Here is a 111,130-nt window from a genome sequence, read left to right as displayed (position 1 = left end):
CTCGCCGCGCCACGGTCGGACGGGCAGCATGTAGTGCCACTCGGCTCCGGCATTCGCGAGGGCCTTGAGACGCGTGAGCGTGTGCTTGCGGTAGCCGGGAACACGGATGGACGCGATGTGGTCGAGCAGGATGCGCACGCTCACACCGCGGTCGACGGCGCGGTCGAGGGCGTCGAAGATCGGCCGCGTCGTGTGGTCGCACGCGAGGATGTAGAACTCGATGTGCACCCACTTCTCGGCAGTGTCGATCTCAGCTGCCATGGCGAGGATCGTCTCCTCGTAGCTCCCTTGCAGGACAACTTCGTTGTCGCTGATGAGCGGCATGGCCGTGTAGGTGCGGTTGAGGGCGACAACCGAGTCGAACCAGGGCGGGTCGTTGTGATGGGTCGGTTCGACCTCCACGCTCGAGACGGCCATGTTGATGTAGGTCGTGACCTCCTGCTGGCGCTCCATGCGCTTTGCTGGCAGGCGGAAGCTGCCGAGGAGCAGGAAGGCGATGACCCCCACGTAGGGGATGAGGAAGATGGCCATGAGCCAGGCGATGCCGACGCTCGGCTTCCGATTCCTTGGCACAACGATGATCGCGATGACGCGAATGATCAGGTCGATGATCGCGAAGATGAACCCAGCGCTGATCGTGATGTGCGGAATCTCGGCCATCTGGTCTCCTCGGGGGTCCTTGGGGGTCCTAGGGGGTCCTAGGGGACAGCGTAGGCCAAGGGATGCACGCCGACTCCGCTTCGCATCCACTCACGGAGTTGTTGCACTTCGGTCCATTAGTGCAATACTGCACTTGTGACAGATAGTGCAACGAGTCTTCGAGCTCGCAAGATGGCGCAGACGAGCCGCGAGCTCGCGGCGGCCGCCCGCCGACGAGCCCTCGACGACGGCCTCTCCGGCTTCACTGTTGAGGAGCTCTGCGAGCAGGTCGGGATCTCCCGGCGCACGTTCTTCAACTACTTCGCGTCGAAGGAGGACGCCGTGCTCGGCATCTCCGCCCGGCGAGAGACTGCGCACCTCGACGAACGCTTCGTCGCCGGCGGCGACCCGCAGAGCGAACGGTTGAGCCCAGACCTGCTCGAGGCGTTGACGCAGCTCGCCCTTGAACGCTGGCGGGAGGCCGACCCGGAACCGAACCCAGACCAGGTTCGCGAGGTGATGGCCGTCATCGACCAGGAGCCCAGGCTCTTCAAGCGCGTCCTCGAGCACATGTCGAGTGACGAGAAGCGAGACGTCGCGCTCGTCGAGCGGCGAGAGGGGCTGCCTGCTGGCGACCTACGAGCCGCCGCGGCCGTGCAGCTCCTTATGTCCGCGATGCGGGCAAGCGCGTTCGAGTTCTTCACCACCGGCAACACCGATGACATGGAGACGGTCGTCGCCAAACGCGTGGCCGCCATGCGTGCCGTACTCAGCGGCTGACCGCACTCCTCAACTCTGCCACCCGCCGCACCACACCCGCCTCTCACGTTCTCCCGTCTCGGCACTCTGCCCTGACACTTCCCGACCTCACTTCTTTGAACGGACCCCGCATGACCAACACAGCTCCGGCGCCTGTCGCGCCGCAGTTCCTGCTCACGAAACGCAGGATCTGGACGATCTTCGGCGCGCTCATCGCCGGGATGCTCCTCTCGAGCCTCGACCAGACGATCGTCTCGACCGCCATGCCCACCATCGTGGGCGAGCTGGGCGGCGTCGACCACCAGGTCTGGATCACCACTGCCTACCTCCTCGCGACGACCATCGTCATGCCCATCTACGGCAAGTTCGGCGACGTCCTGGGCAGAAGGAACCTGTTCCTCATCGCCATCGCGATCTTCACGCTCGCCTCGGTTGGCTGCGCCTTCGCGGACAGCTTCTGGGCGTTTGTCGTGTTCCGCGCCATCCAGGGCCTCGGCGGCGGCGGTCTCATGATCCTGTCGCAGGCGATCATCGCCGACATCGTGCCTGCCAGCGAACGCGGCAAGTACCTCGGTCCGCTCGGCGCGGTCTTCGGCCTCTCCGCTGTGGGTGGCCCGCTCCTCGGCGGCTACTTCGTCGACCACCTCACGTGGCAGTGGGCGTTCTACATCAACATCCCGGTGGGCATCGCGGCGTTCATCATCGCCGTCGTCGCGCTGAAGTTGCCGAGCAAGAAAGCCACGAAGCGCATCGACTACCTCGGCGTGCTGTTCCTGTCCGCCGCCACGACGTGCCTCATCTTCTTCACCGACTTCGGTGCGGATGCTGAGCACGGCTGGGGCTCGATGGTCACGTGGGCATGGGGTCTCGGCCTGCTCGTCGCGGCTGCCCTGTTCATCTTCGTCGAGTCGCGTGCCGAGGACCCGATCATCCCGCTCGGCCTGTTCAAGAACCCGATCTTCGTGAACGCCACCGCCATCGGCCTGACGCTCGGCATCGGAATGTTCGCGGCAATCGGCTTCGTGCCGACCTTCCTGCAGATGTCGTCTGGCACCTCGGCTGCCGCGTCCGGGCTGCTGATGTTGCCGATGATGGCGGGCCTCATGGGCACGTCTATCGCGTCCGGAATCCTCATCTCGAAGACGGGCCGCTACCGCAGCTACCCCATCGTGGGCACCGTGCTCACGGGCCTCGCGATGGTCGCCATGACGACACTCACGGCGGAGACGCCGATATGGCTCATCTGCGTCTTCCTGTTCTTCTTCGGCGCAGGGCTCGGCCTCATCATGCAGGTCGTCGTGCTGGTGGTGCAGAACGCCGTGCCCGCTGCCGAGATCGGCACGGCCACGAGTACCAACAACTACTTCCGCGAGGTCGGTGCCGCCCTCGGCACCGCGGTCTTCGGCGCGATCTTCACGACGCGTCTCACCGAGAACCTCACGTCGGTGTTCACGGCGAGCGGCGCGAGTGCGGCCGACGCCGCGACGGCGACCTCGACGATCGACCCGCAGACGCTCTCGCAGCTGCCGGACGAGGTTCGCGACGGCATCGTCACGGCCTACGCGGACGCGCTTGCTCCAGTGTTCTGGTACCTCGTGCCGTTCATCGCGCTCGCCTTCCTGCTGTCGCTCTTCCTGAAGCAGATCCCACTCTCGGATGTCGCTGGTCTTGTAGCCCGCGGCGAGGTGGTCGGAGGCGACGAGGCGGAGGAGCTGGATGCGGCGAGCCGGGCTGCGCAGTCCTCGCACGCTGTGCACGCCGGTGCCGCTGCCCCGACTCAGACCAGCTCAGCCTCCGGCATGGGCACAAGCACAGGCGCTGGGACTGGGACTGGGACTGGGACCATCACAGACACAGACACAGACACAGACACAGACACGTCACCGCAAACACCGGCGCCCCGGGACTAGTAAGGCGTTCCTCGGCGACGCAGCCGGCTGAGATTTCCTCAGTCGGCTGCGTCGCTCGCGCTCGACCTCAAGAAATCCGCGTGACAGCGAGACGCGAACGACCTCACGGCCCGAGCGTCGCCGGCGGCCACTCTGGCGGCGTTTCTCGAAACTCCACGGCACTCGACGACCCGCCAAACCCGCTGGGCCCGCCAAACCCGTCGGACGTGCTGGACGTGCTGAACCCGCCAGACCCGTCGGACCCGCCAGACGCGCTCGTCACCCGGAGGGGATCACGACTTGTTCTTGGTCCGGTTGATGGCTCCACCTTCCACACTCGGTCGGCTGAGGGCACGATGATGAGCCTCTCGAGGTGGACTTCGTGGTGGTGGAACGTACACAGCGCTATGCCATTGCAGGTGTCGGTGAGACCGCCCATCCACCAGGGGGTGACGTGGTGAATCTCGACCATGTCGAGAGTGAGCTCGCATCCGGGTGCTCTGCACCCACCGTCTCTCGCGAAAATCGCCCTCCGTTGTGCCGAACTGAAGAGCCTGCGTTTTCGGCCCAGCTTCAGGACTTCGCCGTCGGCGTCGACAAGCGCGGCCCGGATGATGCCATCGCAGAGGATGCGCCTTGCTACCTCGATCGACGCCGGCTCACCCGAGTGCTCGTAGCGAGGCACATCCGCGAGGGTTTCAACGGCTTCGATCAGCCCGGCGCGAGTGACCGCAACCACCATGGTCGGCGCCTCGCCGCCCGTGCGTGGCGCGGTGGGTGACTCGGCATGCCGAGCGAAGACCGACACAAGGGCGTCGATGCGCCGCTGCGAGACACTGCGCTCGTCCCGGATCGGCGGCGCCTCCTGAGGCTCTCCGGAAATGCCATCGAGCGCCGCGTCTTCCTCATCGCAGGCCTGCTCGCGGCGAGGAGAGAGGTAGGCATCCAGGACGCGCTGCAGGACTTCGCCCTGTTCGGGCGTCGCGAGGAGCCGCCCCTGCACCATGCCGTCGGATCGTCGGGTGAACGAGAGCCCGCGCTTCTCCGCCTGGCGCTCAGCGTTCGGCTCGGCACCGTCCGGGTCGAGGAAGGCGACCCACACCGCCGCCTGCTTGGCGAGGCTCTCCGGCGAAGCGGGCTCGTCGTCCTCCGGCGTGAGTCCACACGCTGCCCGCACAAGCTCGAACTCGGCGCTCTCAAGGTCTGCGACGTCGGCTCGGCGGTCGGCCTCGCGCAGCCCATTGGCGATCGCCGATGCCTGCGAGAGCGTGACTCGCCCCTCGGCAACTGCGACCGCAACGTGGCCCCTCGCAGGCGGCATCGGCTCGCCGGTCATGCTTATGGTCTGGCGGGTCGCCTCCGCGAGCGCGCGCATGGCCCCCGCCTCGGCTCGCCTGAGCCCGAGCGTCTGCTGCACCGCCTCGTGCACAGACCGGAACCCGCCGCGACGTACGAGTGAGCCGGAGAACGCCACGGGCGTCACCTCATCCCGCCCGAGGAGCTCGGCCGTCATCTCGAGCAGCGTCGCGTCGAGCATCCGCTTGCGCGCGGCCAGCTCCTCGAACGCGGCGAAGAACTCCACGTCGAGCAGAGAGGCAACGGGTCGGCGCCCATCGATGAGCGCCTCGACCTCAGGTGTGGCGGCTACCGCACTCTCGCGCGCAGACGCGGCGACGTCCGCCGGAAGTCCGGGAGGAGGCGCCCAGGCCGATGCGGGACCCTGCGGGTCGGGGCGCTGCGGGTCTGGACCCTGCAAGTCAGCGCCCGGCAAGTCAGGGCTCTGCAGCTCAGGGCTCTGCAGCTCAGCGCTCTGCAGATCAGAGCTCTTCGGCTCTGGATCGCGGAAAAACGCGGTTCGCGCGGCTTCGTTGCCTCGCGACTTCTGCGTCTCGTTGTCCATCCTGACCTCCCCCAAGATCACGTTGAGTCTAACACAAATTAGTAGCTATGTTCTATTTCTCTCTTGATTCCAAGACTAGATCGAGCCACCGACATTCGGACCATGCCCCCCTTTGAAAAGACATCGAACTCTGCCGAAACACCCGCGCCGATCACGTCACAGGCGCTCGTTCCGACGCGAACTCAGACCTGGTCGACGCCTGCAATCAGCTCGTCGGCGATGGGTTCCGGCGAGCGGCTTTCAGCGCCGAGCAACCGCATGCGCTCCTACGCGCGCTCGCACGGCGAACCGCTCACCGAGGTCGCTCAGCGCATCATCGACTTCGAGCTCGACCTGTATCGACCCTCCGCCCGGTTCAGGGTCGTCATTGGAGTTTCACCCCATCCGCAGGGGATACCCTTCGTTCACCTCAAGAATTCTGCGACTGGATGCATCTTCCGTGGTTCCCACACTCTTCCCCTGGCTCGACCCTGAAACGATCATTCACGGTGCGGGCCCCTGGGCGCTGCTCGTCGTGTGCCTCATCGTGTTCTCGGAGACGGGCCTCCTCGTCGGCTTCCTACTGCCGGGAGACACGCTGCTGCTCATCACTGGGCTCCTCGCCTTCTACCCGGGCATCGGCTTCGACATCTGGTGGGTGTGCCTCGCGATCGGCTTCGCCGCGTTCCTCGGCGGTGAGGTCGGCTACCTGATGGGCAGGAAAGCCGGCCCGAGGATCTTCGAGCGCAAAGAGAGCGGCCTCTTCAGCATGAAGAACGTCGAGCGCACCAACGCGTTCTTCGAGCGCTTCGGCGGCCTCGCCGTCATCGTCGCGCGCTTCGTGCCGATCGTGCGCACCTTCGCCCCGGTCGCCGCCGGCGTCGGCAAGATGGACTACCGCAAGTACACGATCTACAACCTCATCGGCGCACTCATCTGGGGATCGGGACTCACCTACGGCGGCTACCTGCTCGGCTACGTCCCGGTGCTCGGCGACTTCATCCGCGAGTACATCGACGTGATCCTGATCCTCGCCGTGCTGGCGACCGTCGTGCCCACGAGCATCCACTACATACTGAACATGCGGAAGTCGCGCCGCGAGGCAGAACGCGTGAGCCGCGAGGAGGCCGAGGCCCTGGCCCTCGCGCCGAAGGACTTCGACCAGAAGCTCGGCGACTAGACCGAGACCCGCCCCTAGCCCCGGCGCCAGCCCCAGACCGGAACGTTCGCCGTCCGAGAGCGACCAGCGAGGGCGCCACACCTCCGAGCGGGCTCCGCGAACCCGCCATCACAAGACCAGTGGCCCCGGGTTGCGGCACGTTTCACACCACAAGCCGACGGCCTTCGTGCGACGTAGGCTGGCATGCGCGGCATCGTCTGCCGCGACTTACGACGGCGTTGCAGTGAGGAGTTCTGTTCTCGGATGAGTGGCATCTGGCGGTACCAGTCGACCTCGATCCCCCTCCGACTGGCGAACGCCGGAGCCGTCGTCGCCCTCCCCCTCCTCGCCGTCGAACAGCTCGGTGACGTCGCCGTCGGCGGGTTCCTCGTCGCCGTCGCACTCTTCCCGAGCGTCATCGCCGCCCCGCTTGTGGGCGCGCTCCTCGATCGGATGCGCCGCCCACGGCTGCTCCTCGTCGCCGGGGGCGCGATCACCGCCGCCGCGTACCTGTTCGCATCACAGCTCGGCACGCTCCCAATCGGGGTCATCGCGCTTGTTCTTGCGGTAGCTGGCTTCGTGACGCCCGCCTACATGGGCGGGCTGTCGAGCTTCGCGCCAGACAACATCGCACCAGTCCGGAACGCCTACGCACAGGACGCCCTCTCCTACACGATCGCCTCGGTCGGCGGCCCGGCGCTCGCGGCCCTCGCTATCCCCCTCGCCGGATCCGCGCGCCTCGCCATGGTGCTCCTCGCTGGCCTCGCCTTCGTCGGGGCGATGGCCGGTTTCGGCATCAGGATGCACCCCAAGGAAGGCACCGTCGAGGGGCTCGGCCGCACGATCGCGCGCGGGATGACCTACCTCGTGAAGCACAAGCCGATCGCCATCGTCACGACTGCCGGCACCGTCAGCCAGATCGCCGGCGGAGCGCTCGGCATCGCAGCCATCGCCATCTCCCTGGAACGCACCGGCTCCGAAGCATCCGCCGCCTGGATCGTCACGGCGTACGCCATCGGCGGGCTCGCCGGAGCTCTCTTCATGGCCATCAGGACTTGGACAACGCGCGGCCCCGTCTGGGTGATGGGCATGGGCTTCGTCGCGACGGGTGCGTTCCTCCTCGTCGCCGTTCCCGCGCTTCCCGTCGGGTTCACGTTCGCGGGCGTCTTCATCTCCGGCCTCTTCGCCGCGCCCGCGAACGCCGCCATGATGCTGCTGCGCGACAAGGAGAGCGAGCCGAACGTGCGCTCGCAGGTATTCACGATCGGCGCAGGGCTCCGCGTCACAGCGGCCGCGATCGGCGCTGCTGTCGCCGGCCTCATGGCAGGCTTCGACGCCGGGTGGCTCGTCGCAGGCATGGCCATCATCTGGATTCTCTCCGGCGCCATCCTCTGGTTCTTCCCGAACCCTCCAGCCCGAACCGGCATCATCCCCGTGCAGAAGGGCCCGCAGGCGCCGTAGTGCTGCGGCGGCATGAGGCCGCACGGCACGGCGCGGCACGTTGCGAGTCTCTCGGTGACCGGATGCACGCCGCGAGTCGCATCCACGGGCCGCAATCCCAGCATGGGAATCGCGAAACTCACGAGCGACGTCGAAGAAGTCTCCGCCTTCTACGCCGCGAAGAACGACATCGACCGCACCGACGACTGGCTCATCCTGAAGCTCAACGAGGAGGTCGGCAAGCTGACGCAGGCGTACCTCGCGAAACAGGGGCAGAGCCGCGACAAGGGCCGCACCGCGGAGGAGCTGGACGCCGACTTTCGTGCCGAGCTCGCCGACGTGCTCTCACAGGTGCTCTTGATCGCGAACCGCCACGGCGTCGACCTCGAGGATGAGATCGCGGAGAAGTGGCTCGTTTGGAAGCCGGGCGACACTCACACGGTGGAGGCTCGACGAGACTCAGGTTCGAGGTCCGGGCAGCCGCTCGGATGAAAGCAACGTCACAGACATCTACAGCGTGAAGATGAACCGGTCCGTCCTGGTAACGCGCTGGCGGATTTCCGGAACATCGAACGCGAGGTCTCTCTCCGAGATCTCGTGGAGGAGCCAGAGCATCGCTGGCTGCAGCGAGCCAATGATTGTGGGGGGTGTCCCTATGGTCTTGTCAAGCGGCAAGGGCTAGGGGTGGTTGGTAGATGGTGCCGTCTCGGAGCATGGCGTAGAGAACGTCGCAGCGTCGCCGAGCAAGCGCGATGAGGGCTTGGTTGTGGCGCTTGCCCTGCGCTCGTTTCCTGTCGTAGTAGGACCTCGAAACCGGGTCCCGAAGTGCTGCGAAGGCTGACAGGAACAGGGCCCGTTTCAGGATCTTGTTCCCGCGCCGGGAGGCGTGCTCACCCCGTATCGAGGATCCCGAGCGTCTCGTGACGGGCGCGAGCCCGGCGTAAGACGCGAGGTGGCCGGCTGAGGCGAACGACTTCCCGGCGACTTCGGTGAGGAGTCTCGCTGCGGTCCTGACGCCGACTCCTGGCATGCTCGTCAGGACCGGGTGAAGAGGGTGCGCATCGACGAGCCGCTCGACCTCGACCGCGATCTCGGTCCGTTGGGTGCGGAGGTCTTCGAGTTGTTTCGCGAGGCGCGGCAGGACGAGGCTGGCAGCGTTCGTGCCGACGACCACGACTGTCTGCTCGGAGAGCGCCTGCATGATCTCGTCCGCGAGGCGTTTGCCCATGCGGGGAGCGAGCTTTACGAGTCGGTTGGCTAGCCGTGTCGGGCCGAGCTTCGCGAGATCCGCGGGCGCGGGGTGACGCTGGAGGAGATCAACGACGGCCTTGTGATCGAGGTGCGGGCCAAGGACTCGTTCGAGCGCGGGGTGAATCTGCGTGAGCAGGCCGCGGATGCGGTTGCTCGTCGCGGTGACTTGTCCCGCGAGGTCGTCATCGAAGCCGCAGAGCATCGAGAGTTCCGCGACCTGCTCGTCCGCGAGCTGGATCGATCGGAGGGCGTGCGGGAGGGTCCGGGCGGCTTCCGCGATGATGGCCGCGTCTCTCGCGTCGGTTTTCGCTTCGCCCGCGTGGAGGTCCGCGATGCGGCGCATCGCGAGCCCCGGCAGGTAGCCGACGAGGACTCCCGCGGCTTGCGCGACCGCAATCGGCAGCGCGCCGATCGTGGCAGGCTGATCGACGACGAACAGTAGCGTCCCGTGGTCCTTCAACCCATCGATGAGCGCGCGGAGTTTGCTCTCGTCGTTGGGCAGCGCTTTGTCGAAGAGTTTCTTCCCCGTGCGGTCGATCGCGACCGCGTGATGCTCGCCTTTGCCGACATCGACACCGATGAACACGTCGACGCTGTCGTGTCCGGTGATGCTTGTTTCCATCAGCCCTTCCCCTCTCAAATTTCGGTTCCAGCGTTGGCCGAACCAAGAAGCGGCGAGTCTCGACATCCACGTTACGAACGACACTCGGAACACGTCCGGGCCCTGTCCCTATCAGCGATCACAAGCCGCCAAACCGGGACTCGGTGACAACACCCCCCAGATCATGAACAGCGACAGGGGGCAGAGAGTCATGCCGAGCCCGGGATGGCCAACACCCTCCAAGGATCACTCCCCGAACTGGGTATGAAGAAGGTAACGGGGTACCAACCGACCGCCAGACCGCGGCGAGTTCCGTGCGCTCGGGGGGGGTTCCCCCAGTTCGACCTCACCGAGAGCCAAACCAGGCTCAGTGGGCTGAGCGACGGGCCAGCAAGCGGACCACTTGGCGGCAGCGTTCGAGGCCCGGTCTCCGTCAGCACTCTCGTCCGCGTCCCCGGCCAGCGCGGGAGCCTCCCCCGGAAGTCGCGGGCGGCGGCCGAGTGGCCGATCGCTGCCAGCCGATGTGCCCTTCAACGACGCTCGTGAAGGGCACATCGGCTGGCAGCGATGGTGGTGGATGCGAGGCGCATCCCAGAAGGTTCGCTACGCGACTCCCGCAACCAACCAGACGACGTAGCAGAGCAGGAAGCCGACGAGGCCAAGCACGGTGGTCAGGACGGTCCAGGTGCGGAGGCCGTCCGCGACGCCGAGCCCCAGGTAGCGGGTGACGACCCAGAACCCGGAGTCGTTGACGTGCGAGAGGCCGAGCGCGCCGAACGCGATCGCGAGGGCCAGCAGCGCGACCTGGATCGTCGAGTATCCGCCGCCGAGGATGGAGGCGCTGAGCAGGCCCGCAGTAGTGAGGATCGCGACGGTCGCCGACCCCTGGGCAGCGCGAGCGAGATCAGGTAGGCCATGAGCATGAGGGGCATACCCGTCGCGAGCAGCGTCTCGCTGAGCGCCGCCCCGATGCCGCTCTCGGTGAGGACGCGGGCAAACGCGCCACCACCGCCGGTGACGAGGATGACAACCGCGACAGGCGGGAGCGCCGCCTCGACGACGTCGCCGAGCTGAGACGCGCTCCAGCCGCGGCGGATGCCAAGGAAGAAGCTCGCGAGGAGCACCGTCACGAGCAGCGCGAAGAGCGGAGCGCCGATGAACGCGAGCACGTTGCGGATGGGGTCGCCCGCTGTCAGCAGCGTGGCGCCGATCGTGCCAAGCGCGATCATGATGAGCGGCGAGACGATGAGGGTCATGACCATGCCGGCGCTCGGCGGGGCGACCGTTCGCGTCTTTGTGGCGGTGCCGAAGGCTCCGGACGCGCCACTCGTGCCGTCGCCCTCGGCGTCGGCGTCGGCGTCGGCGTCGGCGTCGGCGACGGCGACGGCGACAACCGCATCCGCCTTCTCGGTGCCGAACTCGGCGAACGACTTCGCCGTTGTCGGCAGCATCGTGAAGTCCTTGCGGTTGAGCCACTTGGAGAAGAAGTGCGAGACGACCGCGAGCACGAGGCAGACGGGGAGGCCGATCATGGTGACCCAGCCGAGGTCGGCGCCGAGGATTCCGGCACCGCCCACGATGCCGGGATGCGGGGGCATCGCGACGTGCACGGCGAGCATGATGCCGCCCACGGGGAGGCCGAACTTCACCGGGTTGACGCCAGCCGCCTTGCAGAAGCCGTAGATGATCGGCACGAGGATGATGAACCCGACGTCGAAGAAGACGGGGATCGCGAGCACAAGCGCAGCTGCGGTGAGGGCACCGGCGACACGCTTCGGTCCGAGCAGCTTCGTGAAGCGGCCGGCGAGGCTGGATGCGCCGCCGGAGATCTCGATGATCTTCCCGAGCATGGCGCCGAGCGCGACGAGGATCGCGACCGACCCGAGCACGCCACCCATGCCGGCGATGATCGACTCGATGATGCCGATCTTCGCCGGTTCGAGGTCGGTTTCGGGGACGGTCACCAGCGGCAGCCCCGTCGCGAGACCCACGAGGACGCTCACGATGAGCAGCGCCAGGAACGCGTGCACCTCGAGTTTGATGATCAGCAGCAGGAGGAGGCCGATGCCTCCGGCTGCGATCGCGAGCAGTAGGAATGTAGACAAGTCCGTCTCCTTTGACGAGATTATGGCGAGAGCGGGGGCTCTGGCCTGCTAGTCGGTGGTCTTCGGGGCGAGGGCGAGGATGACGGCGGAGTCGTCGGAGGCGCCGAGGCCTTGCGCCTGGCCGAGGAGGTACAGCTGCTCGGCGGCGGCGGCGACCGGCGTCGGCAGGCCGACGGCGCGGCTCGCCTTGCCGACGATGCCCATGTCCTTCACGAAGATATCGAGGCGGCTGAGCACATCGGCGCCTTCCTCGTCGTAGGCCTCGAGGATGCGCGGGCCGCGGTTCGCGAGCATGAACGAGCCGGCCGCTCCCGCGCCGAGCGTCTCGAGGGTCTTGGCGGGGTCGAGGCCGAGTCGCTCGGCGAGCGCAAGCGCTTCGGCCGCGGCGGCAATGTGCACGCCGCACAGCAGCTGGTTGACGGTCTTGAGCGCCTGCCCGTCGCCGGGGCGGTCGCCCACGACGGTGAGGGTGGATGCGAGGAGGCCGAGCACGGGCTGCGCCTTCTCGCGCGCTGCGGGCGTCGCGCCGACGACGATGAGCAGGTCTCCCTCGCCCGCGCGGACGGGACCACCGGACAGGGGTGCATCAATGAGCTCGACCGAGTGCTGCTCGAGACGAGCGACAACCTCGGCGATGCCGTCGGTGCCGACCGTGCTCGTGAGGATCACGACGGCACCCTCGTCGAGCTTGTCGGCGATGCCGTTCGCGCCGAAGAGCACCTCGTGCAGCTGCTCGCCATTGCGGACGGCGAGGAGGACCGCGTCGACGCCCTTCACAGCGCTGGCGGCAGAGTCGTGCGGCACGATGCCCGCGGCCGCCGCGAGGTCGAGGCGCGGCTGCGCGATGTCGAAGCCGTTGACGGTGAGCTCGCTGCTGAGGCGAGTCGCCATCGGCAGGCCCATAGCGCCAAGCCCGAGGACGGCGACGGAGTAGGAAGAAGAGGAGGTCATGGTTGCTCGTTTCTCAGTTCTTGTACGAATCAATGCGTGTGCGAACGAATGCGCGTGCGGATCTCAGCGCTGTTGCTGATCAGTTGGATGCGGGAACGGATGCGGGTGCTGGCGTCGCGGCCTGGATCGCCGCCACGGCGCCCGCGTGGAACTTCTCGACGACCCGCGCGAGCGAATCCTCGTCGCCGACGTTGCCGGCGAAGACGACGTAGGGGATGCCGTCGGCTGGCCCGCCGACCGCCTGCCAGAGGGAGACGATGCCGGGCAGCATTGGCCCGCGCACGACTGCGTGTCGGATCTCGAGGCCGCTCGTGGCGACGTCGCTCGAGGTGATGCCGCCCTTCGCGATGACGAAGCTCGGCGGGGTCTCGCGAAGCGCGTGGCTGACGACCTCGCAGACGGCGGCCGAGACGTCCCTCGAGATCGCGAGCGACGCATCCGCATCATCGGTCTTCACGAGCTCGCGGCTCGTGTGCAGGATGACGTCACCGCTCGCGAGGGCCTCGACGACGCGCGCCTTGGCCTCGTCGATATGGGCGTCGCGGCGGTCTGCGTCGATGATCGCCGAGACGGACAGCTCAACCGTTGGCAGCTCAGGGTGCTCCTCGCGCAGGGCGGCGAGCTGGCGGGTCGTGAGGTCGACGTGCGACCCGACGACGATGAGCCCACCTGCGGCGGCGGCCCCTTCGCGGGCGAGCTGCGCCGGCTCGAGCGGAGAGGCGATCTCCTGCCCGATGCGGGCGCGGACAAACGGCGGCCCGACCCGGTAGAGGAACTGCTTGCCGTCGGTCTCCGCGAGCTCGAGCCCGAGGGCGACGATGCGGATGTCGTCTTCGATGACCACGTCGACGACGATCGGCTGGCCACCGCGCACATCCTGCAGCACGGCCGCAACCGCCTCCGGCCCGCGGCGGATGATGTCGAGCGAGAGCACCGTGACGTCAGCGGCCGCCCAGCGGCCCTTCGTCTTCTCCTCGACCCACTCGGGGAGGGCGGAGCTGCGGAACCCGAAGGTTGCATCCTTCGCGAACTCGGTCTCGGCGACGGGCACGAGCTCACCGTTCTGGCGGTAGTAGTGGATGCCCCCGATCGTGACCCTGCCCGCGTCGGGGAAGGCGGGGACGATGAGGACGCCGTCTGGCACCGGGCCGCCGAGCTCCTCGAGGGTCGCCGCGATGACGTCGGTCTCGAGCGGGTAGTGGCCGCGCAGGGTGCTGTCTCCGCGGCTCACGAAGGCGATGCGGCGCTCGAGGCGCTCGGCGGCCGCGAGGGCGGCCGTGACGATCTCGCGGTTGCGCGCGGCGGCCGACTCTGCGTCGAGGCTGCGCGTGTTCGTGAGCACGTAGACCGCGTCGCGGCCCTGCTCGAGCGCCCAGACGAGGTCGTCCTGCTCCCAGCGGGTAAGGACGGGGAGGTCGGCGACGGACTGTGTTCCCGTCGGGTCGTCGTCGAGCACGATGAGGGTCACTCCGGACTCGCGGACCCGGTCGGCGACCTCCGCAGCGTCGACGCGCACTGGGGCGGGGTACTGCTCGAGCAGTCGGGTTTCATCCATCAGAGAACTCCCCTGTAATCGGATATCAGATATCCTGCGTCTGATGCAGGGCGTTGTCAAGGAGATATCTGATATCTCGAGAAGTCGCACTTACCGGCGGCCGCGGATGCGGGCCAACCCGTGTCAGGAACGAGGCTTCAGCACGTACTGCTGAAGGTCATCCGCCGTCTGCTGCATGTGCGACTCCATGGCCGCGCGCGCCGCCGCCGGCTCGCCGGAGCGGAGCGCCTCGAGGATCCCGGCATGCTCGCGGATCGAATTCACCTGCACCTGCGGCACCGCCGAGGTCTCGTAGCGCCGCTCGTACATGAAGCGCCCCAGTGGCTCGAGCAGCACACGGAGGAACGGGTTGCCGCTCGCGCGCAGCACGACGTCGTGGAACGCGATATCTGCGGTCACAAACGTGTGCACGTCGTCGGCGGCGGATGCTGCGCGCATCTCCTCGAGGTACGCCTCGAGCTGCTCGAGGTCACCCTCCGTGCGGAGCGGGGCGGCAAGCTCACACGCGCCTGTCTCGATCATGCGGCGAAGCTGCACGAGCTGCACTGAGGCCTGAGCCTTGCCCCCGGTCGAGGTCGCGGCACGCAACAGAGGTTCGATGCCGGTCCAGTCCTCCATGGGCAACACGCGCCCACGCGTGCCCGGCACCGGCTGCACAACCCCCTGGGCCTGCAGCGTCTTAAGTGCCTCCCGCAGCGTCAGGCGGTTCACGCCGAGCCGCTCGGCGAGGTCGATCTCGCGCGGCAGCGGCGCGCCCTGCGGCAGCTCCCCCGAGATGATGTCATCGAGGAGCCGATCGCTGACCGACTGAACAAGCGACGCTCTCGCCATGGTGACCTCCGAACTCGCAATGGTAGTCCGCGGGGCGGCGCCCGCGCGCGACCGCAGTTACCGCCCGTGTTGCCAACCGCTGAGTGCGTTCCAGCGGCTGGAAACACGGGCAGCGATCAACGACCGGCGGCCTCTGGCGGTCGCGTCACGGGAGCGTGACGGCGACCTCGACGACGAAGTCGCTCGCATCCTCGCCGACGACACGCTGGCGCACCTCCGGCGACCTGAGCGCCACCCCGCGCTCCGCGAGCGCGTCGAAGAGGGCAACAACGGCCGGATGCACGACGCCCTCGGGAAGCTCGGCACCGTGTGATGCCCATGCGGCCACCAGTTCAGTCCGCGGCGACAACCTATCGGCGAGAGTGCGCTCGTCGCGCCGGAACGCATCGTCGACGTCCGGGATGCGAGCGACCGGCCAGCAGAGCAGCATTTGCAGCTCGGGGGCTTTCGCCGTACTTCCGGGGCCCTCCCGGAACGACGTCCAGAACCCGGGCCCTGGCTCAAGCCCAGCCTCGACACTGCGCCGATACAGTTCGGCGAATTCCCGGTTCGCGTCCTCATCAGTCGGCACCGCGCCGTCGCTGCCACCCGCGTCGAGGTCGGCGGGCAGCGGGATGACGCGCGCGACGAAAGGCGTGACCCCAAGTTGCCGCTCCTCGACGACAACGGGGCGCGCGAATGCGGTGAGCACTGCATCCGCCGCCGCCATGGCCGCATCCTCGGCCTCACGCTTCTGCAGCACTTCCGCCTGGTGGCGAAGCAACGCGTCGACTGCGTCGCCATCTCGAAGAGCCCTCGCGGCGATGGGCAACGGCACGCCGGCTGCCCGCAGCACCTGCAAGAGGGCGCCGTCCCGCACCTGCGACTCCGCGTACCTGCGATACCCGGTCGCCGCATCCACCTCAAACGGGACGAGCGCCTTCGTCTCGTCGTAATGACGCAGCGCTTTCACACTGATGCCGGTCGTGTTCGCGAATTCCCCGATGGTGAGCATGCCTCAAGCCTGCCGCCTCCTGTAACAGGAAGGTCAAGCGCGGGAATACTCCTGCACCCAGCCTGGTTGAGAGTGATACCCCCCAGGGGTAATAACGACGGATGCACCAGTCGCCGAGTTCGAGGAGCACCAGATGAACACCCAGCAGGACGCACAGACCCACGGGCCCAACCACCACGGCGAGGAGCAGCACACCGCCCAGGCCGGCCACAGCGAGCACGCCGAGCACGCGGGCCAAGACGAGCACGCAGGACACGGCGAGCACGGCGGCCACGCGGGCCACGGCGACCACGTCGCTCAGTTCCGACGCCTCTTCTGGATCAACCTCGTCATCGCCGTCCCCGTCGTCGGCTTCTCGAGCATGTTCGCGATGCTCCTCGGCTACGAGATCCCAGGCTTCCCCGGCGCCGCCCTCATCGCACCCATCCTCGGCACCGTCATGTACATCTGGGGCGGTCGCCCGTTCCTGATGGGCGCGGTCAGCGAGCTCAGGGCGCGCAAGCCCGGCATGATGCTGCTCATCGCCCTCGCGATCACCGTCGCGTTCGCCGCCTCGTGGGGTGCGAGCCTCGGCCTCCTGCACCACGACCTCGAGTTCTGGTGGGAGCTCGCCCTTCTCATCGTCATCATGCTCCTCGGGCACTGGATAGAGATGCGCTCGCTCGCGCAGACCACGTCGGCACTCGACTCCCTGGCAGCACTGCTGCCGGACAGCGCCGAACGCGTCGAGGGAGATCGCATCGTGCAGGTCTCCCCTACTGAGCTGGCCGTCGGGGACATCGTCATCGTTCGCCCTGGCGGGAGCGTGCCGGCTGACGGCAGGATCACGGAGGGCAGGGCCGAGATCGACGAGGCGATGGTCACGGGCGAATCGCGCCCAGTGCCCCGCGGCGTCGGCGACACGGTCACGGCCGGCACGGTCGCGACCGACTCGGGCCTGCGCATCCAGGTGACCGCGACGGGCGACAACACAACCCTCGCGGGCATTCAGCGACTCGTCACCGAAGCGCAGAACTCCACGTCGCGAGCGCAGAGGATCGCGGATCGAGCGGCCGCTTGGCTGTTCTGGTTCGCCCTCGGCGCCGCCGCCATCACGGCCATCGTCTGGACGCTCGTCGGCAATCCTGACGCCGCCGTCATGCGCACCATCACCGTGCTCGTCATCGCCTGCCCCCACGCGCTCGGCCTCGCGATCCCGCTCGTCGTATCGATCGCTACCGAGAAGGCGGCACGCAGCGGCGTCCTCATCAAGGACCGCCTCGCACTCGAGAGCACCCGCACCATCGACGCCGTCCTCTTCGACAAGACGGGCACCCTCACCAAGGGCGAGCCGATGCTCACCGAGATCGCCGTCGCAGGTGCCCTCACGGCCGATGAGGTACTCGCCGCCGCGGCCGCGGCGGAAACCGACAGCGAGCATCCGCTTGCCAGGGCCATCGTCCGCGCGGCGGCCGAGCGCGGTCTCTCCGTACCCGCGTCGTCCGAGTTCACCTCCTCACCGGCGGTCGGCGTCACGGCGACGATCGACGGGCGGGAGGTCCGCGTCGGCGGCCCGCGCCTCCTCGAGGCGCTTGGTGCATCCGAAATCCATGAAGCGGATGCGTGGCGCAACGACGGCGCGATCATCCTGCACGTCGTGCAAGACGGTGCGGTCGTGGGCGGCCTCAAGCTCGCCGACGAGATCCGACCCGAGTCGCGCGAGGCAGTGGATGCGCTCCACAGCCTTGGCATCGAGGTCGTCCTGATCACGGGCGACGCCGAAGCCGTGGCCAGGTCGGTCGGCGAGGAGCTCGGCGTCGACCGCATCTACGCCGGCGTGCGACCGGAGGACAAGTCAGCGAAGGTCGCCGAGCTGCAGGCAGAGGGCAAGAAGGTCGCGATGGTGGGCGACGGCGTGAACGATGCTCCGGCCCTTGCCCGGGCCGACGTCGGGATCGCCATCGGCGCTGGCACCGACGTGGCAATCGCATCCGCCGGGGTCATCCTCGCAAGCGACGACCCCCGCTCCGTGCTCTCCGTCATCAAGCTCTCCCGCGCGAGCTACCGGAAGATGAAGCAGAACCTCTGGTGGGCGGCCGGCTACAACCTGCTGTCCGTGCCGCTCGCGGCTGGCATCCTCGCCCCCATCGGGTTCGTGCTGCCCATGTCGATCGGTGCCGTGCTCATGTCGCTGTCGACCATCGTCGTCGCACTCAACGCGCAGCTGCTGCGCCGCGTCGACCTCACGCCGGGCGCCAGCGTTCGCGTGAAGTAGCCAAGGAGACACGAACGCCCTGCCGCGCTTCACCGCGGCAGGGCGTTCGTGACACTGCATCGGAGATGGCACGCGAGTAGCCCGTTCAGGCCGCCGCCATCTCGAGCGCCTCCTCCGCCCGCTCGGCACTGCCCTCAGCAAGGCCCCGCTTGAGTGCGGGAGCCAACGCGACGCAGAGGACCACTCCGACGGCCAGCACTGCGACCTCGGTGACGGTGAGAGCCCAGATGATGCCAGCCAGGCCGAGCCAGATGCTCCCGGCGATTACGACGGGAATGAACAGCACCCCCTGAGCGGCCGACATGATCGTCGCGGGGAGGGCACGGCCGGTCGCCTGGAACAGCGAGGTGATGAGGCCCGTGAAGCCGTTCGCGATCATCGCGAGCGAGCTGCGCCGCGAGCACCACGACGCCGACCGCGAGCACGGATTCGTCGGCCACGAAGAGCGTGAACACCTGGTCGCGGAAGCACAGGACGAGAGTGGCCGCGAGCGCGGCAACCGCCCCGACGGTGATCGCGGATGCGCGCAGGGCGGATCCGAAGCGCGCGCCGTCCCCCTTGCCGTACGAGTAGGCCAGGAGCGGCAGCACGCCGATCGTGACCCCCATGATGAGGAACTCGGGCACCTGCGCGATCCGGACGGCGACGCCCATGGCGGCCAGCGGCCCCTCACCGTAGGCGGCAGCGAGGTTGTTGAGCACAAGCGCCGTGACGATGAGGAAGGCCGACTGGAGCAGCGTGCCCACGCCGACACCGAGCATCGGCTTCTGCACGGAGCCCGCGAGCGTGAACCAGCGCGGGGAGAGACTGACGTGCTCGCTGTTGCGGGTCAGCCAGACCACGAAGTACGTGACGACGACGAGGTTCGCGAGACCGGTGGCGACAGCGGCGCCCGCAACTCCCCAGTTCAGCACCAGGATGAACAGGGCGTCGAGGCCCAGGTTCGCGACGGCGGAGAGGATGAGCGCGACCATGACCTGCCGAGCCGCCCCCTCGGCCCGGACGAGCTGTTCGAGGCACACCGCCGCCGCGAGGACGGGCACGAAGCCGAGCAGCACTCCGACGAAGGCGCTCGTGGGCGCGGCGACCGACGCATCCGCGCCCAGCAGCGATACGAGTGGCGACAGGAACACGAGACCTATGCCGCCGACAACGGCCCCGACGACCACCGAGCCCCAGAGCGAGTAGGAAGCGACCCGCTTGATGGTGGCGGCCTTCGATGGGTCACGTTCGGCGCCGCCGAGGAGGCGCGAGACGAGCGCCCCTCCCCCAACCCCGAAGACGTTCCCGACCCCCATGACGAGGCCGAGGATCGGCGACCCGAGGGTGACGGCTGCAAGCAGGGCCGTGTTGTCGAGCGACCCGATGAACCCTGCATTGATGAGGTTGTAGATCGCCCCGACGATCATCGCGGCGGCCATCGGCACACACAGGTGCAGGAGCGCGCTGACGATGGGCGCCGACGAGAGGTACCAGCGGTTCGTGCGCGGCGCATCCGCTGGGGCTTCAGGAGCCGAGACCCGATCGGCCTCTGTTTCGATTCTTGGTGGTGTACTCATGGTGGCTTCTTTCTGGGCAGGACGGAGCGCGCGCCGACTCGGGTCGGCACGTGAAGGGAGGTGGATGCGCGACCTCGCCGCGCGTCTGGACTAGATGAGTGAGTCCGTTTGGTTTCAGTGGTCGTAGGCGGTGAGTGAGCGTTTGTTGGGTTGGTCAGTGAGCCAGTTGTGCCAGATCGCGGACGCGAGGGCGAGGAGTCGGGCTGCGACGCGGGAGTAGACACCGGCGATGGTGCGGCCTCCGTGGTCCTCGAGGGTGAGTTGGCCTTTCATGGTGTCGAAGACTGACTCGACCCATTGCCGGATGCCGCCGAGTTTCCCGAAGCGGGGTTGCTCGTTTTTGCGGTCCGGGCGGACGAGGGCGGCTCCGAGCTCGTCGTGGATGAAGCGCTCGAAGTCGGCGCCGGCGAAGCCTTTGTCTGCCACGATGGTTTGTCCTGGGCGGACGAGGTGTCGGTCGTGGTCAAGGAGCGCTTGTGTGACTTCGCGTTCCCCGATTTTGGGGTTCGCGAGGCCCCAAACGATGGGCATTCCGTCGGGTGCGCAGAGGAGGTAGAGGCGGAAGCCCCAGAAGTATCTGGAGTGTGAGGCGCAGTAGCCGTAGCCGGCGTGCCCGACGAGGTCGGAGCGTTTCGCGGTTTCGCGGGAGGTTCCGCAGGGCAGTGGTGTGGAGTCCAGCAGGCGCGTGTTTTCGGTCCAGGAGGGTGTGTCGCGGGCGAGTTCGGTGATGACCGCGGCCAGGAGCCCTGAGGCGTGTCGGACTCGTTTGCCCCATCCGGACTGCTGCGGGAGGTGCGGGAACATGTCGAGCAGGTGAGCGCGGGCGTAGCGGATCCATCTGCGGTCGGACGCGATCCCGAGGAGCTGTTGCGCGACGAGCAAGCACAGCAGTTCGGCGTCGTTCAGGGCGGGTTTGCGACCGGGGTGGTGCTCGCGGGTGAATCCCACCGCGGGCAGGATCCGGTCATCGAGATGAACGTACAGTGTGGTCAGGAGGGTGTTGAGGTCAGTATTCACACACGGGGTTTAACACCCTCCGCGAACGATCTCGGGAATTAACGCGCCGTCGGTTTCGCCCGAGGTAGAGTCCCGATTCCCAGGGGCGGTCATTCGGACTCACTCATCTAGTCGCGGGACTAGTCGCGGGGGCTAGTCGCGCACTGGCTGCGGGAGCTGCGCCGTGACCTTGGCGAGCAGCTTTTGCAGGGTGGCTCGCTCTTCGGCGTCGACCGGCGCGAGGATCGTCTCGTCTGCGGCGATCATGGCGTCCTCGAAGCCGGCGATGAGCTCGGCCCCCGCGGGCGTGGCGTACACGCGCTTGGTGCGTTCGTCTCCCCCTTCGGTCCGGCGCTCGATGAGGCCTCGCCCCTCGAGGCCGCGTAACAGGCTCGAGACGCTCGCGGGCGTCGTGCGACTCATGCGCGCGAGTTCCGACTGGCTCGCCCCCGGGCTCTATACGAGGTAGCCGAGGACGAAGCTCTGCGGCCTGGTGAGCTCGCGCTCGCGAGTCCAGTCTTCCCCGGCCTTCATCTGGGCCCAGCTGATCCATCGAACGAACTCGAGGGGCGTGCGAGGGGCTGGTGCTGTTTCCGACATAGTTAGAACTAAGACAGTTAGAACTCTAACTGTCAACGCAAGGCAGTGTCTGTCCTGCACCTCGCGCGTAGACTGTACGGATTCCCGGGAGGAGCAACGATGCCCGAACCGAAGCATCCAGAGAAGCGCACGAAGCCGGTCGACGGCGTGACGCGCATCGTAGAGAACATCGACGAGACCGCCGCGATGTTCTCCGAACCGAAGATCACGGCCGTCGGCATTCCCGCTGTCCTCAACTCGCTCAAGGTGACGACCGCGCAGATGGGCCCGACCCGCACGGCCCGCACACTGCTGCGCATCAACCAGAAAGACGGCTTCGACTGCCCCGGATGCGCGTGGCCGGAGGGCAAGCACCGCAGCCCCGCCGAGTTCTGCGAGAACGGCGCGAAGGCCGTCGCCGAGGAGGGCACCAAGCGCCGCGTCCCGCCCAGCTTCTTCGCCGAGCACTCCATCGAGGAGCTGCGCACGTGGGACGACTACTCGCTCGGCCAGCAGGGCCGTCTCACGCACCCCATGCTCCTCGACGAGGGCGGCACCAACTACCGCGCCGTCAGCTGGGACGAGGCCTTCGACATCATCGCCGACGAGTTCGCGCAGATGTCCAGCCCCGACGAGGCGATCTTCTACACCTCGGGCCGCACTTCGAACGAGGCCGCGTTTGTCTACCAGCTCTTCGTGCGCGGCCTCGGCACCAACAACCTCCCCGACTGCTCGAACATGTGCCACGAGTCGAGCGGCTCAGCCCTCGGCGAGACGCTCGGCACCGGCAAGGGGTCCGTGAGCCTCGAGGACATCCACGAGGCCGAGCTCATCATCATCGCCGGGCAGAACCCCGGCACCAACCACCCGCGCATGCTCACGGCCCTCGAGAAGGCGAAGATCAACGGCGGCAAGATCATCGCCGTGAACCCCTTGCCTGAGGCAGCGCTCATGCGCTACGAGAACCCGCAGACCGTGCGGGGCATGGTGCTCGGCGGCACGGCGCTGAACGACCTGTTCCTGCAGATCAAGCTCGGCGGCGACCAGGCCCTCTTCCAGGCGCTCGGGCGCATTCTGCTCGATGCCGAGGAGGCGAACCCTGGTACGGTGTTCGATGCCGAGTTCATAGCCGGCAAGACGACGGGCGTGGATGCGTACCTCGAGTCGCTCCGGCAGCTCGACTGGGCGGAGATCGAGACGGCGACGGGCCTGACCGAGGCGGAGATCCGCGAGGCCGGCGACATGCTCCTCGCCTCGAAGTCGACGATCGTCTGCTGGGCCATGGGCCTCACGCAGCACAAGCACTCCGTGCCGACCCTGCGCGACTGCGTCAACCTGCTGCTCCTGCAGGGCAACGTCGGCAAGCCCGGCGCGGGCGTCTGCCCGGTGCGCGGCCACTCGAACGTGCAGGGCGACCGCACAATGGGCATCTTCGAGCGGATGCCGGAGGCGTTCCACGACAAGCTCGACGCGGAGTTCTCGTTCGAGTCGCCCCGCAAGCATGGCTACGACACGGTCGAGGCGATCCGCGCGATGCGCGACGGCAAGGCGCGCGTGTTCATGGCGATGGGCGGCAACTTCTCCCGCGCAACACCCGACACGGCCGTGACCGAGGCCGCCATGGCGTCGCTCGCGCTGACCGTGCAGGTCTCGACGAAGCTCAACCGCTCGCACGTCGCGACCGGGCGCCGCGCCCTCATTCTACCCACGCTCGGCCGCACGGAACGCGACCGGCAGGCGGGCGGCACGCAGCGCGTGACCGTCGAGGACTCGATGAGCGCAGTCCACGCCTCGCGCGGGCGCCTCGAGCCGGCCAGCGATGAGCTGCTCAGCGAGGTCGCCATCGTGACGATGCTCGCCGAGCGGGTCCTCACCCGCTCGCGCCCGAACGTGCCGCAGGTCAACTGGGCCGAGCTGCGCGCCGACTACGCCAACGTGCGCGCATCCATCTCACGTGTCATCCCGGGGTTCGAGGACTTCGAGGCGAAGATCGACGACCCAGGCGGGTTCATCTTGCCGAACGGCCCGCGCGACGCCCGAGACTTCTCGAACATCGGCGGCACGGCCAAGTTCACGACCAACGAGCTCGAGTACCCGAAGGTGCCTGAGGGGCGCCTGCTGCTGCAGACGCTGCGCTCGCACGACCAGTTCAACACGACCATCTACGGCAAGGACGACCGGTACCGGGGCGTGAAGAGCGCCAGGCGGGTTGTGTTCGTGAATGAGGCGGATGCGCGCGACCGCGGCCTCGCGGACGGCGACCACGTCGACATCGTGTCGGAGTGGCCCGGCCGCGACGGCAGCCTCGAGGAGCGCCGCAGCGAACGACACCGCATCGTGTACTACTCGACGCCGCGCGGCTGCGTCGCCGCGTACTACCCGGAGACGAACGTGCTTGTGCCCCTCGATTCGACGGCTGACGTCAGCAACACCCCGACGTCGAAGTCGATCGTCGTTCGCCTGGAGAAGCTGGACGCGTAGACGAGCAGGTCGCAGCCTCACCGGCGCTGCCGCGTCGTCACCATGGCGCTGACAGCACTCCTCAGGGCGTCGTCACCCGCGCAAGCGGATGCGGATCGGCCCCTTCGCCGTCAAACCGTCGACGACCTCGCCGCCCTGTGTGATGTCGACGGAACCACCATCGACGAGGCGCAGCACCGCCGACCTCACCGCATCCATCTCATTTCGCCATTCGTCGCCGCCGACGGCACGCGCCGCCTCGGACGGGCAGATCGTCGCCCCGACCGCGCGCTTGCCGAGGAGCTCGAGAATCACGCGTTCGAGCTCCAGACAGCCGCGCTCCGATTCCGGATCGCGCGTCTCGCTCACAGCAGCCGCGCCGCGAGCACCTTCGCGGTCGCCTCTGGGTGCACGCGGTGGCCAACCGATTCGGCGACCTCCACGAGTTCCGAACCAGGGAGGGTCTCGGAGAGCCGCTTCGCGGCGCTCGCCAGGAACGGGAACGTGTCGCCACCGACGACGATCGTCACGGGTGCTTGGACGCCGACCATCGCCGCCGTCGGCGTCGAGACCTGTCGCACGAGCTGCCCGTCGTAGACGGTCGACTGGGCGAGCGGCACGAGGCCGGGGAAGATTGGGCTCTGCTTGATCTGCTCGACGAGGGCAGGGTCAAGCCCGACGCCCTCGAGCTGGAAGGTCGAAACTGCCGTCGCTTCGTCACCCTCGTCGACCAGCTGCTGCAAGCGCTCGGCGAGATCTCCCGCGGGCTCGTGCTCGCCGAAGCGGAACGGCGGCTCCGTCAGGAACAGATGCCGCACCGGCACGCCGAGCGACGCCGCGAAGAGCGCGAGCACGGCGCCCGACGAGTGCCCGATGACACTCACGTCACCACCGACCGCGCCGATGACGGCCGCAAGATCTTCGGCCTCCCGCTCTGGCGCCGACGGCTTCGTGTCTCCGCTGTCTCCGCGAGCGCGCCGGTCGTAGGCGACAGCCGCGAAGCCGGCCCTGACCAGTGCCATCGCAAACTCCGTGACATCGCGCGCCGTCGAGAACGCGCCATTCACGATGACCACCATGGGACCCTCACCGCGGATCTCGTAGGCGATGCGCGTTCCATCGGCGGAAATCGCGACCTCGCGGTCGACCCGTACGCCACCGAAGTCACTCTGATCTGCTGCTGCAACCATGTCCTGCTCCCCTTTGCCACCGAAAGCGAGCCTCAGCGCCCGCTTCCGAATACGAGGACAGTCTGCACCCGGCCGCCGACACTGCGCCCATAGCCGGAACGTCGCGCCACGCATACGTCGAGCCTCGCGCTGCAGTCCATCCCTGCAGCGCGAGGCTCGGCGCCGTTCACGCTCTGTCGCGCTCTATTGTCTCCCGCCCCGACCTGCGCGGGACGAGCGACGGGCTACTTCACGTAGCCGTTCGGGTTGAGGACGTACTTCTTCGGCGCTCCGGCATCGAAGTCGGCGTAGCCCTTCGGCGCCTCGTCCAGAGTGATGGGCGTCGCCTGCACGGCGTCGGCGATCTTCACCTTGTCGAAGAGGATCGCCTGCATGAGCTGACGGTTGTACTTCATGACGGGGCACTGGCCGGTCGTGAACGAGAGCGACTTCGCCCAGCCGAGGCCGAGGCGGATCGAGAGCGAACCGACCTTGGCGGCGTCATCGACTCCGCCCGGGTCACCGGTCACGTACAGGCCAGGATACCAAGTGCTCCGCCGGCTTCCGTCACCGTCATGAGCGAGTTGAGCACGGTGGCTGGAGCCTCGTGCCCCGCATCCGAACCGTGCCCACGGGCCTCGAAGCCCACAGCATCCACACCGCACTCGACTTCTGGCACGCCGAGGATCTGCTCGATCTGCTCGCCAGGGTCACCCTTCGAGACGTCGACCGTCTCGCAGCCGAATGACCTGGCCTGCGCGAGGCGCTCCTCGTTGAGGTCGCCGACGATGACGCACGCGGCGCCAAGCAGTTGAGCGCTCACGGCCGCAGCGAGACCAACGGGCCCCGCGCCGGCGATGTAGACCGTCGAACCAGGGCCGACGCCCGCGGTGTACGCACCGTGGAAGCCGGTCGGGAAGATGTCGGACAGCATCGTCAGGTCGAGGATCTTCTCGAGCGCCTGGTCGCGGTCCGGGAATTTGAGGAGGTTCCAGTCGGCGTACGGCACCAGCACGTACTCGGCCTGCCCGCCGACCCAGCCGCCCATGTCGACGTATCCGTAGGCGCTGCCGGGGCGGTCGGGGTTCACGTTGAGGCAGATACCGGTCTTGCCCGACTTGCAGTTGCGGCAGCGGCCACACGCGATATTGAACGGCACCGACACGATGTCGCCGACCTTGATGAACTCGACGTCGGGTCCGACCTCGATGACCTCACCCGTAATCTCGTGCCCGAGCACGAGGTCAACCGGGGCAGTGGTGCGGCCGCGCACCATGTGCTGGTCGGAACCGCAGATGTTCGTCGTCACGGTGCGCAGAATCGCGCCGTGCCTCACCTGCCGCCCCACGTTTGCCGGGTTCACGCCCGGCCCATCCTTCAGCTCGAACTCGGGGTACGGGATGTCGATGACCTCGACTTCGTTCGGCCCCTTGTACGCGACGGCTCTGTTACTCGCCATGATCTCTCCTTTGAGTTGAGCGGGTAGTGCATGTGGTGCGCTCGCGCGCCCACCCCTGCGAACGTCTCTGTCACGCAGTATTTCGAGGCTATTGGGCGCCCACCTGACGCACCAGGATTCGGAGCAGATGACCAGCGGATGCACAGACTGAGGCCCGGGTGATCCGCAATCCAGTTCGTTGGCGCGCGTCCGGAATAGCTCCCGCACGACCCCGGTTGTTGTGACTGCAAGCATCCACTCTCGGAAGGACAGCACAGCATGGCAATCGTCATCACCGGAGCAACCGGACAGCTCGGAACCCTCGTCATTGACAGCCTCATCGAGCGCGGGGCCGCTCCCACCGAGATCGTGGCCGGCGGCCGAAACGCCGAACGCCTCGAGCAGCTCGCAGCAAAGGGCGTGCGCACCGCCACCATCGACTACTCACGGCCGGAGACCGCGGCAGCGGCGATCAGCGCAGGCGACACGGTTGTCCTCATCTCCGGCAGCGAGGTCGGAACGCGCGTCGCCCAGCACGAGACAGTCATCAACGCGGCCAAGGCCGCCGGTGCAGCCCGCATCGTCTACACGAGTGTGCTCGGCGGCGACCCGGATGCGCTCATCCTCGCCCCGGAGCACGTCGCGACCGAGTCCCTCATCCGCGAGTCCGGCCTCCCGGCCACGATCGCCCGCAACGGCTGGTACACCGAGAACTACGTCGCCGACATCGCCCAGGGAGAAACCACCGGCGTCATCGCGAACAGCGCGGGCAAGGGACGAGTCGCGAGCGCAACCCGCGCCGACTACGCGGCGGGAATCGCCGCGATCGCCCTCGAGGACGGCCACGAAGGCAAGGTGTACGAGTTCTCCGGCGACGAGGCGTGGGACTTCGACGAGTTCGCCGCAACCCTCGCTGAAGCGATCGGCCGCGACGTCGAGTACCGTGCCCTGACCACGGAAGAGCACGCGGCCGCCCTCACCTCGAACGGCCTCGACGAGGGAACGATCGGCTTCATCACGGACCTTGACACGAACATCCGCGACGGCGCCCTTGCGCTCTCGACCGGCGATCTGTCCCGCGTCTCCGGCCGCCCGACGACCCCACTCGCCGAGACGCTCCGCACCCTCACGGCGTAGGCGCCGCCGCGCGGGGCGCGGGTCGCGCAGTCGCGCAGTCGCGGCTAGCGCAAGGGTTCGCCCGCGATCGACCGCGGGCGGCTGAGTGAGAACAGCTCGGGAGCTGCCCCCGGGCCGTTCTCGGCGAGGTCGGCCCCGAGGCGACCGATCGAGGGCACGAACTTGAAGCCCTCCCCCGCGAAGCCGGCGAGCACGACGATGCGGCCAACCCTGTCGATCACGAACCTGGCGTCGTCGGTGGTTGTGTAGGTGCAACTGATGGGTTCCGCGCTCTCGGCGTCGACTCCCGGCAGCCAGTCCCTGGCGTACTGGATGATCGCATCGAGCTGGGCGCGCACGGGCAGGAAGTCGCGCGCATCCGGATCGACGACGGGACCAACCCCGTGCCAGCCGGCCTTGATGCCCTCACCCGGCGTGAGCATCCCGTAGACCGGGGAGAGCCAGCCCTCGTAGCCAGCGCGCCCGAGCGCGGGCAGGTGGTTGAAGCTCGGCCAATCGATGTAGCCGTTGAACTCGCGGAAGTGCACGGGTGCTTCCTGAGTGACGCGCATCCGCGGCAGTTCGACGGATCCGCCGAGCAGCGTGCGCGTCCACGCGTTGACGGCCGACACGACGACCTTTGCCGTGATCGTCTCGCGCGCGTGCCCACGGTGCTCCGGCGCCTCGCCCCACGAGTGCGCTTCGACGACAACGCGGTCGGCCTCCTCGATGACGCTCACCGCTCGCTTCCCCCAGCTGAGTTCGGCCCCGCTCGCCGCCGCCAGCTCGGCCATGCTCGTGAGGGCATCCGCCGCCCGCACACGTCCCGCCCGCGGGAGGTGCAGCACCTCGGTGTCGAAGCGGATGCCGGGCCACCGTTCCCCCGCATCCTTCGTCGAGAGCAGCTCGGCAGCCTCCCCGCCGGCTGAGATCGCCGCGTGGGCGTCAGGGCTCGCGGCGCCGGGCCCGTGGTTGACGAGCCCGACGAGGTCGAGAATCTGCCTGCCGGAGTCGAGCTCAAGCTCGTTCCAGAGCGATCGCGACTCGTGGAGCATCGCAACAAGATCGGGTTGCGTGTACGACGTGTTGAAGTTGCGGGTGGCCCCGTGGGAGGCGCCCATGTGGTGGCCGGGCTGGAACTGCTCGAGGAGTCGCACGCGTCTGCCGCGCCTCGCGAGCTGCCACGCGGTTGACAGCCCCATCGCGCCGCCGCCGATGATGAGCACGTCAACGTCAGTCATGGACCCACGCTACCCGCACTCGAGATGCACCCCGATTTTTTGAATACTGTCGTGATCGCATGGCCCAGTTCCTCGGTACCATTGCGGAATGCTCACCGTCTCCGGTCAGCGGGAGAAAATTCTCACCGCCTACATGAACCTGCTCGTCGACTCCGGCGTGCGCGGGACGACCCTCGAAGCGGTGGGCACGACCTGCAAGCTCTCAAAGGCCGGCGTCCTGCACCACTTCGCGTCGAAGCAGGCGCTCGGCGAGGCGCTCCTCACCGAACTCCAGGCACAGGCGCGTGTCGACGCGGACAACATGCTCGCCGACCTCGACAACGCCGTCTCCTACTACGTCGTCTCCTCGCAGGACCGCGACAGCCTCCTTGAGCGCCTCGTCGAAGCCGTCTACCGCCTCGCGCAGACCGGCGACAAAGACGCTCTCGACGTGCTCCGCCAGTGTCGCGAAGGCTGGTACGACGCGCTCGTGCGGGCTATCGGCGACCCCGCCGTCGCCCGCCTTGTGCTGTTCGTCGGTGACGGCATGAACCACAACGCCCTGCTGAGCGTGTCGGCCGGCAGCGAGAAGTTCATCAACGCTGAGACGACCGCCGAGATCATGGGCGCGATCGAGCAGCTCCGCGCGTAGCGGGCTGTCGTCTCGTCGCGGGGCCGCTTCGACGCCTCCGCTCGGATCCGGAAACACAACCGTTACGGCGGGATACGGATATTTCCTCGGCGCGTCACCGACCAAATGGTAAGTTCGTGCTCACTCCGCGAACGCGGCAGGCCCTTTGATGCGGGAGACAACGATGACCAACGCACAACCCGGCCCCATTACCGAGGCCCTCGCCACCCAGACACCGATCGGCAAGGGGCTCGCCCCCGCGCGACTCGGGATCTGGGGATCGACCGTCATCGGCCTCGCCTCGACCGCCCCGCTCTTCTCGCTCGCCGCGACCCTCGGGTTCGTGGTCATCGCCGTCGGCGAGCAGGCGCCGATCGCGTTCATCCTCGCGTTCATCCCGATGATGTTCACCGCCTTCGCGTACCGCGAGCTCAACAACGAGCTCAACGACTGCGGCACCGTCTTCACCTGGGCGGCCAAGGCCTTCGGCCCTCGAACTGGATGGATGTCCGGATGGGCCCTCGCGGTCGCCGGAATCCTGGTCATGGCGAACCTCGCCGAGATCGCCTCCGTCTACATCCTGCTGCTCATCGGCGACGGCTCCCTGGCCGAGAACCGAGTGGTCGTCACCCTCTTCGGCGCCGTCATCATCGCCGTCATGACGTGGATCTCGATGCGCGGCATCGAGCTCGGCGAGAAGATGCAGGTGGTGCTGCTCATCATCCAGTACGCCGCCATCGCCGCGTTTGTCGTCGGCTGCCTCGTCGGCTACGCCAACGGCACGGCCCCTGACCCGACTCCCGTCAGCATCGACTGGTTCAACCCGCTGCTCGCCGACGGGCACGGCATGGTGCAGGCCATCATCCTGGCCCTCTTCATCTACTGGGGCTGGGACACCTGCCTCGCACTGACCGAGGAGACGAAGGACCCGAAGAAGACGCCGGGACGCGCGGCCGTGCTCTCGACGGTGCTCCTCCTCATCACGTACGTCGGCATCACGATCGTCGTCATGATGTACGCGGGCCTCGGTGAGACCGGAACGGGCCTCGCCAACGAAGAGAACGCCGACGACGTCTTCTCGGTGCTCACCGACCTGGCGATGGGCCCGTGGGGCTGGTTCCTCGTGCTCGCCGTCGCCGTCTCGTCGCTCTCCTCGTCGCAGACGACGATCCTCCCGACCGCCCGCGGCACCTTCGCGATGGGCGTCTACAAGGCCCTCCCCAAGCGCTTCGCTGTTGTCAGCGAGAAGTCGAAGACTCCGACGTTCTCGACGCTGCTCATGGGAATCGTCGCCATCGTCTACTACGTGGGCATGAGCTTAGTCTCGAACAGCGTGCTGCAGGACTCAATCCTCTCGATCGGCCTCGCCATCGCCTTCTTCTACGGCATCGCGAGCTTCGCCTGCATCTGGTACTTCCGCACGAGCCTCTTCACGTCGGTACGGAACTTCTTCTCCAGGTTCCTGTTCCCGCTGCTCGGTGGCGTGTTCATGGTGTGGGCGTTCTTCCAGTCGGCAATCGACATGGCGAACCCCGAGTACGGCTACACAACGTTCTTCGGCCTCGGCAGCGCGTTTGTCATCGGCATCGGCTCGTTTGTCATCGGCTTCATCCTCATGTTCATCTGGGCCGCGATGCCCGGCTCGAAGGACTACTTCGAGAAGCGCACCATCAACCGCCACTCGGCGATCCTCGCCCCAGAAGACTGATCCGCGGGCTGCTCGCACCCGCCGTCACGCGGGCGATCAGCTCTCCTCCATCCGACCTACCAACCGTACGGTTTACCCCCGTGAACCGCGCACAACATCCACCCGCACGTGATCAACGAAAGGCCATTCGTGCAAATCCTCATCATCGGTGCCGGAGGCGTCGGAGCAGCTGCAGCCCGCATCGCGAAGCGACGCAGCTTCTTCGACTCCTGCCTCATCGCTGACTACGACCCTTCCCGCCCCGAAGACCTCGTCGCCGAGCTCGGCGACCCCCGATTCCGTGCGGCGCAGGTGGATGCGTCCGACCCGGCAGCCGTCGAAGCGATCGTCCGTGACAACGGCATCACCCACGTGCTCAACGCCGTCGACCCTCGCTTCGTGATGCCCATCTTCACGGGCGTCACCGCGGCAGGTGCGACCTACCTCGACATGGCGATGAGCCTCTCGAAGCCTCACCCCGAGCATCCACACGAGCAGACTGGCGTGAAGCTCGGCGACGAGCAGTTCGAGCACGACGCCGACCTCAAGGAGCGCGGCGTGCTCGCGCTCTGCGGCATCGGCGTCGAGCCCGGCCTCTCGGACGTGTTCGCCCGCTACGCCGAGGACGAGTTGTTCTCGGAGATCGACGAGCTGGGCGTGCGCGACGGCGCCAACCTGACCGTCGAGGGCTACGACTTCGCCCCGTCGTTCTCCATCTGGACCACGATCGAGGAATGCCTCAACCCGCCCGTCATCTACGAGCGCGAGCGCGGCTGGCACACGACGCCGCCGTTCAGCGAGGCGGAGGTCTTCGACTTCCCCGAGGGTATCGGCCCCGTGGAGTGCGTCAACGTCGAGCACGAGGAGGTGCTCCTCATGCCGCGCTGGACCAACGCGAAGCGCGTCACGTTCAAGTACGGCCTCGGCCAGGAGTTCATCGACGTCCTCAAGACGCTGCACATGCTCGGCCTCGACAGCACTGACCCCGTCAGCGTGAAGGGCCAGCAGGTCTCGCCGCGCGACGTCGTCGCCGCTGTCCTCCCTGACCCGGCGAAGCTCGGCGACCGGATGCGCGGCAAGACCTGCGCCGGTCTCCTCGTCACGGGCAAGGGCAAGGACGGCGAACCCAAGCAGGTGTACCTGTACCACGTCGCCGACAACGAGGAGACGATGGCGAAGGACAACTCCCAGGCCGTGGTCTGGCAGACCGCCATCAACCCCGTCATCGCGCTCGAACTGCTCGCAACGGGCGTCTGGTCTGGCGCCGGCGTGCTCGCACCGGAGGCGTTCGACGCGAAGCCCTTCCTCGAGCTGCTCGGAGGCGCCGAGCCCGCCGGCTACGGCTCGCCGTGGCACGTGCAAGACCGCAGCGCGGAGCTCGCGAAGTAGTCAGCCAGGTGCCCTGACCAACTTCAGTGCAATATCGGGTCAAAAGCTCCGTTTCGGCGCCGCTGGCTCCGGTATTGCACTGAAGTTGGTCAGCGGCTTCGCAGCAGGCCACCGCGCTGCCTTCGCCACTGGTGGCCAACTTCCGGGACGGACGGCGCCTGGGCGCCGCAATCAACGCCGCCACGGCCGGTTCATCACGCAAGTTGGCCGCGTCAGCGCGCGAGGAGCTCCTCGATCTCGGCGGCGGTCGGGATGCTCGGCGAGGCGCCGCGCTTCGAGACGGCAAGCGCCCCGGCGGCGGCACCGTAGCGGATCGCGTCCTCGAGCGAGCGCCCGCCGGCAAGCGCCGCCCCGAGCGCTCCCGCGAAGGCGTCTCCTGCCGCTGTTGTATCGACGGGCTCGACCTGGAACACGGGGAACGTCTCCGTGCGCTCGGCGGTCACGAGCGTTGTCCCCGCCCCGCCGCGAGTAATGAGCACGGCCCCGACGCCACGGTCGAGGAACCACCGGCCGGCCTCGGCGGCGCTCGCCTCTGAGTCGACGACAACCCCCGTGAGCATTGGGGCCTCGGTCTCGTTCGGAGTGACGAGGTCGACCAACGCCCACACCTGGTCGTCGAGTGGCACGGCGGGTGCCGGGTCGAGGAGCGTCGTGAGCCCAGCATCCCGTGCAGTGCTCAGGATGCTCGCGGTCAGCCGGGCGGGCGTCTCGAGCTGGGTGAGCAGCACCGAGCTCGAGGCCGCGGCGTCGCGGATGGCCTGCAAGACCGTGGCCTCGTCGAGCGCGTCGTTGGCCCCTGGGACGATGACGATGGAGTTCTCGCCGGTTGCATCCACGCGGATGTGCGCGATGCCGGTTTCGCCGGCGACCGTCTGCACCCTGCCGACCGCGACGCCGGCCGCCGCCAGCTCGCGCACGACCATCGCGCCGAACGTGTCGTCGCCGACGCACGCGATGAGCGCGGTGGGTGCGCCAGCCCGGGCAACAGCAACTGCTTGGTTCGCGCCTTTGCCGCCGAGCGCGAGGCTGAAACTCTCGCCGCGGAGCGTCTCACCGGGTTCGGGAGCGCGCGACGAGAAGGCGGTGAGGTCTGCGGAGACGCTGCCGACGACAAGCACCCCTGCGCGTTCGGAGGCCATCATGCGCGCTTCGAGCGCATGGCCTTGAGCTGCTTCAGCGACTCGTCGCCAGCTTTCTCCTCGTATTCGTCGGTGCCGAGCGGGACGAGCGCTATACGCGAGTCCTCGTCGTGGTGGAGCCCCCAACCCCAGCGCTTGCCGAGCGGCGACGCCCGCAGGCACGCCTGGTCTTTCGCGAAGAACGCTGCCCGAGCTGCTTCCCGGTCCGCATCCGCGATGTCGTTCCGCACGGCGTAGGTCTCGAAGAGCACGTCGTCTGACGTGTACTCGTAGGGATGCTCGCTGATGAGCTTGTACTGCAGGCTCGCGATCGTCGGCCCCTTCGCCGACTCTGGCGGTGCCTCAGCCTCGTCGACGGGACAGTCGTCGGCGATCTGGATGAACGTGTTCGCGTAGTTCGTCGTCCCCATGGGCAGAGCCTACGCGGCGACGGTGGAAACGCGCCGATCCCTGCCGCACAGCGACGCTCGCCTTGGGCTCACAGCTTCCGCAGCCACTCATCCGTCTCGCCCTGCGACCGCAGCCGGACGACGCGGAGGGTCGGCCAGGCCTGCCCCGCCGCATCCGTTCGCCGCCGAACCCTCGCGCGGCCCTTCCACCCCCAGCGGACGATGTGCTCTGGGTCGGTGAGGATCGTGTGCAGGGGAGGCTCGACGTTGCCGTTCCGCAGTTCGATGCGCCACAGCCTGCGGCGGAGGGTCCGCCGCACGAGGCGGGACATGTGCGTCGCGACGGAGTAGTCGAGGAGCACGAGCGTGTCAGCCCTGCTCGTGAGCAGGTCACCGAGCTGCGTCGCGTACTGCCACTCGGTCACCCAGCGCTCCTCAGCCGAGAATGCCTCCACAGATTCCACGAACCCGGGCAGCATCGTCCAGTTCGGACCGTGGAACAGCGCGTCGATCTCCGTGTGCGGGAGCCCCAGTCTCTGCTCGATGCGAGGTGCGACCGACGTCTTCCCCACGCCGGAAGCCCCGGCAACGAGCACTCGTCGAGGAGGGGGATCCAGCCGATCTGGCAACCTGGGCACCCCTCGACCCTAAGGTCGACGGAAGCCGCCCGCCGCTTCCTTACGCTCGACGGCGATCGGCCGTGAGCCTGCCACCCATTGCCCGAGCCCACGATGCTCTTCGCTCCGGAAGGCGTACACAAGCGCCGCGACACCGAGGAGGAACTGCAGGAACCCGCCGTACTGCCACAGGCCCAGCAGCGTGAACCCGCCGATGCCGAGCAGCAGGCGAGACGTCCTGCGAGCGAAGCGTGCCGTGCGAGCCGCATCCGCCTCTCGCACCCGGATGAGCACGGCCCGCTCGCCCAGCGTCACCCCGCCCGCGTAGAGCGAGATCGCCTGCAGCACAAACGCGACGACCGTCGACGGGTACCACGCCCAGCCTTCCGTCACGTCCACGCCGAACACTCCCTGCAGCACCAGCGCGACGAGGCCTGCCACGACCAGCAGCAGCCCGAGCGTCATCTCGACGGGCACCTCGACCACGTCACCAGGCAGACGATCGGCCGCGCCTCGATGCGCACGACGCATGACCAGCAGACCCACGATCGCGCCGAGCAGCGCGCCCGTCGTATTCGTGATGAGGTCGCCGGTATCGAAGAAACGGTACGCGCACGGGAACGCACCGAAGGCGCCCGTGAGCTGGGTCACCTCGATGAGCAGCGAGAGCACGAACCCGACCGCCGTCGAGGTAAGCACGCCGAGGCCGAGGAGCGCGCGCTTCAGGAACCCGAGCGGCAGGAACAGGACAACATTAAGTGCGAGCTGCAGGAACGTCCGGTTCGTCAAGAACGACGAGCCCTCCCCCTGCAGGCGGATGACATCGGCGATCGAATCCATTGGGTTCCAGATCGGCGAGTGGCACGTGTACGCGCCATCCGGCAGCGGGAACAACGTGTACGCCCAGATCGCGACGAAGAAGAATGCTGCCGCAACTCAGCCGAGGAACCGAGCGCGTGAGAAGCCACCACTACGTCGGTAGCTGAACACGATGAGGGGCACCAGGACGAGGAAATTCAGCAGCAGGCCCGCACCGAGGGCGAGCGCCGTGGAGAAGGCGATGTTCATAGCTCGGCAAGTCTGCGCGGGATCCGCGAACACTGCGTCACTCCGCAGACGCACTCTGCGTCATCCGCTGGATGCACATCCCGAGAACGCAAAGATGGCCGGACACGTGCTGTCCGGCCATCTCATGCGCATTCGGGGAAACGCGCGACACGATCCGGGGAAATCGTGCCTCAGCCGCCGAAGCGACCAGGGTTTGCCCTACCTCGAGGAAACTTACTGGGCGAGCGTTGCCTGCACGTCGAGGTTGATCGTGACGGTGTCGCCGAGCGTGAGGCCGCCGGCCTCGGTCGGTGCGTTCCAGTTGACGCCGAAGTCCTTGCGGTTGATCTTCGTGACAGCCTCGAAGCCGAGCTTCTTCTGGCCGTAGCCGTCGGTCGTGATGCCACCGAACTCGACGTCGAATGTGACGGGCTTGGTGACGCCGCGGAGCGTGAGCTCACCGTCGACCTTGACCGAGTCACCCTCGACGCGCGTGGCGGAGGACGCGAACGTGAAGGTCGGGAATTCCTCAGCGAGGAAGAAGTCGGAGGTTGCGAGGTGCTGGTCGCGCGCCGGCTGCTTGGTGTTGACGGATGCGACCTCGACCTCGGCGTTGACCGTGGACTCCTCGATCGTCTCACCGGTCGTGATGACGCCGGAGAAGGTCTCGAACCCGCCACGGACCTTGCTGATCGCGAGGTGGCGGACGACGAAGCCGACCTCCGTGTGCGTCGGGTCGATGTTCCAGGTGCCGGCGGTCCAGCCGTTGATGTCTGCTGCGCTGATGCTCATGTCTTCTCCTGAAGGCTCGTGGGGTGTTGTCTCGGGCAAGTCCTGGACAACGTAACACATTGTTGCGGATACAAGTTATTCAAACGCATAGAAATGTGACGGTATTCCGACGCGGAGGGAAATCTTCGGAAAACTGGTCGACAGCTCCATCGACCGCCGGTAGAAGCTAGCCCTGCTGCTGCTTCGCGGCCTCGCTGACCGACTTCATGAAGCGCAGCACGTTCTCGTCGACGAAGATGTCGTTCGGCTGCAGCGGGCGGGACAGGTGCAGCCCTTCTAGGGCGCGGATGCGCGAGAGCGCCACGTAGGTCTGGCCCGGAGAGAAGGCCCTCGCGCCGAGGTCGACAACCGCCCGGTCGTAGGTCTTCCCCTGCGACTTGTGGATCGTGACGGCCCACGCGAGCCGCAACGGGAACTGCGTGAACTCCCCGACCACATCGCGCGATAGCTCGCGCGTGTCCGGCGAGTACGAGTACTTGAGCTTCTCCCACACGAGCGGTTCGACCTCATGCTCGTCGCCGTCGATCTCGACGTAGACGGTCTTGTCGATGCGCGTGACCTCGCCGATGGAGCCGTTGACCCAGCGCCCGTCGGAGTCGTTGCGCAGGAACATGACCTGCGCGCCGACCTTCAGGTCGAGCCGCTCGTCAGCCGGGAAATTGCGTCCGGCGAATTCGCCGGAGATATCGGCGTTGGCAGTCATCGACGCGCCGGGCAGGCGCTCGAGGTTCTGCGCGTTGATGCGCGACACCTGCGCGTTGCGCGACGCGAGCGTGATGGTGCCGTCGAGCGGGGCCGGGCGGGCGCCGACCGTGTTGAGGCGGTTCGCCATGTCCGCGGTGACCTGCCCGTACCGCACCGCCGTGAGGATGCTTTTGAACTCGTCCTCGTGCTGCCGGTGGATCTCGCGGAGGGCATGGATGCGCAGCTCCGCCTCCTGCCACACCTTCGCGTCGAAGAACCACAGGGAGCGGTAGTGGTCGCGGAAGTAGGCACGCTCGTCAGGGTCGGAAGGCGGCACCGGGGCAAGCTGGAACGGATCGCCGAACATGACGAGCTGCACGCCGCCGAATGCCTCGTTCTTGCGCTGCCTCGCCTGCCGCAGCGACCGGTCGATGGCGTCCATGAGGTCGGCGCTCACCATCGACACCTCGTCGATGACAAGGGTGTCGATCTTGTTGAGCAGCTTGCGGACGTCGCCGTTCTGCTCGATCGGCGCATCCCCGATGACACCGATCGGCAGCTTGAAGAGCGAGTGGATGGTCTGCCCGCCCACGTTGAGGGCGGCGACGCCCGTCGGCGCCGCGATGACCAGCTGCTTCGACGTGTGCCAAGCGAGGTGGTTGAGCAGCGTCGACTTGCCGGTTCCGGCGCGACCCGTCACGAAGAGGTGGTCGCGCGTGTGCTCGATGGCGTCGAAGACGCCCTGCTGCTCCGGAGTGAGGACGATCGTCACTGCTTCGCCCCCTGCTCCTGATCGCGCTCGAGCTGAGCCTGCTGCTCGCGGCGCTCCTGCTTGCGCTTCTCGAGCGCCTCCGTGCGCTCTGCCATGGCTTTGAGCTGAGCGTTGTAGGCCTCCAGCTCCGCGTCGCCGTCGCGGTCGGCCTTGCGGTCGCGCCGCTTCGCCTCCCGGTCGTCGGAGCGAGACCACGAGAACGCGACGAGCATCGCGAGGATGACCGTCGGCACCTCGCCCACACCCCACGCTATGGCGCCGCCGATCTGTTGGTCGGTGATCGCATCCGCACCCCACGGCCTGCCCATAGCCCCGTACCAGTCGGCGAGCAGGAGGCCAGTACCGCTCATGATGCTGAGCCCGAAGAACGCGTGGAACGTCATGACGAGCACAAGCGCGATGAGCCGCATCGGGTACGGCGCGCGGGTGCCGATCGGGTCGATGCCGATGAGCGCGTTCGCGAACAGGTAGCCGACGATGAGGAAGTCGGCGACCATCCACATGTGCCCGACGTGGTCGGTGACGGCCCAGCGGAACAGCGGCGTGTAGTAGAAGACGAGCAGCGAGCCCGCGAACACGACGGCGGACACGATGGGGTGCGAGAAGAACTTCGCCCACCTCGAGTGCACGAACTTCAACGCCCACTCGCGCGTGCCGAGGCTGCCGTCGTGGCGCGCGTGCACGGCGCGGAGCAGCAGCGTCATGGGCGCGGACAACACGAACATGATCGGCACCAGCATGGTGAGGAACATGTGCTGCGTCATGTGGAAGCTGAAGACGAACTTGCCGTAGACGATGAGCGAGCCGTTGACGAGGTACAGCAGGATCAGGACGCCGAGGACAAACGAGATCGTGCGCCCGAGCGGCCACTCGTCGCCGCGGCGGCGGAGGCGCAGCACCCCTGCGATGTAGAAGAACAGGCCGAAGAGGCACAGGGTCGTCCACATGGGGTCGAGGCGCCACTCGGTGAGCAGGCGGAACGGCTCGAACTCGGGTGGCAACAGCTCCCCCGTGAGAAGCTGCGCGGGTGTCGGCGACGCGAGCTGGTCTGCCGTCAGCTCGGTGACCGGCGAGGGCGTGCGGCCGAGCGCCGCGGCGGCGCCCGACGCGATCCCCATGAAGGCCAGCTCGAGCGAGATGAGCCACACGAGGGGCTTCCGAGTGGATGTTCCCTGCTCGACCGCGGTCCGCATCCGGCTGATGAGACCCCGCCGCTGGGCCCAGCCGATGAAGCCGAGCAGGATGAGCACGACGGCCTTGACGATGACGATGACGCCGTACGGCGTCGCGAGCTCGGCAAAGGAGCCGATGTTGGCGACGCTCGCGACAACCCCGGATGCCGCGACGACGATGAAGGCGATGAGCGCCAGCGTCGAGTAACGCTCGAGCACGGCGAGGCGGCGGACGTCCGGCATACGTGGAGCGAGGATCGCGACGACGAGCAGGCCGCCGAGCCACAGCGCCGCACCCATGTAGTGCAACGTGATGCCGCCGACGACCGTCTCGTGGTTCGCAGCGCCCGCCGCGTGCCCCTGCGCGCCGAGCGGCCACAAGCAGAACAGCGAGAACGCCGCGGAAAGCCCGATCATCCACGGGCTGCGGCTCGCGAACACGACAACCGACAGCAGCAGGACCATGCCGATCGCCAGCACCCAGGCCTGGCCGAGCTCGAGCGACGTGAAGAAGAAGAGCAGTCCCTGCCCGAACGCGGCGTCGAACGAGAACGCCGCGTTGGAGATCTGCAGGTAGGTGAGGAACGCGGCGGCCGCGGTCGAGATGACCCAGGCGGCAGCGCCCGAAGACGCGATCGTCATGGCGCGCTCGAACTCGGGCTGCTTGCGGCTCGCCGCCCACGCTGCGAGCACCAGCGCGCCGATCGTGACCGACGCAGAGAGGTTCAGCGCCAGGCGCGCGATGGGCACGCCCCACATGACGACGGGGCCAGGGTCGGAGACGATGAGCGGCGTCGCTCCCCCGCCGTACGCGAGGCCCCAGATGACCGCCACGAGGGCAGCCAGGAGGAAGAACGCCGGGCCGAGCACGATCATCCGCTTCGTGTGCAGCGACCAGGAGTCGGCACTCGCGCGGTTCCGCTCGGCCTTGCTGGCGGGCTTGCCCGCCCTGGCTGCCGCCGCCTCGTCTGTGGAACCGGAGACGAGGGGCGTAGGCATGATCATCAAGTGTAGATCGTCGGCGGCGGGCGGGCTCCTCATCCACAGGCGGACGCGGTCAGCCGTGCGCACCGCACCGCCGCAACCTGCCGCACCGGTCAGACTCGGGATGGGTTTCGCGCATGCGGATGGCTTGCAACCCATCCGCATGCGTGAAACCCATCCCGAAACGGCCGTCTCGGGCGCACACACGAACGCGGGGCCGCTTCCGAGTGGAAGCGACCCCGCGTGCATTCAGGCGCGAAGACTACTTAGCTGCGGCCTTGAGCTTCGAGCCAGCCGAGATCTTGACGCCCTTCGAGGCGGCGATCTGGATGGCTTCACCCGTCTGAGGGTTGCGGCCGGTGCGCGCGGCACGAGCGGTCTGCTCAACGGAGAGCCAGCCCGGGATCGTGACCTTGGTGCCCTTGGCAACGTTCGAGGCGAGTTCGCTGAAGAGTGCGTCGAGGACGCTTCCAACAACAGCCTGGCTCTGGCCGGTCTCGGTCGCGATCGCGGCAACGAGTTCGGTCTTGTTCACAGTCTTGTCTGCCATATGTCCTCCTTAGGACGCAGCCCCGCCCTTGCGAGTGCAGCATGTTGGGTTCAGAAGTCCTGCAGTTCCGCGGGATTCCGCGGCAGGACCTTCGTCAACCTACCAAAAGCGGGGCCTCCGGCATGCAGATTCGCCTGACACGCCGTGTCTTGCCACCTAATTCACCGGTTTCTGGCCCTTCTGGACCGGATCGATGCCCTTAACCGCGCTTGATCAGTGCCGTTTAATCTCCGGGAAGTCGTCGTCGCGCCACTCGCCATCGAGGCGTGCGCCTTCGGCCTCCACTTCCCGGTTACGGAGCTCGACGCGGCGGATCTTGCCCGACGCCGTCTTCGGCAGGTCGAAGAACTCGAGGCGGCGCACTCGCATATACGGGGGCATGGATGCGCGCGCGTGCCTGAGCACTTCGAGCGCCGTCTGGCGGTTCGCCTCCCACCCCGCCGCGAGGGTGACGTAGGCCTTCGTGATGTTGAGCTTCGTCGCATCCGGTGCCCCGACGACTCCTGCCTCCGCGACGGCGTCGTGCTCGAGGAGGATGCTCTCGACCTCGAACGGCGACACCTTGAAGTCGGAGGACTTGAACACGTCGTCGGTGCGGCCGACAAACGTGATGCAGCCGTTCTCGTCGCGCACGGCGACGTCGCCCGTGTGGAAGAAGCCGTCGCGCACGGCGTTGTCGGTCGCCGCGGGCGATCCGAGGTACTCGGTCATGAGGTTCACGGGGCGCTCGCCGCGCATGTCGAGGCAGATCTCGCCCTCGTCGCCCTCTGCTCCCGTCACGGGGTCGAGGAGCACGACGTTCATGCCGGGCAGCGGGTGGCCCATGGCGCCGGGCTTGATGACAGAGCCGGGCGAGTTCGCGATGAGCGCCGTCGTCTCGGTCTGGCCGTAGCCGTCGCGGATTTCGAGCCCCCACCAGTCGTGGATGCGCGCGATGACCTCAGGGTTGAGCGGCTCTCCAGCCGAGAGCAGCTCACGCATGGCCCGCGGCTTCTCGGTCTTGCCGTGCTGCACCAGGATGCGCCACACGGTTGGCGGGGCGCAGAACGACGTCGCTCCCGCCTTGCCGAGCTGCTCGAGCAGGAGGGCCGCGTCGAATCGCTGGTAGTTCACGACGAAGACGGTCGCCTCTGCGTTCCAGGGGGCGAAGAAGCTGCTCCAGGCGTGTTTCCCCCACCCGGCCGCGCTGATGGCGAGGTGCACGCCTCCTGGTTCGACTCCGATCCAGTACATCGTCGAGAGGTGGCCGACGGGGTAGGAGCGGTGCGAGTGCACCACGATCTTCGGGTGGCTCGTTGTGCCGGACGTGAAGTAGATGAGGGCCGCATCGTCGCTCGCAGTGCGCTTCTCGACGGGCGCATCCGACGCATCGTAGATGTCGTTGAAGTCGAGCCACGCCTCACGCGCGGCGCCGTCGAGCCCGGCGCCCACCTGGGCGACGCGGTAGCTGCCGAGGACGTTGTCGAACTTCGCCGCGTCGGCTTCCTCGGCGATGACAAGCCGAACCCTGGCGCGTTCGACGCGGTCGTCGAGGTCGTGCGGGCCGAGCACAACCGAGGTGGGGAGGATGACGGCGCCCAGCTTCAGCGCGCCGAGCATCGCTTCCCACAGCTCGCGTCGGTTGCCGAGCATGAGCATGACGACGTCGCCGCGGCGGATGCCCTGCGCCTCCAGCCAGTTCGCGACCCGGTTTGATCGCCGCCGCAGGTCGTCGAAGCTGTACTTGGCCTCGCTGCCGTAGTCTTCGACGATCCAGAGCGCGGTGCGTTCGTTTCCGTATGCGATCTCGTCGAACCAGTCGAGCGCCCAGTTGAAGCTGTCGCCGACGTCTGGCCACTCGAACTCACGGCTCGCGCGCTCCGCATCCGTGCGGAGGGCGAGCAGCTGATCACGTGCGGCGCGGAAGGCGTCTGCGCCTCGAACATCTGACATGCGTGCCATTCTCACCCACGCCGCCGACATTGCGCGGTTCAGGATCACGCTCCCAAAGCGGCGGCCGCCGCAGGTGGATTCTGTCGGTCGTCCCTGCGACACTTCTCACGTGTCAGATCTACGCAGTTCCGTGAGCGCTCAATCGCGGCCCTCCGAGCAGGCCACCTCGCTCGAGCGCCTCTCGCGCCCTACGAACTCCGCCGAAGCCCTCAAGCAGGCGCAGGTATTCCCTCGCCTCCGATACATGGGTTCGAAGTACCGTCTCCTCGCTCACCTTGAGCGGACTTTCTCGGAGCTGGGCGGGACAACGGCCGTCGACGCATTCTCCGGCTCAGGTGTTGTCTCCTACCTCCTCAAGACTCAGGGCTTTCAGGTCACGAGCAACGATTTCTTGACTTTCCCGACGGTGATCGCTCGCGCAACCGTCGAGAACTCGAGCGAACTACTCGACGCGCAGACTGTCGAGCTCATCTGCGGGCCAGCAGCCGACGACAGGGACTTCATCCAAACGAAGTTCAAAGACCTCTACTTCACCCACGAGGACCTCACATTCCTCGACTCGGCGTGGTCACACATCGACACCCTCGACGGCTATCGTCGCGATATCGCCATCGCCGCGCTCGTGCTCTCGGCCGCGAAGAAACAACCCCGCGGCGTCTTCACCTTCACCGATTCCGGTCGGTACGCAGATGGCAGGCGCGACCTTCGACTCAGTCTGCGCGAGCATTTTCGCGAGCGAGTGGCCGACTACAACGCCACGGTCTTCAGCAATGGAATGGAGAACGTGGCACTCACCGGTGACGTCTTCGACCTTCCGGATCTCAGCTCAGACATCGTCTACCTTGATCCTCCGTATGCCCCTCCCAAAGACGATGCCGATTACATCAAGCGCTATCACTTCCTCGAAGGACTGAGCGTCTACTGGCGCGGAACCAGAATCATGGAAGAGACACGGACCAAAAAATTGGAGAAGCGCTACACCCCGTTCGCCTACAAGCGCTCCATCGAAACAGCCCTCTCGCAGACGTTCGACAAGTTCAGCGAAGCAGGCGCCATCGTGTTGTCCTACTCGTCCAACGCGCTGCCGCATGCCGATCGAATCGTCGAGCTTCTTGCGAAGGTGAAGCCCAAGGTTCGGGTTACAGCCATCGACCACAAGTACAGCTTCGGCACGCACTCGAGCGCGACGCGACGCGACGCGAGCGAGTACATATTCGTCGGGACTAACTCATGAGTCGTGCGGTCAGCTTCGAGGAATACATCGGCAGCTTGGGACGACTCACCGGGCACATCGACCCGACGGCGTCGACGCCGGAGGCAGAGGCAATCAAGGCGGCGTCAGAGTCCCTCGAACGACTTCCCGCGATCGATCCAGGTTCGCTTTCATCGTGGAGCCAGGACCACCCGCAGGACATCCCAGTCCTCGGTCTCATCGTTGGGCTCAGCCAGGAGCGTCTGAAGAACGCTTTGAAAGATCAGTTCGACACCTCTGGCTGGCAGACGCTTGCACGCGACCGGCCCGAGGAGCTCATCGACTTCCTCGATCGCGACTACGACCTCGTACGGCTGCTTGAAACGCAACAAGTGCGCCGATACACGCTCGGCGATGTTCTCGTGGCTCGGGCAGGCACACGAGTCACGGCGACTCAGGCTGGTATCTCGGGCCGGAAGGTGGAGGATGAGATCGAAGCCATTGCAGCTGACCTCGGCCTCAACTACCAGACACGGACCCGCTTCATAGGGCGAAATGGCCGAACGGCTCCCTGCGATCTCGTCGTACCCAAAGGCGACAGCGCAGAAATCGTCGTAGCTGCCAAAGGCTTCGACTCGACCGGGAGCAAGTTGAGTGACGCCGTTCGAGAGATCGTCGACATGGCTGACGTCCGACAGCCCCGGCAATTCGTGATCGCAGTCATAGATGGCATTGGATGGAAGTCGCGGAAGCGCGACCTTCAACGAATCCACGAGCTCTGGGAAACCCAGCAGATCGATGGCATGTACACGTTGGCGACACTCGACCAATTCCGTGATGACCTGCAGGAAGCGGCGTCGCTTCGAGGACTCATTCCGTAGACGACAGACCGACACACCTGCCGACGATCAGCGCGGCGGCAGGTAGTCGAGCAGCTCGCCCGGCTTGCACTCGAGCACGGCGCAGAGCCTCGCCAGCGTCTCGAAGCGCACGGCCTTCGCGCGGTTGTTCTTCAGCACGGACAGGTTGACGACGCTGATCCCGACCCGCTCCGACAGGTCGACGAGCGTGATGCCGCGACGTGCCATGATCTCGCCGAGGTGGCACACGATGTAGTGCGGCTCCTCGAGCGGGTCCGGCACCATCAGACGAGCCCTTCCTGGTCGAGCTGCAGGCGCGCGCCACGGCGCATGATGAGGTTCACGACGAGCAGGATCACGAGGATGAGCAGGAACGCCCAGGTCTGGTCGAGGATCGTCGGCTCGGGTGCATCCGACCCGCTCCACCCGAGCTTGGCGATGGTCCAGTTCGTGCCGAGCAGCTCGAAGAACCCGGGGGCGGCGAGGGCCGCGACCACCAGGCCGGACGACCAGTCGAGCAGGCCAATGCTCTTCCGGCCGAAGAAGTCACCCTTCGCGAGGTTCCTGGCGAACAGCAGGAGCATCCACACGGCGGCGACACTCAGCACGGCGCCGATGATCTGACCGATCAGGAGGAGCACAAGCGCGCCCGTGGGGATGAGGTCGGCGGCGACCAGGATCGTCGAGGCGCCGTCGAGGGGGACGTCGGCCCCCACGGGGGCCGGCAGGAAGACGGACGCGCCCTCGAACGACGCATTGACGCGGACGCTCCCGTCGACGAAGTAGCCGACGACGTTCTCGAGGGGCTTCAGGACAACAAGCCCGGCGGCGACGATGCCAAGTGGCCAGAGGTAGCCGAGCTCTTTCGCTTCGCGGTCCGTGCCTTCCACGTTCTGACGTGCGTTCATGATCTTCCTCCATATCGTTTCTCGATATGCATAACGATAAACGATATGGCTGGATGCGCAACCCCGCGCATCCACCTACCCGGGCATCCACACCGGTACACCCCGTTTCGGGATGGGTTCCACGTTTCGGGATGCACTGCAACCCATCCCGAAGCGTGCAACCCATCCGGAAAGCGGCGCCAGGGCGGAGAGCGCGAGCGCGAGCGCACCGTCCACCCACCGACACGCCCCCACGCAACCCCGAATGCACAAAACCCCCGAGCGAAGACGCTCGGGGGTTTCGGGAAAGCACTACGCCATTGCTGGCGGGCTGGTGGTTACCAGCTCGACTTCGTGATTCCTGGAAGCTCACCGCGGTGAGCCATGTCGCGGAAGCGGACACGCGAGATGCCGAACTTCGAGACGTGGCCGCGGGGGCGTCCGTCGATGCTGTCGCGGTTGCGGACGCGAACCGGCGAAGCGTTGCGGGGAAGCTTCTGCAGGCCGACGCGAGCTGCCTCGCGCGACTCGTCGGTGCCGTTCGGGTCGACAAGAGCCTTCTTCAGCTCTGCGCGGCGTTCCGCGTAGCGCTCGACGATGACCTTGCGCTGCTCGTTCTTGGCGATCTTGCTCTTCTTGGCCATGTTTAGCGCTCCTCTCGGAATTCGACGTGCTTGCGGATGACCGGGTCGTACTTCTTCAGCACGAGGCGGTCAGGCGTGTTGCGACGGTTCTTCTTCGTCACGTAGGTGTAGCCCGTTCCAGCGGTGGAGCGGAGCTTGATGATCGGACGTACGTCCTGGCTCTTCTTCGCCATTAGAACTTGACTCCCTTCGCACGAAGCTCAGCGACGACGGACTCGATGCCGCGTGCGTCGATGACCTTGATGCCCTTAGCCGAAAGCGTCAGCGTGATCGTGCGCTTCATGGAAGGCACGAAGTACTTCTTCTTCTGGATGTTCGGGTCGAACCGACGGTTGGTCCGTCGGTGCGAGTGCGAGATGTTGTGACCGAATCCGGGAACCGCCCCGGTCACCTGGCACACTGCTGCCATTGTTTCCTCCGTAGATACCGCGGGAACCAGAAGGCCCCGCCCAAGATCTCTTGTCTGCGTCGATGGCGGATGCACACCGACACGGTCGCGCCAGAGGGGAACCCCGGCGCACCAAGGGTCGAGCTTAGGCGACACGCCCGGGAGAGCGCAAGCCTGCGACGAGAATCGGCGGCGAGCGGGATGAAAGACTCGAGCATGGCTTCCTCCCCTACCTTCTCTCCTCCGTGCGGCCCTGTCTCCGGATGGACTGAGGACCGGCCGGGCGGAGGGCGGATCGTGCGCGCCACGGGCATCCGGTATGCGGAGGCCGCTAGGTTCGAGGCTCCGCGGCCCGTCGCGGATCGCGCGGAGGCCGAGGTGTTCGAGGCGAAGAGCTGGTCGCCAGCCTGCCCGCAGGCGCCCATGACGGTACTCGAGGAAGTGCTTGGCAGCGGCATCGCGGAGCTCGGGGTCGATGAGGACTGCCAGCGGCTCTCCATCACGCTGCCCGCCGACCTCACGCGGGGCGAGCAGCTACCGGTGATGGTGTGGATTCACGGCGGCTCCTACGTCTCCGCCGCCGGCGACGCCGCGGTCATGGACCCCGCTCCCCTGGTCGCGGAGCAGCGCGTGGTCGCCGTGAACGCGACGTTCCGGCTCGGCCTGTTCGGGTTCCTCGGCGGCACGGATGCGCGCCCCGCGAACCTGGGGCTACTCGACATCGTCGAGGCGTTCCGGTGGGTGCAGCGCAACATCGCGGCGTTTGGCGGCGACCCTCGGCAGGTGACGGCGTACGGGCAGTCGGCCGGCGCTCACGCCATCGCTCAGCTCATGGCGTTGCCAGAGGCGCCGGACCTGTTCGCGCGGGCGATCGTCCAGAGCGCGCCGCTGAACGTCGAGGGCGGGCGCGAGGAGATGCAGAGCAAGATGCTCGCGGCGACTTCCGGCCTGAATCCGGAGACGCCCGTCGCGGACGTCGTGCGCGCGCAGGCCGCCGCGCTCCGCGCATCCGCCGAGTACGGCTTGCAGGGCGCAATGTCGTTCAGCCCGCAGCACGGGCTCGCCCCGCTGCCCGACACCGCCGGTGTACTTGCCGGGCGCGACGCGAACGCCCGCAAGATCGACCTGCTCATCGGGCACACGTCGGAGGAAGCCCTCCTCTTCGTCCCGCGCATCCCGCAGACGAAGCGCCTGAGCGAGCTGCCGGTCGTCGGGAAGTCGCTCACTGCGTGGGTCGTCGCCGCACTCACCTGGCTCGTCTACCGGCGAGACGCGAACAGGTTCGCGGGGCGGCACGTGCGAGCAGGCGGGCGCGCATCGACGTATGTCGTGAGTTGGAAAGCGCCGCACAACGTGTGGGGCGCTTGCCACATGATCGACCTGCCTCTGCTCTTCGGCAACCGGGCGACGTGGGGCAAGGCTCCCCTCGTCCGCGGCGCGAGCTGGTCAGAGATCGACCGCGAGGGCAAGCGGATGCGCGCGGTCTGGGGCGACTTCGCGCGAGGAACCCTGCCGACCGAGGCCGACAGCATCCCGGGCGTCGCGAAGTTTCGGCGGCGCTGAGCGCACCCGCCGCTAACCCAGGAACGCGAGCGCGACTGGCGCGATGACCAGCGCGGGGAGCAGGTCGCCGACCGGGATCGCCCCGAGCGGGACCAATCGCACCCCGAGGGCGATCAGGATGAGCCCGCCAACGGCCGAGAGTCCGTCGATTTGGGCGTCGCTGAAGACGTCGCCTGCGAGGAAGCCGACGAGGGTGAAGGCACCTTGGATGATCCCGACGGGAACGGCCGCGAACAGCACGCCCTTGCCGAAGGTCGAGGCGAAGGCCATCGCGGCGAAGCCGTCGAGCACCGCCTTGACGTAGAGCTGGTCGGCGCCGAGGCCCAGACCGTCGGAGATGGGGCCGAGGATGGCGAGGGGCCCGACGCAGAAGAGGAGCGTGGCGGTCACCATGCCGTCGACGAAGCGGCCGTCACCGTCGGATTCGGACTTGAGTCGACCGCGCACCCAGACTGCAAGCCCCTCGAGCCGATCCTCGATGCGCAACCCGGAGCCGAGTAGCGCCCCGAACACGAGCGACAGGAGGATGACGATCATCGCGAAGGGACCGGCGGCCTCCGCGAGCGCGGCGGAGCCCATGTCGACGACACTCATGCCGCCGAGCACGATGACAAACAGGCCGAGGACCGCGGTGACGGTCGTCTTGGTCCGCTCCTTGAGCCGGTCCCCGAGGAGGATGCCGAGGAGGCCTCCGACGAGGATGAGCGCGACGTTCACTAGCGTCCCTGACCCGATGATCACCGTCCGATTATGGTGCCCACCTCGCCTGGGCCGCGACGCGCGCCGTCTCGGGCGACGCGGGCTACGTCGCTATCCCTCGACTTCTTCAACGGAGAACACGTAATACGTGTGGCCAGGAGCGGTGACCTCGACGACTCTCCCGCCTGGGATCTCCCGCGGCTCGCCCGTCGTGACCGTCGGATGCTCAGCGCGCCACGCATCCACGTTGTCGACGAAGTACATGGGTCCGGCCGGCCCCCACCCGGGCTCGTCGTCGAGCATGAGCTCGATTTCGAGCTCCGGCATCTGCAGGGAGACGGTGTGCTCGCCTTCGCGCCACGCTTCCTCCCAGCCGAGATCGAGGTAATGCTGCACGGCGGCATGGAGGTCGTCGACGGGCTGGAACTGGAACGTCAGGATCACGGTGGTCTCCCTCTCGGCGTGCGGGCGCGGTAATTCGAATGTAGCCACGACTACACCGGCGACGCCAGGCGCTGATTCCGAATCGTGATGCGCGAGATCGGCGTCGGTATCGTTTCGTGACCGGATGCAGCCTGCCGCGTTCATAGGGTCAGGTGCATGATCCTCCGTCGCCTCGTCCCAGCGTCGATCCTCTGCGGTGCCCTGTTGCTCCTCGCGGGATGCGCCCAGGCAGATTCTCCGGCAGCCCCGCAGCCCCGCAGCCCACCGCGAGCGCATCCGACTCCGCTCCTGCATCCGCGAACTCGGTTGCTCCCGCGGCCGAGGGGACCCCATCTCAGGACTCGCTCGAGGGCATCCCCATGGAGGAGATGACCAACCAGCCAGTCCCAGTGCAGATGACGCAGTGCCTGACGCAGCACGCCAAGTGGATCGACCTGCCGGCGGGGAAGACGTCCGGCGACCTGTACACCCGGATCGCGGCGCACGAGCAGGAGCTGCTGTTCCTTCTCCCCGACGAGGTCGGCGGCTTCGACAACGTAAACATCGCGGCCGGCCCAGGTCCCCGCGGCACGGTCGGGGTTTCCGTGGTCGGCTTCGCCGCAGGCGGAAACGACGCCGAAACCGCTTGGCAGGCCCTGCGCGCAAAATCGCCGGAAGTGGAAGCCGCGGCCGCCGCGATCGAAGCGGAAGGCGCGTCCTTCGCACCGAGGCTCGTCGATTTCTCGTACGCGACCCTCTGCAAGGCCGACCTCGCGGTGACTTCGCTCTGGACGAGCAACGACGACGGGCTGACCTCGGTGCGGATGGACGTGGAACTCAATCGGATCATCCTGGGCATCGATGCTGCGCTCTTTTCGGACTCCTACCGGCAGGACCTCCTCGCAACGGCGCCAGCCGGTGTCTTCGAGTTCGAGGAAGTCCAGTAGTCGGTCACGAGTCGAGGTCGTGCTCCTGGCGGTCTCCGGCGAGGTAGGCGCGGCAGTCGGCGGCGGATGCGGGGCCGAAGACCGGCACCCAGTCGGCGGGGAAGTCGGCGAAGTCCGGCCAGAGCGAGTGCTGCCGGTGCACGTTCCTGAGCACGAAGAGCTGCACGCCCGTCTCTTCCCACGGCGTCATAGCGCGCCGCTCCGGCTGCGGTCATCGGCGACCGTGAATGGAATTGGCAATCGGACCTCGCATCGCGTTCGCTAGGACTCCGGGCTGGAGTCTTGCTATGCCGCGGCGGGGGTCTGGGCAGGCGATGGTGATCGTACGACCGGCTTCAATGAATGGCATGTGAACTCCGAGGCGGACGCTCTCACGCGACAGCCCGGCAACCCGCATACTGTGGCGCGCATGACTGCGACCACGCACGCGGGTGTCACCTTCCAGAACCGCTTCGCGCGAGACCTCCCCGAGCTCGCCTCGCCGTGGGAGGCCGAGACGGCGCCAGCCCCACGGCTGGTCCTCCTCAACGACGCGCTCGCGGCCGAGCTCGGTCTCGACCCCGCGTTCCTGCGCTCGGATGATGGAGTCGCGCTGCTCCTCGGCACGACGGTGCCTGAGGGTGCCACCCCGGTCGCCCAGGCCTACGCGGGGCACCAGTTCGGGCAGTACTCGCCGCGACTCGGCGATGGACGCGCCCTCCTCCTCGGGGAAGTGACGGATACGGCCGGACAGCTCCGAGACATCCACCTCAAGGGCTCTGGTCGCACCGCCTTCTCCCGTGGGGGCGATGGGCGCGCTGTGCTCGGCCCGATGCTCCGGGAGTTCATCGTGAGCGAGGCCATGCACGCTCTCGGCATCCCGACGACCCGCTCCCTGGCGGTTGTCGCCACCGGGCGCATGGTCCAGCGCGACGATGTCCGTCCTGGCGCCGTGCTCACCCGGGTCGCGAGCAGCCACTTGCGTGTCGGCTCGTTCCAGTACGCGCGGGCCACCGGCGACCTCGATCTGCTGCGCCGCCTCGCCGACCATGCAATCGCGAGGCACTACCCCTCCGTCGCCGCCGAGAGCAACCCGTACCTCGCGTTCTTCGAACGGGTCGTGGCCGCGCAGGCGTCGCTTGTGGCGCGGTGGATGCTCGTGGGGTTTGTGCACGGGGTCATGAACACCGACAACATGACGATCTCCGGCGAGACGATCGACTACGGACCGTGCGCGTTCCTCGACGCCTTCGACCCTGACGCGGTCTTCAGCTCAATCGATCACCAGGGCCGCTACGCGTTCCGCAACCAGCCGCACGCCACCGGGTGGAACCTCACGAGGTTCGCGGAGGCGCTGCTGCCCCTGCTTCATGAAGACGAGGACGAGGCGGTCAGGCTCGTCGAACGATCGCTGTCATCGTTCGGCCCGGCCTACCAGGATGCCTGGGGCGACGGGATGCGGCGCAAGCTCGGGTTACCAGACGACGTCGACCCTGACGAAGCCGAGCGCCTCCTTGGCGAGCTGCTGGCGCTCCTGCAGCAGAGCCGCGCCGACTACACCTCCACGTTCAGGGCGCTGGGTGCCTATGCGCGCGGCCAGCGGCAACCGGCGCTCGACGCCTTCGGAGAGTCGGCTCCCGCGTTTCGCACGTGGGCTCGATCTTGGCTCGAACATCAGCCGGATGCCGCGGCGATGGATGCGGTGAACCCCGTCTACATCCCACGCAACCATCTCGTCGAGGAGGCGCTCGATGCGGCTGGCGCCGACGATCTGCAGCCCCTGGAAGATCTGCTCGGCGCGGTGACCGCTCCCTACGACGAGCGCGCGGATCTTGACCGGTATGCGACCGGGGCGCCGCCGGACTTCGGCGCGTACCGCACGTTCTGCGGCACCTGACGCCCTCTTCGGACACGAACCCGACCTCCGGTACAACCAGCCAGCAGTGGATCTCCCTCTCCAACATGGAGTTCTGCTTCTAGAGCCGACTTCAACCGAACGGCCGATCCGATTGTCGGTGGGTCTTCCTAGACTCGTGCCATGACCATCCCCCGGCCGCTGGCCCCTCCCCTCGTGGACGAGCTGGCCCTCGACGGCGGGCTGGCTGGTGGGCGCCTGACCGAGAGCGACCTGAGGTCAGCGGAGGCTCCCGCGGAACACCGCCGGTGGCGCCCGTGGATGCGGGTGGTCGCGGTCTCGCTCGGCTCACTGCTCGCGGGAGCGATCGTCTTCACGCTGACGCTCGCCGTCACGCTCGACGACCCGGCGACCGACTCTGAGTCCGGCGCGTTCTATGGGTTCCTCATCATCAATCTGGTCGTGGGACTCGCGGCCTGCATTGCCATCGGCCCGGTACGGGGCTCCCGCGCCGGGAACCTGTGGATCGTCGCGATCGGCATGACCAGCACGCTGGCGTTCGCGGCGTGGCTCATCGCCGTGATGCGGCTCGGCGCCCGTCGCTCGCTGCCCATGGATGTGTCGGTTGTGGCGCTTGTTGTCGGCGGCGGGATCCTCTGGGACTGGTTCGAGTCCAGCATCACCGGCCGCGCGCCCATGGATGCGCCGATCTTCTACATCATCGTCGTGGCGCTCTCCACGGTCATCGCATTGCTGTTCGGGCGCTCCCGGGGCACGCGAGCCGCGCTCATCACGTCGTTGCGCGCGCAGGCCGCCTCAGCCGAACGCGAGCGGGCCGCGCTTGCACAGAGCAGGGCGTCCGACCTGGAGCGCGCACGCGCCGAGGAGCGAGCCGCGATCGCCAGAGACATGCACGATTCCATCTCCCATGACCTCGCCGTCGTCGCCACGCAAGCCGGTGCGCTCGCCTACCGCAGCGACCTGTCCCCCGAGCTCGTGAGAGAGACTGCGGCCACGGTGCGCGAGTCGGCAGCACGCGCGAACACCCGCCTGCGCGAAGTGCTCCAGGGCATGCGCGAACCGAGCGATTCAGGGCGAGGCGACACTCCGCTTCCTGGCCTGGATGCGCTCGAATCGCTGCTTGCCAACGGCACCCCCACGCAGAGCCCGCCCCTCGTCTCCTGGCTCTCCATCGGGCCTGGCGACCTCTCCAGGCTGTCCGACGAGCGCATTCGCGCACTCTGCCGCACGCTCTCAGAGCTGCTTGTCAACGCCGGCAAACACGCCCCGGGAGCCGACGTGCGCATCGAACTCGACGGCGGCGAGCGCAGCATGACCGTCACGGTCGCGAACGCCCTCCAGCGCGGCGACGCCCTCGCCCTCGGCACTGGCTACGGGCTGATCGGCGCCCGCGAGCGCGTCCACCTGGTTGGCGGCTCTCTGGAAGCTGGCGCCAGGGCGCGCGGCGATTTTGTTGTCGAGGTGAAGCTTCCGTGGTGACCGAAGACAGCATCAGCGTGCTCATCGTCGACGACGAGGCGGGTATCCGCATGGGCCTGCGCCTGCTCATCGACGGCGCCGAGCGCATCCGTGTTGTCGGCGAAGGAACCAACGGCCACGAAGCGCTGGCCCTGGCCGAGGAGCATGACCCTGACGTCATCCTCATGGATGTCCGCATGCCCGGCCTCACGGGAATCGACGCCGTCGAGCAGCTCACCGCCAACGGAGCCAGAGCGAAGGTCGTCATGCTCACCGCCTTCGACACGGAGGAGTTCCTGTTGGATGCCCTGCGGGCCGGCGCCGTCTCGTTCCTGCTGAAGGACGCCCCACCGGAAGACATCGTCGGTGCCGTGCTCGACGCGGCGCAGGGCAAGGCCGTCTTCTCCCCGAGCGCCCTCGACCGGCTCGTGCGCGCCGCGGCCGCGGGCGGTTCGGTCGACGCTCCGGCATCCGTTGATACTGGGGCATCCGACCGAGCAAGCGAACAGCAGCGGAGGCCGACTGCCGGGCAGAGCGATTCGTTGCTCGCGAAAGTGACCGGCCGAGAGCGGGAGATCGCCAGGTACGTGGCGCAGGGCATGACCAACGCGGAGATCGCCACGGCCCTGTACGTCAGCCAGGCAACCGTGAAAACGCACCTTGCGAGTCTGTTCTCGAAGCTGCACGTCACCAACCGAGTGCAGCTGGCACTGCTCGCACTCGAGTGGGATGCGCTCGAACGCGGCTGACCGGAGGCTGACCGGGCGCGGTCCTCGTCGACGCCCTGCGTGTACTCTGGGCGGCACAACTGACATCGAGGGGAGCGCTGCCATGACGAACACTCCCTCGGCCGACCGTCAGAGTCGGGCAGCACAGCCTGGCGCCACACCCACGGTCGAGCAGACGCCGGCGTCGCAACTGAGCGACGCGCTCACCGCCTTCGCCGAGGCCCGCCAGGCGTCACAGAACGAGGCCAGGCGGTCGCTTGGCATCGGCGAGATGGACGCTCGCGCCCTTGCCTACCTCGAGCAGAACCCCGGCGCCCGGCCAAGCGCCCTCCGCGCGCATCTGGGTCTCACGTCCGCCGGCGTCTCCACGCTGTGCGACAGACTCCTCGAGCGTGGCGCCATCCACCGCGATACCGACCCAACGGACCGGCGCGCGAGCCTCCTCACGGTCACCGTCGACCTCTCGGCCGAACCGTGGAACCGCCTCAGCGAGTTCGACAGATCACTCGAAGCGACAGTCGCCGGCGAGGCCGACGCCGAGACGCTTCAGCGCCTCGCGCAACTGCTCACGCATGCGCTCGGCGTGGCCACGGAACGACCCGGCGAGGCTGGCGAATCCCGCGCGGGCTAGGCGTTCGCGTCGGCTGACACGGCCTGCGCCGCGGGCTGCGACTCGGGCTGAGACGACGCCTGCACCTCCGTGTGCGCCTGCGAGTGGAGCTCTGCGAGCAGCACGATCGACTTCGCCTGCAGGAACGTGCAGAGCGCGGAGACGACCGCCAGCTCCTGGGATAGGGCGTGCACATTTGCCGCAGAGAGGTGCAGGATGTCTTCGCGCGGCTCGAGCGTGACCGACCACTTCGGGCTGTCGCGGGTGCCCGGCTGCAGGTAGAGCTCGGTGGGAACGTTCGAGAGCTGCACGCGCACGAGCCCCGTGTCCTGCCCCTCGTCGCCGTCCTGGATGATGACGTTGACGACCCCGGGTTCGGCGTAGCCGAGGCTCTCGAATTCGCGAGCCCATGACTCGAGCACTTCTTTGCTGCGATACGGCATTCTGAACCTCCGACCGGGGGTGACGGCTTTCCTGCACCCAGCATCCCCTATCCGGAGCTCTCTGCTGAACACTCTTGCGTGGCGAGCACGGTTTGTCGTATCGGCGTACGCATCGCCTAGGTTTGTCGGGTGTCAGACGCAGAAACCGCCCAGCCGGCGCAGCATCCCTCGCATCGTCCAATCTTCTCGTTCTCCCGGAGGAGCGGCCGACTCACCGACGGTCAGCAGACTTCGTGGGAGACGCTTGGCCCCAAGTACCTGGTCGACGTCGAACGCGCCGAACTGGATTTCTCCGTGAACCCGGCATTCCGGGTTGACCCGGCTGAACTGTTCGGTCGGGATGCGCCGCTGGTCGTCGAGATCGGCTCAGGCACGGGTGAGGCCGTGGTCGCTGCCGCCGCCGAGCGTCCGGAACGGAACTTCCTCGCCGTCGAGGTCTTCGTCGCAGGCCTCGCGCGCACGCTGCGGCGGATCGAGGATGCGGGCCTGTCGAATGTGCGTCTCGTCGAGGCGAACGCCGTCGAGGTGCTCGAGCACATGCTTCCTCCTGGCAGCGTCGAGGAACTGTGGATCTTCTTCCCCGACCCGTGGCACAAGGCAAAGCACACCAAGCGGCGGCTCGTGCGCGACGGCTTCAGTGCCGTCGCGGCGAACGCACTGCGCCCGGGCGGCCGCATGCGGCTCGCGACCGATTGGGAGGACTACGCCTTCCAGATGCGCGAGGTGCTGGATGCGGCGCCCGAGTTCACGAGCGAGCACCCCGGCGACTGGGCCCCACGCTTCGATGGACGCACCCTCACCGTCTTCGAGCGGAAGGCGGCGAAGGCCGGGCGGCGCATCCACGACCTCAGCTACGTGACCGCGGAGTAGCGGGCCGGGTCGACCGGCCGGTCGGTGTGCCGAGTACTACTGCTCGAGGTTGTGCTGGGGGCTCTGCTCGAGGATCCGCTCCATCGCGGCCACGACGGCGTCGAGGGCGAACTCGAACGCGAGCATGCCGCGAGCCCGGGGTGGTACGGAGCCGAGCGCCGCGGTCAGCGCGACGTGTCGTTCCGGATCGCCCGCCCACGGGACATCAGGCGCCGCTTCGTCGACCGCGGTCCCGATCGCGAAGTTCTCGATGAAGGTCATCACGACGATCGCCTGCTCACTCGTGAATCCCGCCGCGGTGAAAACTTGCGCAGCGCTCTCGTAGATGTCGAGGGCGGTCGCGTTGTTCACCGGCTGCCGCACCATGAGCGGCACGGCGAGGGGATGCGCTGACATCGCGACGACGTAGGCCCGCGCCCAGTGCCGGAGCATGACCCGCCAGTCCGACTGGTCCAGGTCGTAGGGCAAGGTATCCGCCTGCGCGGGCTCGGCCTCGGGCTCGGCCTCGACAGTCTGACCGGGCTCGGCGAGCAGCGCCCCCGCACTGCCGGCGCTGAGGTGCTGACGGACGGCTTCGATGATGCCGGCGCGCCCGTCGACGTGATGGTAGAGGGAGGATGCACCGACCTCGAGGCGATCCGCAAGAAGGGGGATCGAGAAGTCGCCCGTCGCATCAATCTGCTCGAGCGCGGCGAGCGCGATCTTCTCCACGGAGAGCATCGGGACACGGGGACGAACCATGAATGCACCCCCTTCACTGAACGGAAAGCCCTACTGGACGAAGAGCTTTTCTGGACGGAAAGCGAAAACGTCAGTGTACGCAGTGCATCGCGAGGGGGACCTACCCGGAGGACTTGGACGAGGCGGGTTCTTGGCCTTCGGACTCGTCTGCGCGCTTCCCGGACCCGAGCCTGAGCGTCGCCGCGAGCCCAAGCGCTAGGAAGGCGGCGGCCGTGAAGGCCGAGGCGCGGGTGCCGTCGGAAAGCGCGGCCTTCGCGTCGCCGGCGAAGTCCGCGGTGGCGGGGTTCTCGCCGAGGCCGGCGATCGCGCCACCGGCGGAGTCTACGACGGCCGAGACGACCTGGTCTCGCTGCTCAACGGGTAGCTGCGCATCGTCAAGCGAAGCGCCGAGGGATGCGCCGGTCGTCGTGAACAGGATCGTGCCGAGGATCGCGACGCCGAGCGCCGAACCGACCTGCCTCGACGTGGACTGCGTGCCGGAACCCTGACCGGAGAGCTCGACCGGCACATCCTGCAGCACAACACCGGTGAGCTGAGCCGTCGCGAGGCCAACTCCGAAGCCGTAGACGAACAGGGCCGGGATGAGCCACCCCCACTGCGCATCCGGGGCGATGATGAAGCCGGCCCAGGCGATGCCGACGATCTCCGCGAGAATGCCGACACGCACGATCATGACGGCGCTGACCTTGCCGCTGCTGGCGCCCGCGAAGCCGCTCGCCACGAACGAGCCTGCAGCCAACGCCAGGAGCACGAACCCCGTCTGCAGGGCGTCGAAACCGAGCACGAATTGCAGCCAGAGCGGGAGCGACAGGATGATGCCGAACTCGCCGAGGGCAACGACCAGCGCCGCGATGTTGCCGTTGCGGAACGAGGAGATGCGGAAGAGGGAGAACTCGAGGAGCGACGACTGGCCGCGGCGGGTCCTGGTCACGCCGCGCACGATGAACGCGACGAGCGCGAGGGCCGCGATCGCGAAAGCAAGCGGAACAGGTGAGACAGGTAGCGGCCACTCGAACGACCCAACCGTGAAGGTCTCGTTGACCGCCCACCAGCCGTAGGTGCGCCCCTCGATGAGGCCGAAGACGAGCGCGCCGAACGTGACCACCGAGAGGGCGGCTCCGACGAGATCGAGGCGCTGCCGCGCGGGCTCGCGCGACTCGTTGACGAAGGCGAGCACGCCGATGACGATGATCATGCCAAGTGGCACGTTGATGCCAAACGCCCAGCGCCACGAGAACTCAGTGGTGAGCCAGCCGCCGAGCAGCGGCCCGACGGCCGCCATGCCGCCGATCGTCGACCCCCAGACGGCGAAGGCGATACCGCGCTCGCGCCCTCGGAAGGTCGCGTTGATGAGCGAGAGGGTGGTGGGGAGGATCATGGCGCCGCCGACGCCCTGCACGAGGCGGGCGAGGATGAGCAGCCCCCGGTCGGGGCGAGCGCCGCCGCCACGGACGCGAGCGCGAAGATCACGACGCCGATGAGCATCAGGCGGCGCCGGCCGACGCGGTCGGCGAGGCTGCCAAAGAGGAGCAGCAGCGACGCGAAGACGAGCGTGTACGCCTCCTGCACCCACTGGACCTCGGTCGATGTGATGCCGAGCTCCGTCACGATCGACGGCACAGCGACGTTCACGATCGTCGAGTCGACGATGATGAGCGCCACCGCGACGCTGATGAAGACCAGCCCGATCCACCGGCGACGCGTTGACTCGGCCATGATGCTCCAACTTCTTGCGCAAGGGGATCGAAGAGAACGAGGCGACAGTACGCCTGGTTTGCTGCAATTTTGCTCGATTGTTTAATTACTTTTCGCCGAGATGGACTACGCCGTGCCGCCGTTTCATTCCCCGCCTGACCGCTCGTGACATCCCAGAGCGAACAATTAGTTGCGTGTCATGAACCGTCACACCCGTGACACTCCCCCGGCTCAGGCGTAGCCTCGCTCAGTTCGCGGAAAATCCCGCGAAATGAGAAATCGCATCGGGAGATCTTCCATGTCGGCCAACACCCCCACTCACGCCGAAACCACCGAAGCCGAGGTGACGCCGCGCCCCAAAAGCCGCGCGCGCAAGCTCCTCACGTCGTTCGGATTCCAGATCCTTGCCGCTCTTGTCCTGGGCGTTGTGCTCGGACTCGTCGCGCGCAACCTCGGCGACGACGCGGAAGGCAACCCCAACGGGCTCGCTGCGACGCTCGCCACCATCGGCAGCTCGTACGTCACGATCCTCACCGCAGCGGTCGTCCCCCTCATCCTGACCGCCGTCATCTCGAGCATCGCGCAGCTGCGACTCGTCACCAACGCGGCGCGCCTCGCCGGGCAGACGCTCCTGTGGTTCGGCATCACCGCGCTCATCGCGGTGACGATCGGCATCGCGCTCGGCGTCACCATCCAGCCGGGCAGCCGCGTCGACCAGTCGCAGCTCGAGACCGGCGAGCCCTCTTCGGTTGGCACCTGGTGGAACTTCCTCACGGGCCTCGTGCCACAGAACTTCCTCGGCATGGGCGTGCGCTCGCGCGTCGACGCTGAGACCGGCGACGTGAACTCGACGATCGCGTTCAACGTGCTGCAGGTCATCGTCATCGCCGTGGTCATCGGCATCGCGGCGCTCCGCCTCGGCAAGCGCGCCGAGCCGTTCCTCGAATTCACCGCGTCCGCCCTCGCGGTCATCCAGAAGGTGCTGTGGTGGATCATCCGCATCGCCCCGCTCGGCACGCTCGGCCTCATCGCGAGCGCCGTCGTCAACTACGGCTGGGAGAAGCTCACGAGCCTCGCCTGGTTCGCGATCGCCATCTACATCGGCCTCGCCCTGGTGCTGTTTGTCGTCTACCCGATCCTCGTGAAGGCGCACGGGCTGTCCATCGGCCGCTTCTTCTCCGGCGTGTGGCCGGCCGTGCAGCTCGCGTTCGTGAGCCGCTCCTCCATCGGCACGCTCCCCCTCACGCAGCGCGTGACCGAGCGCAACCTCGGCGTGCCCCGCGAGTACGCATCCTTCGCCGTGCCGTTCGGCGCGACCACGAAGATGGATGGATGCGCCGCGATCTACCCGGCCATCGCCGCGATCTTCGTCGCCCAGTTCTTCAACATCGAGCTCTCGATCATGCAGTACATCCTCATCGTGATCGTCTCCGTGGTCGGTTCGGCCGCGACCGCCGGCACGACCGGCGCGACGGTCATGCTCACGCTCACCCTCTCGACGCTTGGTCTCCCACTCGAAGGTGTCGGCCTGCTGCTCGCCATCGACCCGATCCTCGACATGGGCCGCACCGCGACCAACGTCGCGGGCCAGGCACTTGTGCCGATGATCGTCGCGAAGCGCGAGGGCATCCTCAACGAGAAGCTCTACAACGCCCCGCGCGGCGACGTCGCCTTCTCCGACGAGACCGACGAGGAAGTGGAGGAGAGCATCCGGCGCTCCACCGGAACCGCGTCCGACCGTGAGCAGGACGAGTTCGAAGGCGCGACGCTGCAGGAAGCGGAACGCCGCAGCTAGAGCTGTCGCCGAGCGCAACGCAGAAAGGCCCACCCCGAGGGGTGGGCCTTCCTGCAGGCCTGCGCTCAGCAGCGGTAGCCGAACATGCCCTGCGTGGCCCAGGGCTTGATGCTGACCGTGAACCCGACACAGTTGCCTCGAGCCACCCAGCCCTTGGCGATCGCGACGTGCCCGTAGGCCAGAACCCGGTACGGGACTGTCAGCGCGCCGAGGTTGATGTTTGGCACCTTGCCGTTCGAGAGAGCCACAGTCTCTGACTTGGTGAGGTACACGGTGCAGGTTCCACTCCCGCACCTGCTCGTTGCCGCTTCGGAGGGAGCCGCGAACATGAGCGCCCCTCCGAACAAGGCGACGATCATGGCGAGCGTGGCGATGAACTTGCTGATGAACGTCCCGAGGGTGCGCTGGCGACCGACGTCGCCGAATCCACGTTCCGCGTACGTTCCGGGAGGGTGGTGGATAGTGGTGCTGCTCATGAGAACTCCTTGGCCTGTGTTGAGAGCCACTGGTGTGGCTGAGAGAAATTGTTGCGCGGAGGCGCTTCCCGGCGCTCCGCACAGGGGCGCACACGAATGCGCGCCTGTGCGCGGCTGATTCTTGCCGGACGTCGGCTCGCCTGGGAAGCTTTAGTCGTGGATAAGGACACTTCCGTAACGCGAGCGGAGGACTTCATCGGCCTGCTCATGGCGGTGCACGAAGAGAAGCTCCGGAGCGCGTATGCAGCGGGTCGTCGGCCCATGCGCGGAATGGCGATTCAGAACGGGCTCGGCGTTCCGAGCGCCCGACTCATGGGCCTCGTTTGGCTGAGCGCAGAACTCGAGATCCCGTTTGAGCAGGGTCTGGCGTTGAGCACGAACGGCGCGGACCCCGGCTTCAGGAATAAGTTGAACCAGCGCGCGAAGACTCTCCAGCTCGTTTTTGGGGACGGTGCCTCATTCGCTTCCTCCTGGCTCCAGCACTTCGCCCGCGCGGAAGGCATGAACGAATTTGAAGCTCGGTACGTTCTGTCATTCCATGGCGAAGAGGGGTCCGGGAGTGAAGCGGACCTCCGTCCTGAGCTCATCGAAAAGAGTTTCCGCAAGCATTGTGAGAGTCGACGGGGTAGCTCAAGCAACTCGCGCGATATCGACGCCAAGCGTTTTCTGGCAGGGCTGAGGGTCACGAAACCCCCGACCTACTATCGACCGCATCTCGAGATGAGGATGCTGGCCCAGACCCTCACAGCAAGCGAGCTGAAAGAAGGATGGCAGAAGGACCTCGGGGTAACTTCGGGACTGTATAGCGACCTGGCCGGCGGAAGTGGCGAGCCGGTCCTTGACCAGCTTCAAGACCTGGAGCGCGGAGTGCTCCTCGGCGACCCGGGGTACGGCAAGAGCACCGCCCTAGGGGCGTTCGTCGTGCAGCGAACCGATGATGGGCACCCCTGCCTGACGGTCCGTCTCGACGAGCTTGGAGAGCTGGCCCAGGAGCGCGAGTTCGCGCGGACACGGACGCCGGAGGACGCAGCCGCACTCGTACTTGAAGTGGCGGAGCGGCGTCTGGCTGGAACGTGTTCTCCTCAGACCAAGAAAGCCATCCTTGGAATGCTGCTTCATGACCCGGAGTTCCTGCTTGCCTTCGATGGCCTTGACGAAATCTCGTCGCCCTCGCGACGCAACCAGGTCATACAGCTTCTCGGGGCGCTTGATGGTATTCGTGGACGGATTCTGGTCGCGTCGCGAATCACCGGTTACTCCCTGCCCTTGCCCTCGGCAACCGAACTGGTCGTCAATCCCTTGGATCCGGAAGCAGTTGATAAGTTCTTCGTGACTTGGTTCTGCCCTGACCTCAACGAAGTGACCGACGAAGATGCACTCGGCTTGGCCCGCGCTCGGGCCGCGCTGTCGTCCGGGTCGGGGCTGACGGATATCGCCAGCATTCCGTTGCTTGCCGGCTTCATCTGCTACGTAGCCTCGCACGAGGACGTCGCACTCACGAAAACCGGGCTCTACCAACAGTACCTTTCGCGCTTCCTGCGGCGAGAGTGGAAGGGAGCTGAGCAGCAACGTGATTCGCCCGGCGAGATCCTCTCGGTCATCGAGATTGCAACGCAGACAGCTGGAGTCATGTCCACCCAGCCGGGAGAAGACGGCACGCGAGAACCTCGCTGGGCGGATCACATGTCGCTATCCGAACTTGCGTTCGACCCTCGCTTGGGCCCTCGCATCGAGCCTGTCGCGCTCCTAGCGAGCGAAGAGGGCTTGCTGGTGCCGAATGACCTCCCCCGGGGTGAGGACCCGGTGTCCCAGGCCTACCGCTGGCTGCACAGGACACTGCACGAGCACCTCACCGGCCGATGGCTGGCGCAGAGGATCAGAACGGAGCAATCCTCGATAAAGCCATTTCTCAAAGCTGCAGTTCTACGTCCGGGCACTTGGGCTGTTGCTCTCGAGCATTGCGCCGGCTACCTCGGAAGCATGGGCGGCATCGAACTCCTTGTCGACGCGCTCCAGGAACTCGAGGACTCAGGCGACTCAAGAGCTCACGTATTTGGATCCGCGAAAGCGGCTTCGATCTCGGCCAGCGGCACACAATTTAGGCGGCTGGAAACCATCTCCGAGCTCTTCGCGAATCAGGAGTACTATACTGCGTTCTCGGTGGACCGATCTCTATCTACAGTGAAGGCGACTGAAGAACTCGAACAAATGTCCCCAGAGCACCGGACTCGTCTCGGTTACTCACTGGACAGCGCCAACCCTGCGGAGTACACGCTGGGGGAGTGCATACTCGCGCTCGACGGCGGTCGAGATAATGCCGTGCTCCTTCGCGAGCAGATTGACGCGCAGTCGAAAACGGATCTTCATGCTGCCCAGTCACGAAGCCTCCGAGCATTGGCGGACGGCCAGATCACGTGGATCTCCAGTGACATCTTTGTCGATGCGAGCGATGCGCTTGTGGACGTGATGATCGACAGCCTGGGACGGCACTGGAACTCGCCCTTGGCACGGGAGTTCTTCGACGCTCTGTGCGCAGTGGGCTCGACATATGCTCGCCTTCAATGCAAGAAGGTTCTCGAAGAAAGGGGAGGCGAGCCGCTCCTACTCGATTGGCTGGACGAGACCGTCAGATCTCTCGCGAAGAATCAAAGACCTGATGATCCCTCGCCCATGCATCTCATAAGCTCGCAAAAGTTGCCCCCGTTCGCTGCTAGCGCCGTCGGAACGTCTGCCTCCGCGAACAATCTCGACCTGCCGCCGGAAGACCAGCTCCTGAGCACGGTGCTCGCAGCTATCTGGCGCCGGTCTCTCGACAACGATGTCCCGCCTTACCCGCTTCCATACATAGCAATGGAGAACACTCGAGCAATTCTCGCTCAGACTCTTGAGAACGCCCGTGCCGGCGCAGTCACGGCCGAAAGCAGCGCGGCTTTCTGCCGTGCAGCGTGGCAGGCCATCCAAGCCGTCGACCTTGAGTCGCTTCCGATGCTGGTCCAGGCCTGGTCGCTCGAGGAGGACCTTGACACCGGCGCAGCTCCGCTTGTGAGTTCCTATGCGCTCGCCAGTAAGTTCCAGTTCTTCCCGCACGAGGAGGTCCTCACACTTCTCGCGAGGAGTACAGCCGAGCGTCACTTCGTGGCACTCAGCAACGTGCTACTGAACATGGGTGCTGAGGACGCAGAAGCGGCCATCATGTTCTACCTCGATAAGCTCTTCAGAGCACAGAGTGCCACTCCGAGATTGGAGGTGTACTCGAGCCTGGTCCCACCCGGACGCGCCCCTCAGTTGGCACGTAAAGTTCTCGATACGGTTGTCACCTCGAGCGCGTCGGTCGAGCTGCGTCTCAGTGCTCTGCAGAGAGCTGCGGAATGGCTGGTTCAAGACGACGCGCTACCGCTCTACTGGGACGAACTTCTGCAGGCCGAGCGCACGATCATCGAGTCCACGGACTCGGAAGCGGCGAATGGCGATTAGTCCGCGACTCTTCGACGGGCACCCCGGCCGGCCCCCAAAGCAAGCTCGGGATGCGCGGGGCCGGGCGTGCGACCCTTGCCGCATGCGCGCATCCACCTGGACTCCCCTCGCGATCTTCTACCTCGTGCTCGCCGTCGTCGGCGGGGCTGTGACGTGGACGTTCAACGTCATCGCAGGCATGGAGGGCAGCGCCTTCATCGGCGACTACTTCGGCAGCGGGCCGGCCGTCACGTCCATCGTCATCGACGTGCTCGTCGCCGCCACCGTCGGCGCGGTGTTCATCATCGTCGAGGGGCGCCGCCAGGGCATGCGGCGGCTGTGGGCCTACATCCTCTGCTTCGGCGTCGCCTTCGCGTTCGCCCTGCCGCTGTTCCTCGCGATGCGCGAGCGGCACCTGGCGGCGGGACGGGGACGCCCGCGGAGCTCGACAGAGCAAGCCGAATAGCGAATCAACCCGCCGCGCACTGCCCCGCAAGCCAGTCATGGGCCGCCGCGGGAGCATCCGCCGTCAGCACGGAGACGTCGGGCTGGATGGGCTCTGGCATGACTGCGCCGGTTCGGTCGGTGTAGCGAGAGGTAGTGAGCAGGATCTCCGACCCGTCGGCGAGCATGAAGCCGTCGACGCCCGTCGCAAGTCCGTTGCTCTTCTCCCCGAACGTCATCACGTTGCTCTGCCCGGTGAAGGCTGTGAGCACCATCTCCGCGGCCGACGCCGTGTAGAAGTCCTGCAGGACAGCGATCGGCTTGCCGGCGAAGACGCTCGTGTCGACGTCTACTTATGCGTCGAAGCGCAGCTCGTAACCGTCAGCTGAAGTCGCGCTCTCCGTGGTCACGGTGATGGTGCCGTGTGTGCCGTCGCGGTCCACGAATCCCGCTACGTCGTTTGTATCGAAGAGCGGCGAGACGGCCCCGAGCATCGGGAACGCGTTGCCACCCCAGTTGTCGCGCAGGTCAACAACGAAGCCGCACGTCTCCGCGTCCGCGAGCGCGACCAGCCCCTCGACACCGGCGCGCGCATACTCCTCGGCGAGCTGACCGTCGTGCCCGATCGCCGACACCGTGATCATGACCGTGCGGCCCTGCGTGGCTTCGACCGCGGGGGGATCGCTCGGCGCCTCCGCGTAGCTTGCCTCACGCTCTTCGGCGGTCAGGAACCTGGAGTGCCTGCCCCCGGCGTCACTGGTTGCCGCAGCGATGAGTTCGTTCGCTTCCTCGATCGTCTCCGCCGCCGCGCCCGCCTCGATGAGCGCGTTCCGCTGGGCCGACCAGTCACCGCCTGAGTAGAGGCCGTTCTCCTCCAGGATGCGTGCGGCCTCCTCGACAAGCGCGGCGGGGCTGACCGTCACGGTCGGGCTGGGCGTCGGCGTTGGTGCGGGCGTCGGACCCGGGCCGCACGCCGTCAGGCACAGCCAAACTCCTGCAGCAAGGGCCAGAGCAAGTTTCGCGCGCGATCGGCGGACGTTCCGTCTACCCAAAGCCGCTCCGCTCATGCGTCGAGCCTACGGTTCCGGACTCGCACGAACGGGGAACCCGCCATCGAGCGGCAGCGACAGATCTCCTCACCACCGCATCCGGTCAATTTAAGGGCGAAGTGGTTTGCGGCCTCATCGTGACGCCCGGAAAGACAGGCAACCGCTCGATGGTCAGGTCGCTGCGCCTCCAACTCGCCCTCAACTTGACTCGGGCCTCAGCGAGGCGGCAGGGAACTGCGCCGCCCCCGACCCCGTAGCTCAGCCGGATCGGGTCACTGGTCGATGGAGGCCATGTTCGCGTCGTCGTGCCTGGCGCCGGCCGCGGGCTCGAGTGCGTCGAGGCGGGCGATCTGCGACTCGGTGAGCACAATCGCGTCGGCGGCGGTGTTCTCTTCGACGCGGCTCACGCGGCGTGTGCCCGGGATGGGGGCGATGTCGTCGCCGCGGGTGAGGATCCAGGCGAGCGCAGTCTGGGCTGGCGTCGCGCCGATCTCCTTGCCGATCGCACGGACCTCGTCGACGATGCGCAGGTTGCGCTCGAAGTTCTCACCCGTGAACCGCGGGTTGGTCTTGCGCCAGTCGTCGTCCGCGAAGTCAGCGACCGAGCGGATCTGGCCGGTCAGGAGCCCGTGACCCAGCGGGGAGTATGGCACGAATCCGATGCCCAGTTCGCGCAGCAGCGGCAGGATCTCCGCCTCGACGTCGCGCGTCCATAGCGAGTACTCGGTCTGCAGCGCCGACACAGGATGCACGGCGTGCGCCCGGCGGATCGTCTCCGGCGATGCCTCGGACAGCCCGAAGTGCAGTACTTTGCCCTCGGCCACGAGCTCGGAGATGGCCCCCGCCGTGTCCTCGATGGGCGTGTTCCGGTCGACTCGGTGCTGGTAGTAGAGGTCGATGTGGTCGGTTCCGAGGCGGCGCAGCGACCCCTCGATGGCGGCGCGGATGTTCGCTGGGCTGCTGTTCGCGTTCCGCTCTCGATCGACGTGCGAGTAGAGGCCGAACGTCGTGGCGATCTTGACCTCGTCGCGGCGCCCCTTGATCGCCTCGCCGACGATTTCCTCGCTGAGGAAGGGGCCGTAGATCTCGGCCGTGTCGATGTGCGTCACGTCAAGGTCGAGCGCTCGGTTGATCGTCGCGATCGACTCGGAATGGTCGAGCGCGCCCTCGCTTGTGTAGGTGCCCGCCATGGTCATTGCGCCAAGTCCGATGCGGGAGACCTCGAGGCCTCCAAGAGTGATGTGCTTCATGGAAGTGAGTCAACCCACATCCGTCGACGACAGCGCGGCCCTGGTGTGAGGTGCACTGGCAGGGCCCCTCTGGGCAGCGAGCTGCGGCGTAGGGTCGCTGGCATGGACATCCATGACGACCTGAGCGCGTTCCTCACCTCTCGGCGAGCCAAGCTCACGCCGTCACAGGCGGGGCTGCCCGACTTCGGTGGTCGACGCCGCGTCCCTGGGCTGCGCCGCGAGGAAGTCGCCCTGCTCGCGGGGATGAGCGCCGAGTACTACAAGCGACTCGAGCGAGGCAACGCGGGCGGCGTCTCCGAGGCCGTGCTCGACGGAGTGAGCCGCGCCCTGCGCCTCGACGAGGCCGAGCATGCGCACCTGCACGAACTCGTGAGGACGGCCAACGAGGGCACGCACCCGCAGCGACAGCGCCGTACCAAGAAGCAGCAGCTCAGCGCAGCCATGCAGCAGACCATCGACGCCATGTCGACCGTGCCCGTGTTCATCCAGAACGGCAGACTCGACGCGATCGCGACCAACACGCTCGGTCGGGCGCTGTTCGCCCCGATGTTCGAGGATGCCCGCCCACCCGTCAACGCGGCCCGTTTCGTGTTCCTCGACAAGCGCTCGCAGAGCTTCTACCAAGACTGGGAAAGCAACACGAGGCAGATCGTCGCGATCCTCCGCACCGAGGCAGGACGCTCGCCCTACGACCGGGCGCTCAGCGACCTCGTCGGTGAGCTGTCTACCCGCAGCGACGTGTTCCGGAAGCTCTGGGGCTCGCACGACGTGCGCGAGCACCGCGATGGGCTGAAGAGCGTGCACCACCCCGTCGTCGGAGACCTCGACCTCAGCTACCAGAGCATGGACCTGTCTTCAGACCGGGGGCTGCTCATGCTGGTGTTCTCGGCGGAACCGGGGAGCGCATCCCACGAGCGCCTGCAGCTGCTGTCGAACTGGGCGGCGACGCATCCGGAGGCCGCGAGCGGTGCGAGGGCTGCGAGGGCTGGGCAGACCGGCTGAGAAACGCACCCTCCGGCGCGCACCCTACTCGCGTTCACGTGACTTCTCGGCGAACCGCCGCGCCTTCACTCGCTCCGGCAGGAACTTGTTCTTGAACGCGTTGCGGCGCGTGCGCCCCTTCCCGCCGACAACGCGGTCCCTGCCCGCGAAGAGCCCCGTTACCTTCTTCATACCCAGTTCGGGGAGTGATCCTTGGAGGGTGTTGGCCATCCCGGGCTCGGCATGACTCTCTGCCCCCTGTCGCTGTTCATGATCTGGGGGGTGTTGTCACCGAGTCCCGGTTTGGCGGCTTGTGATCGCTGATAGGGACAGGGCCCGGACGTGTTCCGAGTGTCGTTCGTAACGTGGATGTCGAGACTCGCCGCTTCTTGGTTCGGCCAACGCTGGAACCGAAATTTGAGAGGGGAAGGGCTGATGGAAACAAGCATCACCGGACACGACAGCGTCGACGTGTTCATCGGTGTCGATGTCGGCAAAGGCGAGCATCACGCGGTCGCGATCGACCGCACGGGGAAGAAACTCTTCGACAAAGCGCTGCCCAACGACGAGAGCAAACTCCGCGCGCTCATCGATGGGTTGAAGGACCACGGGACGCTACTGTTCGTCGTCGATCAGCCTGCCACGATCGGCGCGCTGCCGATTGCGGTCGCGCAAGCCGCGGGAGTCCTCGTCGGCTACCTGCCGGGGCTCGCGATGCGCCGCATCGCGGACCTCCACGCGGGCGAAGCGAAAACCGACGCGAGAGACGCGGCCATCATCGCGGAAGCCGCCCGGACCCTCCCGCACGCCCTCCGATCGATCCAGCTCGCGGACGAGCAGGTCGCGGAACTCTCGATGCTCTGCGGCTTCGATGACGACCTCGCGGGACAAGTCACCGCGACGAGCAACCGCATCCGCGGCCTGCTCACGCAGATTCACCCCGCGCTCGAACGAGTCCTTGGCCCGCACCTCGATCACAAGGCCGTCGTTGATCTCCTCCAGCGTCACCCCGCGCCCGCGGATCTCGCGAAGCTCGGCCCGACACGGCTAGCCAACCGACTCGTAAAGCTCGCTCCCCGCATGGGCAAACGCCTCGCGGCCGAGATCATGCAGGCGCTCTCCGAGCAGACGGTCGTGGTCGTCGGCACGAACGCTGCCAGCCTCGTCCTGCCGCGCCTCGCGAAACAACTCGAAGACCTCCGCACCCAACGGGCCGAGATCGCGGTCGAGGTTGAACGGCTCGTCGATGCGCACCCTCTTCACCCGGTCTTGACGAGCATGCCAGGAGTCGGCGTCAGGACCGCAGCGAGACTCCTCACCGAAGTCGCCGGGAAACAGTTCGCGACCGCAGGTCACCTCGCGTCCTACGCCGGACTCGCGCCCGTCACGCGACGCTCCGGCTCTTCCATCCGGGGCGAGCACGCCTCCCGACGCGGGAACAAGATCCTGAAACGGACTCTGTTCCTCTCCGCGTTCGCGGCACTGAAAGACCCCGTCTCGCGCACCTACTACGACCGGAAACGCGCGCAAGGCAAACGCCACAACCAAGCCCTCATCGCACTCGCCAGACGACGCTGCGACGTCCTCTACGCAATGCTCCGAGACGGCACCATCTACCAAACCCCGACACCCCAAAACCCTTGACAAAACCATAGGGACACCCCCCAAGGCCGAGCTGCGCGACAAGGCGCGGGTTCGCCTTGCGCGAGTTGTCGCCGAACCCGGTCTTCTGCATCCCCGCCCGGTCGTGGAACTCGGTCGAGGTGCCCTAGCCCTAGCCCGAGCCCGAGTGAGAAACTCTTCCCCCCGAACTCCCCCGCCGGTACGCCCCCGGAGTCGTCCCCGTCTCGGCGCGGAACTGCCGGTTGAAGTTCGAGAGGTTCTGGAAGCCAGACGAGTAGCAGATGTCGGCGATCGGCAGCGTCGTCTCCTCGAGGAGCGCGCAGGCCCTTATGACGCGCAGCCGCCTGACGGTCTCCGCGAACCCCCGGCCGGCAGTGCGCCGGAAGAAGCGCGAGAGCGCGGACGGCGCCATGCCGACGTGCGCGGCGGCGGCGCCGAGTCGCACCTCGCCGTCAAGGTGCTCTGTGATGTAGCGGATGGCCGCGTCGACTTTGAGGTGCGCGGTCATGTCAGCTTCCGGCAGCGTCGCACCACTCGATAAGAGCCTCCGCTCCCCCGCTGGACCTGCAGCGAGGGTCTCGAACAGCGAGAATAGGTGCGCGAGGCGAGCAGAGCCGCGCGTGACACCGACCGCCTCGAGGTGCATGGCCGCGGCTGACGCCGTCGCGCCGAAGAATTCGATGCCGCGTGCAGCATCCCGGAAGAGCGCCACGACCTCACGTGCTTCTGGGGCGACGTGCGCGAGCCCCTGCATGCGCTCTGGATGAATCTGCAGCACCACGTCGCGGCCCGGCAGCTGCTGTCCCTCCGCCAGCTCGGAGATCCAGTTGTGCGGGAGGTCAGACCCGACGAGCACGAGGTGGCCGGCCTCGAAGCGACCGATGTGGTCGCCCACGAAGCCAAGACCGGTGCCGGCCCTGATGAGGTGCACCTCGATCTCGGGGTGCGAATGCCACCGAGCGAGCGGATGCGGGTAGTCGTGCTCGTGCCAGCGGAACATGCTCCCGGGGTCCGGCACGACGACCTCTGGCACTGGGCCTCGGCCCCGAAGTGGGGACGAGGCGGCATCGAACTCCTCGACTACGACGGTCATGACTGCTCCCTCTGCATCGACGCCCCTCGAGTGTGATGTCAAGAAAGTATCACTCCGTCGCTCCAGCGCCGCTAGAACAGGCGGCGACACCGTCGCAGAATCATTGACAGCACACACCGGCCAGGTCCCCCACCGACGGGGCACCAGCCACTCACAAAGAGGTGAATCCATGTTCAAAGGCCTGTCACGATCACTGGTCATCGGCTACGTCGCCATCGCGCTCTTCATGACTGGCGACGGTTTCGAATTGACGTTTCTTGCGAAGTACCTCGTCGACCTCGGCTACGCTCCGATCGACTCGGCGCTCGTGTTCAGCGTCTACGGCTTCGTCGCGGCGATCGCCGCGTGGAGCTCCGGCGTCGTCGCCGAACTGTTCGGGGCGAAGCGGGTCATGCTGTTCGGCGGTGGGCTCTGGCTCGCCCTGCAGCTCGTCTTCCTGGGCTTCGCGCTCGATTCGGGCAGCCTGCCCCTCATCCTGATCATCTACGGGGCGCGCGCCGCCGCGTATCCGCTCTTCATCTACTCCTTTGTCGTGCTCATCGCGCAGACGGTTGACCGGGCACGCCTCGCGACCGCGATGGGCTGGTACTGGGCGGCGTACTCGCTCGGCATCGGCGTGCTCGGCACGTACCTTCCGAGCTGGCTCATCCCACTCGTCGGGGAGCGCGCGACCCTGTGGCTCGCCCTGCCCTGGGTGGCCGCCGGCATCATCTGCTGCTTCTGGGTCGCCGCGAAGCAGCAGGCACCCGCGCCGCTCGCCGACGAGCCGAACATCAACGCGAGCACGAAGTGGCGCGAACTGGCCCGCGGCGCGACGATCCTCGGCGAGAACCGGCAGATCCTCCTCATCGCCATCGTGCGGGTCATCTGCAACCTCACGCTCTTCGGGTTCCCCGTCATCATGCCGCTCTACCTGACCTCGTCCACGTACGACGGCGTGCAGGTGTTCGAGCTGACCCAATGGATGCAGCTGTGGGGCCTCATGTTCGCCGTCACGATCGTCACGAACATCGTGTGGGGGCGCATCGGCGACCGGTTCGGGTGGATGCGGCAGATGCGCTGGTACGGCTGCATCGGCACCGCAGGAGCGACACTCGCGTTCTACTACCTGCCGCAGTGGTTCGGCGCGAACCTGCTGCTCATGTCGGTCGCAGCCATTCTGCTTGGCATCACCGTCTCCTCGTTCGTGCCCATGGGAGCCGTCTTCCCTGCCCTCGCACCTGGCCACACAGGCGCGGCGATCTCGGCGCACAACCTCGCGGCCGGCGGATCGACGTTCCTGGGCCCGGCGATCGCGGCCGTCGTCCTCCCATTCGGCGGCGTGGCCGGCGTCTGCTGGACCTACGCCGGCCTGTACGTGGTCGGCGCCGTACTGACCCTCTTCATCCACCCGCCGCAGCCGGGGTTCAACGGCGTTCCCGCCGAGGACGAGACCTCGCTCCCCGCCAACAAAACGATCGCCGCCGCTGCCGAGCGCAGCCCCGCGATCAGCCCAGCCATCAGTCCCGCCTAGACGCATAGTCGCGCCTCGCATCCCATTCACCCGACCCAAGGAGGACCACCATGACCACTGAATTCACCACGACCGTCAGCCAAGAAGCGAGCGCCTCGACCAGCATGCTGGGTGCCGTCGTCGAGCCCCTCTTAGGTGTCACCCTCGAACGCCGCGAGATCCCGACCCCTGCACCGGGCCAGGCGCTCGTGCGCAGCACGCTGATCGGCATCTGTGGCTCCGACACGCATGCGCTCGCCGGACACCACCCGTTCCTCGCCTCCACATATCTGCCCGGCCACGAAGCAACCGGAGTTATCGAGGCGCTCGGCGAAGGCGCCGAAGGGCTGGCTCTCGGTCAGCGAGTGATCCTGAAGCCCAACGTGAGCTGCGGCACGTGCCTGAACTGCCTCGCGGATCGCTCCAACGCGTGTGAGACGCTTTCTTGGATCGGCTGCGACCCGTCCCTGCGGTGGGCGGGCGCGATGGCAGAGTACTTCGTGGCGCCAGTTGGCAACCTCTACCCGGTGCCGGACGGTGTCGACGACGCGACGGCCGCGCTCGTCGAGTGCCTCGCGACACCGGTGCACGCCGCCCGCATTGCCGGCGACCTCACCGGTGCCCGCGTCGTGATCCTCGGAGCTGGCACGATAGGCCTGCTCTGCGTCGTCGCTGCGCTCGACGCGGGCGTGACGAACATCGTCGTGACCGACCTCGACCGCGGCAAGCTCGAGCGGGCGCAGCGCGTCGGTGCCCACCACGCAGTCCTCGCCTCCGATACCGACGCCGACGAGCAGGTCGCGTCGGCACTCGGCACCCGCGCCGACGTCGTGCTCGACTGCGTCGCGTCAGAACGATCCTTCGCGCAGGCAATCTCGCTCCTGCGGCGCGCGGGCACCCTCGTCGTCGTGGGCGTCCCTGCGCGCGATGCCGTGCTCCCGATGCCGATCATCCAGGACTTCGAGATCCGCGTGCAGGGCTCCGCCGCATACACGGAGGCCGACATGGAGACTGCCCTCGAGATCGCACGCCGCGGCGGTCTGCCCACAGGTGAGGTCGTTTCGCAGACGTTCGAGCTGAGCCGGGCGGCAGATGCGTTCGCCGCGGCAACCGCGGACAGCTCAGGCAAGGTTCTGATCACGCCATAGGCGTCGCTCGCACACCACAAGCAGCACAAGATCACGCACGCAAGGCAGGAGAGTCAAGATGAGCAGCATCGAGCGGGGAGAGACCCGAATCACGGTCATCGGAGAATCGCTCGTCGATGTCGTCGTGGACGAGCGCGGCCATCAGACGAGGAGGCCGGGCGGCTCGCCAATGAACGTGGCGGTCGGACTCGGCCGGCTCGGGCACGCGGTCCAGCTGCGCCCCTCCTACGGCGACGATGCCGACGGTGCCCTCCTCCAGGAGCACCTCGACGGCTCGCGGGTACGCGTCGACAGAGCGCGCGCGGGCAGTACCTCCACAGCTCTGGCGCGCATCGCCCCCGACGGGTCGGCGAGCTACGAGTTCGCTGTCGCCTGGGATCTGCCAGCTTCTCCCCTGCCCGTCACCTCACGCATCCTGCACGCCGGCTCCATCGCCGCCGCCCTCGAACCGGGCAGACGGGCGGTCGTCGCAGCTATGCGCGGCGGCCGGGAACACGGAATCGTCACCTTCGACCCGAACGTGCGCCCCGCGTTCATGGGGCCCCGGGAAGAGCAACGCGCCTCCACCGAACTGACTCGCCCCGGTGTGTCCGGAGAGCTGTTTGCTGGTGTCAGCCGGCTCTTTCAACCGGTTCGTTGCGAGCGTAGTCGAGTTGCTCGACCTCGAGGGGTGTGAGGTCGTCGATGGAGCCGTGGGTGCGTTCGGTGGTGAACCAGAGCACCCAGGATGCGGTCGCCGCCTCGACCTGATCGACGTCACGCCAGGGACCTTCGTGGTGGATGAGTTCGGACTTGTAGAGCCCGATCTGCGATTCCGCGAGAGAGTTGTCGTAGGCGTCGCCGACGGATCCGACGGACGGGTCGATGCCTTCGTCGACGAGCCGGTCGGTGAAGGCGATTGACGTGTAGACGCTGCCCGCGTCGGTGTGATGCGTGAGCCCCGCGAACCCGGTGATGCCTTCGCGGCGGCGGGTGAAGAGAGCCATGTCGAGGCAGTCGAGCACGAGCGGTGTGGTCATGCTCGTCGCGGCGCGCCAGCCGATGATGCGGCGGGAGTGCGCGTCGAAGACGAACGCGACGTAGACCCATCCAGACCACGTCCACACGTATGTGAAGTCCGCGACCCAGAGCTGGTTCGTGCGGAACCGGGCGAAGTATCGGTCGACGAGGTCCGCGGGGCGGGTCTCGCGCGGATCCGTGTCGACGGGACGCTTCCGCTTCCCGCGGAGCACGCCGGCGATCCCAAGCTCACGCATGAGGCGCTCGAGCGTGCAGCGCGCGATGTCGTGACCGTCACGGCGGAGCCGCAACCAGAGCTTTCGGGCCCCGAGCACCTTGCGGTGCGCCTGCCACGCCGCCAGGATGATCGGCTTCCACCGCTCATCCGACACGGCCTGGGATGACGGTCCGCGCCCGCGGGCGTCGTAGTAGGTCGATGGGGCGATCTTCACGCCGTGCTGGGTGAGCACAGCGCAGATCGACTCGACACCCCATCGGAGCCCGCCCTCGGTGCGGTCCTTGTGTTCGTCGATGAAGGCGACTATCGCTTGTGTGGCCGGTCGAGTTCGGCCGCGAAGAAAGCTGAAGCCGCCTTCAAGATCTCGTTCGCCCGCCGCAGCTCGGCGTTCTCCCGCTTCAGGCGCTTGATCTCCACCGCCGCGTCAGTCGTCACACCGGGCCGGTCTCCCGCGTCGACCTGCTCCCGACGGATCCAGGTGCGAATCGTTTCCGGCGACCCGATGCCGAGCATCTGCGCGACCGCGGTCATCGCCTGATACTCGCTCGGATAATCGGCCCGCACCTCGACGACCATACGGACAGCGCGCTCACGAAGCTCGCGCGGATACTTACTGGGACGTCCCATAAGACAGATCCTTCCAAGGAATCCTGTCTCCGGACACACCGGGGCGAGTCAGAGCGTCGTGGGCGCTCATCCAGGTGCTGTTCACCCTTCGGTACGCTGGCGTGTACTACAGGTCGGGCGGAACGGGTGTTGACTTCAATCAGCCGGAGCCACCCGAGTACAGAGATTTCGCGTACCTCGCACTCACCATCGGGATGACCTATCAGGTCTCGGATACGAACCTCACCAGTACGTGTATCCGACGCGAAGCCCTCCGGCACGCCTTGCTTTCATTCATCCTGGGGGTGACCGTGCTGGCCGCGATGGTCAATCTGGTCTCCGCGCTGGCGCAGTAGCGAGTTCGGGCCACGACAACGACGTCGCCACAGCCGCGTTTCGGCGGAGGAAGGAGAGGCAGTGCTCACTCGCTCGTGTCTGCTCGCCGCTCACAAAGCGCCCGCGCTGTGCTTAGATGACGCCTATGACCACCCCCGCTGCACCCACCCCGGGTGCCCACGCCCACGAGCCACACGATGCTTCCATTCACGGCAGGCTCAACTGGCTCCGAGCCGGGGTGCTCGGCGCCAATGATGGCATCGTCTCCGTCGCTGCGCTCGTCGTCGGTGTGGCGGGAGCCACGACAGCGATTCCGGCCATCCTCACCGCGGGCACGGCTGGGCTCGTCGGCGGTGCCATCTCCATGGCGCTCGGCGAGTACGTCTCCGTGAGCAGCCAGAGCGACAGCCAGAAGGCCCTGATCGCGAAGGAGCGCCGCGAGCTCGCGGAGGAACCGGAAGCAGAGCTCATCGAGCTTGCAGGCCTCTACGAGGCCAAGGGCCTCAGCCCCGACACCGCACGCCAGGTGGCCGTCGAACTCACCGCCAAGGACGCTCTCACGGCTCACCTTGAGACGGAGCTCGGCCTCAGTGAAGAAGCGGTGGCCAGCCCGCTCGCAGCCGCCGGAGCGTCCGCACTCGCGTTCACGATCGGTGCGCTCCTCCCACTCCTCTCGATTCTGCTGCTCCCCGAGAGCATCCGGATCCAAGCCACCTTCGCGGTCGTGCTGTTCGCGCTGGCGGCGACCGGCTACCTCGGCGCCCGCATCGGCGGGAGCCCAGCCCTGCGGCCGACCATCCGCGTTGTCGCCGGAGGCGCCGTGGCGCTCGGGGCGACGTTCCTCATCGGCTCTCTGCTCGGAACTTCCGGCGTGGTCTGATGGCCCGGATCCTCGTTGTCGAAGACGACCCGACGATGGGGGCGCTGCTCGATCGCGGTCTCAGCGAGGAGGGGCATGACGTCACGTTGGTCGGAAACGGGGTGGATGCGCTCATCGCGTTCTCGAGCGGCCCGCTCGACGTCGCAGTGGTCGACGTGATGCTCCCCGAGATGAGTGGCTTCGAGGTGTGCAGGCGCATCCGCGAGTCAGGGAGCCAGCTGCCCGTGATCGTCATCACGGCCAGGGATAGCGTCGATGATCGCATCTTCGGGCTCGACGCGGGTGCCGACGACTACGTCACGAAGCCGTTCCATTTCGGGGAGCTCAGCGCCCGCATCCGGGCACAGCTCCGCCGTCAATCGGGCGCTCCGCAACCGGTGCTCGAAGTCGGCGCCCTCAGGCTCGATTCGCTCGCCGCCCGCGCGAGCGTGCACGGACGGCCGTTCCCCCTGAGCATGAAGGGGTTCGCGCTGCTGCGTCACCTCGCAGCGCACCCGGGGGAGGTATGTTCTCGAGCGAACATCCTCGACGAAGTATGGGGATCCGTCGAGCACTTCGAGCCGACCATCGTCGACCAGTACGTGAGCTACCTGCGCAAGAAGCTCGAGCCAAGCGGCGCTGGAGTCCACATCGCGAGTTGGACCCGGCGCCGGCACCTGTCGAGGGCGTCACCGGCCAGGCGCACGACGTGGAAGGGATCCATCACCGTGACCGCGTCCGGGATCTCCTCCGCAGCGGCGGTCTTGAACCCGGTGAAGCCGTCCATCGCGACCACCTCGACCGCGTCACGGAAGGCGTCGTCGCGGTCGGCGAGCCAGGTCTTGAACGCCGCCTTCGACCGGCCCTCGACCATGTCCAGCAGCCTTGCTGGGCCGGCGCCATCGCGGACCGGGGTGAGGTCGATGATCACGGTGACGTACTTGTCGCCACGCCTGGTGTGGCGCCAGACGTGCTCATCGACGCCAATGACCTTCACGCCCTCGAACCGCGTGGGGTCGTTGATCAGCAGCCGCTTGCCTTCGGCCAGGACCGCGTTGTTGGCGGTGTCCCACGCGACCCCGAGTCCCTCGGCGACACGGGCGACGGTGAGGTGTGCGACCACGATCCCTTCCAGCGCCCACCGCCGCCCGGTGCGCGAGAGCTTCGCGCGTGGCTCCGCCGCGGCGCTGGTGTCTTGGCGACACACGTGTCCGCAGTCGGCACAGCGGTAGCGGCGCACTACAACTTCCAGCACGGTCGGTCGCCAGCCCAGCGGCTCGTGGGCCAACCGCCGGATCACGGTGTCACGAGCGGCGCCTTCGCTGCCGCACCGTCGGCACGACTGATCTGGTTCCACCACGCGGCACGCGAGGACCGCACGATCCGGTTCAAGTCGTTGCCCGATCACGCTCAGACCGAGGCCGTCGAGTCGAGCGAAGGCGGTCAGGTCAGGGCGGCCGAAGCCGGGCGGCGGGGTAGCGTCGGGCACGTCGAGGTCTTTCGGATGGATGGCGTAGGAACCTCCATCGTCGGGAGACCTCGACGTCTATCTGCGGACCGACGCTCCCGGCCGACCTACACCGTCATCTGAGAAGACCCCTGAACGTCTTCGCCGACGACGGGGCCGGCGAGGAGGAGGGCGCGGTGAGCTAAAGGAATGGAGCTTGCTCGGCTTCGATGCCGCCGCAAGCTCCGGTGAAACGGTCGGTACTGGTCGGTCGTCGTCGGTCACCACCGGATGGCGGCGTCCTCCACGCTCGGCGTTTGCGCAGGTCAGCGGCTCGTTCGCCCAGTGGGCGCATCAAGCGATAGACGCAAAGCCGACGTGATTAGGTCGTCGGTTCGATTCCGACAGGCGGCTCCGGCGAACGGCCCCTGACCTGCGGAAACGCAGGTCAGGGGCGGTTCGGTTCTGGTGGTCGCGCGATGCGCTGGCCTCACGGCTCTGCCCGACACCGACGTCGCTCTCCTCTACGACGGACCCCTCGCGGCCGGCATCCTGTCCGTGTGCCGATAGGCCTCGCACCGCTCGGCAACGCAGCATGGCGTTGCGTCGCGACCTGGCGACGGCTCGGCGGGGCGCGATCGTCGCGTGTGTTGGCGGACTACGGGAGCTTGGACGCGAGGACGTCGGCCGCCAGGATCTCGGGTGCTGCGCTGAGGAGGTGCTGGTTGGCCATCAGGGCTGCGACGATGGCGCCGTTGGCGTGGGCGTCGCGAGCGGCCTCGTCGGGGAATGCATCGAAGATCCAGAAGGTGTCGGCGTGGGTCCTGACCGCGAACCAGACAATCGTTCCTACTTCTTCGTTGGCGAGCGCGACAGCGCCGGCGAGCAGATCGGCGAGCGCGTCGTGCTGTCCATCGGCCGCGACGATCTTGGCGACGAAGGCATACGGAAGTGATGCGGGTGTGGACATAAGGGGGTTCTCCTTGACGTCGGGGTTCTTTGTGGGGCGAGTTCAGTGTATGACGAGCGAGGGCCGGTGGGGAGTGGCGTATACGGCAGTATTGCTATTGTTTACGTCATGCGTATCGGACTGATCGCGATCGACGGCTGCTTCGGTTCGGCTATCGCGTCGATCATCGACATCGTGCGGGTGGCCGACGGAGCCCGCGGCGATGTCGACCCGCGGATCGACCCGATCGAACTCGCCATCCTCGGACCGAAACGGCGAGTGACCACGACGGCATCGATGACCCTGTCGGTGGACCACCCGCTGTCGGAGTCCGGAGAGTTCGACGTGGTCGTCGTCCCTGCGCTTGGAACCCTTACGGCCGCCGCGACCCACGACGCCCTCCAGAGCCGAGATGCTCGTTCGGTCATCGCCTCGCTCGGGCGCCTCGACGAGGCGACCACCCGGATCGCCGCGGCGTGCACCGGCGTGTTCGCTGTCGCCGAGACCGGACGGATGCATCATCGGAGGGCGACGACCAGCTGGTTCCTGGGGCCGGAGTTCCTGAAGCGCTATCCGACCGTCGCCCTCGATCTCGACACCATGGTCGTGGTCGACGGGAACCTCGTCACCGCCGGCGCCGCCTTCGCCCACATCGACCTCGCGCTCTCACTCGTGCGATCGATCAGCCCCGACCTGGCCCAACATGTCGCCAAGCTCCTCATCATCGACGAGCGCCCGTCGCAGGCGGCTTTCGTCGCCTACGAACATCTCCGGCACGAGGACCCGATCGTCGTCGAGTTCGAACGCTTCGTGCGCGCCCGCCTGGACGAACCGTTCAACGTCGCCTTCGTCGCGCAGTCGCTCGGCACCAGCCGGCGCACCCTCGAACGACGAGTCCGTGCGGCGCTCAACCTCACTCCGCTCGGCTTCGTCCAACGGCTTCGCATCGAACGAGCTCGGCACCTCTCAGCAACCACGGACTTCACCTCCGCCGAGATCGCGCTACGGGTCGGCTACGCGAACGCCGAGACTCTGCGCTCCCTCCTGCGCAGGGAGCGACGCCGTTCCTGACCTATCGCCATGCCTGTAGCCGGTGTCCTAGCGCTCGACTGGAACCACCTCTCAGCACGTCGCGTCGACGCTCCTGCGTCGCCCCTGGACTACCCACTCGACACGCCCGCAGCACAGCCCATGTGACGTGTCCCGGCTTCCCGGCCGGTCGGGGTTGGGTGGCTGTGATGTCGCTGCGTTCTCATCGAGAGGGTCAGCAGACCCGATCAGGGTCGAATGGGATGAGCCGCGAAGGCGGTCAGGTCAGGGCGGCCGAAGCCGGCCGGCGGGGTAGCGTCGGTCACGTCGAGGTCTTTCGGATGGATGGCGCAGGAACCTCCATCGTCGGGAGACCTCGACGTCTATCTGCGGACCGACTCGCCCGGCCGACCTACACCTTCATCTGGGAAGAGCCGGTTTGGCTCGGACTTGGATCCTGCCCGATTTTGCGGGCAACACCCCGTGGAGGGCGCGAGCGAGTTCCCCGGTACCGGATCCGATCAGTCCATAGACGCCGACGATCTCGCCGCGGGCGACGCTGAGGGAGGCGGAACGCAGGGCACTGCCCGCAGCAAGCTCCAGAATCTCGAGGCCTGGTTCCGTTGAGACGGAGCGCGTTCCGGCATCGACGACCTCGAGTTCGCCACCGGTCATGAGCTCAGCAATGGCCCGAGTTGAGAGTTCAGACATTGGGGCGCTTGTGATCACTTGCCCATCGCGCATGACAGTGACTCGGTCAGCAATCTGGGCGAGTTCGTCCAGACGGTGCGAGATGTAGATGACCCCCACCCCTGTGTCGCGCATCCGTCTGACGACTCCGAAAAGCGTATCGATGTCATGGTCGGCAAGGATCGCGGACGGCTCATCGAGGATAAGAACGCGCACTTCGGCCGCGAAAGCCTTCGCAATGGAGATGAGTTGCTGCTCTCCGACGCTCAGGTCTCCAACCTGACGCGGGGCGAGGTTGGGATTGAGTCCGATCCGTTCCAGCAGCTCCACTGCACTGGCGAACTGATCGGCCCACCGGATTGGGCCGCCGCGTCCGCGCAGTTCTCTGCCGAGGAAGAGATTTTCGACCACCGTCAACTCAGCGAAAAGATGTGGCTCTTGGTAGACGGTGGAGATCCCCGCTGCAAGGGATGCACTCGGGCTTCCCGAAGGGAGTGGTTCCCCGGCGTCGGTGATCTTGCCGTTGTCGGCACGTTCAACACCGGAGAGCATCTTGATGAGAGTGGACTTACCCGCACCGTTCTCTCCCACGAGGGCATGAACTTCACCGGCGCGAACGTCGAAGTCGACATCGCGTAAGGCGCGGACCCCACCGTAGGTCTTGGCGAGCCCGGTCGCCTGAAGCAACGTGTCGAAGAGACCCTCGGAGGCTGAACTGCTTGTCATGAGTGCTTCCTTTGCGGTGGTGGCGACCCGAAGGCCGCCACTCCCAACTGATCAGTAGTCGTAGTCACCAGTCGTAGTCACCAACGTTTTCGGTGGTGAGAATAAGTGGATCCCCGAGAAGCAACTCGCCGGTAGAAGCGTCATAGGTGACCGCACCAAGCCGTCCGACTTCGTTCTCTGCCTGCAATTCACCCCCGCTGGCAAGGGTGTACCCGGCCCATCCGGCGAGATATCCGAGGTTCTCGACGTCCCAGAGCACGGAAGCACTCGAGGATCCCTCTTCCAGATAGGGCGCCATTGAGTTCGGTGTGCCGACTCCGGTTGTGAAGATCTTTCCGACGTTGCCGGTCTCTTCAACGGCGCGGGCCACACCGGGCGCGGTTGGCGTGCACATTCCGACCAGGCCAGTCAGATTGGGATGGGCGTTGATGAGGTCTTTCGCCATTGAGACGGCCTTGGCTTCATCCTCATCGGCGTACACGGTGTCGACGATGGTGGCATCCGGGTACTTCTCAGCGGTGTACTGCTTCAGTTCATCGATCCACGAGTTCAGGTTGGACGCTGTTTGGCCGCAGGAAACGATCGCGAACTCACCGGCCCCACCCATCGGAGCCAAGACCTGATCGGCAAGCGCTTGTCCGATTGCCTCCGACGCGGCCTGGTTGACAAACACGGAGCGGACAGAGTCCGGGGCGTCCGTATCAACGGTGCCGACTGCGATACCGCGGTCCTGGGCCTCCTTGAGTACTGGACCCATCGAGTCGGGATCGTTGGGAGCCACGATGATGGCGTCAGCTCCCTGTTGCATCAGTGAGCGAACAACCTCCGCCTGGGCAGAAGGATCGGCGGCGGTCGGACCAACGAAGTTCGAGATGAAACCGAACTCCGCCGCGGCATCGTCCGCACCGCGCTTGATTGCGTCGGAGAAGGGCACTCCCTGGATCTTGGGAACCACGGCGACAGTTAACTCACCGTCAGTTGTTGGTGAGCTCGCGGAGCCACCATTGGCAGCGCACCCGGTGAGGGCGAGAGCGGAGATGAGCGCGAGACTGCAGAGCGCCTTTGCACTGGAGCGAGTCATGGGTTTTCCTTTCGGGTTTGCGTCGTGGCGGAGTGCAGCGCGACGCGTGGGGCATGACGCCCCACGAGCTGGAAATCAGGGAGACGGGCGGTTATTCGAGGTTGGTGTGCCGCAAGCGAGCATCCTCGAGTGGCTGTCCGAGCGTGTCGCTGAGGCGCTTCACCACGACGTCGTAGAAGAACAGCTGGACCACTTCGAACACACTGCCCATCAGGAGTGCGCTGTCCGGAACCTCGAGATCCTCGGACATCGTCGGGCCGGGGAGAGCGACCACCACATCCGCAAGTGCAGCGCTGTCACCGTTTGGGTTCGCGGTCACCAGCAGGTTTCGAGCGCCTGCGGCCCGTGCGATGTCCTGCAGCGCTTGAATGGTGCCGAAGTGCCCTGGGCCGGCACTGGTGATCAACAGGTCACCTTCGAGGACGGGTGGGGCAGTCATATCACCGAGCACGTGAGCGTGGAATCCAAGATGCATCAGACGCATTGCGAGCGCTTTCATCATGAGCCCCTCACGGCCGACGCCATGCAAGACGATCGTCTTGGCCGCACGAACCTCAGCGAGGAACGCTTCGTACCTTTCCTCGGGGACTTCATCGAGCATGCGTCGGACCTCAGCCACTGCTGCAGCTGCAATGTCCCGGGATGGTGTCGTCGTCATCTTCGTTCGCCTTTCAGGCCTCGTTGCCGATGCAGGTGACCTGGCTCCAAACGGTGGTGCCGTCCGAATCCTTCACCTGCTCATATGAGCTAGTAGCGATGCTCACATGATGTACATGAGTCACACGGGTTCAGAAAATGCAATTACCGCGCCAAGTATTCTGAATACGATCAGATATCGGAGGTCCGATGAGCGCACCCTTAGGCGAGACGGTCGACCGCGCCCTTCTCGTCGCCGTCGCACGACGCTTCTACCTCGAAGATGCAAGCAAGGTGGAGATCGCCAAGGAGCTTGGCCTCAACCGCTTCAAGGTCGCTCGTCTTCTGGAGCTTGCCCGCGAGCTCGGTGTCGTCAAGATTGAGCTCGACGACGGAGGCACGGTCATCCAGGACCTGTCGACACGACTGGCCGAGCGCTTGCATCTGCGCCACGCGACCGTCGTCGAGTCACACGGCTCCCCGGACGCTGTTCGACAACAGATCGGACTAGCCGCCGCAGGTCACCTTCAGACCACCCTGAAAGACGGCGACACGCTCGGGGTGAGCTGGGGACGAACGATTCGCACCATGGCGAACTCTCTGCCGACGCTCCCCCGGATCGACGTCGTCCAATTGACTGGCACGGTCGGAACTGACCTCGCAGACTCTCCGGTTGAGATGGTTCGCATGGTCGCCCAGAACTCCGGTGAGTCAGCACACACGATCTTCACCCCAATGGTCGTCGGAGATGCTCGCACGGCAGCATCTCTCCGTGCCCAAAGCGACGTAGCGAACGTCTTGTCACGAATGGCCCGCCTGGATGCCGCCGTCCTTGCACTGGGCTCCTGGGTACCTCCCGAGTCGCAGCTAAGGGAAACCATCCCAGAAGACACCCGGAACCAACTCGAAGAGAGAGGAGTGGTCGCTGAAGTGGGAGCACTCCTCATCGCAGATGACGGGTCAGTCATCGCTCAGGATTTCACAGACCAGTGCATCGCGATCACCGAGGCTCAGCTGCGCAACGCCAACCGCATTGTCCTCGTCGGAGGCGGAGCAAGCAAAGCCCGGGCTGCATCGGCGGTTGCGAGATCGGGACTGGTCACGGAGATCGTCACAGACCGCGCACTCGCGGAGGCCATCCTGTCCTCATGACAGGACCGGTATCCAAGGACTGACCGTTGACGTGATCGTCGCCATCGGAGGCGCTCCGGGTGAACGGGGCGCCAGGCACTCCAACGATCAACTGCCCCTCAACAGTGACGCGTACCGCATCCGGATCGACTTACGCCTTCGCCCGCCACCCGAACCTGCGAGAATCCGCGCATGCGCAAATGGCTGCTGTTGGCCGCGGCGATCTCGTGCGAGGTCACCGCGTCCCTCTCCCTCAAGGGGGCACGGGATGCTCCCGCCCTGTACGTGGTCGTCGTCGCCGGGTACGTGGCGTCGTTCGCGTTCCTCGCACTCGTGCTTCGCGCGGGACTCCCCCTCGGTGTCGCCTACGGCATCTGGGGCGCACTCGGCGTCGCGCTGACTGCACTGCTCTCGGCGCTCCTCTTCGCCGAACCACTCACCGCGCTCATGGGACTCGGCATGGTGCTCATCATCGGCGGCGTGCTGCTCGTCGAACTCGGCTCGCAACGAGCGCATGACCGGGCCGTGCGAGCGCAGGAGCGGGCTCAGGCTTCCGGCGCCGGGGAGGTGTCCGCCTGATGCTCGGCTGGCTCTTCCTCGCGGGTGCCATCGTCTCGGAGGTCGGCGGCACCCTCTCGCTGCGGAAGACCGTCGACGGCAGTCGCCTCTGGTACCTCCCAGTGGTGGTCGGATACGTGACCGCGTTCACGCTGCTCTCGCTCACCCTCGCGCAGGGGGTGCCACTCGGCGTCGCCTACGGCATCTGGGCGGCGGTCGGCGTCGCCCTCACCGCTGTGCTCAGCCATTACCTGTTCAAGGAGCCGTTCACGTGGATGATGGCCGCCGGCATCGCCCTCATCGGCGCCGGGGTGCTGCTCGTGGAGCTCGGCGCCGCACACGGAGCCTGAGCTTGCCGACTACGCGGTCAGCCCGACCAGCTCGGCGCTCCGCTTCCACAGCCCCTCGATGAGGTCCTCGTCAAAGATCTGCGGGTTCACGTTCGTCGCGTGATGCCGCTCGTCGTAGTACTCCCCCGCCTGCCAGGTCACACCCGGCTGGCCCGCGATGAACCACTCGAGTGTCTCCCCGCCCTTGGCGGCGCTGATCGTGAAGAGCTTCGCGAGCGGCGTCCGGTACAGGAGCCGCATGAGGCTTGTGGAGTCGGAGGAGAAGTTCGTGCCGACCACCCCGGGGTGGAACGCGACGCTCGCGACCGGCCGCCCCGCGAAGCCGCGGTGGAGGCCCTTCGTGAAGAGGATGTTCGCGAGCTTCGCGTCGCCGTACGCCTTATTCGCGCTGAAGCGGGCGTCGTTGTTGAGATCGTCGAGGTCGATGCGCCCCATAAGCCTGGCCGCGATGCTGGCCGTGTTCACGACCGCACCGACGCTCACCTGCTCGAGGAGGAGGTTCGTGAGCAGAAACGGCGCGAGGTGGTTGACCTGCAGGGTCAGCTCGTTGCCGTCGACGGTTCGCGCCTTGTCGCCGAATATGCCGCCCGCGTTGTTCGCGAGCACGTCGATCGGGCCGATCTGCGCGACCAGCGACGCCGCGAGCTCACGCACCTCGTCGAGGCGCGAAAAGTCGGCCACATACGACTCGGCGTTGATCTCGCGGGCAACGGCGGACGTCTTGTCGGCGTTGCGGCCGACGACGACAACCCTCCAGCCCTTGGCAGCAAGCGAACGCGCTGCCGCAGCCCCGATCCCGTCCGAGCCGCCCGTGACGACAACCGTGCGCACCTCAGCCACGAGCGTTCTCCTCCAGCACTCGTTCGAGGCTCGCGATGATCGCCTCGAGCCCGAAGTCGAACGCGAGCTCCAGGCGGCGCGACGGCTCGAGCGACGTCGTCACCGCGTGCAGGGCGGGGTGCTGATCCGGGTCTGCCGCCCACGGAATCGGCGGGGAAGCCGCATCCACGACCCGCCCGAAGGTGAGCCCCTCGAGCACGGCGATCGCGACAAGCGCCTGCTCGTCGGTGAACCCCACCGACCGGAACGTGATCGCGATCGCCTCGTACACCTCGAGCGTCTGCTCGTCGCTGACGGGCTCCTGCACCATGATCGGCAGCGCGAGCGGATGCTTGGCGAGGGCACGCGTGTAGTCCTTCGACCACCTGCGCACCTGGTCCTGCCAGCTCATCGCGGCGAGCGCCGCGAGGTCCTCGTCGCTCGCATCCTCGAGCCCGATCGCGAGCGAGAGCTCGGCGCTGATGAGCGCGCGGATGCCGTTGACGATGCCCGCTCGCCCGTGCACGTGGTGGTACATCGACGAGGCGCTCACCCCGAGCTCCTTCGCGAGCACCGGAATCGAGAAGTCGCCCTTGCGGTCGATCTGGTCCAGCGCAGCCAGACAGATCTTCTCGGGTGACAGGATCGGTACCCGCGGACGCGCCATGATCAGACTCCCTTGTTCTCAGCGCACGGCAAACTGCGCGCGAGCATCAATCTCAAAAGACTATGACGCTTCTGGCCCGCTCGCCTCTCCGCATGGCCTCGAACGCCTCATTCACCTCGCTCAACTGGATGCGCTCGCTGATGAGCTTGTCGACGGGGAGACGGCCCGCGAGGTAGAGCGCGGCGAGCTTCGGGAAGTCGCGCCCGGGCACGGTCGAGCCGTAGTTGGTGCCGATGAGGCGCTTCCCGGTCTCCGCGAGCGCGAGGGCGTCGAACGACACCGGGGCATCGGCTGGCGGGAGCCCGACGATGACGGCGGTCCCTCCCGGCGCGATGAGGCCGGGCAGCGATTCGATGGTCTGCACGCGCCCGATGGCTTCGAACGCGTACTCGGCGCCGCCTCCCGTGATCTCGGCAACCTGGGCGGCGAGGTCTGGCCCTGGCACGATCGTGTGGGTCGCGCCCAGCTCACGCGCGGCGGCGAGCTTGTCCTCGTTGAGGTCGATCGCGATGATCGGGTTCGCACCGACGAGCTGCAGCCCCATGATGATGCTGAGGCCGACCCCGCCAGCCCCGACGACAACCGCCGACTCGCCGGCGCCGACCGCGGCGTCATTCACGACCGTCCCGACGCCTGTCGCGATCGAGCATCCGATGAGGCTCGCGACGTCGAATGGCAGCTCCTTGGGCACCTTGATGGCGGCCGACTCCGGCACCACCGCGTACTCGCTCATAGTGCCGGCGGTGAGGTACGGATACACGGGCTCTCCCTCCAGGGAGAGCGGGGTCGTGCCGTCCGGCAGCAGGCATTCTTCGCTGCGGCTTCCCGTGCACACGTACGCCCGGCCGCTGAGGCAGGCCGTGCACCGGCGGCACGGGTAGAACCAGCTGAGGATGACGTGGTCACCCGGCTCCACGTCGATGACGCCAGCACCGACGGCAACCACCTCGCCGGCCCCTTCGTGGCCCATGACGGTGGGCGAGGGCAGCTGCCAGTCACCGTCGAGCACGTGCCGGTCGGAGCCGCAGACGCCCGACGCGCGGAGCTTCACGAGCACGGTTCCCGGCCCCGGCTCAGCAACCTCGATCTCTCGGATCTCGAGTTCGCTGCTTCCCTCGAAATGAACTGCCGCTTGTGCGCGCATGCTCAGGCCCCTTTCCGGGTGGTCGTGGTGTGAGCAATGGAGTTGGATTTGGCCGCGAAGGCGCCGATGCCCCGGCGCCGGTAGAGCAGCTGAGCGAGCAGCAGGTACACGCCACCCGAGAGCACGGTGGCGGGTGCGGATGCGGTGAGCAGGAGGAAGAGCGGATGCGTCTCCAGGGTCACGGGGTTGTAGATCCACAGGTAGAAGGCCGCGCCGACGATGACCGAGACGATGCCGGCCCAGTTCACCCCGCCGGTGAAGTGATAGACGCTCTCGCCGCGGAGCTTGTAGAGGTCGGGCAGGCGCACCCACTGGCGCCGGAGCACGAAGTAGTCGGCGAGGATCGCCCCGCACATCGCAGCGAGGAAAGCGCCGGAGATCGTGACGAAGACCATGAACTGCTGGTACATGAAGTCGGGGAAGAAGGTCAGGATCGCGGGCAGCAGGAAGAACGCGCCACACAGCAGGGGCCAGGGCACGCGCCCGAGGAGGTTGCCGCTCGCCTGCCGAATGGCGAGCACCGTCGAGTAGACGATCGACGACATGCTCGTGATGTTGGCGAACGAGATGAACAGCAGCATGAACGCGCCGAGGATGGGACCACCGAGGGGCAGCATCCACACCGTCGGGTCGGAGTCGCCGAGGGTGAGCGCGGCGGCCATGCCGACGATCTGCGCGACGAGCGTGCCAACGATGAGGCCCGTGAACGCGGGCCACAGGGCGGCCTTGGGCGATCGCGTCATGCGCGCCATCGAGCCCATGACGGGGTACCAGGAGAATCCGACCGCCACGTTGAACTCGACGGCGAGCATGAAGTTGAGCTGCGACTCCTCGAAGGGCGCGAGCGGCTCGGCGGCGAACAACGCATCCCAGGACGTGTTGGCGACGAGGAAGAACAGCATGAAGACGGTCACAAGCACGAGGCCCGGCGCGACGAAGCGGTTGAGCTTGCCGATCGTGACGGGTCCGCGGGACAGGATGAGCCACGCGATGAGGATCGCGACGAGGCCCACGGCGGTCACGAGGAAGCTGCCAGAGCCGAAGTCGGTGCCAGCGGCCCCGTTGGCGACCTGCGTGACGGCCCGCCCCACCATGATCGCCAGCAGCGACGACCAGCCCATCTCGGTGACGAGGATGACCGTGAACACCAGCACTCCGACGCCGATGAGCCCGAACACCGGCCGCAGGATCGTGTACTGCTCGACGCCGAAGCGCGCGCTCGCGGCTGTCGCGGCGGGGACCATGATGCCGAGGCCGATCGCGTTGCCGATGACCATCGCGGCGATGCCGTCCTGGAATCCGACGAGCAGCGCCGTGGAGCCGCCGACGAGGAACGCCCACGTCGCGATGGCGAGGCTGAGGTTGACCCAGCTGTAGTCCCAGCCCGACCAGATGCGCTCCTTCTTGAGGAGCGGAAGCGAGCCGAAGGTCGCGGCCTGGTCGAGTTCGGCGGATGCGCCCTCGAGCTTCCGTTCCGCGCCGCCGCTCACAGGATCACCACGAGCGCGCCCACGGCCACGAGGGCGACGCAGGTGAGCGTGAAGAGTCCGATGTCACGGCCGCTCAAGGGGTCGTGCGCGACGTCGCCTGCTTCGGCGTTCGCGATAGTGTCGAGTCGTCTCGCGAGATCCGCGGTGATCTCCGGGTCGCGCATGTCCATGGGGTCCTGCCTTCGCTGTCGAAACCAGATCAACCGAATTTATTTCGGTTTCGGCTATCCTGAGGCTGTCCCCCCCGACCGTGTCAAGAGATACTTCTCAGAGGGCACCCGAACGGGCGCACCTCGAGTGACAACCCAACGATGTGAGGCTGGCAATGGCGCTGATTTCCGTACTGCAGGCACAGGGCGCCGTCGGCGCGGTCGACGACAACCTCAAGGTCCTGCGCTCGTTCGCGGAGCGGGCGGCCGGCGCGGGCACCGACATCCTCGTCACGCCTGAGCTCTTTGCCACCGGGTACGCCCCCGCAAAGGTCGCCGGCGACGATGGCTCTGCCATTCGCGAGCGGATCGCGCAGATCGCCGCCGACCTCGGGATCGCGATCGTCGCATCCACCGTCGAGCACACGATCGAGCGCTCAGCCGGCTTCGCCGCAAATGCCACCACCGAGCGCCGCTTCATCTCGGCGTCGCTCTTCGCGAGCGACGGCAACGAGCTCACCCGCTACCGCAAGTCTTACCTCTTCGGCGGGGAAGAGCAGGAGGTCTTCGACCTCGGGGATGCGCCAGCCGAGGTCGTCGAGATCGCCGGCCTGCGGGTCGCGCTCGCCATCTGCTACGACATCGAGTTTCCCGAGATCGCACGCCGTGCCGCGGTCGCCGGCGCCGAGGCGCTGCTCATCCCGACGGCCGTCCCATCGACGGGCGACGTCGCTGGCGGCCAGCCAGGCCACACCTACAACGCCGAGGTCATCTCGACCCACATGGTGCCGGTGCGCGCCCTCGAGAACGGCATGTACATCGCGTACGCCAACCACTCGGGCCCAGGATTCACGGGCCTCAGCACCATCGCGAGCCCCTACGGCAACACCCTCGCCATCGCGGGCCGCGACGACACCGAGCTGCTGAGTGCCGAGTTCTTCTCGTCGGAGGTCACGAAGTCCCGCGAGGTCAACACGTACCTGCAAGACCTGCGTCCGTAGCGTTCGGCTTGGAGCGCCCGCGCGCGGCCGCGCCCGCCCCGCTCGCGGCCAAGACCTGGGGCTTCCGCACCCAATGCGCCCGAACCGCCTGCACAACCCCAAGGTCTCCCGCGCGAACCACAGACCTGGGGCTCGTGCATCCCTCGCGCGAGAACTGCCTGCGAACACCCCAGGTCTACCAACGGAACGTGGGGATGCCGCCACTGCCGAGCATCGGTTCCGGCACGAGACTGCGCAGGGCGCGGCGTGAGCACCGGAGGACTGCTACGCCGTGGCCTCCGCCAGCGCCGTGCACTTCGGGCAGAGGCCGAAGATGTCGACGACGTGCCGCGCCTGCGTGTAGCCGTGCTTCGCGGCGACGCTCGCAGCCCACTGCTCGACGGGGTCGGCCGTGATCTCGACGGCCGCTCCGCAGTTGCGGCAGATCAGGTGGTGGTGATGCTCGCCCATCTCGCAGGCACGGTAAACGACCTCGCCCTCTGAGTTCTGCAGCGAGTCGGCCTCTTCGCTCTCGCTGAGCGCGCCGAGCGTGCGGTAGACGGTCGCGAGCCCGATGCGCTCCCCCGCGGCGGACAGCCGCTGGTGCAGCACCTGGGCGCTCACGAACTCCGACGATTCCGCTAGGGCACGGCGCACAGCCTCGCGCTGGCGGGTGTTCCGCTTGACGGGGGCCGCGGGTGCCTCGGCGCTGGCGCCGTTCTCACCGTTCGTCTCGTCACTCATATCAGCCGACCATACCGGGGGCGGATGGGCGGCGCGAGACGCCCTGCGCGAACCGCCCCGTGACCCCCTTGGCCAGCAGCGCGACGACGAAGATCGCGACGGCGGTGAGCGCCATCGACCCGCCAGCTGCGAACGACAGTGACCGGGAGACCTGCAGGCCGACCACGGCGGCCGTGACACCGAAGACGCAGGAGAGGGTGAGCATCCACCCGATTCGTTTCGTGAGCAGCCTCGCCGCTGCCGCCGGAGCGGCGATCATGGCGATGGCAAGGATGGACCCGATGGCTGGCATAGCGACGACAACCGTGAGGGTGATGAGGGCGAGGGCTACGAGGTCCCACGTGCCCTCGCGGAAGCCTGCGGCGCGGAAGCCGCGGGCGTCGAAGCTCGAGAACAGCAGCTCCTTGCCGAACAGCGCGTACACGGCGGCGACCAGCGCCAGCGCCGAGCCGAGCAGCCACACGTTGGTGGGGTTCATGGCGAGGATCGACCCAGTCAGGTACGAGTCGACACGCACCGACTGCCCGCGGTTGAGCGACGCGAACAGCATGCCCAGCGCGTAGCCGAAGCTCAGAACGATGCCCGCCGCGACCTGCCTGCCCTGCCTCGGCACGCGCGAAAGGGCCGCCATCAGGGCCACGAGCAGGAGGCTGAAGATGGATGCGCCGACCACGATGTTGAGTCCGACGACGGCCGCGAAGACACCGCCAGGGAACGTCGCGTGCGTGAGGGCGACCGTGTAGAAGGCACGCTGGCGCAGCAGCACAAGCACGCCGACGAGGCCGCTGAGGAGGCCGACAAGAGCACCCGTGAGGAGGGCGAGGGAGAAGTAGTCCACGGCTAGGAGACCACCTCGACATTGGATGCGGCGACGGCGCGAGCCGCAGCAGCACGCCGCTTGCCGGAGGAGCCGAACGCTGCGAGCCTCGTGGCCACGACAACCAGCAGATACAGCCCCACGAGCACCAGCACCAGCACGGCGCTCGGGGATGCCTGGATGCCCGCATCCAGTGAGAGCCAAAGCCCTGTCCACAGGCCGAGGAGTCCGCAGCCGACCGAGACGAAAAGCGAGACGATGACGATCGCCCACACCCGGCGGACCAGGAGGCGCGCGACGGCGACAGGAACGATGAGCAGCGCGAGCACCAGCAGGTTACCGACAGCCCTCGCGGCAGCGACGACCACCAGCGCGATGGCGATGTTGAGGACCAGCTCGTAGGCGAGCACCCGCATGCCTGAGGCCTGCGCCTGCTTGCGGTCGAAGGAGACGAGCAGCTGCTCTTTCCAGGTGGCGAGCACGAGCAGCACCGCGGCGCCGCCGAGCACGCAGATGGCGATGATGTCGGTGCTCGACACGGTGAGGAGCTGCCCGAACAGCAGGTGCTCGAGGCCGGATGCGTAGTCGACGCTGCGCGACACGATGACGATGCCAAGGGAGAAGGCGCCGGCCAAGACGACCGCGATCGTCGCATCCGAGCCGATGCCGCGCGCCGACGCGATGGTCAGCGCGACCGTCGCGACAAGCGCCGCGATACCTGCTCCCACGTAGACGCCGTCGGTGCCAGCGGCGATGAAGCCGATCACCACACCAGGGAAGACGGAGTGCACAAGCCCGTCGCTGAGGAACTCGAGGCCACGCAGCGCGAGGGCCGTGCCGATGATCGCGCTCGCGACGGCGAGCACGATGATGGTGATGGCCGCGCTCTGCACAAACGGCAGCTGCAGCAGGACGGAGAGGTCGGTCACACCCGCGCCCGCTCGTGCTCTTCAGCGTCGTCGCCGCCAGGCGCGCAGAGCGTGCCATGGGCGCCGCCGTGTGCCTCGGTATCGGCGGACGTGCCAGAGAAGGCGGCCGCAAGCGCCGCATCCGTCAACGCCTCCGAGATGGGTCCACCCGCGATCTGCCGCCCGTTGAGCAGCAGCACGTGCGAGCACACCTCGTGGGCGAGTTCGAGATCGTGCGTGGAGACGACGATGCCGACCCCCGTCTCGCGGAGGCGGCGCAGGGTCGCGATGAGCGCATCCCGATTCGTGCGGTCGAGGCCGTTGAACGGCTCGTCGAGGAGGATGAGCTTGGGCTCGGTCGCGAGCGCGCGCGCGAGCAGGCCGCGCTGCCGCTGCCCGCCGGAGAGCTCGCCGAAGGTCGTGTTCGCCAGTTCGGTCAGGCCGACCGTCTCGATCGCGCGGCGCACAACCTCGCGGTCGGCGGCGCTCGGCCAGCGGAACAGGCCCATGCGCCGGTAGCGGCCCATCATCACGACCTGGCGCAGCGAGACCGGGAAGTCGGGGTCGATGTGCGTCGACTGCGGCAGGTAGCCGACGTCGGACGCTCGCGCCCCCGGCGTTGCACCGAGCACCTCGGCCGTGCCGCTCGTGGGCAGCAGGCCGAGCAGCGACTGCAGGAGCGTCGACTTGCCGGCCCCGTTGGGTCCGAGCAGCGCGATCGCGTCGCCCTCCCCCACCTCGAACGACACACCGGTCAGCGCGGGCGCCTCCCTGCCGTAGGCAATGGAGGCGTCGCGGTACGAGACGAGGGGGCCTGGATGCGTCACTGCTGTGCAAGCACCTCAGGTACGTCGGTCGCCGTAGCGCCCCAGGAATCGATGATCATCTGAGTATTGTGCACCGTCGCACCGACATACGTGCCGGTTGGGGTGCCCGGCTCGCCGAGCGCATCCGTCGCCAGTGCCTCGTCGCCCGAGAAGACCTTCGCGCCCGTCTGCGCGGCGATGGTCTCGGCGTTCTGCGGCGAGAGCTGCGTCTCCGTGAAGATCGCCTTTACGTTGTGCTCCTTGATCTCGGCGATGAGGGCGTCGATCTCGGCGGCGCTCGGCTCGGCGCTGTCGTCGAAGCTTGGCATGATCGAGCCGACAAACGTGATGCCGTACTGCTTCAGGTAGTAGTGGAGCGCGTCGTGGTTGGTGACAACAACCCGCTCTGCCTCTGGCACGGCGTCGACGTTCGCGGCGATCCACGTGTCGAGCTCGGTCAGCTCGGCGTCATACGCGTCGGCGTTCGCCTGCACCGCGGCGGCGTCGATGCCGGGCAGTTCCTCGAGGTGCGTCGCGATCTCGACAGCCATGAGCTTGGCGTTGGCGGGCGAGGTCCACGTGTGCGGGTTGCCTTCGCCGTGGACCTCTTCTTCGTGCGCCTCCTCTTCGTGGCTGTGCTCTTCGCCCTCGGCGTGCGTGTGCTCTTCCTCGGTATGCGCTTCCTCGCCGTGGTCGTGCTCGTGGCTGCCCGAGAGGGTGACGTTGGCGGATGCATCCACCACCTCGCCCGCGTATCCGCTCGACGAGACGGCGGCATCGAGCCACTCCTCGAGGCCGGCACCGCTCGAGACGACGAGGTCGGCCGAGCCGAGCGCGACGAGGTCGGCGGGGGTCGGCTCGAAGCTGTGGGCGCTCGTGCCCGGCTGGAGCAGCTGCGTGACCTCGACGTTGAGCCCGCCGGTGAGCTCGCGCGTGAAGTCGGCGACCTGCGTGGTTGTCGCAACGACGGCGAATGCCTCGCCCTCAGCCGTGGGGGCAGCGGATGCGTCGGTGCCGGCGGCCGGACCAGAGCAGGCCGCGAGGGCAAGCGTCGAGAGTCCGGCGAGGGCGATGAGGGCGAGGGCGCGAAGGTTCACTCGAGGAGTGTAATTCGTACTGAGAATCAATGTCAATTGCATGTACCCCGCCTCAGCCCCGCGGACCGCACCAACGGCCAAAGTTGTGGCGAAGCGCGCTTCAAAGAAAGCTGAACCGCATCCCGCCACAACTCTGGCCAGCGATTCCGCACTGCGCGGCTACGGCGTCGCCTGGCTCGCGGCCTCGGTGAGCGCCTCACGGAAGGCGCGGATCGCGGGATGCTCTGCCCGCCCGTCACGCACGGCTGTGAACAGCACGCGGTGGGGATCGCCCGGCAGCGCGACCAGGCGCATCCCGGCGAGGTGCTGCGCGGCGATGATCTCCGACATGAACGACACCGCGTGCCCCGTGCGCACGAGGTGCGCATGCAGCAGCGGGTCGGTGGTCTCGAACCGGACGATCGCCTCGAACCCGGCTGCGCGGCACGTCGCCCGCTCCCATCGCCCGGTTGTGCTGCTCTCCGGGTCGACGGCCCAGGATGCACCAGAGAGTGCGCCGATGTCGCTCTCGAGTTCCGCGAACGGCCCCGTCGTCGGCATGGCGAGGCGAAGCGCGTCCGTCGTGAAGTCCTCGCGGTGAACGCCGGCGCGGTGCGGCTCCGGAACCCCGGGGTACTCCTCGCCGAGGATCAGATCGAAGTCATGGGCGAGTAGCCCCTCGTAGGCGCTCGTCACCTCGCGCTGCGTGATCTCTACCTGCAGCTCCGGGTGCCGCTCGGCGAGCAGCGTCAGCGCGATGGGGCCAATCGAGAGCAGCACGCTCTGGAACGAGGCGACCCGCAGCGTGCCACGCACCTCGGTCTGTGCGGCAGCGAGCTCAGCCTCCGCCTGCTCGAGCCTGGCAAGCACGGCCTCCGTGTGCTCGACAAGCGCAATCGCATCCGCCGTGAGCAGCACCCGCCGCCCCGAGCGCTCGAGCAACTGCACGCCCACCTCGCGCTCGAGCACCGCAAGCTGCTGTGAGATTGCCGACGGGGTGTACGAGAGCGAGCGGGCGACCTCGGTGAGCGTGCCGAGACGATGCAGCTCGCGCAACATGCGCAGGCGCGAGAGGTTGAGCATTCCGATTCTCCTTTATTAGTTGAGCTACACAATATCTGTGAGAGACGTTCACTAGACTAAAGAACCGTGGCGGCTCGAAAGTTGAGCCATGACCAACCCAGCCACGCCGCCCACCGCGATGGCCGAGACCCCACTCGGATCGCGTGCGAGCACCCGCTCCCACGGCACGCTGCCCGCCGTCGCAATGATCCTCGCGTCGTGCGTATCCCTGCAGTTCGGTGCCGCGCTTGCCATGCAGCTGTTCCCCGAGCTCGGAAGCTGGGGCGTCACCACGCTGCGGCTGCTGCTGGCGGCCGGGGTGCTGCTGCTCGTGGCCCGCCCGCGCATCCTGGGCTGGTCGCGACGGCAGTGGATGCACGTGCTGCTGTTCGGGGTCGCGATCGCGGGCATGAACGGCTTCTTCTTCGCGTCGATCGCGCTCATCCCGCTGGGGCCGGCCGTGGCGATCGAGTTCATCGGGCCGCTCGCGCTCGCCGCGGTTCTCTCGCGCAAGCCACGCCACCTCGTCTGGGTGGGGCTCGCACTTGTTGGCATGGCGCTGCTCGGCATCGAGAGCTTCGACTCCGGCGAGCCTCTCAACCCGCTCGGCGTGCTCTTCACCCTCATCGCGGGGGCCTTCTGGGCCGGCTACATCCTGATGGGCGCGCGGGTCGGCGCCTCGGTTCCCGGGACGGGTGGGCTCGCCGTCGCGTTTCTCGTCGCGGGCATGCTGACACTGCCGCTCGGGTTCGGCGGCGTGGCGGCAGCGATCGCAACACCGTGGCTCTTGCTGCTGGCGTTTGGCACCGCGATGCTGTCATCGGTGGTGCCGTACTCGCTCGAGTTCGCGGCGCTGAGGCGGGTGCCGAAGCACGTCTTCGGCGTGCTGCTGAGCCTCGAGCCCGTCATGGCGGCGCTGTCCGGCTGGCTGCTCCTCGGCCAAGAGGTGGGCCTGCTCGCCATCGCCGCGATCTTCCTGGTCGTCGCCGCGAGCGCCGGGTCGACGCTGAGCTCCGTGAAGGAGCAGCGCGCAGACAAGGCCGACGCGGTGGCATCACTGACCGCCGGCACGCCGACGCAGCCGATCCCGGTCGTCGGCCCGCCGCGCTAGAAGCAGCGGCGGGCCGACGATCCGCCTGGACGGTTCCCCGCAGTGCTCAGTCGAGCAGCAGCGCGGGCTCTTCCACGATCGTGGCCACGTCGGCGAGGAAGCGGCTCGCGACGTCGCCGTCGACGAGGCGGTGGTCGAACGACGCACCGAGGGTCGTCACCATGCGCGGTCGGACTTCATCCTCGAACACCCACGGCTTGAGCTTGATCGTGCCGAGCGCCAAGATTCCGACCTCGCCCGGGTTGATGACGGGCGTGCCCGTGTCCATCCCGAAGACGCCGATGTTGGTGATCGTGAACGTGCCGTCGCGCATCGCGGTCGGCGGCGTCTTGCCGTCGCGCGCGCGGTACGTGAGCTGCTCGATCGCCTGCGCCAGCTGGTGCAGGGTCATGGCGTGCGCATCCTTGATGTTCGGCACGATGAGCCCACGCGGGGTCGCGGCGGCGAGGCCGAGGTTCACGTAGTGCTTGACCGTGTACTCCTCGTCGGTCCACGCGGCGTTCACCATCGGGTTGCGGCGGATCGCCCACATCACGGCGCGCGCCACGATGAGCAACGGCGAGACCTTGACGCCCGCGAAGTCTGGCGACGCCTTGAGGCGCTTCACGAACTCCATCGTGCGGGTCGCATCCACGTCGGTGAAGAGCGTGACGTGCGGGGCCGTGAACATCGACGACACCATGGCATTCGCCGTCGCCTTGCGCACGCCCTTGACCGGGTGCTTCTCCTCGCGCACCTCGCCCCAGACGGGGGTCTCGAGGTTCTTGAAGACGCTCGCCTGCTGCGCGTGACGGATGACGTCATCGCGGGTCGTCTCGCCGGCGAGGCCGGTCGGCTCGACCTGCGAGAGGTCGACCCCCAAGTCCTTCGCGAGCTTGCGGATCGGCGGCTTCGCGATGATCGGCGAAGCGGATGCGGCTGGCACCGACCCCGGGCGGGCCTGCGTCTGCGCTCCCCCCGAGGCAGCCGCGGGCTGCGCCGGTGGACGGTGCGACGGCTGAGCAGGGGCCGGGATCTGCGCGGGTCGCGTCGGCTGAGCAGGCGCCGCCGACTTCTTGCGGCGTCGCGTGGTCGGCGCGTCACCCAGTCCGTAGCCGACGAGGACGGCGTTGGCCGCCGGTTCTGCACCCTCCGTGGAAACCGTCGAGGCCGCATCCGCCTGGGCTGCGTCGAACTCGAGGTCGACTGCGGGAGCCTCAGGAGCCACCCCGGGAGCCTCGGCACCCTCCGCCCCCGCGGTCTCGATGGAGAGGATGAACTTGCCCACGTCGACGGTCTGGCCTTCGCTCGCGAAGAGCTCGACGACGCGGCCCTCGAAGGGGCTCGGCAGTTCGACGATCGACTTGGCCGTTTCGATCTCGCACAGCGTCTGGTTCAGCTCGACGGTGTCGCCGGCCTTGACGTGCCAGGAGACGATCTCGGCCTCGGTGAGTCCCTCCCCGACGTCGGGGAGTTCGAAGTTCTCGGTGCTCATTGGTGTGCTTGCCTCTATCTGTGCGGGCTTGGTTCAGTACTCGAGTGAGCGGTCGACGGCTTCGAGGATGCGATCTGCGTCAGGCAGGTAGCTCGCCTCGAGCTTGGCTGGCGGGAAGGGCACGTTGAAGCCCGACACGCGAAGCACTGGAGCCTCGAGCGAGAAGAACACGCGCTCCTGCACGGTCGCCGCGATCTCCGAGCCGATGCTCGCGTTCGAGGGAGCCTCCTGCGCCACGACGAGGTGGCCCGTCTTGCGGACGGACTCCACGATCGGCGCGTAGTCGATGGGGCTCAGCGAACGGAGGTCGATGACCTCGATGCTGATGCCCTCAGCTTCAGCAACCGCGGCGGCCTGCAGCGCGACGGCCGTCATGGCGCCGTGCGCGACAACCGTCACGTCGCTGCCGATGCGGGCGACGCGGCTCGCGTGCATCCCAGCAGCCGGCGCGCCGAGGCTGACCTCGCCCTTCTGCCAGTACTTGCTCTTCGGCTCGAAGAACATGACGGGGTCGTTGCTCTTGATGGCCTGCTGGATCATCCAGTAGGCGTCGTTGGGCGTCGACGGCGAGATGAGACGCAGGCCCGCCGTGTGGGCGAAGTACGCCTCGGGGCTCTCCTGGTGGTGCTCGACGGCCCCGATGTGCCCGCCGTACGGCACGCGGATGACAACCGGCATCTGAAGGCGGCCCTCGTTGCGGTTCGTGAGCTTCGCCAGCTGCGTGGTGATCTGGTCGAAGCCGGGGAAGATGAACCCGTCGAACTGGATCTCGCAAACGGGCCGGTAACCGCGCATGGCGAGGCCGATAGCGGTGCCGATGATGCCGGACTCCGCGAGAGGCGTGTCGAGCACGCGGTTCGCGCCGAAGTCGCGCTTCAGGTGCTCGGTGACGCGGAAGACGCCGCCGAGCGTGCCGATGTCCTCGCCAAGCTGGATGACCTTGTCATCGTCTTCCATGGCGCGGCGCAGCCCGGCGTTGATGGCCTTCGCGAGCGGCATCGTGACCGTCTCGGGCGCATCTGCCTCAGGCCCGCTCTGGGTGGTACTCGTGGCGACGTCGGTCATCGGGTTGCCTCCTGGTTCGCGGCCTCGTCGAAGGACGCCTCGTATCGGCGCAGCCACTGCTTCTCGTCCTCAAGCTGCGGGTGCGCGTCGCTGTACACGTTGTCGAACATGGAGTCGTTGTCTGGTTCTTCGATCTCGAAGACGCCACGACGCACGTCGGCCGCGTAGTCCTTGGCGGCCTCGTCGACGCCAGCGAAGAAGTCGTCGCCGACATCCTGGCCGCGCAGGTACTTGGCGAGGCGCGCGATCGGGTCGCGGCGACGCCACGACTCCTCCTCGTCCTTCGTGCGGTACTTGGTGGGGTCGTCGGTCGTGGTGTGGGCGCCCATCCGGTACGTCTCGGCCTCGATGAAGCCGGGGCCGCCACCGGCGCGCGCCCGCTCGAGGTGCGAGCGGGTCACGGCGAAGCTCGCCATGACGTCGTTGCCGTCGATGTGCGTGGAGGGCATGCCGAAGCCACCCGCACGCTTGTAGAGCGGGTTGTTCGCCTGCACGGAGACGGGCACCGAGATGGCCCACTGGTTGTTCTGCAGGAAGAAGACGAGCGGCACCTGGTAGCTCGTCGCGAAGATATACGCCTCGTTGGTGTCGCCCTGGCTTGTCGCGCCGTCACCGAAGTAAACGACGGTCGCCTCGTCTTTGTCGAGGTCGCCGGTGCCCGTGGCACCGTCGAACTTCTGGCCGAGGGCGTAGCCGGTCGCGTGGAGCGTCTGGGAGCCGATGACCAGCGTGTAGGGACGAACGCCGTGGCCTTCCGGCGACCATCCGCTGTGGGTCACGCCGCGCAGCAGGCGGAGCACGTCGACGAGGTCGACGCCGCGCACGAAGGCGACGCCGTGCTCGCGGTAGGAGGGGAATACCGCGTCCTGCGGACGCATGGCGTAGGCGGAGCCGATCTGCGCGGCCTCCTGCCCCTCGGCTGGCACGTAGAGCGACAGCTGGCCCTGACGCTGCAGCATCGTCGACTCGCGGTCGAAGGCTCGCACGTAGCTCATGTCGCGGTACGCGCGCAGGTAGTCCTCGGTGCTGAGCAGCTCAAGCTGCTCGAGGAACGGCTCGGCGGCCTTCGTCGGCTTCACCTCTCCCTCTGGAGTGAGGATCTGCACGGTCTCGTCGCCTGGAGTCACGTCGTGTGGCGCCTTCCTGCTGTTCCGATCCCGGATGCGGTTGCCCGAGATTTCGCCAGTCTAGTTCTCCGCCCCATCGCCATTCAGGAGAAATCCTCCAACACTTCAGGCAGACACTGCACGAGATAGACGAGGATAGGGGGTATGCGAGCCCTCTTGAGCATCATCATCAACGCCGTCGCCCTCTGGGTTGTGACCCTCATCCTGCAGTCACACGTTCAGGTGATCCCGTTCGAGGACTCGACGTGGGGCCTCATCGGCACGCTCGCCCTGTTCGGCCTGATCTGGGGCGTCGTGAATGCGGTGGTCGGCGGGTTCGTGCGTGTCGTCGCGTTCCCGCTCTACATCCTCACGCTTGGCCTCATCTCGTTCATCGTGAACGGGTTCCTGTTCTGGCTGGTCGGCGTCATCAGCGACGGCATCGGCTTCGGCATCGAGGTCTCCGGCTTCTGGTGGGCTGTGCTCGCGGCGCTCATCATGTCGGTCATCACGTCGATCCTCGGCGGCTGGGCACGTGGCGCGGACACGAAGCTCAAGAGCGACCAGCGCCGCCGCGAGGACTGACTCCTCCCTAGATCTTGATGTCGTCGGGCTTGAGGCCCGTCGTTATGGGCGCGAACTTCTCCTCGATGAGCCTGTTGGCCTCGTCAACCGCTTCGCCGGGTTCCGGGAGCGGGTCGAGCCGCTCCACCGTGTAGAGGTTCGCCTCTTCGACCTCGAGCCCTTCGTATGCTCCGAGGAGCTCCGAGCGGGCCGCATCGAGCGCGGGGTCACCGCTCGCGTCTGCCAGACCGGCAGTCTCGAGGTACCTCGCCTGGGAGTGGGCGGCGAGCGGGTCGTCGTCGAGTGGGCTCAGCGCATCGGCATCGGCGAACACGACGGTCGAATCTGTGCCGTCCGGCGCAAGCCCCTGAAGGCCGACGATCGGGTCCTCCCTGTGCTGGATCTCGATGATCGGAGCTGCCTGCCCGCTCCTGCCCTCCTGCTTCTGCAACTCCCCTCTGAGCTTCTCGGCGTCGATGGGCCCTCCGATCGAGACGAGGCCCTTGGTGTCGAACCTCCCCGTCCCGGCTATCGCCGCGGCGACGAGCGCCCCCTGGGAGTAGCCGGCGAACACGACGGCGTCGCCCGGCTCGATCCCGGCGTCCTCCATCGCCGCCAGTGCCGCTGAGACCGACTGCGAGTCGATGCCGGCGTAGGCCGCGAGGTTTCCAGCGAGGTCGAACGGGTTCTCCGTCGACCCGTACGCCTGGTTCGACGTGCCTGTGATCGCGACCTCGAAGAGCTGGTCCCCGTGAGCACCGACGTAGCTCGTGATGCGTGCCTGTGGCCCACCATCGACGGAGGGCGGGATGGCGGCGACCAGCTCCTGAAGACCGGAGGGAGGCGCATCCCGGCCCTCGAGAGGAACAGCGGCGCTCGCCACCCGGAAGCTGTCGCTCGGGATGAGCCCGACTAGGCCGGCCCCCGCGAGCGCCCACGAGACGAGGCTGCTGCCGTCCGCACCTGGCACAGGCGGCAGGCCGAGGAGGCCGAGCGCGAAGTCGTCGGCGTTCTCTACGGTGACGCGGATGAGCTCCTGGATGCGCGGGTCGCTCAGCGTGGGCGCGTCACCGGCCAGCGCCACGAGCGCGGCGATCCCAGCGGCGGGGCCCAAGAGCGCGACCGTGAGCGGAACCGAACGGCCAAGCGCATTGGCGACGCTGGCTCCTGCCGCGTCGACGACGGCCCGAGACAGCGCCTCGGCACGTTCGTAGAGCTCGGCGGCGAGCAGGATGCGCTGGCTCAGCGAGGAGAGCTGCAGCTCGAGCGGGGCTCCACCGAAGAACGCAACCTCGGCCTGTGCCGCCGATGCCGCGAACGAGAGGCCAGACGAGCTCAGCCACGCGGACGCCGGCAGCAACTCCTGCGCGGCGAGGATCGAGCGCAGCGCCGTGAAGTCGACCGCGAAGAGCCCGGCCCTCGCGGCGATAGCGCGGACGTCGCTCGCCCCGACAACAACAAGCTCACCGCTCACCGCGCGCTTAAACCGGCGAGCTCGAGGTCGAGGGAGACGTGCACGGACCGGTAGTCCTCTTCTGCGAGTGCCGCGGCGGTTGCGACGAGCGAGATCGAATCGGCGAGGAACTCGGCCTCGATTGCGAGGCACCGCTGTGCTGGTGAGCTCCACGCATCCGAGTTGGCGAGCAGTCGAAGCCCCGTGCAGATGTCACGTGCCCCCGAGTCGAACGCCTGCAGGGCACGCGCGTTGTCGAGGGCGATGAGCTGCAGCTCGCGGAGGACCTGAGCTCTCGCGTCGTCGATGATGGGCAACGTCGGTCCCATGACGTTGGCCGCGATGGGAACGGATGGCGTGGTCTCTGGCATTCGCTGCCGTCCTCTCGTACGTCGAATGCGTCGATCCTCCGGCGCGAAGCAAGGCCGGAACGGATGGCACAGGACGCTGTGGACAGTTCGCCGTCCACAGGCGAAACGTCTGCAGAGTGAGTCGTCGTTCAGAAACGTCGGAAAAGAACGAGTGAACAGGCGCACGAACAGGCGCCGAATGCGTGAGAATGGTCGTCATGGCGAAAAACAGCAAGGACGCGGTCTTTCGCATCATCTTCGTCTGCACTGGCAACATCTGCCGCTCCCCGATGGCCGAGGTCATCTTCCGCGACACGGTCGAGCAGATCGGCCTCGGCAGCGCTGTGAGCATCGCGTCCGCCGGAACCGGTGAGTGGCACGTGGGCGAGAAGGCAGACCCGCGGACCCAGTCGGCGCTCGAGCGGGCAGGATTCACGGCCGAGAACCACCGAGCGAAGCAGTTCGAAGTCGACTGGTTCGAGACCTTCGACCTCATCATCACGTTCGACCGCGGCCAGCGGCGCATCCTCAAGGCCTGGGCGTCTGATGACGAGCAGCGCTCGCTTGTGCAGCCGCTTCTCACCTTCCATCCGGCCCCTCCCGGCGGGATCACGGAAGTCCCCGACCCGTACTATGGCAACGATCAGCTCTTCGACCACGTGCGCGACATGATCACAAGCGCGTGCCAGGAGCTTCTTCGCCAGATCGAGCCCGTCGTCCGGTCGACCCTCACGGCGCGCGCCGGATCGTCCACATCCCAAGGAGCACAATGAGCCCCCTCCCTCCCCAGATGCTGAGCCCCCTCGACTCGCGCTACCGCAAGAGCGTCGAAGGGCTTGGCGAGCACCTCTCCGAAGCCGCGCTCAACCGGGCCCGCGTGCACGTCGAGGTCGAGTGGCTGCTGTTCCTCACCGACCGCGAGATGTTCGGGTCGCACAAGATCGACGCTGACAAGGCCGCCGCGCTGCGCGCCGTCGTCACCGACTTCGGCCAGAAGGACATCGACGAGCTCGCCGAGGTCGAGGCGCGCACACGCCACGACGTGAAGGCCGTCGAGTACTACGTGCGGGCCCGCCTCGAGGAGCTTGGCCTCTCCGAGCTCGCCGAGCTCACCCACTTCGCCTGCACAAGCGAGGACATCAACAACCTCTCGTACGCGGTCACGATCCGCGACGCCGTGAACGATGTCTGGCTGCCGGCTGCTTCCGGTCTCGCCGACCGCATCGCTGAGCTCGCGGTCGAGCTGCGGGATGTGCCCCTGCTGTCGCTCACGCACGGCCAGCCCGCTACGCCGACCACGCTGGGCAAGGAGCTCGCCGTGTTCACGCACCGCCTGCGCCGCCAGCTGAAGCGCATCGAGTCCACCGAGTACCTCGGCAAGTTCGCCGGCGCGACCGGCAACTTCGCGGCGCACCAGGCCGCGAGCGCCACGACGAACTGGGAGCAGCTCGCGGACGAGTTCGTCACGAGCCTCGGCCTCGTGTGGAACCCGCTGACGACGCAGATCGAGTCGCACGACTGGCAGGCGGAGCTGTACGCCGACGTATCGCGCTACAACCGCATCCTGCACAACTTCTGCACCGACGTGTGGACCTACATCTCGCGCGGCGTCTTCCGCCAGATTCCGCAGGCAGGCGCGACGGGTTCGTCGACGATGCCGCACAAGATCAACCCCATCCGCTTCGAGAACGCGGAGGCGAACCTCGAGATCTCGAGCGCCCTCCTCGACTCGCTCGGCTCGACGCTCGTCACCTCGCGCCTGCAGCGCGACCTCACCGACTCGAGCGCGCAGCGCAACATCGGCGTCGCGTTCGGCCACTCGCTGCTCGCGCTCGACAACGTGACGCGCGGCCTGCGAGAGATCGCGGTCGACGAGGCGCTGCTCGCGACCGAGCTCGACGGCAACTGGGAGGTGCTCGGCGAGGCGATCCAGACGGTCATCCGCGCCGAGATCGTCGCGGGTCGTTCATCGATCGCCGACCCGTACGCCGTCCTCAAGGACCTGACGCGCGGTCGCCGCATCGGCAAGGCCGAGCTCGTCGAGTTCGTGACGGGCCTCGACATCGGGCAGGACGCGAAGGACTCACTCCTGGCGCTCACGCCCGGCGGCTACACGGGCGTCTCATCGCGCCTCGTCGATTACCTGAACTAGTCGCCCAGGTCCAGCGCTACTTGCTGGTGGGGGCCTCGTCCGACGTCGTTTCGTCGAGCGGGGCCTCTTCTGCGTCTGCGGGGGCGGCGGATGCGGGTGCATCCGCTGCCGGTGCCGACTTCTGATCTGCAACGGGCTCGGCGGTTTCAGCGTTCGCGACGACCGGTTCGTTGTTCACGGCCGACTCGGCGGTTGCCTGCTTCGCCGAGCGGCTCTGCTCCCCTTCGTCACTGCGCGCGACGCCCGTCTCGGCGTTCTCGAACCGGTCGAGGTAGATCTCGGTGTCGGGGTTCGGCGAGTAGGAGAGGACGAGCATCGCGAGCACGAGGATCGCGACGATGAACGCAACGCCGGCGAAGATGAGGCCAAGCACGAAGTCCTGCGTGGTGAGCAGCAGGATGAGGAGCACGAAGCCCGCCATCACGGCGGAGATGCCGAGCAGTTCGAAGGGCTTCAGAACCGCGCGGCGCTTGGGTTGTGTCACTGGGGAATCAGGCTTTCTTGGTGAGTTCTGGCTTGACGGCCGGCGCATCCGCGAGCATGCCGCGAAGGGTGATGCCTTCGATGACCAGCAGCACGCCGAGCACTGCGAGGTAGGCGCCGACGTAGCCGACGGTCTGCACGGATGCGGTGAGGGTGCCCTCGACCTGCTCGAGTCCGCCGTAGTCGACGCGGAGGTCTGGTGGGATGATCGCGACGAGGAGCCCGAGGAGCACCGTGATGGCTCCTGTGATGAGCACCTCGCGCGAGAAGAACTTGGTGGCGCGTCCAACTCGGGCGCTGATCAGCTCGAGGGCGCCGGTGACGAGCGCCCAGGTGGCGACCGTGGCGATGAACGCGGCCGCCGTCGCGTGCTCGATCTCGGCCGTGCCCATGAAGAGGGCGAAGCCTCCCGCGAGGGCCGAGACGACGGCGCGCACGAAGGTGAGGGCGCGGGCGGGGTGGTCTTTGAAGCCGACGGCCTCGAAGCCGATGAGCACGCCCGACGCGAGCGCGAACGCCCCGAACGTGATGAATCCGAACGAGGCCGAGTGATCCTGCGAGAAGGTGATGACGGCGGCGATGATCAGCGCGGGCACGGCGCGGGCGATCATCGACATCCACAGGCGTTCCGGTACCGCGGTGGGCCCCACTTGCATCGTCATCGTTCGCTCCTCACGATGTTCGCTCCTCACGATCTGCGGCCAGTCTACCCAGTGGGTTGGTGCGCAGTTCCCGGGTCGACGCTGCCGTCACCGTGTTGCAACTTGGCTTTCGCCCGCGAAGTCAACGTGGAATAGGCTCGAGATGACGTCTTGACTGTCCCGGTTTCCCAGCCGCCACCAAGCGAAGGCCGACAATGGGAATCGATCGTCTTGTGCACTGCTCGGCCCCAAAACGGCTGTCCTAGGGGATCCTGACGCGAGGTGAATTACTTGACCCATGCTTTCCACGACCGCCCTGCTCGTCATCGATCTACAGCAAGGGGTCGTAGAGGACTGCTTCGACGCGGCCGGCGTCCTGGACCGCACGACACAGCTTGTCGACCGTGCACGAGCAGAGGGCGTACCCGTCGTCTGGGTGCAGGACCATGGCGGCTTCGCCGAAGGAAGTGAGGCATGGAGACTCGCAACACCGCTGGTGCGCACGGCTGACGAGCCCCTCGTACGAAAGGAGTATCGCGATCCCTTCACCGACACAGACCTCGCAGAGGTCCTAGATTCCTTGGGCGTGCGGCACCTCGTGGTTGCCGGAGCCCAAAGCGACTACTGCATTCGGACAACAACCCAAGCGGCCGCGGCGCGCGGTTTCGACGTGACACTCGTGTCGGACGCGCACACGACGACCGATGCCGAGCACGACGGCGTCGTCATCACCGGCGATCAGATCGTCGCGCACACCAACATGTACTTCAGCGGACTGCGCTACCCCGGTCAGAGGTTCGCCGCGGAGACGCACGAACGCATCAAGTTCGGCCCCGGCGGGGAGGGGTGCGCTCTCGCGAGACGACGCTTCGACGTCCTCTACGCGATGCTCCGAGACGGCACCATCCATCAACGGCGCACGCCCCGTGTTGCTTGACAAGAGCCATAGTCCTCCACCAGAGCGGTGATCGAGGGTCGCATCCCTGACCACTTGACAACCTGTCGGCTCATTGCGTCGCGAGTGCCGCCGACCGCTCACTTCCCCTCTGTCAGCTGACCTCTGGGACGGACGTGCGCGTAAGTGCGGCCCCGACGATCGACGAGAGGAGGCCGAAGAGTCCCCCGAGCACGAGGGCGGCGAGAGTGGCAACGAGCGGATGCGAGATACCGAGCGGGGCGAACATGTCGGCCCCCGGGGTGGAGAAGAAGCCGAAAGTCGCGGCGAAGCCGAGGAACCCAGCGGGTGTCGCCGAGAGTGGCTCGAATCGCCCCAGCACCACGAGTGCTGCGGCACCAATGCCAACCGTGCTCGCCACGACCCACGGGCTACCTCTGAAGAGTCCTCCCGGCACCCGATCAAGCAGGGCGCTCTCGCGATCCTGGTCGGTGCGACTTCCGGTTTCGGCAACTTCGGTCACTGCAGCAGTCGGAGTCATGCGTTTTCGCTTTCAGGAGTCAGCGGTGGATGATCGGCAGCCGGGTCCCCGAAGATGATCACCTGGCGGATGGCCCGCCCGTCGGCGAGCTCATCCATCGCCTCGTTGATGCGGTCGAGGCCGATGGTGGAGGAGATCAGCGCCTCCACGGGCAGCTTCCCCTCCCGCCAGAGTTGGGCGTACTTCGGGATGTCTCTGGCCGGCACGGCTGAGCCGAGGTAGCTTCCGACGATCGAACGCGCTTCGGCGGTGAGCCCGAGAGGCTTGATCGTCGATTCCGCCGTCGGCGCCGGGAGTCCGACGGTGACGGTCGTCCCGCCAACCGCCGTGAGGGCGATGGCTGTCTCGAAGGCACGCGGATGCCCGGCAGCCTCGATCACGACAGCCGCCTTCACGTTCGCTTCCATGGCCTCTTGCGGCGTGTAGACCGCTGAGGCGCCCAGCTCCGTTGCCCTCACCAGCTTCTCGGGAACCGCGTCGATGCCGATCACATCGCCGAGTCCGAGCGAGACCGCCGTGATGAGCGCCGCCATCCCGACCCCGCCCAGGCCGACCACCACTACTGTGTCGCCCTCCTGGGGGTGGCCGGCGTTGAGCACCGCTCCGCCCCCGGTGAGCACCGCACATCCCAGCACGGCCGCGATTTCGGGTGGAACGTCATCATCCACGGGAACCATCGACCGCCGGTTGATCACCGCATGGGACGCGAAGCCCGAGACACCGAGGTGGTGGTAGACCTCCCCATCAGTGTCGTGCAGCCTCATCCCGCCATCGAGGAGCGTGCCGTCGTTGTTCGCTGCCGATCCAGGGATGCACGGCAGCCTGCCATCGGTCGAACAGTTGGCGCATTCACCGCAACGCGGCAGAAAAGCCATGACCACCCGCTGCCCGATCTCGAGATCGGTCACATTCGCACCGAGCTCCGCCACGCGGCCGGCCGCCTCGTGGCCGAGCAGCATCGGCATCGGGCGGCGGCGGTTGCCATCGACCACGGAGAGGTCGGAATGACAGATGCCGGCCGCCTCGATACGCACGAGCACTTCATCCGGCCCGGGTGCGTCGAGTTCGAGCTCCTCGATGACGATCGGCTTAGAGTCGGCATAAGGGCGTGGCCGGCCAATCTCGGTGAGCACAGCTCCGGTGATCTTCATGCTGCCGACCCCTGATTCGTGGCAGACGCGCGGGAGCCGACGTGTGAGTGCGCTGAGCCGGAGGCCGCATCCGCCACGAGCGCCTCACTCACCGCGGTACCAATGTCGTCGCCAGCCCGCAATGGTCGGTCGTGGAAGATACCCTCGTGTGCGAGCACGGGGCGACGATCTCCCGCGAGCTCCGGGTAGCGCTCCTCCAGATTCTCTCTCTTCTCTGCGAGATCGTGCCAGTGGCGGATCGTCTCCTTGTCGCCGCGTCCGACCGCGTTCCAGCTCTTGGGCATCTGTTCGCGCGACGGTCCGGCCGAGGCACGGTTGCCGATCTGCACTCGCGAAGGACGCTTGTCGGCCGCGCTCCCGCATCGCGGGCACGCAGGGGCCGGCTCGCTCATCGAGGCCACACCGGCCTCAAAGTTGTGCCCGTCCCGGCACCGGTAGTCATAGAGGATCATCTTCGTTCCTGTCGTTCCTATGGGTTGGTGGAGTCTCGTGTTCGCGAGCGTTCGAGGTCGCGCGCGCCTCAGCTGTAGTAGCCGTTCGGGGCATAGCGGAGCGTCTTCGCCTGCTCGCTGTCGTGCCCGAAGATGACCTCGGCGTTCGTCTCCTCGGCGATGCGCCGGAGCTTCTCCACAGACTCCAGCCAGCGCAGGTTGTCCCACACGATCGCCGCACCCACGGCTGGAGGTCCCCAGCTGTCAGCGAGGTATACGGCGTCGGAGGTGAACAGCTTCGTGCCCTCGTTCTCGAGGTCGACGCGCAGCGACATCGTGCCCCAGGTGTGCCCTGGCGTCTGGATCACGCTGACTCCCGGGACGATCTCCACGTCGTCGCTGACGCCCTCCATCGACAGTCCCCGATAGTCGTCGACGATGTGGGCGCCCTGCGAGTAGCCGTCGATCGCTAGGGCGTTCTCGATCTCGGTGCTATTAGCGACGATGCGGGTCTTGCCGTTGTCGAACATCTTCGCGTTTGCCGCATGGTCAAAATGCAGGTGCGAGAGCACGAGCACATCGATGTCGTCTGGTGTGAGCTCGAGCTGGGCGAGCGAGCTGTCGAGGTAGCCGGGGCCGTCGGTGGGCTCTTTGACGGGGAAGAAGTCATGGAACCCGGTGGGCGCCCAACGCTGCTCCCAGTCACGCGGTACACCCGTATCCCAGAGGATGCGGCCCTCCGGATGCTCGATGAGTACGGCATGAGTCGGGCAATCACCCCAGACGACCGGATCGTCCTTGTGGAACCGGTCGCGGATCGTCCGCCCGCCCTTCAGGAGAAGCCAGGTCAGATCGGTCTCCATGACCCCGGTCGACAGTACGTGCACACGCATATTCGTCACGACAACCTCCATTGCTTGCTGAGTGATCGGCCAATGTGCCTTGCGCAAGCATCGCTGACCGGACGTCGCCCGCCTATGTACTTGCAGACCACACGTCGATGCAAGGAATGGCTTGACTGAACATCGGTTGAGTAGCTTGATGAAATGACGACTGCAGATGAATTCGGTGCGCCCGCCGCACTAGCGTCCACGCCACCAGCGGAGGCCGTCCTCCGAGCGGTGTCGGAGTGCACCGCCGACATGGCCAGCGTGCGGGACCGCGTCGTGGTCTTGAAAGCGATCCTGCGGCGCACGCGACGATTGCTCGACACCGACATGAGCTACATGAGCCTCAACGATCTGACGGCGGGAGAAACCTACATCCACCTCACCGACGGCGTGCAGACCGAGGCCTACCGCACGATTCGGATGCCGCTCGGCACGGGGGTACTCGGTGCAGTAGCCGCGGGGGGCGCGGCTGTGCAGACCACCGACTACCTGCACGACCCCGAGATGAACCACCTCAGCGAGATCGACGTCATCGTGCAGGCCGAAGGCGTGAAGACCATCATGGGAGCCCCGCTGCGGATCCGCGGCCGCATGGTGGGCGCGCTTCTGGTCGCCAGTCGCTCTCGCACAGTCTTCCCGGACGAGGCCGTGCATGTGCTCGAGCAGATGGCCGCGCAGACTGCGATCGCGCTCGAACAGTGGCGACTCAAACAGGAAATCCTTCGACTGGGCGACGAGGTGAGAGCCACCGAAACGAACGTGGAGCTCCGCTTGCGCGAGCTCGAAGACATTGTGCGACTCGACGAACGGTTGATGGGGAGCCTGCTCACTGCGACGAGCGCTGCCGGAGTGCTCGACCCACTTTCAGAGGCGATCGGCGCTCCAGTCGCTCTGCACGATCCCAACGGGGCTCTATTGAGCGGCGGGCCACCACTCCCCGCCGAGGCCTTCAGCGCCTGGGAAGTGCGCTCGGCGATCGGAGCGGCAGCACAGTCGGGACATGCCGTCGGGATCCGCTTCGGCGCGGCATCATTCATGGTTGCGGCTGCGTCGGCGGGTGATGAACATCTGGCAACGCTGGCAGTGCGGA

107 protein-coding genes and 8 pseudogenes (1 of these 115 cut by a window edge) are annotated in these 111,130 nt (G+C 67.0%); 42 read left to right on the top strand and 73 right to left on the bottom strand.

Annotated features, from left to right (window positions below; all coding sequences use genetic code 11):
* On the bottom strand, positions 1-660 hold the 5' portion of the coding sequence (gene cls, locus FHX72_RS10135) for a cardiolipin synthase (protein WP_183624805.1). The gene continues 819 nt to the left of window position 1, outside the view; 660 of the gene's 1,479 nt are visible here — the first part of the coding sequence; the start codon lies at positions 658-660; its stop codon lies off the left edge, out of view.
* Between the two features lie 135 nt (positions 661-795).
* On the opposite strand from cls, the gene FHX72_RS10130 reads away from it, so the two are divergent.
* Entirely contained in the window at positions 796-1,419 is a 624-nt protein-coding gene (locus tag FHX72_RS10130; protein ID WP_338110108.1) for a TetR/AcrR family transcriptional regulator, read from the top strand.
* Positions 1,420-1,529: 110 nt separating this feature from the next.
* Positions 1,530-3,308: an MDR family MFS transporter gene (locus tag FHX72_RS10125; protein WP_183624803.1), complete on the top strand. Its 1,779-nt coding sequence runs from the start codon at positions 1,530-1,532 to the stop codon at positions 3,306-3,308.
* Between the two features lie 103 nt (positions 3,309-3,411).
* Here FHX72_RS10125 and FHX72_RS10120 read toward each other — a convergent pair whose 3' ends face one another.
* Positions 3,412-5,187 (bottom strand): HNH endonuclease signature motif containing protein, encoded by a 1,776-nt coding sequence (locus tag FHX72_RS10120; RefSeq protein ID WP_183624801.1) that lies wholly within the window; start codon positions 5,185-5,187, stop codon positions 3,412-3,414.
* Between the two features lie 439 nt (positions 5,188-5,626).
* On the opposite strand from FHX72_RS10120, the gene FHX72_RS10115 reads away from it, so the two are divergent.
* The 3 genes from FHX72_RS10115 to FHX72_RS10105 all read left to right on the top strand — a co-directional run bounded on the left by FHX72_RS10115 (position 5,627) and on the right by FHX72_RS10105 (position 8,257).
* Positions 5,627-6,346, top strand: coding sequence for a DedA family protein (locus tag FHX72_RS10115; protein ID WP_068493430.1), 720 nt, complete (start codon positions 5,627-5,629; stop codon positions 6,344-6,346).
* Between the two features lie 243 nt (positions 6,347-6,589).
* Positions 6,590-7,786, top strand: a complete 1,197-nt coding sequence (locus tag FHX72_RS10110) for an MFS transporter (protein WP_183624799.1) — start codon at positions 6,590-6,592, stop codon at positions 7,784-7,786.
* Between the two features lie 102 nt (positions 7,787-7,888).
* Positions 7,889-8,257 (top strand): nucleoside triphosphate pyrophosphohydrolase family protein, encoded by a 369-nt coding sequence (locus tag FHX72_RS10105; protein WP_068493428.1) that lies wholly within the window; start codon positions 7,889-7,891, stop codon positions 8,255-8,257.
* A 172-nt stretch (positions 8,258-8,429) separates the two neighbouring features.
* Here the strand turns inward: FHX72_RS10105 and FHX72_RS10100 are convergent, their stop codons facing one another.
* From FHX72_RS10100 to FHX72_RS10075, 6 genes and pseudogenes are all read right to left on the bottom strand, one after another.
* Positions 8,430-9,638, bottom strand: a complete 1,209-nt coding sequence (locus tag FHX72_RS10100; RefSeq protein WP_183624797.1) for an IS110 family RNA-guided transposase — start codon at positions 9,636-9,638, stop codon at positions 8,430-8,432.
* Positions 9,639-10,220: 582 nt separating this feature from the next.
* Positions 10,221-11,647: pseudogene (locus tag FHX72_RS10095) on the bottom strand (GntP family transporter).
* A gap of 123 nt (positions 11,648-11,770) precedes the next feature.
* On the bottom strand, positions 11,771-12,673 hold the full coding sequence (locus FHX72_RS10090; RefSeq protein ID WP_183624794.1) for an NAD(P)-dependent oxidoreductase: 903 nt from the start codon (positions 12,671-12,673) through the stop codon (positions 11,771-11,773).
* A gap of 79 nt (positions 12,674-12,752) precedes the next feature.
* Entirely contained in the window at positions 12,753-14,231 is a 1,479-nt protein-coding gene (locus tag FHX72_RS10085) for a four-carbon acid sugar kinase family protein (RefSeq protein WP_377605571.1), read from the bottom strand.
* Between the two features lie 120 nt (positions 14,232-14,351).
* Complete coding sequence (locus tag FHX72_RS10080) at positions 14,352-15,059, bottom strand: FadR/GntR family transcriptional regulator (RefSeq protein WP_183624790.1); 708 nt, start codon at positions 15,057-15,059, stop codon at positions 14,352-14,354.
* 145 nt (positions 15,060-15,204) lie between these two features.
* A complete protein-coding gene (locus tag FHX72_RS10075) occupies positions 15,205-16,053 on the bottom strand; it encodes a MerR family DNA-binding transcriptional regulator (RefSeq protein ID WP_183624788.1) in 849 nt (282 codons plus the stop codon).
* Between the two features lie 133 nt (positions 16,054-16,186).
* Here FHX72_RS10075 and FHX72_RS10070 point away from each other — a divergent pair, with 133 nt between their 5' ends.
* Positions 16,187-18,307 (top strand): heavy metal translocating P-type ATPase, encoded by a 2,121-nt coding sequence (locus FHX72_RS10070; protein WP_183624786.1) that lies wholly within the window; start codon positions 16,187-16,189, stop codon positions 18,305-18,307.
* A gap of 134 nt (positions 18,308-18,441) precedes the next feature.
* Here FHX72_RS10070 and FHX72_RS10065 read toward each other — a convergent pair whose 3' ends face one another.
* From FHX72_RS10065 to FHX72_RS18565, 4 genes and pseudogenes are all read right to left on the bottom strand, one after another.
* On the bottom strand, positions 18,442-19,866 hold the full coding sequence (locus tag FHX72_RS10065; protein WP_221186893.1) for an MATE family efflux transporter: 1,425 nt from the start codon (positions 19,864-19,866) through the stop codon (positions 18,442-18,444).
* A 114-nt stretch (positions 19,867-19,980) separates the two neighbouring features.
* Positions 19,981-20,883 (bottom strand): IS982 family transposase, encoded by a 903-nt coding sequence (locus FHX72_RS10060; RefSeq protein WP_183624784.1) that lies wholly within the window; start codon positions 20,881-20,883, stop codon positions 19,981-19,983.
* A gap of 132 nt (positions 20,884-21,015) precedes the next feature.
* A pseudogene (locus FHX72_RS18570) lies at positions 21,016-21,303 on the bottom strand (MarR family winged helix-turn-helix transcriptional regulator); the annotation flags it as partial.
* Between the two features lie 15 nt (positions 21,304-21,318).
* Positions 21,319-21,462: a hypothetical protein gene (locus FHX72_RS18565; RefSeq protein ID WP_221186891.1), complete on the bottom strand. Its 144-nt coding sequence runs from the start codon at positions 21,460-21,462 to the stop codon at positions 21,319-21,321.
* Between the two features lie 186 nt (positions 21,463-21,648).
* Between FHX72_RS18565 and FHX72_RS10050 the strand changes: the two genes are divergently transcribed.
* Positions 21,649-23,922, top strand: a complete 2,274-nt coding sequence (locus FHX72_RS10050; protein ID WP_244964204.1) for an FdhF/YdeP family oxidoreductase — start codon at positions 21,649-21,651, stop codon at positions 23,920-23,922.
* Between the two features lie 72 nt (positions 23,923-23,994).
* Here FHX72_RS10050 and FHX72_RS10045 read toward each other — a convergent pair whose 3' ends face one another.
* The 3 genes and pseudogenes from FHX72_RS10045 to fdhA form a co-directional block, all read right to left on the bottom strand.
* A complete protein-coding gene (locus FHX72_RS10045; protein WP_338110107.1) occupies positions 23,995-24,270 on the bottom strand; it encodes a DUF3253 domain-containing protein in 276 nt (91 codons plus the stop codon).
* Positions 24,267-25,091, bottom strand: a complete 825-nt coding sequence (locus tag FHX72_RS10040) for an alpha/beta fold hydrolase (protein WP_183624780.1) — start codon at positions 25,089-25,091, stop codon at positions 24,267-24,269. The genes FHX72_RS10045 and FHX72_RS10040 overlap by 4 nt, the downstream gene beginning before the upstream one ends.
* 224 nt (positions 25,092-25,315) lie before the next feature.
* Positions 25,316-26,529: pseudogene (gene fdhA / locus FHX72_RS10035) on the bottom strand (formaldehyde dehydrogenase, glutathione-independent).
* A gap of 258 nt (positions 26,530-26,787) precedes the next feature.
* Here fdhA and FHX72_RS10030 point away from each other — a divergent pair.
* A complete protein-coding gene (locus FHX72_RS10030; protein ID WP_183624778.1) occupies positions 26,788-27,645 on the top strand; it encodes an SDR family oxidoreductase in 858 nt (285 codons plus the stop codon).
* Between the two features lie 44 nt (positions 27,646-27,689).
* Here FHX72_RS10030 and FHX72_RS10025 read toward each other — a convergent pair whose 3' ends face one another.
* Positions 27,690-28,865, bottom strand: a complete 1,176-nt coding sequence (locus FHX72_RS10025; protein ID WP_183624776.1) for an FAD-dependent oxidoreductase — start codon at positions 28,863-28,865, stop codon at positions 27,690-27,692.
* 88 nt (positions 28,866-28,953) lie between these two features.
* Between FHX72_RS10025 and FHX72_RS10020 the strand changes: the two genes are divergently transcribed.
* The 3 genes from FHX72_RS10020 (at position 28,954) to FHX72_RS10010 (ending at position 32,551) form a co-directional block, all read left to right on the top strand.
* Entirely contained in the window at positions 28,954-29,496 is a 543-nt protein-coding gene (locus FHX72_RS10020) for a TetR/AcrR family transcriptional regulator (RefSeq protein WP_183624774.1), read from the top strand.
* A gap of 163 nt (positions 29,497-29,659) precedes the next feature.
* Positions 29,660-31,183: an APC family permease gene (locus FHX72_RS10015; protein ID WP_183624772.1), complete on the top strand. Its 1,524-nt coding sequence runs from the start codon at positions 29,660-29,662 to the stop codon at positions 31,181-31,183.
* A 129-nt stretch (positions 31,184-31,312) separates the two neighbouring features.
* Complete coding sequence (locus FHX72_RS10010; RefSeq protein ID WP_068483881.1) at positions 31,313-32,551, top strand: saccharopine dehydrogenase family protein; 1,239 nt, start codon at positions 31,313-31,315, stop codon at positions 32,549-32,551.
* A 212-nt stretch (positions 32,552-32,763) separates the two neighbouring features.
* On the opposite strand, the gene rbsK is transcribed toward FHX72_RS10010, so the two are convergent.
* The 11 genes and pseudogenes from rbsK to FHX72_RS09965 all read right to left on the bottom strand — a co-directional run bounded on the left by rbsK (position 32,764) and on the right by FHX72_RS09965 (position 42,629).
* Positions 32,764-33,693 (bottom strand): ribokinase, encoded by a 930-nt coding sequence (gene rbsK / locus FHX72_RS10005; protein ID WP_244964185.1) that lies wholly within the window; start codon positions 33,691-33,693, stop codon positions 32,764-32,766.
* Positions 33,690-34,100, bottom strand: a complete 411-nt coding sequence (locus tag FHX72_RS10000; protein WP_183624770.1) for a DUF6157 family protein — start codon at positions 34,098-34,100, stop codon at positions 33,690-33,692. The genes rbsK and FHX72_RS10000 overlap by 4 nt, the downstream gene beginning before the upstream one ends.
* A gap of 68 nt (positions 34,101-34,168) precedes the next feature.
* Positions 34,169-34,651, bottom strand: coding sequence for a P-loop NTPase family protein (locus FHX72_RS09995; RefSeq protein WP_338110106.1), 483 nt, complete (start codon positions 34,649-34,651; stop codon positions 34,169-34,171).
* A gap of 75 nt (positions 34,652-34,726) precedes the next feature.
* A complete protein-coding gene (locus tag FHX72_RS20015; protein WP_276510505.1) occupies positions 34,727-35,161 on the bottom strand; it encodes an RDD family protein in 435 nt (144 codons plus the stop codon).
* An 84-nt stretch (positions 35,162-35,245) separates the two neighbouring features.
* A pseudogene (locus FHX72_RS20010) lies at positions 35,246-35,608 on the bottom strand (VanZ family protein); the annotation flags it as partial.
* Positions 35,609-35,632: 24 nt separating this feature from the next.
* The gene (locus FHX72_RS19410; RefSeq protein WP_276510500.1) at positions 35,633-35,764 is read right to left on the bottom strand and encodes a hypothetical protein; all 132 of its coding nucleotides are present in this window, start codon (positions 35,762-35,764) and stop codon (positions 35,633-35,635) included.
* A 213-nt stretch (positions 35,765-35,977) separates the two neighbouring features.
* Positions 35,978-36,535: a YceI family protein gene (locus tag FHX72_RS09985; protein WP_068483909.1), complete on the bottom strand. Its 558-nt coding sequence runs from the start codon at positions 36,533-36,535 to the stop codon at positions 35,978-35,980.
* Positions 36,536-36,701: 166 nt separating this feature from the next.
* Entirely contained in the window at positions 36,702-37,991 is a 1,290-nt protein-coding gene (locus FHX72_RS09980; protein ID WP_183624764.1) for an AAA family ATPase, read from the bottom strand.
* Positions 37,988-40,162, bottom strand: a complete 2,175-nt coding sequence (locus FHX72_RS09975) for a bifunctional copper resistance protein CopD/cytochrome c oxidase assembly protein (protein ID WP_244157477.1) — start codon at positions 40,160-40,162, stop codon at positions 37,988-37,990. The genes FHX72_RS09980 and FHX72_RS09975 overlap by 4 nt, the downstream gene beginning before the upstream one ends.
* 247 nt (positions 40,163-40,409) lie before the next feature.
* Positions 40,410-40,697, bottom strand: coding sequence for an HU family DNA-binding protein (locus tag FHX72_RS09970; protein WP_068483913.1), 288 nt, complete (start codon positions 40,695-40,697; stop codon positions 40,410-40,412).
* Between the two features lie 213 nt (positions 40,698-40,910).
* Positions 40,911-42,629: an AMP-binding protein gene (locus tag FHX72_RS09965; protein ID WP_183624762.1), complete on the bottom strand. Its 1,719-nt coding sequence runs from the start codon at positions 42,627-42,629 to the stop codon at positions 40,911-40,913.
* A gap of 109 nt (positions 42,630-42,738) precedes the next feature.
* Between FHX72_RS09965 and FHX72_RS09960 the strand changes: the two genes are divergently transcribed.
* Positions 42,739-43,863 carry a DNA adenine methylase gene (locus FHX72_RS09960; protein ID WP_068483945.1) on the top strand — a complete coding sequence of 375 codons (1,125 nt, stop codon included), beginning with the start codon at positions 42,739-42,741 and terminating at the stop codon, positions 43,861-43,863.
* Positions 43,860-44,702 carry a DpnII family type II restriction endonuclease gene (locus FHX72_RS09955; RefSeq protein WP_183624760.1) on the top strand — a complete coding sequence of 281 codons (843 nt, stop codon included), beginning with the start codon at positions 43,860-43,862 and terminating at the stop codon, positions 44,700-44,702. The genes FHX72_RS09960 and FHX72_RS09955 overlap by 4 nt, the downstream gene beginning before the upstream one ends.
* Before the next feature lie 27 nt (positions 44,703-44,729).
* Here FHX72_RS09955 and FHX72_RS09950 read toward each other — a convergent pair whose 3' ends face one another.
* The 5 genes from FHX72_RS09950 to rpmB all read right to left on the bottom strand — a co-directional run bounded on the left by FHX72_RS09950 (position 44,730) and on the right by rpmB (position 46,621).
* Complete coding sequence (locus tag FHX72_RS09950; RefSeq protein WP_068483919.1) at positions 44,730-44,966, bottom strand: helix-turn-helix domain-containing protein; 237 nt, start codon at positions 44,964-44,966, stop codon at positions 44,730-44,732.
* Positions 44,966-45,589, bottom strand: a complete 624-nt coding sequence (locus tag FHX72_RS09945; protein ID WP_183624758.1) for a hypothetical protein — start codon at positions 45,587-45,589, stop codon at positions 44,966-44,968. Before FHX72_RS09945 ends, FHX72_RS09950 begins: the two co-directional genes overlap by 1 nt.
* Before the next feature lie 317 nt (positions 45,590-45,906).
* Positions 45,907-46,212 carry a 30S ribosomal protein S14 gene (gene rpsN / locus FHX72_RS09940; RefSeq protein WP_068483923.1) on the bottom strand — a complete coding sequence of 102 codons (306 nt, stop codon included), beginning with the start codon at positions 46,210-46,212 and terminating at the stop codon, positions 45,907-45,909.
* 2 nt (positions 46,213-46,214) lie between these two features.
* Positions 46,215-46,385, bottom strand: coding sequence for a 50S ribosomal protein L33 (gene rpmG, locus FHX72_RS09935; RefSeq protein WP_068483925.1), 171 nt, complete (start codon positions 46,383-46,385; stop codon positions 46,215-46,217).
* Positions 46,385-46,621 carry a 50S ribosomal protein L28 gene (gene rpmB, locus FHX72_RS09930; RefSeq protein ID WP_068483927.1) on the bottom strand — a complete coding sequence of 79 codons (237 nt, stop codon included), beginning with the start codon at positions 46,619-46,621 and terminating at the stop codon, positions 46,385-46,387. Before rpmB ends, rpmG begins: the two co-directional genes overlap by 1 nt.
* Before the next feature lie 195 nt (positions 46,622-46,816).
* Here rpmB and FHX72_RS09925 point away from each other — a divergent pair, with 195 nt between their 5' ends.
* Positions 46,817-48,163 carry a carboxylesterase family protein gene (locus FHX72_RS09925; RefSeq protein WP_183624756.1) on the top strand — a complete coding sequence of 449 codons (1,347 nt, stop codon included), beginning with the start codon at positions 46,817-46,819 and terminating at the stop codon, positions 48,161-48,163.
* A 12-nt stretch (positions 48,164-48,175) separates the two neighbouring features.
* Here the strand turns inward: FHX72_RS09925 and FHX72_RS09920 are convergent, their stop codons facing one another.
* Both FHX72_RS09920 and FHX72_RS09915 read right to left on the bottom strand, forming a co-directional pair.
* On the bottom strand, positions 48,176-48,904 hold the full coding sequence (locus FHX72_RS09920; RefSeq protein WP_183624754.1) for a DUF554 family protein: 729 nt from the start codon (positions 48,902-48,904) through the stop codon (positions 48,176-48,178).
* A gap of 69 nt (positions 48,905-48,973) precedes the next feature.
* The gene (locus FHX72_RS09915; RefSeq protein ID WP_156475869.1) at positions 48,974-49,306 is read right to left on the bottom strand and encodes a hypothetical protein; all 333 of its coding nucleotides are present in this window, start codon (positions 49,304-49,306) and stop codon (positions 48,974-48,976) included.
* A 218-nt stretch (positions 49,307-49,524) separates the two neighbouring features.
* Between FHX72_RS09915 and FHX72_RS09910 the strand changes: the two genes are divergently transcribed.
* A complete protein-coding gene (locus tag FHX72_RS09910; RefSeq protein WP_183624752.1) occupies positions 49,525-50,232 on the top strand; it encodes a hypothetical protein in 708 nt (235 codons plus the stop codon).
* 4 nt (positions 50,233-50,236) lie between these two features.
* On the opposite strand, the gene FHX72_RS09905 is transcribed toward FHX72_RS09910, so the two are convergent.
* Complete coding sequence (locus FHX72_RS09905) at positions 50,237-50,422, bottom strand: MbtH family NRPS accessory protein (RefSeq protein ID WP_068483935.1); 186 nt, start codon at positions 50,420-50,422, stop codon at positions 50,237-50,239.
* A gap of 219 nt (positions 50,423-50,641) precedes the next feature.
* Between FHX72_RS09905 and FHX72_RS09900 the strand changes: the two genes are divergently transcribed.
* The 4 genes from FHX72_RS09900 to FHX72_RS09885 all read left to right on the top strand — a co-directional run bounded on the left by FHX72_RS09900 (position 50,642) and on the right by FHX72_RS09885 (position 54,904).
* Positions 50,642-52,108 carry a protein adenylyltransferase SelO gene (locus tag FHX72_RS09900; RefSeq protein WP_183624750.1) on the top strand — a complete coding sequence of 489 codons (1,467 nt, stop codon included), beginning with the start codon at positions 50,642-50,644 and terminating at the stop codon, positions 52,106-52,108.
* 141 nt (positions 52,109-52,249) lie between these two features.
* Positions 52,250-53,566, top strand: coding sequence for a sensor histidine kinase (locus FHX72_RS09895; protein ID WP_183624748.1), 1,317 nt, complete (start codon positions 52,250-52,252; stop codon positions 53,564-53,566).
* On the top strand, positions 53,560-54,294 hold the full coding sequence (locus FHX72_RS19685) for a response regulator (RefSeq protein ID WP_338110105.1): 735 nt from the start codon (positions 53,560-53,562) through the stop codon (positions 54,292-54,294). Before FHX72_RS09895 ends, FHX72_RS19685 begins: the two co-directional genes overlap by 7 nt.
* Positions 54,295-54,376: 82 nt before the next feature.
* Positions 54,377-54,904, top strand: coding sequence for a MarR family winged helix-turn-helix transcriptional regulator (locus tag FHX72_RS09885; protein ID WP_183624746.1), 528 nt, complete (start codon positions 54,377-54,379; stop codon positions 54,902-54,904).
* On the opposite strand, the gene FHX72_RS09880 is transcribed toward FHX72_RS09885, so the two are convergent.
* Entirely contained in the window at positions 54,901-55,326 is a 426-nt protein-coding gene (locus tag FHX72_RS09880; protein ID WP_068482051.1) for a hypothetical protein, read from the bottom strand. The genes FHX72_RS09885 and FHX72_RS09880 overlap by 4 nt on opposite strands.
* Positions 55,327-55,455: 129 nt before the next feature.
* Between FHX72_RS09880 and trmB the strand changes: the two genes are divergently transcribed.
* Positions 55,456-56,196: a tRNA (guanosine(46)-N7)-methyltransferase TrmB gene (trmB, locus tag FHX72_RS09875; RefSeq protein WP_183624744.1), complete on the top strand. Its 741-nt coding sequence runs from the start codon at positions 55,456-55,458 to the stop codon at positions 56,194-56,196.
* A 36-nt stretch (positions 56,197-56,232) separates the two neighbouring features.
* Here trmB and FHX72_RS09870 read toward each other — a convergent pair whose 3' ends face one another.
* Together FHX72_RS09870 and FHX72_RS09865 are read right to left on the bottom strand one after the other, a co-directional pair.
* Complete coding sequence (locus FHX72_RS09870) at positions 56,233-56,937, bottom strand: TetR/AcrR family transcriptional regulator C-terminal domain-containing protein (RefSeq protein WP_183624742.1); 705 nt, start codon at positions 56,935-56,937, stop codon at positions 56,233-56,235.
* A 100-nt stretch (positions 56,938-57,037) separates the two neighbouring features.
* Positions 57,038-58,653 (bottom strand): annotated as a pseudogene (locus FHX72_RS09865) (DHA2 family efflux MFS transporter permease subunit).
* A 277-nt stretch (positions 58,654-58,930) separates the two neighbouring features.
* Between FHX72_RS09865 and FHX72_RS09860 the strand changes: the two are divergent.
* A complete protein-coding gene (locus FHX72_RS09860; protein ID WP_183624740.1) occupies positions 58,931-60,427 on the top strand; it encodes a dicarboxylate/amino acid:cation symporter in 1,497 nt (498 codons plus the stop codon).
* 65 nt (positions 60,428-60,492) lie between these two features.
* Here FHX72_RS09860 and FHX72_RS09855 read toward each other — a convergent pair whose 3' ends face one another.
* Entirely contained in the window at positions 60,493-60,903 is a 411-nt protein-coding gene (locus tag FHX72_RS09855) for a hypothetical protein (protein WP_183624738.1), read from the bottom strand.
* Positions 60,904-61,059: 156 nt separating this feature from the next.
* On the opposite strand from FHX72_RS09855, the gene FHX72_RS09850 reads away from it, so the two are divergent.
* Positions 61,060-64,377 carry an NACHT domain-containing protein gene (locus FHX72_RS09850; protein ID WP_183624736.1) on the top strand — a complete coding sequence of 1,106 codons (3,318 nt, stop codon included), beginning with the start codon at positions 61,060-61,062 and terminating at the stop codon, positions 64,375-64,377.
* 82 nt (positions 64,378-64,459) lie between these two features.
* Positions 64,460-64,822: a DUF2834 domain-containing protein gene (locus FHX72_RS09845; RefSeq protein WP_068482060.1), complete on the top strand. Its 363-nt coding sequence runs from the start codon at positions 64,460-64,462 to the stop codon at positions 64,820-64,822.
* Between the two features lie 4 nt (positions 64,823-64,826).
* Here the strand turns inward: FHX72_RS09845 and FHX72_RS09840 are convergent, their stop codons facing one another.
* The 3 genes from FHX72_RS09840 to FHX72_RS09830 form a co-directional block, all read right to left on the bottom strand.
* Positions 64,827-65,117, bottom strand: coding sequence for a S41 family peptidase (locus FHX72_RS09840; protein ID WP_183625390.1), 291 nt, complete (start codon positions 65,115-65,117; stop codon positions 64,827-64,829).
* Between the two features lie 36 nt (positions 65,118-65,153).
* Positions 65,154-65,723 (bottom strand): S41 family peptidase, encoded by a 570-nt coding sequence (locus FHX72_RS09835; RefSeq protein ID WP_183624734.1) that lies wholly within the window; start codon positions 65,721-65,723, stop codon positions 65,154-65,156.
* 398 nt (positions 65,724-66,121) lie between these two features.
* Positions 66,122-67,099 carry an aldo/keto reductase gene (locus tag FHX72_RS09830; RefSeq protein WP_183624732.1) on the bottom strand — a complete coding sequence of 326 codons (978 nt, stop codon included), beginning with the start codon at positions 67,097-67,099 and terminating at the stop codon, positions 66,122-66,124.
* A 102-nt stretch (positions 67,100-67,201) separates the two neighbouring features.
* Here FHX72_RS09830 and FHX72_RS09825 point away from each other — a divergent pair, with 102 nt between their 5' ends.
* Positions 67,202-68,101, top strand: coding sequence for a helix-turn-helix transcriptional regulator (locus tag FHX72_RS09825; RefSeq protein WP_183624730.1), 900 nt, complete (start codon positions 67,202-67,204; stop codon positions 68,099-68,101).
* 24 nt (positions 68,102-68,125) lie between these two features.
* Here the strand turns inward: FHX72_RS09825 and FHX72_RS09820 are convergent, their stop codons facing one another.
* Positions 68,126-68,272, bottom strand: a complete 147-nt coding sequence (locus tag FHX72_RS09820; protein WP_183624729.1) for a hypothetical protein — start codon at positions 68,270-68,272, stop codon at positions 68,126-68,128.
* Positions 68,273-68,515: 243 nt separating this feature from the next.
* On the opposite strand from FHX72_RS09820, the gene FHX72_RS09815 reads away from it, so the two are divergent.
* Positions 68,516-69,724 carry an IS110 family RNA-guided transposase gene (locus FHX72_RS09815; protein ID WP_068483986.1) on the top strand — a complete coding sequence of 403 codons (1,209 nt, stop codon included), beginning with the start codon at positions 68,516-68,518 and terminating at the stop codon, positions 69,722-69,724.
* A gap of 130 nt (positions 69,725-69,854) precedes the next feature.
* Here FHX72_RS09815 and FHX72_RS09810 read toward each other — a convergent pair whose 3' ends face one another.
* Positions 69,855-70,796, bottom strand: a complete 942-nt coding sequence (locus FHX72_RS09810; RefSeq protein WP_183624728.1) for a helix-turn-helix domain-containing protein — start codon at positions 70,794-70,796, stop codon at positions 69,855-69,857.
* A 169-nt stretch (positions 70,797-70,965) separates the two neighbouring features.
* Here FHX72_RS09810 and FHX72_RS09805 point away from each other — a divergent pair, with 169 nt between their 5' ends.
* Genes FHX72_RS09805 through FHX72_RS09795 form a run of 3 tightly spaced genes read left to right on the top strand, consistent with a single transcriptional unit; the run spans position 70,966 to position 74,112 of the window.
* Entirely contained in the window at positions 70,966-72,309 is a 1,344-nt protein-coding gene (locus tag FHX72_RS09805) for an MFS transporter (protein WP_183624727.1), read from the top strand.
* Between the two features lie 50 nt (positions 72,310-72,359).
* Positions 72,360-73,436: a zinc-dependent alcohol dehydrogenase gene (locus FHX72_RS09800; protein ID WP_183624726.1), complete on the top strand. Its 1,077-nt coding sequence runs from the start codon at positions 72,360-72,362 to the stop codon at positions 73,434-73,436.
* A gap of 58 nt (positions 73,437-73,494) precedes the next feature.
* Complete coding sequence (locus FHX72_RS09795) at positions 73,495-74,112, top strand: PfkB family carbohydrate kinase (protein WP_183624725.1); 618 nt, start codon at positions 73,495-73,497, stop codon at positions 74,110-74,112.
* Here FHX72_RS09795 and FHX72_RS09790 read toward each other — a convergent pair.
* Positions 74,048-75,300 (bottom strand): IS3 family transposase gene (locus FHX72_RS09790; RefSeq protein ID WP_183624723.1). Its coding sequence is split into 2 segments (ribosomal slippage): positions 74,048-75,018 and positions 75,018-75,300, totalling 1,254 coding nucleotides; the frame shifts between segments, so codons are not numbered across the junction. The genes FHX72_RS09795 and FHX72_RS09790 overlap by 65 nt on opposite strands.
* A 20-nt stretch (positions 75,301-75,320) precedes the next feature.
* Between FHX72_RS09790 and FHX72_RS09785 the strand changes: the two genes are divergently transcribed.
* The 3 genes and pseudogenes from FHX72_RS09785 to FHX72_RS09775 all read left to right on the top strand — a co-directional run.
* A complete protein-coding gene (locus FHX72_RS09785) occupies positions 75,321-75,635 on the top strand; it encodes a DUF1345 domain-containing protein (protein WP_183625388.1) in 315 nt (104 codons plus the stop codon).
* 116 nt (positions 75,636-75,751) lie between these two features.
* Positions 75,752-76,495 carry a VIT1/CCC1 transporter family protein gene (locus FHX72_RS09780; protein WP_420892899.1) on the top strand — a complete coding sequence of 248 codons (744 nt, stop codon included), beginning with the start codon at positions 75,752-75,754 and terminating at the stop codon, positions 76,493-76,495.
* Positions 76,495-77,064 (top strand): annotated as a pseudogene (locus FHX72_RS09775) (response regulator transcription factor); the annotation flags it as partial. The gene FHX72_RS09780 and the pseudogene FHX72_RS09775, both read left to right, overlap by 1 nt.
* A 68-nt stretch (positions 77,065-77,132) precedes the next feature.
* On the opposite strand, the pseudogene FHX72_RS09770 reads toward FHX72_RS09775, so the two are convergent.
* Together FHX72_RS09770 and FHX72_RS09765 are read right to left on the bottom strand one after the other, a co-directional pair.
* Positions 77,133-77,963, bottom strand: a pseudogene (locus FHX72_RS09770) (ISL3-like element ISPfr2 family transposase); the annotation flags it as partial.
* Positions 77,964-78,579: 616 nt separating this feature from the next.
* A complete protein-coding gene (locus FHX72_RS09765; RefSeq protein WP_027020518.1) occupies positions 78,580-78,891 on the bottom strand; it encodes a putative quinol monooxygenase in 312 nt (103 codons plus the stop codon).
* Between the two features lie 108 nt (positions 78,892-78,999).
* Between FHX72_RS09765 and FHX72_RS09760 the strand changes: the two genes are divergently transcribed.
* A complete protein-coding gene (locus FHX72_RS09760) occupies positions 79,000-79,941 on the top strand; it encodes a GlxA family transcriptional regulator (RefSeq protein WP_183623093.1) in 942 nt (313 codons plus the stop codon).
* A gap of 378 nt (positions 79,942-80,319) precedes the next feature.
* Here the strand turns inward: FHX72_RS09760 and FHX72_RS18960 are convergent, their stop codons facing one another.
* From FHX72_RS18960 to FHX72_RS09745, 4 genes and pseudogenes are all read right to left on the bottom strand, one after another.
* The gene (locus FHX72_RS18960) at positions 80,320-80,610 is read right to left on the bottom strand and encodes an ATP-binding cassette domain-containing protein (RefSeq protein WP_244964183.1); all 291 of its coding nucleotides are present in this window, start codon (positions 80,608-80,610) and stop codon (positions 80,320-80,322) included.
* Between the two features lie 225 nt (positions 80,611-80,835).
* A pseudogene (locus FHX72_RS19925) lies at positions 80,836-81,315 on the bottom strand (ATP-binding cassette domain-containing protein); the annotation flags it as partial.
* Between the two features lie 64 nt (positions 81,316-81,379).
* Positions 81,380-82,396 (bottom strand): autoinducer 2 ABC transporter substrate-binding protein, encoded by a 1,017-nt coding sequence (locus FHX72_RS09750; RefSeq protein WP_183624717.1) that lies wholly within the window; start codon positions 82,394-82,396, stop codon positions 81,380-81,382.
* A 91-nt stretch (positions 82,397-82,487) separates the two neighbouring features.
* A complete protein-coding gene (locus tag FHX72_RS09745; protein WP_183624715.1) occupies positions 82,488-83,054 on the bottom strand; it encodes an SIS domain-containing protein in 567 nt (188 codons plus the stop codon).
* Between the two features lie 188 nt (positions 83,055-83,242).
* Between FHX72_RS09745 and FHX72_RS09740 the strand changes: the two genes are divergently transcribed.
* The 3 genes from FHX72_RS09740 to FHX72_RS09730 all read left to right on the top strand — a co-directional run bounded on the left by FHX72_RS09740 (position 83,243) and on the right by FHX72_RS09730 (position 85,071).
* Complete coding sequence (locus FHX72_RS09740) at positions 83,243-84,184, top strand: sugar-binding transcriptional regulator (protein WP_183624713.1); 942 nt, start codon at positions 83,243-83,245, stop codon at positions 84,182-84,184.
* A 171-nt stretch (positions 84,185-84,355) separates the two neighbouring features.
* Entirely contained in the window at positions 84,356-84,742 is a 387-nt protein-coding gene (locus FHX72_RS09735) for a DMT family transporter (RefSeq protein WP_183624711.1), read from the top strand.
* Positions 84,742-85,071: a DMT family transporter gene (locus FHX72_RS09730; RefSeq protein WP_183624709.1), complete on the top strand. Its 330-nt coding sequence runs from the start codon at positions 84,742-84,744 to the stop codon at positions 85,069-85,071. The genes FHX72_RS09735 and FHX72_RS09730 overlap by 1 nt, the downstream gene beginning before the upstream one ends.
* A gap of 9 nt (positions 85,072-85,080) precedes the next feature.
* Here FHX72_RS09730 and FHX72_RS09725 read toward each other — a convergent pair whose 3' ends face one another.
* Genes FHX72_RS09725 through FHX72_RS09705 form a run of 5 tightly spaced genes read right to left on the bottom strand, consistent with a single transcriptional unit; the run spans position 85,081 to position 89,361 of the window.
* The gene (locus FHX72_RS09725) at positions 85,081-85,911 is read right to left on the bottom strand and encodes an SDR family NAD(P)-dependent oxidoreductase (protein WP_338110104.1); all 831 of its coding nucleotides are present in this window, start codon (positions 85,909-85,911) and stop codon (positions 85,081-85,083) included.
* Entirely contained in the window at positions 85,904-86,557 is a 654-nt protein-coding gene (locus tag FHX72_RS09720) for a TetR/AcrR family transcriptional regulator C-terminal domain-containing protein (protein ID WP_068482093.1), read from the bottom strand. The genes FHX72_RS09725 and FHX72_RS09720 overlap by 8 nt, the downstream gene beginning before the upstream one ends.
* A gap of 52 nt (positions 86,558-86,609) precedes the next feature.
* Positions 86,610-87,701 carry an alcohol dehydrogenase catalytic domain-containing protein gene (locus FHX72_RS09715; RefSeq protein ID WP_183624707.1) on the bottom strand — a complete coding sequence of 364 codons (1,092 nt, stop codon included), beginning with the start codon at positions 87,699-87,701 and terminating at the stop codon, positions 86,610-86,612.
* 2 nt (positions 87,702-87,703) lie between these two features.
* Complete coding sequence (locus FHX72_RS09710; protein ID WP_183624705.1) at positions 87,704-89,191, bottom strand: cytosine permease; 1,488 nt, start codon at positions 89,189-89,191, stop codon at positions 87,704-87,706.
* Positions 89,188-89,361 carry a hypothetical protein gene (locus FHX72_RS09705; RefSeq protein WP_181064320.1) on the bottom strand — a complete coding sequence of 58 codons (174 nt, stop codon included), beginning with the start codon at positions 89,359-89,361 and terminating at the stop codon, positions 89,188-89,190. The genes FHX72_RS09710 and FHX72_RS09705 overlap by 4 nt, the downstream gene beginning before the upstream one ends.
* 155 nt (positions 89,362-89,516) lie before the next feature.
* Between FHX72_RS09705 and FHX72_RS09700 the strand changes: the two genes are divergently transcribed.
* Positions 89,517-90,341 (top strand): nitrilase-related carbon-nitrogen hydrolase, encoded by an 825-nt coding sequence (locus FHX72_RS09700; protein WP_183624703.1) that lies wholly within the window; start codon positions 89,517-89,519, stop codon positions 90,339-90,341.
* 264 nt (positions 90,342-90,605) lie between these two features.
* Here the strand turns inward: FHX72_RS09700 and FHX72_RS09695 are convergent, their stop codons facing one another.
* The 6 genes from FHX72_RS09695 to FHX72_RS09670 form a co-directional block, all read right to left on the bottom strand.
* Entirely contained in the window at positions 90,606-91,064 is a 459-nt protein-coding gene (locus tag FHX72_RS09695; protein WP_068482105.1) for a Fur family transcriptional regulator, read from the bottom strand.
* 1 nt (position 91,065) lies between these two features.
* Positions 91,066-91,902 carry an iron chelate uptake ABC transporter family permease subunit gene (locus tag FHX72_RS09690; protein ID WP_221186890.1) on the bottom strand — a complete coding sequence of 279 codons (837 nt, stop codon included), beginning with the start codon at positions 91,900-91,902 and terminating at the stop codon, positions 91,066-91,068.
* Positions 91,903-91,904: 2 nt separating this feature from the next.
* Positions 91,905-92,810, bottom strand: a complete 906-nt coding sequence (locus FHX72_RS09685) for a metal ABC transporter permease (RefSeq protein ID WP_183624701.1) — start codon at positions 92,808-92,810, stop codon at positions 91,905-91,907.
* Positions 92,807-93,616 carry an ATP-binding cassette domain-containing protein gene (locus tag FHX72_RS09680; protein WP_183624699.1) on the bottom strand — a complete coding sequence of 270 codons (810 nt, stop codon included), beginning with the start codon at positions 93,614-93,616 and terminating at the stop codon, positions 92,807-92,809. Before FHX72_RS09680 ends, FHX72_RS09685 begins: the two co-directional genes overlap by 4 nt.
* Positions 93,613-94,692 carry a metal ABC transporter solute-binding protein, Zn/Mn family gene (locus tag FHX72_RS09675; RefSeq protein ID WP_183624697.1) on the bottom strand — a complete coding sequence of 360 codons (1,080 nt, stop codon included), beginning with the start codon at positions 94,690-94,692 and terminating at the stop codon, positions 93,613-93,615. The genes FHX72_RS09680 and FHX72_RS09675 overlap by 4 nt, the downstream gene beginning before the upstream one ends.
* 159 nt (positions 94,693-94,851) lie before the next feature.
* Positions 94,852-95,754, bottom strand: coding sequence for a LysR family transcriptional regulator (locus FHX72_RS09670; protein ID WP_068482115.1), 903 nt, complete (start codon positions 95,752-95,754; stop codon positions 94,852-94,854).
* Positions 95,755-95,842: 88 nt separating this feature from the next.
* On the opposite strand from FHX72_RS09670, the gene FHX72_RS09665 reads away from it, so the two are divergent.
* Entirely contained in the window at positions 95,843-96,844 is a 1,002-nt protein-coding gene (locus FHX72_RS09665; RefSeq protein ID WP_244964179.1) for an EamA family transporter, read from the top strand.
* Positions 96,845-96,890: 46 nt separating this feature from the next.
* Here FHX72_RS09665 and FHX72_RS09660 read toward each other — a convergent pair whose 3' ends face one another.
* The 3 genes from FHX72_RS09660 to FHX72_RS09650 all read right to left on the bottom strand — a co-directional run bounded on the left by FHX72_RS09660 (position 96,891) and on the right by FHX72_RS09650 (position 100,510).
* Entirely contained in the window at positions 96,891-98,318 is a 1,428-nt protein-coding gene (locus tag FHX72_RS09660) for a dihydrolipoamide acetyltransferase family protein (protein WP_183624695.1), read from the bottom strand.
* Between the two features lie 33 nt (positions 98,319-98,351).
* Entirely contained in the window at positions 98,352-99,317 is a 966-nt protein-coding gene (locus FHX72_RS09655; protein WP_068493579.1) for an alpha-ketoacid dehydrogenase subunit beta, read from the bottom strand.
* Positions 99,318-99,379: 62 nt separating this feature from the next.
* Positions 99,380-100,510, bottom strand: a complete 1,131-nt coding sequence (locus tag FHX72_RS09650; RefSeq protein WP_183624693.1) for a thiamine pyrophosphate-dependent dehydrogenase E1 component subunit alpha — start codon at positions 100,508-100,510, stop codon at positions 99,380-99,382.
* Positions 100,511-100,654: 144 nt separating this feature from the next.
* Here FHX72_RS09650 and FHX72_RS09645 point away from each other — a divergent pair, with 144 nt between their 5' ends.
* The gene (locus FHX72_RS09645; RefSeq protein WP_068482123.1) at positions 100,655-101,074 is read left to right on the top strand and encodes a phage holin family protein; all 420 of its coding nucleotides are present in this window, start codon (positions 100,655-100,657) and stop codon (positions 101,072-101,074) included.
* 7 nt (positions 101,075-101,081) lie between these two features.
* Here FHX72_RS09645 and FHX72_RS09640 read toward each other — a convergent pair whose 3' ends face one another.
* Positions 101,082-102,527: an alpha/beta hydrolase gene (locus tag FHX72_RS09640; protein WP_068482126.1), complete on the bottom strand. Its 1,446-nt coding sequence runs from the start codon at positions 102,525-102,527 to the stop codon at positions 101,082-101,084.
* Positions 102,524-102,877, bottom strand: coding sequence for a hypothetical protein (locus tag FHX72_RS09635; RefSeq protein ID WP_068493387.1), 354 nt, complete (start codon positions 102,875-102,877; stop codon positions 102,524-102,526). The genes FHX72_RS09640 and FHX72_RS09635 overlap by 4 nt, the downstream gene beginning before the upstream one ends.
* A gap of 197 nt (positions 102,878-103,074) precedes the next feature.
* Between FHX72_RS09635 and FHX72_RS09630 the strand changes: the two genes are divergently transcribed.
* Positions 103,075-103,629 carry a low molecular weight protein-tyrosine-phosphatase gene (locus tag FHX72_RS09630; protein WP_244157474.1) on the top strand — a complete coding sequence of 185 codons (555 nt, stop codon included), beginning with the start codon at positions 103,075-103,077 and terminating at the stop codon, positions 103,627-103,629.
* Positions 103,626-105,008, top strand: coding sequence for an adenylosuccinate lyase (purB, locus tag FHX72_RS09625; RefSeq protein ID WP_183624691.1), 1,383 nt, complete (start codon positions 103,626-103,628; stop codon positions 105,006-105,008). The genes FHX72_RS09630 and purB overlap by 4 nt, the downstream gene beginning before the upstream one ends.
* A gap of 16 nt (positions 105,009-105,024) precedes the next feature.
* On the opposite strand, the gene FHX72_RS09620 is transcribed toward purB, so the two are convergent.
* Together FHX72_RS09620 and FHX72_RS09615 are read right to left on the bottom strand one after the other, a co-directional pair.
* Positions 105,025-105,492 (bottom strand): hypothetical protein, encoded by a 468-nt coding sequence (locus FHX72_RS09620; RefSeq protein WP_183624689.1) that lies wholly within the window; start codon positions 105,490-105,492, stop codon positions 105,025-105,027.
* A gap of 7 nt (positions 105,493-105,499) precedes the next feature.
* Entirely contained in the window at positions 105,500-106,153 is a 654-nt protein-coding gene (locus FHX72_RS09615; protein ID WP_068482134.1) for a DUF308 domain-containing protein, read from the bottom strand.
* Between the two features lie 277 nt (positions 106,154-106,430).
* Here FHX72_RS09615 and FHX72_RS09610 point away from each other — a divergent pair, with 277 nt between their 5' ends.
* Complete coding sequence (locus tag FHX72_RS09610; RefSeq protein WP_183624687.1) at positions 106,431-107,069, top strand: cysteine hydrolase family protein; 639 nt, start codon at positions 106,431-106,433, stop codon at positions 107,067-107,069.
* A gap of 112 nt (positions 107,070-107,181) precedes the next feature.
* Here the strand turns inward: FHX72_RS09610 and FHX72_RS09605 are convergent, their stop codons facing one another.
* From FHX72_RS09605 to FHX72_RS09590, 4 genes are all read right to left on the bottom strand, one after another.
* A complete protein-coding gene (locus tag FHX72_RS09605; RefSeq protein WP_183624685.1) occupies positions 107,182-107,568 on the bottom strand; it encodes a DUF1097 domain-containing protein in 387 nt (128 codons plus the stop codon).
* Positions 107,565-108,719: an alcohol dehydrogenase catalytic domain-containing protein gene (locus FHX72_RS09600; RefSeq protein ID WP_183624683.1), complete on the bottom strand. Its 1,155-nt coding sequence runs from the start codon at positions 108,717-108,719 to the stop codon at positions 107,565-107,567. The genes FHX72_RS09605 and FHX72_RS09600 overlap by 4 nt, the downstream gene beginning before the upstream one ends.
* Positions 108,716-109,171: a zinc ribbon domain-containing protein gene (locus FHX72_RS09595; RefSeq protein WP_068482140.1), complete on the bottom strand. Its 456-nt coding sequence runs from the start codon at positions 109,169-109,171 to the stop codon at positions 108,716-108,718. Before FHX72_RS09595 ends, FHX72_RS09600 begins: the two co-directional genes overlap by 4 nt.
* Positions 109,172-109,239: 68 nt before the next feature.
* Positions 109,240-110,043, bottom strand: a complete 804-nt coding sequence (locus FHX72_RS09590; protein WP_068482294.1) for an N-acyl homoserine lactonase family protein — start codon at positions 110,041-110,043, stop codon at positions 109,240-109,242.
* Between the two features lie 153 nt (positions 110,044-110,196).
* Between FHX72_RS09590 and FHX72_RS09585 the strand changes: the two genes are divergently transcribed.
* A partial coding sequence (locus FHX72_RS09585) for a GAF domain-containing protein (protein ID WP_183624681.1) occupies positions 110,197-111,130 on the top strand: 934 nt, incomplete at its 3' end.

The sequence above is a fragment of the Pseudoclavibacter helvolus genome, assembly GCF_014191305.1.
In the GTDB taxonomy this organism is placed as follows: Bacteria; Actinomycetota; Actinomycetes; order Actinomycetales; family Microbacteriaceae; genus Pseudoclavibacter; species Pseudoclavibacter helvolus.
The sequence above is the reverse complement of the archived record's forward strand: the minus strand, read 5'-3'. Positions and strand labels throughout refer to the sequence as shown.

Coding starts and splice junctions, on each gene's coding strand:
- FHX72_RS09705 (WP_181064320.1), bottom strand. CDS start 89,361: ATGGACATGCGCGACCCGGAGATCACCGCGGATCTCGCGAGACGACTC.
- FHX72_RS09805 (WP_183624727.1), top strand. CDS start 70,966: ATGTTCAAAGGCCTGTCACGATCACTGGTCATCGGCTACGTCGCCATC.
- rpmB (WP_068483927.1), bottom strand. CDS start 46,621: ATGGCAGCAGTGTGCCAGGTGACCGGGGCGGTTCCCGGATTCGGTCAC.
- FHX72_RS09765 (WP_027020518.1), bottom strand. CDS start 78,891: ATGTCCACACCCGCATCACTTCCGTATGCCTTCGTCGCCAAGATCGTC.
- FHX72_RS09910 (WP_183624752.1), top strand. CDS start 49,525: ATGCGCCCAGGCAGATTCTCCGGCAGCCCCGCAGCCCCGCAGCCCACC.
- FHX72_RS09730 (WP_183624709.1), top strand. CDS start 84,742: ATGCTCGGCTGGCTCTTCCTCGCGGGTGCCATCGTCTCGGAGGTCGGC.
- FHX72_RS09760 (WP_183623093.1), top strand. CDS start 79,000: ATGCGTATCGGACTGATCGCGATCGACGGCTGCTTCGGTTCGGCTATC.
- FHX72_RS10105 (WP_068493428.1), top strand. CDS start 7,889: ATGGGAATCGCGAAACTCACGAGCGACGTCGAAGAAGTCTCCGCCTTC.
- FHX72_RS09985 (WP_068483909.1), bottom strand. CDS start 36,535: ATGAGCATCAGCGCAGCAGACATCAACGGCTGGACCGCCGGCACCTGG.
- FHX72_RS20015 (WP_276510505.1), bottom strand. CDS start 35,161: ATGACGCTCGGGCTGCTGCTGGTCGTGGCAGGCCTCGTCGCGCTGGTG.
- FHX72_RS10040 (WP_183624780.1), bottom strand. CDS start 25,091: ATGGTTGCAGCAGCAGATCAGAGTGACTTCGGTGGCGTACGGGTCGAC.
- FHX72_RS10080 (WP_183624790.1), bottom strand. CDS start 15,059: ATGGCGAGAGCGTCGCTTGTTCAGTCGGTCAGCGATCGGCTCCTCGAT.
- FHX72_RS10110 (WP_183624799.1), top strand. CDS start 6,590: ATGAGTGGCATCTGGCGGTACCAGTCGACCTCGATCCCCCTCCGACTG.
- FHX72_RS10065 (WP_221186893.1), bottom strand. CDS start 19,866: ATGAGTACACCACCAAGAATCGAAACAGAGGCCGATCGGGTCTCGGCT.
- FHX72_RS09925 (WP_183624756.1), top strand. CDS start 46,817: ATGGCTTCCTCCCCTACCTTCTCTCCTCCGTGCGGCCCTGTCTCCGGA.
- FHX72_RS09965 (WP_183624762.1), bottom strand. CDS start 42,629: ATGTCAGATGTTCGAGGCGCAGACGCCTTCCGCGCCGCACGTGATCAG.
- FHX72_RS09780 (WP_420892899.1), top strand. CDS start 75,752: ATGACGCCTATGACCACCCCCGCTGCACCCACCCCGGGTGCCCACGCC.
- FHX72_RS09830 (WP_183624732.1), bottom strand. CDS start 67,099: ATGAAGCACATCACTCTTGGAGGCCTCGAGGTCTCCCGCATCGGACTT.
- FHX72_RS09660 (WP_183624695.1), bottom strand. CDS start 98,318: ATGAGCACCGAGAACTTCGAACTCCCCGACGTCGGGGAGGGACTCACC.
- FHX72_RS10050 (WP_244964204.1), top strand. CDS start 21,649: ATGTTCTCCGAACCGAAGATCACGGCCGTCGGCATTCCCGCTGTCCTC.
- FHX72_RS09700 (WP_183624703.1), top strand. CDS start 89,517: ATGGCGCTGATTTCCGTACTGCAGGCACAGGGCGCCGTCGGCGCGGTC.
- FHX72_RS10090 (WP_183624794.1), bottom strand. CDS start 12,673: ATGACCTCCTCTTCTTCCTACTCCGTCGCCGTCCTCGGGCTTGGCGCT.
- rpmG (WP_068483925.1), bottom strand. CDS start 46,385: ATGGCGAAGAAGAGCCAGGACGTACGTCCGATCATCAAGCTCCGCTCC.
- FHX72_RS09590 (WP_068482294.1), bottom strand. CDS start 110,043: ATGCGTGTGCACGTACTGTCGACCGGGGTCATGGAGACCGATCTGACC.
- FHX72_RS09845 (WP_068482060.1), top strand. CDS start 64,460: ATGCGCGCATCCACCTGGACTCCCCTCGCGATCTTCTACCTCGTGCTC.
- FHX72_RS09735 (WP_183624711.1), top strand. CDS start 84,356: ATGCGCAAATGGCTGCTGTTGGCCGCGGCGATCTCGTGCGAGGTCACC.
- FHX72_RS09795 (WP_183624725.1), top strand. CDS start 73,495: ATGAGCAGCATCGAGCGGGGAGAGACCCGAATCACGGTCATCGGAGAA.
- FHX72_RS09630 (WP_244157474.1), top strand. CDS start 103,075: ATGGCGAAAAACAGCAAGGACGCGGTCTTTCGCATCATCTTCGTCTGC.
- FHX72_RS09905 (WP_068483935.1), bottom strand. CDS start 50,422: ATGACGCCGTGGGAAGAGACGGGCGTGCAGCTCTTCGTGCTCAGGAAC.
- purB (WP_183624691.1), top strand. CDS start 103,626: ATGAGCCCCCTCCCTCCCCAGATGCTGAGCCCCCTCGACTCGCGCTAC.
- FHX72_RS19410 (WP_276510500.1), bottom strand. CDS start 35,764: ATGAACATCGCCTTCTCCACGGCGCTCGCCCTCGGTGCGGGCCTGCTG.
- FHX72_RS09975 (WP_244157477.1), bottom strand. CDS start 40,162: ATGCCTACGCCCCTCGTCTCCGGTTCCACAGACGAGGCGGCGGCAGCC.
- rbsK (WP_244964185.1), bottom strand. CDS start 33,693: ATGATGGCCTCCGAACGCGCAGGGGTGCTTGTCGTCGGCAGCGTCTCC.
- FHX72_RS09970 (WP_068483913.1), bottom strand. CDS start 40,697: ATGGCAGACAAGACTGTGAACAAGACCGAACTCGTTGCCGCGATCGCG.
- FHX72_RS10120 (WP_183624801.1), bottom strand. CDS start 5,187: ATGGACAACGAGACGCAGAAGTCGCGAGGCAACGAAGCCGCGCGAACC.
- FHX72_RS09750 (WP_183624717.1), bottom strand. CDS start 82,396: ATGACTCGCTCCAGTGCAAAGGCGCTCTGCAGTCTCGCGCTCATCTCC.
- FHX72_RS09600 (WP_183624683.1), bottom strand. CDS start 108,719: ATGAAGATCACCGGAGCTGTGCTCACCGAGATTGGCCGGCCACGCCCT.
- FHX72_RS09825 (WP_183624730.1), top strand. CDS start 67,202: ATGGACATCCATGACGACCTGAGCGCGTTCCTCACCTCTCGGCGAGCC.
- FHX72_RS09895 (WP_183624748.1), top strand. CDS start 52,250: ATGACCATCCCCCGGCCGCTGGCCCCTCCCCTCGTGGACGAGCTGGCC.
- FHX72_RS09800 (WP_183624726.1), top strand. CDS start 72,360: ATGACCACTGAATTCACCACGACCGTCAGCCAAGAAGCGAGCGCCTCG.
- FHX72_RS09605 (WP_183624685.1), bottom strand. CDS start 107,568: ATGACTCCGACTGCTGCAGTGACCGAAGTTGCCGAAACCGGAAGTCGC.
- FHX72_RS09880 (WP_068482051.1), bottom strand. CDS start 55,326: ATGCCGTATCGCAGCAAAGAAGTGCTCGAGTCATGGGCTCGCGAATTC.
- FHX72_RS10015 (WP_183624772.1), top strand. CDS start 29,660: ATGACCAACGCACAACCCGGCCCCATTACCGAGGCCCTCGCCACCCAG.
- FHX72_RS10070 (WP_183624786.1), top strand. CDS start 16,187: ATGAACACCCAGCAGGACGCACAGACCCACGGGCCCAACCACCACGGC.
- rpsN (WP_068483923.1), bottom strand. CDS start 46,212: ATGGCCAAGAAGAGCAAGATCGCCAAGAACGAGCAGCGCAAGGTCATC.
- FHX72_RS09860 (WP_183624740.1), top strand. CDS start 58,931: ATGTCGGCCAACACCCCCACTCACGCCGAAACCACCGAAGCCGAGGTG.
- FHX72_RS09635 (WP_068493387.1), bottom strand. CDS start 102,877: ATGCCAGAGACCACGCCATCCGTTCCCATCGCGGCCAACGTCATGGGA.
- FHX72_RS09945 (WP_183624758.1), bottom strand. CDS start 45,589: ATGAACGCACGTCAGAACGTGGAAGGCACGGACCGCGAAGCGAAAGAG.
- FHX72_RS09870 (WP_183624742.1), bottom strand. CDS start 56,937: ATGGTTCGTCCCCGTGTCCCGATGCTCTCCGTGGAGAAGATCGCGCTC.
- FHX72_RS10025 (WP_183624776.1), bottom strand. CDS start 28,865: ATGACTGACGTTGACGTGCTCATCATCGGCGGCGGCGCGATGGGGCTG.
- FHX72_RS09745 (WP_183624715.1), bottom strand. CDS start 83,054: ATGACGACGACACCATCCCGGGACATTGCAGCTGCAGCAGTGGCTGAG.
- FHX72_RS09815 (WP_068483986.1), top strand. CDS start 68,516: ATGGAAACAAGCATCACCGGACACGACAGCGTCGACGTGTTCATCGGT.
- FHX72_RS09610 (WP_183624687.1), top strand. CDS start 106,431: ATGCTTTCCACGACCGCCCTGCTCGTCATCGATCTACAGCAAGGGGTC.
- FHX72_RS18565 (WP_221186891.1), bottom strand. CDS start 21,462: ATGTCGGAAACAGCACCAGCCCCTCGCACGCCCCTCGAGTTCGTTCGA.
- FHX72_RS09820 (WP_183624729.1), bottom strand. CDS start 68,272: ATGAAGAAGGTAACGGGGCTCTTCGCGGGCAGGGACCGCGTTGTCGGC.
- FHX72_RS09950 (WP_068483919.1), bottom strand. CDS start 44,966: ATGGTGCCGGACCCGCTCGAGGAGCCGCACTACATCGTGTGCCACCTC.
- FHX72_RS09595 (WP_068482140.1), bottom strand. CDS start 109,171: ATGATCCTCTATGACTACCGGTGCCGGGACGGGCACAACTTTGAGGCC.
- FHX72_RS09740 (WP_183624713.1), top strand. CDS start 83,243: ATGAGCGCACCCTTAGGCGAGACGGTCGACCGCGCCCTTCTCGTCGCC.
- FHX72_RS09695 (WP_068482105.1), bottom strand. CDS start 91,064: ATGAGTGACGAGACGAACGGTGAGAACGGCGCCAGCGCCGAGGCACCC.
- FHX72_RS09665 (WP_244964179.1), top strand. CDS start 95,843: ATGACCAACCCAGCCACGCCGCCCACCGCGATGGCCGAGACCCCACTC.
- FHX72_RS10075 (WP_183624788.1), bottom strand. CDS start 16,053: ATGCTCACCATCGGGGAATTCGCGAACACGACCGGCATCAGTGTGAAA.
- FHX72_RS10020 (WP_183624774.1), top strand. CDS start 28,954: ATGCTCACCGTCTCCGGTCAGCGGGAGAAAATTCTCACCGCCTACATG.
- FHX72_RS10125 (WP_183624803.1), top strand. CDS start 1,530: ATGACCAACACAGCTCCGGCGCCTGTCGCGCCGCAGTTCCTGCTCACG.
- FHX72_RS09720 (WP_068482093.1), bottom strand. CDS start 86,557: ATGGCGCGTCCGCGGGTACCGATCCTGTCACCCGAGAAGATCTGTCTG.
- FHX72_RS09855 (WP_183624738.1), bottom strand. CDS start 60,903: ATGAGCAGCACCACTATCCACCACCCTCCCGGAACGTACGCGGAACGT.
- FHX72_RS10100 (WP_183624797.1), bottom strand. CDS start 9,638: ATGGAAACAAGCATCACCGGACACGACAGCGTCGACGTGTTCATCGGT.
- FHX72_RS10030 (WP_183624778.1), top strand. CDS start 26,788: ATGGCAATCGTCATCACCGGAGCAACCGGACAGCTCGGAACCCTCGTC.
- FHX72_RS09955 (WP_183624760.1), top strand. CDS start 43,860: ATGAGTCGTGCGGTCAGCTTCGAGGAATACATCGGCAGCTTGGGACGA.
- FHX72_RS09900 (WP_183624750.1), top strand. CDS start 50,642: ATGACTGCGACCACGCACGCGGGTGTCACCTTCCAGAACCGCTTCGCG.
- FHX72_RS18960 (WP_244964183.1), bottom strand. CDS start 80,610: ATGTCTGAACTCTCAACTCGGGCCATTGCTGAGCTCATGACCGGTGGC.
- FHX72_RS09715 (WP_183624707.1), bottom strand. CDS start 87,701: ATGCGCGCACAAGCGGCAGTTCATTTCGAGGGAAGCAGCGAACTCGAG.
- FHX72_RS09885 (WP_183624746.1), top strand. CDS start 54,377: ATGACGAACACTCCCTCGGCCGACCGTCAGAGTCGGGCAGCACAGCCT.
- FHX72_RS10000 (WP_183624770.1), bottom strand. CDS start 34,100: ATGGGGACGACGAACTACGCGAACACGTTCATCCAGATCGCCGACGAC.
- FHX72_RS09655 (WP_068493579.1), bottom strand. CDS start 99,317: ATGCCGCTCGCGAAGGCCATCAACGCCGGGCTGCGCCGCGCCATGGAA.
- FHX72_RS09810 (WP_183624728.1), bottom strand. CDS start 70,796: ATGACCGTCGTAGTCGAGGAGTTCGATGCCGCCTCGTCCCCACTTCGG.
- FHX72_RS09645 (WP_068482123.1), top strand. CDS start 100,655: ATGCGAGCCCTCTTGAGCATCATCATCAACGCCGTCGCCCTCTGGGTT.
- FHX72_RS09615 (WP_068482134.1), bottom strand. CDS start 106,153: ATGACGATGCAAGTGGGGCCCACCGCGGTACCGGAACGCCTGTGGATG.
- FHX72_RS09670 (WP_068482115.1), bottom strand. CDS start 95,754: ATGCTCAACCTCTCGCGCCTGCGCATGTTGCGCGAGCTGCATCGTCTC.